Source organism: Tunturibacter gelidoferens, from assembly GCF_040358255.1.
GTDB lineage: Bacteria > Acidobacteriota > Terriglobia > Terriglobales > Acidobacteriaceae > Edaphobacter > Edaphobacter gelidiferens.
The window spans coordinates 519,044-634,386 of the sequence record NZ_CP132938.1 but is presented as its reverse complement, the minus strand read 5'-3'; the positions used below and the strand labels follow the sequence as shown (position 1 = coordinate 634,386).

80 protein-coding genes, 1 tRNA gene and 1 other RNA gene (2 of these 82 running past the window's edge) are annotated in these 115,343 nt (G+C 56.7%); 48 read left to right on the top strand and 34 right to left on the bottom strand.

Features of this window, described 5'->3' with window-relative positions:
• Positions 1 to 148, top strand: the end of a protein-coding gene (locus tag RBB81_RS03140) for a D-tagatose-bisphosphate aldolase, class II, non-catalytic subunit (protein ID WP_353072691.1). 1,139 nt of this gene lie to the left of the window's left edge; 148 of the gene's 1,287 nt are visible here — the last part of the coding sequence; its start codon lies beyond the left edge, outside the window; the stop codon is at positions 146 to 148.
• 150 nt (positions 149 to 298) lie between these two features.
• Positions 299 to 1,060 carry a transcriptional repressor AgaR gene (gene agaR, locus RBB81_RS03135; protein ID WP_179586747.1) on the top strand — a complete coding sequence of 254 codons (762 nt, stop codon included), beginning with the start codon at positions 299 to 301 and terminating at the stop codon, positions 1,058 to 1,060.
• A 73-nt stretch (positions 1,061 to 1,133) separates the two neighbouring features.
• Here the strand turns inward: agaR and RBB81_RS03130 are convergent, their stop codons facing one another.
• Positions 1,134 to 3,107, bottom strand: a complete 1,974-nt coding sequence (locus RBB81_RS03130) for an enterotoxin (RefSeq protein WP_353072690.1) — start codon at positions 3,105 to 3,107, stop codon at positions 1,134 to 1,136.
• Positions 3,108 to 3,347: 240 nt separating this feature from the next.
• Here RBB81_RS03130 and RBB81_RS03125 point away from each other — a divergent pair, with 240 nt between their 5' ends.
• The 3 genes from RBB81_RS03125 to RBB81_RS03115 all read left to right on the top strand — a co-directional run bounded on the left by RBB81_RS03125 (position 3,348) and on the right by RBB81_RS03115 (position 9,907).
• Positions 3,348 to 4,412 carry an amidohydrolase family protein gene (locus RBB81_RS03125; RefSeq protein WP_353072689.1) on the top strand — a complete coding sequence of 355 codons (1,065 nt, stop codon included), beginning with the start codon at positions 3,348 to 3,350 and terminating at the stop codon, positions 4,410 to 4,412.
• Positions 4,413 to 4,466: 54 nt separating this feature from the next.
• Positions 4,467 to 6,269: an MFS transporter gene (locus RBB81_RS03120; RefSeq protein WP_353072688.1), complete on the top strand. Its 1,803-nt coding sequence runs from the start codon at positions 4,467 to 4,469 to the stop codon at positions 6,267 to 6,269.
• Positions 6,270 to 6,574: 305 nt separating this feature from the next.
• Complete coding sequence (locus RBB81_RS03115) at positions 6,575 to 9,907, top strand: TonB-dependent receptor (RefSeq protein ID WP_353072687.1); 3,333 nt, start codon at positions 6,575 to 6,577, stop codon at positions 9,905 to 9,907.
• Between the two features lie 224 nt (positions 9,908 to 10,131).
• On the opposite strand, the gene RBB81_RS03110 is transcribed toward RBB81_RS03115, so the two are convergent.
• Both RBB81_RS03110 and RBB81_RS03105 read right to left on the bottom strand, forming a co-directional pair.
• Positions 10,132 to 10,326 (bottom strand): hypothetical protein, encoded by a 195-nt coding sequence (locus tag RBB81_RS03110; RefSeq protein ID WP_353072686.1) that lies wholly within the window; start codon positions 10,324 to 10,326, stop codon positions 10,132 to 10,134.
• A gap of 561 nt (positions 10,327 to 10,887) precedes the next feature.
• Positions 10,888 to 13,689: a hypothetical protein gene (locus RBB81_RS03105; RefSeq protein WP_353072685.1), complete on the bottom strand. Its 2,802-nt coding sequence runs from the start codon at positions 13,687 to 13,689 to the stop codon at positions 10,888 to 10,890.
• A 135-nt stretch (positions 13,690 to 13,824) separates the two neighbouring features.
• Between RBB81_RS03105 and RBB81_RS03100 the strand changes: the two genes are divergently transcribed.
• From RBB81_RS03100 to bglX, 5 genes are all read left to right on the top strand, one after another.
• On the top strand, positions 13,825 to 13,971 hold the full coding sequence (locus RBB81_RS03100; protein ID WP_353072684.1) for a hypothetical protein: 147 nt from the start codon (positions 13,825 to 13,827) through the stop codon (positions 13,969 to 13,971).
• A gap of 1,406 nt (positions 13,972 to 15,377) precedes the next feature.
• A complete protein-coding gene (locus tag RBB81_RS03095; protein WP_353072683.1) occupies positions 15,378 to 15,890 on the top strand; it encodes a hypothetical protein in 513 nt (170 codons plus the stop codon).
• A 298-nt stretch (positions 15,891 to 16,188) separates the two neighbouring features.
• Complete coding sequence (locus RBB81_RS03090) at positions 16,189 to 18,402, top strand: glycoside hydrolase family 3 C-terminal domain-containing protein (RefSeq protein ID WP_353072682.1); 2,214 nt, start codon at positions 16,189 to 16,191, stop codon at positions 18,400 to 18,402.
• Between the two features lie 221 nt (positions 18,403 to 18,623).
• Positions 18,624 to 19,772, top strand: a complete 1,149-nt coding sequence (locus RBB81_RS03085; RefSeq protein ID WP_183791159.1) for an acyltransferase family protein — start codon at positions 18,624 to 18,626, stop codon at positions 19,770 to 19,772.
• Entirely contained in the window at positions 19,730 to 22,132 is a 2,403-nt protein-coding gene (gene bglX, locus RBB81_RS03080; RefSeq protein WP_353072681.1) for a beta-glucosidase BglX, read from the top strand. Before RBB81_RS03085 ends, bglX begins: the two co-directional genes overlap by 43 nt.
• Before the next feature lie 252 nt (positions 22,133 to 22,384).
• Here the strand turns inward: bglX and RBB81_RS03075 are convergent, their stop codons facing one another.
• The 5 genes from RBB81_RS03075 to RBB81_RS03055 all read right to left on the bottom strand — a co-directional run bounded on the left by RBB81_RS03075 (position 22,385) and on the right by RBB81_RS03055 (position 27,615).
• On the bottom strand, positions 22,385 to 23,011 hold the full coding sequence (locus RBB81_RS03075; protein ID WP_183791161.1) for an HAD family hydrolase: 627 nt from the start codon (positions 23,009 to 23,011) through the stop codon (positions 22,385 to 22,387).
• A 94-nt stretch (positions 23,012 to 23,105) separates the two neighbouring features.
• Complete coding sequence (locus tag RBB81_RS03070; RefSeq protein WP_183791163.1) at positions 23,106 to 24,242, bottom strand: MFS transporter; 1,137 nt, start codon at positions 24,240 to 24,242, stop codon at positions 23,106 to 23,108.
• Position 24,243: 1 nt separating this feature from the next.
• Complete coding sequence (locus RBB81_RS03065) at positions 24,244 to 25,008, bottom strand: DeoR family transcriptional regulator (protein ID WP_221272920.1); 765 nt, start codon at positions 25,006 to 25,008, stop codon at positions 24,244 to 24,246.
• Positions 25,009 to 25,651: 643 nt separating this feature from the next.
• The gene (locus RBB81_RS03060; RefSeq protein ID WP_353072680.1) at positions 25,652 to 25,936 is read right to left on the bottom strand and encodes a hypothetical protein; all 285 of its coding nucleotides are present in this window, start codon (positions 25,934 to 25,936) and stop codon (positions 25,652 to 25,654) included.
• Positions 25,937 to 26,022: 86 nt separating this feature from the next.
• Positions 26,023 to 27,615, bottom strand: a complete 1,593-nt coding sequence (locus tag RBB81_RS03055) for a DHA2 family efflux MFS transporter permease subunit (RefSeq protein ID WP_353072679.1) — start codon at positions 27,613 to 27,615, stop codon at positions 26,023 to 26,025.
• A gap of 202 nt (positions 27,616 to 27,817) precedes the next feature.
• On the opposite strand from RBB81_RS03055, the gene RBB81_RS03050 reads away from it, so the two are divergent.
• Both RBB81_RS03050 and RBB81_RS03045 read left to right on the top strand, forming a co-directional pair.
• The gene (locus tag RBB81_RS03050; RefSeq protein WP_353072678.1) at positions 27,818 to 28,216 is read left to right on the top strand and encodes a hypothetical protein; all 399 of its coding nucleotides are present in this window, start codon (positions 27,818 to 27,820) and stop codon (positions 28,214 to 28,216) included.
• 493 nt (positions 28,217 to 28,709) lie between these two features.
• Positions 28,710 to 29,339: a TetR/AcrR family transcriptional regulator gene (locus tag RBB81_RS03045; protein ID WP_179586718.1), complete on the top strand. Its 630-nt coding sequence runs from the start codon at positions 28,710 to 28,712 to the stop codon at positions 29,337 to 29,339.
• Positions 29,340 to 29,666: 327 nt separating this feature from the next.
• Here RBB81_RS03045 and RBB81_RS03040 read toward each other — a convergent pair.
• Positions 29,667 to 29,741: transfer RNA gene (locus RBB81_RS03040), tRNA-Phe, on the bottom strand.
• A 202-nt stretch (positions 29,742 to 29,943) separates the two neighbouring features.
• On the opposite strand from RBB81_RS03040, the gene RBB81_RS03035 reads away from it, so the two are divergent.
• Positions 29,944 to 31,605, top strand: coding sequence for an adenosine deaminase family protein (locus tag RBB81_RS03035; protein WP_353072677.1), 1,662 nt, complete (start codon positions 29,944 to 29,946; stop codon positions 31,603 to 31,605).
• Between the two features lie 92 nt (positions 31,606 to 31,697).
• Here RBB81_RS03035 and RBB81_RS03030 read toward each other — a convergent pair whose 3' ends face one another.
• Positions 31,698 to 33,479: a GGDEF domain-containing protein gene (locus RBB81_RS03030; protein ID WP_353072676.1), complete on the bottom strand. Its 1,782-nt coding sequence runs from the start codon at positions 33,477 to 33,479 to the stop codon at positions 31,698 to 31,700.
• A gap of 81 nt (positions 33,480 to 33,560) precedes the next feature.
• Here RBB81_RS03030 and RBB81_RS03025 point away from each other — a divergent pair, with 81 nt between their 5' ends.
• The 3 genes from RBB81_RS03025 to glgP all read left to right on the top strand — a co-directional run bounded on the left by RBB81_RS03025 (position 33,561) and on the right by glgP (position 37,239).
• A complete protein-coding gene (locus RBB81_RS03025; protein ID WP_179586548.1) occupies positions 33,561 to 33,860 on the top strand; it encodes a hypothetical protein in 300 nt (99 codons plus the stop codon).
• A 15-nt stretch (positions 33,861 to 33,875) separates the two neighbouring features.
• Entirely contained in the window at positions 33,876 to 35,246 is a 1,371-nt protein-coding gene (locus tag RBB81_RS03020; protein ID WP_353072675.1) for a pyridoxal phosphate-dependent decarboxylase family protein, read from the top strand.
• Positions 35,247 to 35,442: 196 nt separating this feature from the next.
• Positions 35,443 to 37,239 carry an alpha-glucan family phosphorylase gene (glgP, locus tag RBB81_RS03015; protein WP_353072674.1) on the top strand — a complete coding sequence of 599 codons (1,797 nt, stop codon included), beginning with the start codon at positions 35,443 to 35,445 and terminating at the stop codon, positions 37,237 to 37,239.
• 271 nt (positions 37,240 to 37,510) lie between these two features.
• On the opposite strand, the gene RBB81_RS03010 is transcribed toward glgP, so the two are convergent.
• From RBB81_RS03010 to RBB81_RS03000, 3 genes are read right to left on the bottom strand one after another with little or no spacing between them, the layout of a single operon-like run.
• Entirely contained in the window at positions 37,511 to 40,843 is a 3,333-nt protein-coding gene (locus RBB81_RS03010; protein WP_353072673.1) for an efflux RND transporter permease subunit, read from the bottom strand.
• Between the two features lie 19 nt (positions 40,844 to 40,862).
• Positions 40,863 to 44,018 carry a multidrug efflux RND transporter permease subunit gene (locus RBB81_RS03005; protein ID WP_353072672.1) on the bottom strand — a complete coding sequence of 1,052 codons (3,156 nt, stop codon included), beginning with the start codon at positions 44,016 to 44,018 and terminating at the stop codon, positions 40,863 to 40,865.
• Positions 44,015 to 45,400, bottom strand: a complete 1,386-nt coding sequence (locus tag RBB81_RS03000; RefSeq protein ID WP_353072671.1) for an efflux RND transporter periplasmic adaptor subunit — start codon at positions 45,398 to 45,400, stop codon at positions 44,015 to 44,017. Before RBB81_RS03000 ends, RBB81_RS03005 begins: the two co-directional genes overlap by 4 nt.
• A 188-nt stretch (positions 45,401 to 45,588) precedes the next feature.
• Here RBB81_RS03000 and RBB81_RS02995 point away from each other — a divergent pair, with 188 nt between their 5' ends.
• The 4 genes from RBB81_RS02995 to pheS all read left to right on the top strand — a co-directional run bounded on the left by RBB81_RS02995 (position 45,589) and on the right by pheS (position 49,931).
• Entirely contained in the window at positions 45,589 to 47,079 is a 1,491-nt protein-coding gene (locus tag RBB81_RS02995) for a UbiA family prenyltransferase (RefSeq protein ID WP_353072670.1), read from the top strand.
• 105 nt (positions 47,080 to 47,184) lie between these two features.
• Positions 47,185 to 47,598 (top strand): CRISPR-associated protein Cas5, encoded by a 414-nt coding sequence (locus RBB81_RS02990; protein ID WP_353072669.1) that lies wholly within the window; start codon positions 47,185 to 47,187, stop codon positions 47,596 to 47,598.
• Between the two features lie 273 nt (positions 47,599 to 47,871).
• Positions 47,872 to 48,468 carry a redoxin domain-containing protein gene (locus RBB81_RS02985; RefSeq protein WP_353072668.1) on the top strand — a complete coding sequence of 199 codons (597 nt, stop codon included), beginning with the start codon at positions 47,872 to 47,874 and terminating at the stop codon, positions 48,466 to 48,468.
• Positions 48,469 to 48,833: 365 nt separating this feature from the next.
• Positions 48,834 to 49,931 (top strand): phenylalanine--tRNA ligase subunit alpha, encoded by a 1,098-nt coding sequence (gene pheS / locus RBB81_RS02980; protein ID WP_353072667.1) that lies wholly within the window; start codon positions 48,834 to 48,836, stop codon positions 49,929 to 49,931.
• Positions 49,932 to 49,990: 59 nt separating this feature from the next.
• Here the strand turns inward: pheS and RBB81_RS02975 are convergent, their stop codons facing one another.
• Positions 49,991 to 50,893 (bottom strand): AraC family transcriptional regulator, encoded by a 903-nt coding sequence (locus RBB81_RS02975; RefSeq protein WP_353072666.1) that lies wholly within the window; start codon positions 50,891 to 50,893, stop codon positions 49,991 to 49,993.
• A gap of 174 nt (positions 50,894 to 51,067) precedes the next feature.
• On the opposite strand from RBB81_RS02975, the gene RBB81_RS02970 reads away from it, so the two are divergent.
• Both RBB81_RS02970 and RBB81_RS02965 read left to right on the top strand, forming a co-directional pair.
• A complete protein-coding gene (locus tag RBB81_RS02970) occupies positions 51,068 to 52,033 on the top strand; it encodes a phytanoyl-CoA dioxygenase family protein (RefSeq protein WP_353072665.1) in 966 nt (321 codons plus the stop codon).
• 348 nt (positions 52,034 to 52,381) lie between these two features.
• Positions 52,382 to 52,738: a hypothetical protein gene (locus tag RBB81_RS02965; protein ID WP_353072664.1), complete on the top strand. Its 357-nt coding sequence runs from the start codon at positions 52,382 to 52,384 to the stop codon at positions 52,736 to 52,738.
• A 105-nt stretch (positions 52,739 to 52,843) separates the two neighbouring features.
• Here the strand turns inward: RBB81_RS02965 and RBB81_RS02960 are convergent, their stop codons facing one another.
• Together RBB81_RS02960 and RBB81_RS02955 are read right to left on the bottom strand one after the other, a co-directional pair.
• Entirely contained in the window at positions 52,844 to 53,605 is a 762-nt protein-coding gene (locus RBB81_RS02960) for a hypothetical protein (RefSeq protein ID WP_179586526.1), read from the bottom strand.
• Positions 53,606 to 53,665: 60 nt separating this feature from the next.
• Positions 53,666 to 54,022, bottom strand: coding sequence for a phage holin family protein (locus tag RBB81_RS02955; protein ID WP_353072663.1), 357 nt, complete (start codon positions 54,020 to 54,022; stop codon positions 53,666 to 53,668).
• A gap of 305 nt (positions 54,023 to 54,327) precedes the next feature.
• On the opposite strand from RBB81_RS02955, the gene RBB81_RS02950 reads away from it, so the two are divergent.
• Complete coding sequence (locus tag RBB81_RS02950; RefSeq protein ID WP_353072662.1) at positions 54,328 to 55,560, top strand: acyltransferase family protein; 1,233 nt, start codon at positions 54,328 to 54,330, stop codon at positions 55,558 to 55,560.
• 90 nt (positions 55,561 to 55,650) lie between these two features.
• Here RBB81_RS02950 and RBB81_RS02945 read toward each other — a convergent pair whose 3' ends face one another.
• From RBB81_RS02945 to RBB81_RS02935, 3 genes are all read right to left on the bottom strand, one after another.
• Positions 55,651 to 56,574, bottom strand: coding sequence for an alpha/beta hydrolase (locus tag RBB81_RS02945; protein ID WP_353072661.1), 924 nt, complete (start codon positions 56,572 to 56,574; stop codon positions 55,651 to 55,653).
• Positions 56,575 to 56,720: 146 nt separating this feature from the next.
• The gene (locus RBB81_RS02940) at positions 56,721 to 56,984 is read right to left on the bottom strand and encodes a hypothetical protein (protein WP_353072660.1); all 264 of its coding nucleotides are present in this window, start codon (positions 56,982 to 56,984) and stop codon (positions 56,721 to 56,723) included.
• A 1-nt stretch (position 56,985) separates the two neighbouring features.
• Positions 56,986 to 57,414: a hypothetical protein gene (locus tag RBB81_RS02935; RefSeq protein ID WP_353072659.1), complete on the bottom strand. Its 429-nt coding sequence runs from the start codon at positions 57,412 to 57,414 to the stop codon at positions 56,986 to 56,988.
• A gap of 797 nt (positions 57,415 to 58,211) precedes the next feature.
• On the opposite strand from RBB81_RS02935, the gene RBB81_RS02930 reads away from it, so the two are divergent.
• The 13 genes from RBB81_RS02930 to RBB81_RS02875 all read left to right on the top strand — a co-directional run bounded on the left by RBB81_RS02930 (position 58,212) and on the right by RBB81_RS02875 (position 75,126).
• Positions 58,212 to 60,578: a phenylalanine--tRNA ligase subunit beta gene (locus tag RBB81_RS02930; protein ID WP_353072658.1), complete on the top strand. Its 2,367-nt coding sequence runs from the start codon at positions 58,212 to 58,214 to the stop codon at positions 60,576 to 60,578.
• 409 nt (positions 60,579 to 60,987) lie between these two features.
• Entirely contained in the window at positions 60,988 to 61,257 is a 270-nt protein-coding gene (locus RBB81_RS02925; RefSeq protein ID WP_183791206.1) for a hypothetical protein, read from the top strand.
• 21 nt (positions 61,258 to 61,278) lie between these two features.
• Positions 61,279 to 61,665, top strand: a complete 387-nt coding sequence (locus RBB81_RS02920) for a cell division protein ZapA (protein ID WP_183791208.1) — start codon at positions 61,279 to 61,281, stop codon at positions 61,663 to 61,665.
• A gap of 250 nt (positions 61,666 to 61,915) precedes the next feature.
• On the top strand, positions 61,916 to 62,410 hold the full coding sequence (locus RBB81_RS02915; protein WP_179586506.1) for a class I SAM-dependent methyltransferase: 495 nt from the start codon (positions 61,916 to 61,918) through the stop codon (positions 62,408 to 62,410).
• 206 nt (positions 62,411 to 62,616) lie between these two features.
• Positions 62,617 to 62,802, top strand: a non-coding RNA gene (gene ssrS / locus RBB81_RS23450) — 6S RNA.
• 200 nt (positions 62,803 to 63,002) lie between these two features.
• The gene (locus tag RBB81_RS02910; RefSeq protein ID WP_353072657.1) at positions 63,003 to 63,752 is read left to right on the top strand and encodes a prolipoprotein diacylglyceryl transferase family protein; all 750 of its coding nucleotides are present in this window, start codon (positions 63,003 to 63,005) and stop codon (positions 63,750 to 63,752) included.
• Entirely contained in the window at positions 63,742 to 64,857 is a 1,116-nt protein-coding gene (locus RBB81_RS02905) for an RluA family pseudouridine synthase (protein WP_353072656.1), read from the top strand. Before RBB81_RS02910 ends, RBB81_RS02905 begins: the two co-directional genes overlap by 11 nt.
• Before the next feature lie 28 nt (positions 64,858 to 64,885).
• Entirely contained in the window at positions 64,886 to 65,953 is a 1,068-nt protein-coding gene (locus RBB81_RS02900) for a VWA domain-containing protein (protein ID WP_353072655.1), read from the top strand.
• Positions 65,954 to 65,988: 35 nt separating this feature from the next.
• Positions 65,989 to 67,023 carry a YncE family protein gene (locus RBB81_RS02895; protein WP_183791216.1) on the top strand — a complete coding sequence of 345 codons (1,035 nt, stop codon included), beginning with the start codon at positions 65,989 to 65,991 and terminating at the stop codon, positions 67,021 to 67,023.
• Positions 67,024 to 67,133: 110 nt separating this feature from the next.
• Positions 67,134 to 67,715 carry a hypothetical protein gene (locus RBB81_RS02890; protein WP_353072654.1) on the top strand — a complete coding sequence of 194 codons (582 nt, stop codon included), beginning with the start codon at positions 67,134 to 67,136 and terminating at the stop codon, positions 67,713 to 67,715.
• A 215-nt stretch (positions 67,716 to 67,930) separates the two neighbouring features.
• A complete protein-coding gene (locus RBB81_RS02885) occupies positions 67,931 to 70,651 on the top strand; it encodes an AMP-binding protein (protein ID WP_353072653.1) in 2,721 nt (906 codons plus the stop codon).
• A gap of 179 nt (positions 70,652 to 70,830) precedes the next feature.
• Positions 70,831 to 72,471 carry an alpha/beta hydrolase gene (locus tag RBB81_RS02880; RefSeq protein ID WP_353072652.1) on the top strand — a complete coding sequence of 547 codons (1,641 nt, stop codon included), beginning with the start codon at positions 70,831 to 70,833 and terminating at the stop codon, positions 72,469 to 72,471.
• Between the two features lie 273 nt (positions 72,472 to 72,744).
• Positions 72,745 to 75,126 (top strand): arylsulfatase, encoded by a 2,382-nt coding sequence (locus RBB81_RS02875; RefSeq protein WP_353072651.1) that lies wholly within the window; start codon positions 72,745 to 72,747, stop codon positions 75,124 to 75,126.
• 387 nt (positions 75,127 to 75,513) lie between these two features.
• Here the strand turns inward: RBB81_RS02875 and add are convergent, their stop codons facing one another.
• From add to RBB81_RS02860, 3 genes are all read right to left on the bottom strand, one after another.
• Positions 75,514 to 76,554 (bottom strand): adenosine deaminase, encoded by a 1,041-nt coding sequence (add, locus tag RBB81_RS02870; RefSeq protein WP_179586488.1) that lies wholly within the window; start codon positions 76,552 to 76,554, stop codon positions 75,514 to 75,516.
• A 44-nt stretch (positions 76,555 to 76,598) separates the two neighbouring features.
• Positions 76,599 to 78,080, bottom strand: a complete 1,482-nt coding sequence (locus RBB81_RS02865) for an amino acid permease (protein ID WP_183791225.1) — start codon at positions 78,078 to 78,080, stop codon at positions 76,599 to 76,601.
• Between the two features lie 397 nt (positions 78,081 to 78,477).
• Complete coding sequence (locus RBB81_RS02860) at positions 78,478 to 81,261, bottom strand: ATP-dependent helicase (RefSeq protein ID WP_423248063.1); 2,784 nt, start codon at positions 81,259 to 81,261, stop codon at positions 78,478 to 78,480.
• Between the two features lie 295 nt (positions 81,262 to 81,556).
• Between RBB81_RS02860 and RBB81_RS02855 the strand changes: the two genes are divergently transcribed.
• Together RBB81_RS02855 and RBB81_RS02850 are read left to right on the top strand one after the other, a co-directional pair.
• On the top strand, positions 81,557 to 81,901 hold the full coding sequence (locus RBB81_RS02855) for a hypothetical protein (protein ID WP_179586482.1): 345 nt from the start codon (positions 81,557 to 81,559) through the stop codon (positions 81,899 to 81,901).
• A gap of 152 nt (positions 81,902 to 82,053) precedes the next feature.
• Entirely contained in the window at positions 82,054 to 82,626 is a 573-nt protein-coding gene (locus RBB81_RS02850; RefSeq protein WP_179586480.1) for a TIGR00730 family Rossman fold protein, read from the top strand.
• A 57-nt stretch (positions 82,627 to 82,683) separates the two neighbouring features.
• On the opposite strand, the gene RBB81_RS02845 is transcribed toward RBB81_RS02850, so the two are convergent.
• The 8 genes from RBB81_RS02845 to RBB81_RS02810 form a co-directional block, all read right to left on the bottom strand.
• The gene (locus tag RBB81_RS02845; protein ID WP_353072649.1) at positions 82,684 to 83,121 is read right to left on the bottom strand and encodes a DUF971 domain-containing protein; all 438 of its coding nucleotides are present in this window, start codon (positions 83,119 to 83,121) and stop codon (positions 82,684 to 82,686) included.
• A gap of 72 nt (positions 83,122 to 83,193) precedes the next feature.
• Complete coding sequence (locus RBB81_RS02840; protein WP_353072648.1) at positions 83,194 to 83,973, bottom strand: sulfite exporter TauE/SafE family protein; 780 nt, start codon at positions 83,971 to 83,973, stop codon at positions 83,194 to 83,196.
• Between the two features lie 63 nt (positions 83,974 to 84,036).
• Complete coding sequence (locus tag RBB81_RS02835; RefSeq protein WP_179587161.1) at positions 84,037 to 84,810, bottom strand: ATP-binding cassette domain-containing protein; 774 nt, start codon at positions 84,808 to 84,810, stop codon at positions 84,037 to 84,039.
• Between the two features lie 135 nt (positions 84,811 to 84,945).
• A complete protein-coding gene (locus RBB81_RS02830) occupies positions 84,946 to 85,710 on the bottom strand; it encodes a sulfite exporter TauE/SafE family protein (protein WP_179586474.1) in 765 nt (254 codons plus the stop codon).
• A gap of 33 nt (positions 85,711 to 85,743) precedes the next feature.
• Positions 85,744 to 86,505, bottom strand: coding sequence for a phosphoadenylyl-sulfate reductase (locus RBB81_RS02825; RefSeq protein ID WP_179586472.1), 762 nt, complete (start codon positions 86,503 to 86,505; stop codon positions 85,744 to 85,746).
• 3 nt (positions 86,506 to 86,508) lie between these two features.
• Positions 86,509 to 88,182, bottom strand: coding sequence for a sulfate adenylyltransferase subunit CysN (gene cysN / locus RBB81_RS02820; RefSeq protein ID WP_353072647.1), 1,674 nt, complete (start codon positions 88,180 to 88,182; stop codon positions 86,509 to 86,511).
• Positions 88,183 to 89,094, bottom strand: coding sequence for a sulfate adenylyltransferase subunit CysD (gene cysD / locus RBB81_RS02815; RefSeq protein WP_183791238.1), 912 nt, complete (start codon positions 89,092 to 89,094; stop codon positions 88,183 to 88,185).
• 347 nt (positions 89,095 to 89,441) lie between these two features.
• The gene (locus tag RBB81_RS02810; RefSeq protein WP_353073887.1) at positions 89,442 to 90,296 is read right to left on the bottom strand and encodes an IS1 family transposase; all 855 of its coding nucleotides are present in this window, start codon (positions 90,294 to 90,296) and stop codon (positions 89,442 to 89,444) included.
• 266 nt (positions 90,297 to 90,562) lie between these two features.
• On the opposite strand from RBB81_RS02810, the gene RBB81_RS02805 reads away from it, so the two are divergent.
• From RBB81_RS02805 to RBB81_RS02765, 9 genes are all read left to right on the top strand, one after another.
• A complete protein-coding gene (locus RBB81_RS02805) occupies positions 90,563 to 91,078 on the top strand; it encodes a hypothetical protein (protein WP_353072646.1) in 516 nt (171 codons plus the stop codon).
• An 886-nt stretch (positions 91,079 to 91,964) separates the two neighbouring features.
• Positions 91,965 to 95,216: a TonB-dependent receptor gene (locus RBB81_RS02800; protein WP_353072645.1), complete on the top strand. Its 3,252-nt coding sequence runs from the start codon at positions 91,965 to 91,967 to the stop codon at positions 95,214 to 95,216.
• Positions 95,217 to 95,433: 217 nt separating this feature from the next.
• Entirely contained in the window at positions 95,434 to 98,013 is a 2,580-nt protein-coding gene (locus RBB81_RS02795) for a beta-glucosidase (protein ID WP_353072644.1), read from the top strand.
• A 1,109-nt stretch (positions 98,014 to 99,122) separates the two neighbouring features.
• Positions 99,123 to 102,086 (top strand): hypothetical protein, encoded by a 2,964-nt coding sequence (locus RBB81_RS02790; RefSeq protein WP_353072643.1) that lies wholly within the window; start codon positions 99,123 to 99,125, stop codon positions 102,084 to 102,086.
• Positions 102,087 to 102,093: 7 nt separating this feature from the next.
• Entirely contained in the window at positions 102,094 to 103,173 is a 1,080-nt protein-coding gene (locus RBB81_RS02785; RefSeq protein ID WP_179586460.1) for a VWA domain-containing protein, read from the top strand.
• A 161-nt stretch (positions 103,174 to 103,334) separates the two neighbouring features.
• Positions 103,335 to 104,189: a tryptophan 2,3-dioxygenase gene (locus RBB81_RS02780; protein ID WP_183791245.1), complete on the top strand. Its 855-nt coding sequence runs from the start codon at positions 103,335 to 103,337 to the stop codon at positions 104,187 to 104,189.
• Positions 104,186 to 105,388, top strand: coding sequence for an aminotransferase class V-fold PLP-dependent enzyme (locus tag RBB81_RS02775; protein ID WP_353072642.1), 1,203 nt, complete (start codon positions 104,186 to 104,188; stop codon positions 105,386 to 105,388). The genes RBB81_RS02780 and RBB81_RS02775 overlap by 4 nt, the downstream gene beginning before the upstream one ends.
• 579 nt (positions 105,389 to 105,967) lie before the next feature.
• Positions 105,968 to 106,456 carry a c-type cytochrome gene (locus RBB81_RS02770; protein WP_183791249.1) on the top strand — a complete coding sequence of 163 codons (489 nt, stop codon included), beginning with the start codon at positions 105,968 to 105,970 and terminating at the stop codon, positions 106,454 to 106,456.
• A 292-nt stretch (positions 106,457 to 106,748) separates the two neighbouring features.
• Positions 106,749 to 108,002 carry a threonine/serine ThrE exporter family protein gene (locus RBB81_RS02765; RefSeq protein ID WP_353072641.1) on the top strand — a complete coding sequence of 418 codons (1,254 nt, stop codon included), beginning with the start codon at positions 106,749 to 106,751 and terminating at the stop codon, positions 108,000 to 108,002.
• Between the two features lie 48 nt (positions 108,003 to 108,050).
• Here the strand turns inward: RBB81_RS02765 and RBB81_RS02760 are convergent, their stop codons facing one another.
• The 4 genes from RBB81_RS02760 to RBB81_RS02745 form a co-directional block, all read right to left on the bottom strand.
• Positions 108,051 to 109,658, bottom strand: coding sequence for a copper resistance D family protein (locus RBB81_RS02760; RefSeq protein ID WP_353072640.1), 1,608 nt, complete (start codon positions 109,656 to 109,658; stop codon positions 108,051 to 108,053).
• An 11-nt stretch (positions 109,659 to 109,669) separates the two neighbouring features.
• Positions 109,670 to 110,035: a copper resistance CopC family protein gene (locus RBB81_RS02755; protein ID WP_183791255.1), complete on the bottom strand. Its 366-nt coding sequence runs from the start codon at positions 110,033 to 110,035 to the stop codon at positions 109,670 to 109,672.
• Between the two features lie 49 nt (positions 110,036 to 110,084).
• The gene (locus tag RBB81_RS02750) at positions 110,085 to 111,404 is read right to left on the bottom strand and encodes a cytochrome P450 (protein ID WP_183791257.1); all 1,320 of its coding nucleotides are present in this window, start codon (positions 111,402 to 111,404) and stop codon (positions 110,085 to 110,087) included.
• A 173-nt stretch (positions 111,405 to 111,577) separates the two neighbouring features.
• Complete coding sequence (locus RBB81_RS02745; protein WP_353072639.1) at positions 111,578 to 112,720, bottom strand: fatty acid desaturase family protein; 1,143 nt, start codon at positions 112,718 to 112,720, stop codon at positions 111,578 to 111,580.
• Between the two features lie 423 nt (positions 112,721 to 113,143).
• On the opposite strand from RBB81_RS02745, the gene RBB81_RS02740 reads away from it, so the two are divergent.
• Positions 113,144 to 115,343, top strand: partial view of a thioester reductase domain-containing protein gene (locus RBB81_RS02740; protein ID WP_353072638.1) — the 5' portion only. Its footprint extends 1,097 nt past the window's final position; the window shows 2,200 of its 3,297 coding nt (coding positions 1–2,200); the start codon lies at positions 113,144 to 113,146; its stop codon lies off the right edge, out of view.

Genomic DNA, 115,343 nt, shown 5'->3' with positions numbered 1-115,343 from the left:
GAGCATGTACAGCCGCTATCTGCCGTTGCAATACGCGCGGCTGCGAAATAAAGAAATAGAAGGTGACCCAGTGTCCTTGATCGTAGACCGCATTCGGGACGTGCTGCGTGTCTATGCTGCTGGCTGCAACCAAGTCGCACCTCTTTAGTCTTTCCTTTTAATTCGGAATTGCCTATGCGAAAGCTCCGTGGTACTGTTCGGAAGTTGTCACATTGGTAAACTGAACTTTATGCAGCGAAAAGTCGCTCCGAAAGCCTCGTCAAAAGTGCCTCCTGCGGAGTCTGAGAGTGGCACGCAAATGCTCATCGAAGAACGTCGCCAGCATATCCTTTCGCTGGCACAGCAACATGGCCGGGTTCTCGTCGAGGATCTGTCGGAATCCCTGGGAATATCCCGGATAACAATCCGTAAGGATCTCGACTATCTTCAACGCAGAGGCGTGTTGCAGAGAACTCACGGTGGTGCCCTGCTTCCACAGTCGGGGACGCTCTTCGACCCGTCGCTCAAGGAGAAGGAAGGGCGTCACCTGCAGGAAAAGCAGCGGATAGCGGTCGCTGCCGTGAACCTTATCCAGGAGGGCCAGTGCGTTCTGCTCGACTCAGGGACGACTACTACGGCGATCGCCAGGACGCTGAAGAAGTTTTCCCATCTGACCATCATTACCAATGCGGTAAATATCGCCGCTGAGTTGAGCGGGACTGATTTCGAGGTGCTCCTCACCGGTGGCTCGCTACGCAAGAACTCTTTCTCCCTGGTCGGCCCGCTCGCAGAGGAGATGCTTCATGACATGCATGCCGACATCCTATTTCTAGGGGTTGACGGATTTGACCTTGAGGTGGGGCTTACGACGCCGAATGTAATGGAGTCGCGGGTTAATCGTGCGATGGTCAAAGCCGCCAAGACGATCGTTGCGGTTTGCGATTCCACTAAATTCAATCGCCGGAGCCTATCGAAGATCGTAGACGCAACTTCGATTCATCACGTCATTACCGACCACAATCTTCCGAATGAGACGGCGGACGCCCTCCGCAATCTCAACATCAAACTCACACTCGTTTAGGCCGAATCTGGGAACCGGGACAGCCGCTTATGTGGCAGGCTTCGCATTCAGGCTGATTTTACTTTTGATTTGCCTAATCGGCGGGCACGGCCTCAAGAGTAATGACCTCGAACGGGGCGAGATGAATCGAGAGTCTCTGATCTCTGCGCATCTCCGCGGGGAATTTCTGGTCCGGGTCTTTTTCGTCCTTCCACACACTGTGCACTTTGTAGTTCGCTGGATCTGACGGCTGGAGTTCAAAAAATTTGGATACATCTACGTTGAATTCCTGCGGGCGATTCGACGGATTTCTCAGCGTAATCAAACCCTCTCGCGGACTCCATGCCGCCCATCCGTAGATCTGCAGCTGGTCCGGATCACCGCCAATCCAGTGAACGTCTTTGAGAGTGTCGGCATGGGAACGGCTCCATCGAGCCGCCTCGGCAAGCGTGTCCCAATTTGTTGGCGATAAAAGCGAAGGCGTGATGTACATCTCCTGTAGCTGCGTGCCCGTGCCGAAGTAAGAGTGAACCTCGTCAGCGAAGTCGTTGTCTGGATCGGTGGTTAGATCCTTTGCCTGTTTGGCGTAGACAATGCCGTGGAGCATCAGCGAGTTGAGCGGAAAGAGCGGGCCTTGGCGAACAATGTTTTCGTAGGTCTGTGCATCGCGATACGTGATCCAACGCTGGCGAAGTGTACCTATCCCTGAGAAGTCGTGATCTTCTCCGCCGCGCCAGATAGAATCGGCGTAAAAAAGCCAGAACGGAGAGGCCGTCGTACCCGTCGTGAGATTGATAAAGATGGCTGGCTTCTCTTTACGGAGTCGTTCGATGAGATGGATGGCGGCATCGAAGTCACTGTCAAAGGCGCTTCCCGGAAAAACACTGTCCGCATTGCCAGTCCCGTCAAACTTAAACTGATTGACGTTGTACTGATCGATCATAGTGAGACAGGTGTCCTCAAACCTCTCAAAGTACTTTGGCCCGGAGAGCGCATAGCCATCGTGAAGAATCTCGTATCCATGTTCGCGACCGTACGCGATGCGCTGTTTTTTCTGATCGGAATAACCACCCCATGGCGAGAGCCAGACACCGATGCCGGCCTTGTATTGAGCTGCCGCTGCACCCGCCTTCGTGAACCCGTTCGGGAATCCTGAGTTAAAGCCCCACAGTGTAGTCGGATCGTCCCATCCATCATCGAAGAGGAAAGAATCAAGCTGAACGTGCCGCGCCATTGTCAACTGCTGGCCGAAGGCGTTGATCCGATCAAGTGCTCCGCTTTCGTCGAATCGGTTTTCATAGCCAAGATCAAACCAGGAGTTGTAATGCAAAAATGGTTGATAAGGCCGCGGACGCTCACTCTCTATATAGCTGAGAAAGGCACGACGGAGCTGGCCGGATCTCGAGGTCCCAATCACGGAGGAATATGTGATGCTTTGGCCAGCGCGAAGAGGTAGATCGCGAAAGAGAGAAGCCGTAACCTCTCGGTCTTGCACTGTGCTGACGGAGAGTGGATTTTCAAATCCGAAGAACATGTTTTTGCTAACCACCGGGGAGCCTTTGACCGTGCCTTCCACGTGCGCGGTCGGGTCGGCAAAGTGAAGCAACCGAACCTCCGTGATGGGCAGGTCCTGAGTGGTGGCGGTGATGCTGAGCAACTGTCGGGCATAAACTTGTCCCGGACGCACGATAACGCACCATTGAAGATGAGCGGGCAACCGTGGCGTAGCGAAGTTCCAGCAAGCGTTTGTTGAAGCCTCTCCAGCATCATGCGACATTCGCAGGGACTGATGCGGGTCCGTTGCCAGTATCGTGTCCGATGCTCGGGTCACCTGCATCTCCGTTGAACGAAGCACACGCTTGTCTTTCAACACAAGGATGAAGGATTCTGTCAGATCAATTGTTCTATTTGAAAAGCCATCATGGACGTGAAGACCGGCAAAATGATGGTTGACGACCCCGATGTCGAGAGACAGGTCACCGGCGTGCAGCATGGTGTTGTCTTTGGCAGAGAAGCTCTGCTCCTGAGCAAAGCCGAATAGACCATTGCAAAGCAGAATGGGAAACAATGAGCCTAACAGCTTGCGTCTAAATCGACAGGAGAGGAAGTTGAACATAGTGCGTTAGCCCCGAGTTCGGTGATTGAAGTGATTATTTTTTAGCATAAACGAAATATATAGAAATAATGATATGTTTCGTTTTATAGTCTCACTTATCGTATCTCTCCACGTGCCGGAGCCTGACAGGAGCTAAACGGCGACGAAAAGAGACTCTCGCATCGAAAAAGCAAACGCCTCAAGAATGAGGAAATGATGTCGGAACAGAACACACAGGACAAGTTTATCGCCATGGTATCGGCAACGGCCGATGTCACGCTTCCGCTCAGCGACTTTCATCCACGCTGTATGCTGACCACGCCACGCCACCAAGTGTTACTTCCACGCTTTCCGGTCATTGATTATCACAATCACCTTGATGCACAGGATCCAAAACATGTGCTGGATATCATGGATGCTTGCGGAATCGAGCACATCGTCAACATCACGATGAAGGTGGGAGAAGAGGCTATCCGCATGATAGATCGTTACCGAACGGCGGATGCTACACGCTTCTCGACCATTGGCTGGATGGATTGGACAGGCGTCGAGCGCGACGATTTTGTTAGCGTAAGCATCGACAGGCTTGAGCGTTTGGTAGAGCATGGAGCCATCGGATTCAAGTTCTGGAAGGATCTCGGCTTGTCCGTGCGTGATGCAAGCGGACAGCTCCTACACGTTGATGACGAACGTCTTGCTCCGATCTTTGACAAAGCCGGGCAGCTCGGCATTCCAGTGATGGTGCATATTGGAGACCCCGAGGCTTTTTTCCTTCCAATTGATGCGAACAACGAGCGCTATGAGGAGTTGGCTGCTCATCCCGACTGGAGCTTCTTTGGCGCCGAGTTCAGCAAACATGAGTTGCTCGACCAGCGGGATCGCGTCTTCAAGAGACATCCGGGGACAACTTTCGTCGCCGCTCACATTGCCGAGAACGGAGAAGATCTTCAGCGTGTATCTGCGATGCTGGATGCAAATCCAAATGTGCTGGTGGATATCAGTGCGAGAGCATCCGAACTAGGACGGCAACCCTACTCGGCGCGAAAGTTCTTTCTACGTTTTGCGGATCGGATTCTGTTCGGAGCCGATCTTGTTCCGGAAGTCGAGATGTATCGTCTCTATTATCGGTTCCTGGAGACGGCGGACGAATATTTCGAATACCCCACCCACGCATCTCGCCAGGGACGCTGGAACATCTATGGGATGGACTTGCCGGACGATGTTCTACGGAAGGTTTATCGAGACAATGCGCTGCGTTTGTTGCCAAATCTAAAGTGAAATTGGGAGCAGGAATGACCCCTGAGATACTGCTGGCGGGAGCAAATACGACCTATGATCTCTGGAGCTAGTTCCTCTTCCGCATCAGCCTCAAGTCAACGCAGCTATAACGCTTTGCTCTTGTGTGTAGCCGGACTCGGCGGCCTGCTCTATGGGGTGGACATCGGAATCATCGGGGGAGCGCTGCCCTATTTGGAGGCGACCTCAGGATTGAATGCCGGACAGCTCTCGGTGATTGTGGCGGCTGTCTTGCTCGGTAGCGTCATCTCGACCATCTTCGCCGGGCTGCTCGCGGACTGGATGGGCCGCAAACCGATGATGACCTTGAGCGGCCTCGTCTTTGTTGTGAGCATTCCCGTCATCGCGCTGTCCCATGGCTACGGTCCGCTATTTGTTGGACGACTGCTGCAGGGCATTAGCGGGGGATTTATCGGTGTGGTGGTACCGCTCTATCTTGCGGAATGCCTCGCTTCAACCAATCGCGGTAAAGGAACGGGCATATTTCAGTGGCTGCTTACGCTCGGTATCGTAGCCGCAGCATTGATCGGAATTTACTACAGCTATCGCGTTGAAGCTATGGCGCGTGCGTCCGATGCCGCGACGTTGTTTCAGGTCAAAGATCGTGCGTGGCGACACATCTTCTGGATCTCGCTGCCGCCCGGAGTCCTATTCGTTCTCGGTAGTATCTTCGTCACGGAGTCTCCGCGCCATCTATTTCGCGCTGGCCATCGTGAACGTGCTATGGCGGCACTCCTTCGCTCGCGAACACCGGCAATGGCGGAGCTCGAGTTCGGCGAGATGGAAGGGCGTTCGCTGAATGTCGGGATGCCGGATGGATCAGGTCAGAAGAACACGGAGAGCCTCTTTCGCAGAAAGTACCTCATTCCATTTCTACTTGCTTGCGTGATTCTCTTCTGTAACACAGCGACCGGCGTCAACTCGATCATCGGCTACAACACAAGCATTCTGCTACAAAGCGGCCTCTCCGATTTAGCAGCGCATTGGGGATATGTCATCTTTACTACCGTAAACTTCCTGATGACGATCGTAGGAATGACACTCGTCGATCGCAAGGGACGCAGGTTTTTGCTCATTTTGGGTAGCACGGGCCTGATGGCGACGCTGATCACAATCGGAACGCTATTTTGGAAAACGGAAAAATCCAATTTGGAGTGTCGCGGCGCTGTCCAATCTCTCGTAGGGCCGCAACAGGAGTTAATCCTTAAGTTCGATCAACCGGAAGCCGATCGTCTACTGACGGCCAGCGGTCACGAAGACACGACCTCGCTTGGTGCCCATGCATCGCTGGCGGTGATCTACTCCTACGGAGGCTTTACCGGGGCGACTACTTTCGTACGCTCAGACGACCCTGCGGCAGAACCCATCCGGATTACTCGGGCAAGCTCCATTCCTGCGACCAGGATCGAAGCCTTCTTCAAGAATCCTTTCTCTGATCTCGACGCTGCTCGGACCGCGCCTTTGACAATTGAACGAGCGCGAATCGGTCAAATTCCCGATCGGACTCACGGATACCTGGTGGCGCTCGCGCTGTTTGCGTTTATCGCTTTCTTTGCAGTAGGGCCCGGAGTCTGCGTCTGGCTTGCGCTTTCGGAGTTAATGCCAACGCGAATTCGCTCCATCGGAATGAGTGTCGCGCTAGTGATCAATCAGCTCGTATCGACCACACTGGCGGTTCTGTTTCTCCCTGTCGTAAGTAAATACGGCTACTCGACTATGTTCTTTCTGTTTGCCGGGTTCACAGTGATCTACTTCATCACCGCAACCTTCTTCCTGCCGGAGACCAAAGGAAAGACCCTGGAGCAGATTGAGCAGCACTTCGAAGCCTTGGGAAGCTAACCGTGCCGCTCCTCATGAAGCGGCTGCTCACCTAGCAGCGGCGCATTTTTTAAGAACTGCTTCGTTTGTGATCGAGTGGACCCGATTGCAAGTCCGGACAGGTTAAGCCCTGCACCCAACCAACAGTAAATTCAACAATATTACGTTAGATTTCTTTTAATCTTGACATCGCTGTCATATCTGTTACTGTTCCTCTCTATAAACCATAAATCGTAATAAAACGGAATATAAGAGAATGCCGACAGCGGTAGCAATCAGGCCAATGTATCTCAGGTAATGGAGTAACTAAACGGAGGAACTGTCCAATGAAAGCCGAATTCGCGCAACGGATTGCTAGTGGCGCCCGCCAACTCCGTCTATGCCGGCAACTGTGGCAATCGCTTTGCCTCGTCACGCTTGCCCTTCTTCTGCTTTGTTCGCCGCTGCTCGGTCAGGGAACGGAAGGTGCTATTACCGGAACCGTTACCACGCAGGATGGAGCCGTTTTGCCCAATGCTCAGGTGACTGTTACGAACGACGGCACCAACATCAGCCGAAGTGTAACCACAAACTCGAAGGGCGATTACGTTGTTGCAGGTTTGAACCCCGGCACCTACACCGTCAAGGTTGAAACTCCCGGCTTTGCCGCGGTCATAGATACAGGAGTGGTTCTCGCTTCCCAGCAAACTCTGCGCACTGACGTGACCATGAAGGTTGGAAGCACCAATTCGACAGTTACGGTCACTGCGGGAGACTCGGTCATCGAGACGGAGATGCCTTCGATTTCAAGTACCGTATCGGCTCAGACTCTGACTAATTCTTCGTCAAATCTGTTGAGCACGTCGGACTCGACAGGCGACAGCGGCTTGCTCTTCTATACCTCACTGTTACCTGGCGGGTCCCAGGCTGGGGGCTCCTTTGACTGGTCGATGTATGGATCGCGCGGCAGCGAGGCTTATTACAACGTCGATGGAATCAGTTCAAATTCGGCTCTCTACGGGAATATGGTCGGTCCGTCGCTTCCTCCGTTCGGAATGATCCAGGAGGTTGAGTACACTGCGGTCAACAATAAAGCCGAACTCGGACAACTGCTCAACGTGAGCGTCATCACAAAATCCGGCACAAATGCAATCCATGGAGATGTATTCGAGAACTACGCGAGTAACGCCTTTCAGGCGAGGAATTATTTTGCGAACAGCGTAGGCGGCCTTGTCCAGAACGATTTCGGCGCCAACATCGGCGGACCAATCATCAAGAACAAGCTATTTCTCTTCGCCTCGAGCGAATTCCTAAGAGAGGCGCAGCCGATATCGATCAACCCTAGCGTGCCCACTCTCGCAATGCGCGGCGGCGACTTTAGTGCGCTGCTCCAGGGACCGAATCCGATTGTCATCAACAACCCGTACACTGGAACTCCGTTTCAGAACAATACGATTCCCAAGCCTATGCTCAACGCAGGGGCGCTGACCTGGCAAAATACGTTCTATCCTTCGCCAAACTTCGGATCGCCAACGAGCTACATCGCTAACTTCAGAGGAACATATCCTCAGCATATCTATACCAATCGCTACTATCTAAGGGGCGACTATGCGTTCTCGCCGCACAACACAATCTTTGCCCGTGTCGGATACATCAGGTCTTCTCCAGAAGTCCTCGATAGTGGCCTTCCGCCTTCACTGACGGGATACCGCGTCCAAAAGCGACATACTTGGCAAGGGGTGTTGTCCGATACCTGGATACTCACTCCCCACATGATCAATGTCGCCAAGTTTGGCCTGACGCACACAGCGAATGATTTCGGCGGAGAAATTGCGGGACAGCCGCTAGTAGACTCCCTGGGAATTACAGGTCTCCAGGTCGCACCCGATGACAAAACAGGTATCCCCTCTGTCTCCCTGAACAATTTCACGTCGCCCTACCAATTGCCAGACAGTCAGCCCACAGAGCAGACCGTTCAATTCGTGGATCAGGTGACATACGAGCGCGGCGCACATACGTTCAAGGCGGGAGCAGAGTACAGGCCCATGCAAGCTGAGCAGTACTTCAATCCGACCTTCGGAAGCTATAGCTTCACCGGGTCTTTTTCGAACTTCGATTACGCAGACTTTCTTCTTGGTCTGCCCCAAACGACTGGATATACCTATCCGCGCACGCCCCAGTACTCACGGCTATGGGATCTCAATGCCTTCGTTCAGGACGATTGGAAGATCAAGCGAAATCTGACGCTGTTTCTCGGGGTGCGTTATGAGTACAACAGCCCGGCAGTTGACAAGTACAACGTAATCGCATCATTCGATCCCAAGACCGGAGCTATCGTCGTTCCCAATCTCACCATCGCACAGCAAAACATCAATCCAGTCTTTCCGTCTGAAATTCCTATCGAAACTGCCCAGACCGCTGGCTTCCCTGATCGCAGCATGAGGAACTCGTTCAAGCTGGCCGCCTATCCAAGGTTTGGCTTTGCCTATCGGCCATTCAAGGATGAGAACACCGTGATCCGTGGCGGGTACGGAATCTTCAATGATGAGATCAGCGCGGCCCTGTTCTCGTATCTCTACGGAGGACCCTATGGAGTCACCGTTGGCTACACCAACGGTCTCGTGAACGGCGCTCCACTTGTCGACTTTCAGCATCCAATCAACAGCGCGGCGGGGGGCATTGGAGCAGGGGCTGTCAGCATTCAGACCTTCGACCATAACTACCGCAATCCTTACGTACAGCAGTTCAATCTCACGCTTGAACAGAACCTCGGCTTCGCTACCAGCCTCCGCTTGTCGTACATCGGCACGCGAGCTGTAAAACTGACCTATGCCACCAACGTCAACCAGGTCCCTGCGAGCACGACGCCATTCTCGCAAAGTGCGACTCCTTATCCTCTCTTCTACTCTGTCTATCTCTTCCGAAACGGCGGATACGAAAACTACAACGCGTTGTCGGCTGAGGTAAACCGCACTTTCCGCCATGGTCTCAGCTACGAGGCTGGATTCACCTGGGCGAAAAATCTCACCGACGATGACGACACTCTGGCAAATGGCATTGAGGGCGGCGTCACGGCTGAGAATAGTTACAACCTCTCGCGTCAAAAAGGAAATGCAAAGTTCACACCCCGGGTAAGCTTCGTATCCAACGTGATATGGGAACTCCCCTTCGGTAGAGGCGAGCGTCTGTTGAACGCAGATAACTTCGCGTCGCGCTTTATTGGCGGCTGGCGATTAAGCGCAGCGTACTTGTCTCAAAGCGGCGATTTCCTCTCTCCCGGCTTTAGCGGGCCAGATCCTTCAAACACCAATCAGTTCGCCGGCGCGGCTCAGCGTGTGGGTGGATCTCTCGCTCCTCAAAGTAAACGATCGATCACCAATTGGTTCAATGCGACGGCTTTCGCAGTCCCTCAAAATGGAACGTTCGGTAGCGGATCGTTCGGTACTGTCGAGGGTCCCAACATGAACGCGCTCAATGCTGCGCTGTTCAAGAGCTTCCCGGTGTTCAGGGAGACTAGCTTCGAGTTGAGAGGAAGCTTCACAAACGTACTCAATCACACAAACTTCGGAGATCCAAACGTCACCATCACTGATAACAGCGTCGGACAGATCACCAGCACAACGGCCAAGAGCTTCGGTGGTCCCAGGTCCGGGCTGGTCAGCGGCAGATTCGTCTTCTAGAGTGGGAGTGTCCGGTTAGCTATCGTCGAACCCACAACCTGCTCGGACGAGAAAGCCTGGGATGTTGGTGAGCACAGGCAGCACAGGATCGATCGTGGCTCACATCACGCACTCGTGTCTCCGGTGGAGACACAAGCACTTGTGCCTAAGTCCAATCAAACTCCAGTCTCTGTGCATGCGCTACCTGACAGGTGAGTTGGGATCGTCGGCTGCCCAGCTCTTCGTCATGTCGCCGGGAGAAAAAACATCGCATGCGAGTGCCAGACCTTATCCCGGTCGTTCAAGGACTGCTGCTTCGACATCATGTAAGCCATCGCGCCAGACTCCAGCGCGGCCAGCTCCTTCCTATTCAGTGCCGTCGCGATTGCCTGCGCGATTTCAGCCTTCGATTTTCCTGCCAGTACAAGCCTGGTCTTCATCAGGTAGATCGGCGCAAAGCTCCTCGCGGCTTGAGCATTGAGCAATGGGGGGCGCGCATCTTCGGATTCCAGAACTTCGCCTGATCTGTGCTCTGCCCCCACGACCTTTCCACGATGCAGAGAAAGCCATTCGCGCCCTTCACCGCGATCTTGTATCCTGCGTGTCCCAGCACCATCACTTCGGCTCCATCGGAAATGGAACCGGGTGCAGCACTGCGAGCCAGCGCGATCTCGGATTTCTCGTCAGATATCAGGTATTGATCGAAGGAGCCACCGCCGGATAGCGGCCTTTCCGGCCTGTGCAACTGCCTGCCGACCTGCGTCAGGTAAGACGATCTGCAGAGCAGATGCCAAAGCAATGACCCTGACTTGATTATTCCGCATCCGATCCTCCCAATCCGCACTTTTCGCGCCAGTGAACATCGACCCCGAGATCGATTCGCAGATTGTAGATTGGACAAAAAATGGGCGGCGTCAAGCCGACTGGCGCAGTTCATGATTCAATCATTCCGACCGGTCAGAACCAGACTGCCTGGATCATGCGCACAGGACCGAAGACCTTTAGTATTCGAGCTTCATAGAAAACTGAATCTGACGGGAGTTGCCATTCGTTCGATTGATCTGGCCAAAGCCCGACCCAAGGATTGTGTTCGACGGAAGCCCCATGTTCACGATGTTGAACATGTTGAAAAACTCAGCCCTGAACTGCAAGTTGGTGAGTTCAGCTCCAGATCGTCTTCTTCCGATCGGCGTGTCTTTGACCAAAGAAAAGTCATAGTCGTAATAAGCCGGTCCTCGAAAGGTATTCCGTCCGAGAGCTCCAAAGCGCCCTTGATTAGGGCCCGTTCCTCCCGGAACGTTAATTGGGATTGAGAAAAACGAAGCGTTGTCGCTTCCGCGCCCGAAGTAGTCCTCTCTCTTGGACCTCGCAGTGGATAGCGATGGCTTTGCGATCTGATCGGGCCTGTCCGCATTGGCCGACCCTGCACCCGTTTGCTGAATTCCCGTATAAACGGTAAAAGGTGTACGGCCAGACAACGATGAAATACTGATCAACTGCCAGCCGCGAGTAAGTTTACTGCTCACGTGATTCAACGGGTGGATCGCATAAACCGGAAGAGACTGCGTGAGACTCAATGAGAATGAATTCCTTGTGTCGAATACTGACGGACCGCGTTCCGGATGAGTATCGAAAGGATTCTGTGGCGCTGCCTGCGCGATTGCTCCCACAGTACTGGTGGCAGAGGTCCCGCCTACACTGCTGGCATCGTCAATCGACTTCGACCAGGTATAGTTTGCCTGGAAGCCAGGTCCGCCATGCGGACTTTGACCTTGACCGGAGACCTGTAGAGCGTTGTACGAGGAGTGCGAAGTCGCCGTCATCTCGCTTTCGGTCCCGAACCCGCCGACAGCCTGGCCGGCGGCGTTGAAGTGCGTATATGGAGCAAAATCTGCTGTCGCGCCAGGATAGGCGTTGGGAAATGCGACGCGCGGAAGCTTATAAGCGGTTGTGCCGACATAAGCGGCAGAGAGCGTCACTTGTCCTATGGACTGTTCCAGGCCAAGGGACCACGTGCCGAGACCCGCGTTCCCAAAGTTCCTGCTGATCGCTCCTACGTTGAGCGGAGTTGTTTCTCCTTCGGAAGCATCTGCAATTCCTTGCTCCAGACGATCGATATCAACTTCCGTGTTGGCGGGGACATCGTTGGGCCGTCGATTGGCAAAGATGTCGGTACCGTCCGGCGTATAGACGCGGGGTAACTGCGCTGGAGTGAACTGAAATCCGTAGGGGACAAATGCCGTCGGTCCAGCCGTCACTCGAGGGTAGAACACGAACGGCAGATTGCCCGTTAGCATGTTATCTTGCCAGATATTGGGCGGAATCGTGGTCAAAGCTGCACCGGCATGGAGTACCAGGGTCGGGCGTAAGCGATAGTCAGCTTGCAGACGTGGCCCCCAATTATTCATTCGCGTACGGTACCTGGGTTCAGGATTAATCAAGAAAACTTGACCACCGCCGGGAGAGGGGAAAAATCCGGAAGTACGATGGGCCCGATCCGATATCGGTGTGTAGAGTTCGAGACGCATTCCATAGCCGATCGTGAGGCGGCTTGTGGCTTTCCAGGTGTCTTGCGCGTAGGCTGCGATTGCCGTCCGGTTTATCGCAGTGGGGCCTATATTTTTGCCGTTCGAGAAATAGCTGGGTGCAACAGCTCGTGTATACGCAAACGCGCTACCGGTAAGGAACGCTGATAAGGTATCGGGCAAAGGATCTCCAACATTGATAGTGTGAGAACCGCTTGCAGATGTGATTTCAACTGCGGAGTACGCTGTTCCTCCGCCAAAGTCGTATTCTCCGTTAGGGCTGGATCCGTAATAACCGGAGTCACGGTTCAGTCGAATCTCCGCACCAAGCTTGACAGTATGGGCGTTGCGCGAGAACGTTACATTCTCTCGAGCCTGGAATAAGTTTCCGTAATCTCTGGAAACGGAACCGCCTGGGGCATTGAACGGCTCGAAGAGAGCGTCGTTGAATTTGACGGCTGGGTCAGTTGTATTGGTAGTTGGAAAAGAGGGGGTCGTTCGAATAGCACTCAGCGATGATTCGAACGTGAGACTCGGCGATGCAGTGTGTATCCATGTCAACACGCCATTACGCTGGTGATCGACATATTCCACACCGAAGCTCGGATCTATAACCGTTTGATCTGGATTCGTCGTTGGGCCGCTGAGATTGTCGAGAGAGAATCGCGCCATCCAGTGGTCCTTGGCGCCGCTCTGAAAATCAAGCCTGCCGGAAAACTGATCTGCGTCCGTATTCACTTTGGATGAAGTTGCGTACGTGTTCGCGCCAAATGTTCCGGCTGGATAATTAGGCAGCGGATATCGCGCCAGTATCTGGCTGATCGAGGAGTTCACCGGAACAAGGAGCGTGTCGCCTGGGAATGCCGTCGTATCCATGCCCGATCGCTGTTCTGCGGTTGGAACAGAAAGAACCTGGGTCGTTCCTAATACCTGGCGGAAGCCTTGGTACTCGATGAAATAGAAGATCTGCTTGCTGTTGCCGAGCCAACGAGAAATCGGAACAGGACCTCCATTTGTAAATCCAAACTCATTTCTTCTGAAAGGTGGAATGCGTCCCGGACTTACCGGGGAAGGATGATCGAAGTAGTTGCGGGCATCGAGAGCGGAGTTTCGCAGAAACTCGAAAAACGATCCATGCAGGTCGCTTGTTCCAGGTCGAGTCAAAATATCGGTATAGCCAGATGCGCCACGACCTATTTCGGCCGGCATCACCCCGGACGACGATTTCAGGTCAAGTATTGCGTCAACATTGAAATTAGTGAACGTCCCGCCACCCATTTCCGGGTCACTGATGTCCGCCCCATCGAGAGAGAAAGTTGCCTCCACACCTCGCTGGCCGTTGATCGCGAACTGCTGGGTGAAGTTTGAGGCTCCATTGGTGTCGCTGGACGTTCCCGCAGCGAGTAGCAGAATTTGGCTAAAGTCCCTTTTGTTGAGCGGGATTTCACTCACTCCCTTATTCGTGAGTTGATCGGTGTCAACTACTCTTCCGATCTGCGTGTTGGCCATCTCCACCGAGCCGTCGCGGCCCAGCTTGAGCGTTACGCCTTCAACCGCTGATGGGATAGAGACTTGGGTCGCGCTGCGGTAGAAGTTCCGAGCGACACGCACAGTCACTGAGTAGAGGCCGGCATTTAGGTTTTGGAACGAAAAAGCCCCTTCTGTATTTACAGCTGCGGAATAGTGATTCGTGCCCGAGTCGAGCAGCACCGTTCCCTCGTTTGTGGGCAGGAGCCCGTCAGAGCGAAGCACGCCGTTCCAATTTGAGGTTGGCGCCTGCGCCCAAACGGCCGACGAGAGAGCGTTATTAAAAGGAAAAAGCATTCTCAAAACGACACAAAGCGAGAAAAGGATGCCGATTCTGTATGAGCTGCTGTTGGCCGACATGGGGAATCTCGTGACCACTTTCGTTCCGCGGAATCAGAAAGGATGACTCTATTCACTACGGCACAACGTCATAAGAGCTAACGGGTAGGGACCAATTCGTTGCTGGATAGATACCATCTTTTGAAGGACTTACCGTAGGTAGCCACGTGATTAAAAAGGAATGTATGATACCCCCAAATCCTAGTTGTCAATATGGAATAATGAGGGGTTGATGTTGGTCCCCGGCTCTATGCCGTCGCCGGTGGGCTCTGCGTCCCTGCTTTTGCGCAGCAACGCGTCGAGGTGGACGCAGCGCCGGTCGCCAAACCCGAAAAGCAGGAAGAGAATCAGCAGAACTCACGATGCCATTGTTGCCACAATCCGAAAAAGAGGCTGGACACAGTTTTCCGCCAGATGCCAGTGCTGTCCGCGATCAGCTGAAACGGCTCCTTGCGCACCCGCTATTCGCAAACAGCAAGCGCTATCCCGTGTTTCTGGCTTACACGGTCGAGCAAACGCTGCTTGGCAATGCGGGCGAATTAAAGGAACGGACGATAGGTGTGGAGGCCTTTGGACGTGAGCCAAACTACGATGTAAACCTTGATCCAGTAGTCCGTACGACAGCGGCCGAAGTTCGGAAGAGGTTGATCCAGTACTACTACAACACGGATCATTTCGGAGAGCTGATAGTCGAACTTTCGGTTGGCTCATACGTTCCCTCGTTCCGGGATCCAACGGTCTCCGTGAACCTCGAATCCGGATCGTTGGTCTCGCAGAGGAACGGGGCGACACCTCAGGACTCTCCCACAACCGAGTCTAAATCTGCCGAGGCAGCCCTACCTCCTCCAGTCCTGACCAGGCATCGATGGATATCTATCGCAACATTATTGTTGTTGGCTCTTTTCGCAGGATTCGGAATAGGCCGCATCCAAATCCCTCGGAAGACGTCGAACCTGGAACGCTTTTGGGAACCGGTGACAGCGGCTTCGAGCAAGGTCACATACTGCCTAGGGCAACCGATAGATGCGGTCGATCGAGAGCGCACAACGCCAAACGGAATGCCCCTCTATGGCCGGCTTGATGTCTCGGACGTGATCACGTTGGCGCGGTCCATTGTTCCTCTCGTCCCAAAGGGCGGCGATTTTCGCGTTGTTTCCGATTCAGAAATCGGCTATACGCAGCTACGCGAAGGCCCCGTCGTGCTCATTGGTGCCTTCGATAACGTTTGGACCATGCGGATTACCCAGGATCTACCCTTCGGATTCGAGTACGATTCGCAAGTGCGAAGGCTAGTAGACCGCAAGAGTCCCGAGAAGAGGTTTTGGACCCTCCAATGGCAGGTGCCTTACACAAAGTTGGCCAAGGACTATGCCATCATCGCCAGGATCCATGACAGCGTAACCGGCCAGCCAGTCATTATCATTGCGGGGATTCTAGGGGAAGGCACCGAAGCTGCCAGCGAGGTAGTCTTTAAGCCTGCGTATCTCGATGAGATGTTGAAGAAGGCGCCTAAGAACTGGGACCAACTCAATCTGGAAGCTGTGATCGAAACAAATGTCATCGAAGGCCACGCAGGCCCTCCCACGGTGCTCGCTGTCGAGACCTGGCGGTAGGTCACTAGCCTCTTCATCGACAGCGCTATGGCTCCATGGTCGGCTGCGACCGATCCCTCGAGGCGTGTCTCACTAACTTTGCCGTATGATACGTGCCCTGTGACGGTCCACCCCTCTAACGATAACTTCAAGATAAATACATGGTTATTGGGATAGAACTGTGCTCGTACCCGTTGGAGCTTTTACCTCACCTCATTCCACTAGATACTGTAATCGTAGTCGCCCTTTCGCACCGCCGCGAAGTCTTCTGGCCTTGATTCTCGCCATCGCAGCATCGCCGGGGCGACCTGGAGACACGATGCAGAAGTGCAACTCGCAACTTCCCCTTTTGATTGTTACGGCAGCCATCATTGGAGTCGCCAGCGCGTCGGCTCAGGAAACGAACCGGCCCTGGATGGATTCCCAACGGTCTCCTGGGGAGCGCTCAGAGCTGGTTCTGAAAGAACTTACTCTTGATGAAAAGTTGGCGCTGGTGCATGGCAACGGTATGTCAGGCGAGTCGCAGTGGAGGATGCCTCTAACCCCTCTCACCAATGGCGGCGCTGGTTACACTCAAGGTGTCGAGCGCCTGGGTATTCCTCCCCTGATCATCTCGGATGCCGGCTACGGCGTGAGAGCCAGCGGCGCAAATGGAAGATACTCGACGGCGATGCCTTCCAATCTGGGTGCATCTTCGAGCTGGGATCCAGAGTCCGCTTGCCAATTCGGCGAAGTGATCGGCGGCGAACTCCGTGCTCAAGGTTTCGATGTGACTCTGGGAGGCGGCGTGAATCTCACCCGCGAACCCCGAAACGGGCGGACCTTCGAGTACGCGGGTGAAGATCCGCTTCTGGCCGGCACTCTTGTTGGAAACATGATGAAGTGTGAGCAGGGTCAACACGTCATCGGTGATATCAAGCACTACGCCGTCAACGACCAGGAGACAGGACGGTTCGTTGTGAATTCTGTCATCTCGAAACGTGCGATGCAGGAGTCCGATCTATTGGCCTTTCACATTGCGATCTCTATCGCCAATCCCGGCGCCGTGATGTGCTCTTATAACCGAATCAATGGAGACTTCGGTTGTGAAAATTCCTACACGCTGCAGGATGTTCTCAAGACGAATTGGGGATTCAAAGGCTTCGTGATCTCGGATTGGGGCGGCACGCACAGTACGGAGAAGGCCTCCTCTGCCGGACTCGATCAAGAGCAGCCTATGGCCGACTATTTCGGGCTGAAGTTAAAAGAGGCGGTAGACGCAGGCAGAGTACCTCTGTCCGAGATCGATGACCATGCTCGCAGGGTCTTGTACGCGGAGTTTTTAGCTGGAATCGTCGATGATCCTCCGCATAAGGGTGTGGTAAACGTAGAAAAAGGGCTTGAGGTTGCGCAGCGTATCGAAGAAAAGAGCATAGTTCTCCTAAAGAACAACCAGGCCGTGCTCCCAATCATTCCGTCCAAGGTCCACAGCATCGCAATCATCGGCGGCCATGCGGATGTCGGAATGATCTCCGGTGGTGGTTCTGCACAAGTTGACCCGCCGGGCGGCAATGCCATCATGCCCCCTGGTAAAGGCGCAACGCATTGGCAGGATCACATCTGGTTTCCGACTTCCCCCTTACAGGCGCTGCGAGCGAAATTGCCGAACACGAAAATTGACTTTGATCCGGGGACGGATCTGCAGTCAGCGGCATCTTTAGCAAAGACCGCGGATGTGGCGATTGTCTTCGCCTATCAGTGGGAGTCCGAAGGTATGGACCTGCCGAATCTTTCGCTTCCGGACAACCAGGATGCGCTGATCGAGCAAGTAGCGGCAGTCAATCCGCGTACGATCGTTGTTCTTGAAACAGGAACTGCCGTTACTATGCCCTGGCTCGACAAGGTGGCCGGGGTTGTTGAGGTTTGGTATGCGGGCAGCGCCGGGCACAAGGCGTTAGCAAACATCATTCTCGGGGACGTCAATCCGTCTGGCAAGCTGGCGATGACCTTCCCAAAGAGAGAGGCGGACCTTCCTCGCCCTTCGATCGCGCCCCTTCCTCCGAATGACGAAGGACAAGGACATTATGCTGTAAACTCCGAAACGCGCGTCTCCAGCTATGCGGTCCACTACGATGAAGGTTCCGAAGTCGGCTACAAGTGGTACGAAGCCCAGCATAAGCAACCGTTGTTTCCGTTCGGTTTTGGCCTTTCCTATACGTCCTACGCGTATTCTGGCCTAAGCGTCGATTCATCCGCGAAAACAGTCCGCTTTACAGTCAAAAACATGGGCAAAAAAACAGGGACTGAGATTGCGGAAGTCTACGCCACTCTTCCCAAAGAAGCTGATGAATCGTTCAAACGCCTGGTCGGTTGGAAGCGTGTCACTCTGGCGCCTGGCGAGTCACAGGATGTCACCGTTGCCATCGATCCACAGGAACTGCAGACCTTCGACGAATCGAAGGACACATGGATGCTTACTAATGGCGAATACGGCATCCTGGTTGGACCGTCTTCAGAGAGCACCCCTTTGAGGGCGAGCCTTCGGATCCATTGAGATTGATCCCTCGTCGAACCCACCCCGCGATGAACCTATGAGAACCGCAATGTATTGATTCCGCTCTTTGACGCTCGCGTGCGCTGCGCTGTCACTGGCGTGGCTCTCTAGAGGCCACGTCAGTGACGAAACCAATTCTCGACGCCAACGCCGAACAGATAGTCTGTGCTAACGGTTCATATCAGCCGAGTTGAAGCTCGAAAAGATAAGGAGACCTCTCAATGAACGACGTATCAACTCTGGGTCAGACGGGCAGTGCAGTTCAAGCTGACCGGACAAGCACCGGGAAAGAACACTTTGAAGTGCTGGATGGATTGAGAGGGAGTGCGGCCATCCTGATTGTTATCTTTCACGTCTTCAATTACTCATTTGGCTGGGACACTCCTCTGAGCCTGATGCACCACGCCTATCTGGCAGTCGATTTCTTTTTCGGGCTCTCCGGTTTTGTCGTCGCCTATGCCTACGATGACCGATGGACTCGAATGTCTACCCTCCAATTCTTTCGGATCCGGCTCATTCGGCTTCATCCGCTGGTGCTGGTCGGCGCGACCCTGGGTCTTCTCGGCTATCTTCTCGATCCCTTCGGCAAGGGAATAAACCAGACCTCAGCGCCGATGTTACTGCTGGCCTATGTGACCTCACTTCTCCTGTTGCCTTCTCCGCCAGTAGGGGGCCGACAGAACGAAAGCCAGGCACTCAATGGACCAGCGTGGTCCCTCATGCAGGAGTATCTCGGAAATATCGCGTACGCTCTGATTCTTCGCCGGCTGCGTGCGCTCACACTTGGAATCATCTTCGGAGTCTCCGGGTTGCTGCTCATATGGGTCGCGAATGTGAAAGGTTCGCTGGATGGAGGCTGGGGATACCCGGAGATATGGATGGCACCTCTGCGGTTGACCGTCTCTTTCGTGATGGGCCTTTGGCTATACCGTATTCAGGGTCGCATCCGCCGTCCCAAAATTGGACTCCTGGTTCTCTCGATTCTTCTTGTGGTCATCTTTCAGGCGCCGAAGTTCCCCAACGCAGGCGGGCTTTCCTTCAATGGTCTCTATGATGCTGTGTGCGTGCTGTTCTTATTCCCGCTCATCATCATCTGTGGCGCGCACTCTGATGCTGGTGCGGGCATGATGAGGTTGTGCAAGTTCAGCGGCAGGCTCTCCTATCCCCTCTACATCACGCATATCCCGTTCGTATATATCATTGCGAACTTCGCCCACACGAGACATCCAGCCAAGTCCGTGCTGTTGACTTATATCTTCCTGCTTCTGCCATTCGTGATCGCTTTGGCATGGCTAGTTCTTAAGTATTTCGATGAGCCTGTTCGTGCGTGGCTGACCCGCCGCTACGGCATAAAGCGGGCAGCAGCATAATGCCCGACATAATCGCAGCAGAGAAGCCGATTTATTTTCAAAAACGGAGGACGGAAATCATGATGTTGAAGAGGTATCCTGCAATCGCTCTTTTTTTTGTCGCATTCTCTGGTGTCATTTCCGCCGGGGCACAGACAAGTCCCTTCAGTGCTGAGGCCAAGCAGAAGGCCGAGTCTCTCCTGAAGCAAATGACTCTCGATGAAAAGGTCGGTCAACTCAATGAATCGTCCGGTCTCGTGATGCCTGGTATCGCTAAAGAGAAACCAGATGATCTCATTGCCAAAGGCGGAGTAGGCTCGATTCTTTGGCAGATGGACGTCAAGGAGATCAATCGCCTTCAGCATATCGCGGTCGAAAAGTCGCGTCTTCATATTCCAATCATCTTTGGTTTTGACGTGATTCATGGATATAGAACCGTCTTTCCAGTACCGCTGGCGATGGCATCTTCGTGGGATCCATCGGTCGAGGAGCAGGCACAACATCTGGCGGCACAGGATGCACGCGCTGCCGGGATTGATTGGACTTTTACGCCGATGGTCGATATTGCACGTGACGCTCGGTGGGGTCGCATCGTGGAAGGTGCCGGAGAGGATCCAGTTCTTGGTTCCGCAATGGCTCAAGCACAGGTCCGCGGATTCCAAGGCTCGAAGCTTGGACAGGACAGCGTACTCGTGACCGTAAAGCATTTTGCCGGTTACGGTGCAGCCGACGGCGGCCGTGACTATGACTCTTCCTATGTGCCGGAGGAGTTGCTTCGCAATCTTTACCTGGTTCCTTTTCATGCAGCGGTTCAGGCTGGGGCTGGTGGAATCATGAGTGCCTATATGGACCTGAACGACGTGCCGGCGAGTGGCAATCATTGGCTCCTGACCGACGTTCTCCGGAAGGATTGGGGGTTCCAAGGCATTGTGCTTTCGGATGCATTTGCAGTCGGAAACCTCGTTACCCATGGTTACGCGAGCGATGGCAAAGATGCGGCCTACAAGGCGATCACCGCGGGCCTAAACATGGATATGGCGAGTCTCACCTACTCACACAATCTTGCAAAGGTAGTGCAAGAGGGCAAAGTCAGTGAAGCCTACATCGACCAGATGGTGTTGCCGATTCTGGAGGCGAAGTTTGATCTAGGACTCTTCGACCATCCCTACGTCGACGAAGCTAGTGTCGACACGGTCCTGAACCGACCCGAGGGTATCGCGCTCGAGCGCAAACTGGCAGGGCGTTCCATGGTGCTGCTTCGCAATGAGAACCGAACTCTTCCCCTGTCGAAGGAGCTGAAAAAGATTGCCGTTATTGGCCCTCTCGCAGATGCTGCCCATGATATCGAGGGCGGATGGACGGTGGAGGGCCTATTCGGAAAGGGGTCCAAGAGTCATCCGGTTACTGTGCTTGCCGGTATCAGGAATAGGCTGGGTGCCGATGCGCAAATCACGCTTGTCGCCGGGCCTCAGCCGTCGAAGGTCTATACCGGTATGTTGGAGCAGTTTACAGGTACGAAGCCTTCACCTCCACCTACTCCTCAAGAAACCGCCGAATGGATTGCCAAGGCCAAGGCAGCGGCCGCCGACGCTGACCTCGTCGTGGCCGTCATGGGTGAGACGGCGAATATGAGCGGCGAAGCGGCTTCGCGAGCCAGCCTGGATCTGCCAGGAATCCAGGAGCAGATGTTAGAAGCTGCTGTTGGTGTTGGCAAGCCGGTGGTGCTCGTGCTTGAAAATGGTCGCCCACTCGATATTCACTGGGCCTCGGAACACGTGCCGGCAATACTTGAGGCCTGGTACCCAGGCACACAAGGGGGCAATGCCGTGGCCGACGTACTATTCGGAGATGTGAATCCTGGCGGGAAGCTGCCGGTAAGTTGGCCGAGCGCATCGGGCGTCGAGCCACTCTACTACAACCACACTTTGACACATGATCCCGAAGATCGCCCTGGCTTCACGTCACGCTATTGGGATGTCGCTTCCAAACCGCTTTACCCTTTCGGGTACGGTCTCAGCTATACGACGTTCAAATTTTCCAATCTCCATCTCAGCAAGAACAACATGAGCGTGAGCGATGACAACGAGGTAAGCGTCGACGTAACGAATACGGGCTCTATCGCGGGGGATGCTGTTGCACAGATTTATATTCATCAACGCTATGGTTCGGCATCTCGCCCCGTTCGCGAACTCAAGGGATTTGAGCGGGTTCTCCTCCAAGCGGGAGAAACCAAAACTCTCAGGTTTCCTCTTGGAGCGGAACAACTGCATTTTTGGAGTCCGCAGTCGAAAACTTGGGTTGTAGAACCCTCCGATTTCGATGTGTGGGCCGGAGGAGATTCAACTGCAAGTCTTCGCGCGGAATTTAAGACCACGCAATGAACGTTCGATGCAGAACTGGAGTTGGGAGCCGGTGCGAAGCGAAACCGGTACGAACACAGTAGCGGGAGCTTGCAAGCCGTTCGGACGGCGTCAGATATAGGAGCATAGAGTTAACAATCATTGCCGCTTCGTTCCTCCCCGCGGCGGACCATCCTTGCGATATGCCTTGTTGGATCACACAAGCTCTGAACTCCGTTTTTCCTGTGATAAAGCGCGTCGCCTAGTCGTGTTCTCTCCCCACTCTTTCGGCTCTTATGCACAGGCCTCCCGAAGTAGGGTTTGAATTTCGTTAAACTGATCGACGACAACATCGGCTCCGGCGCGAAGCAGTTCGGACTCTCCGAAACTCGTGGTCAATGCGACGGTGAAGCACGGGACTTCTCTCGCTGCCGCAACCCCATTGAGGGCGTCTTCTATGATCCAACAGTCGGACGGTGCCATTTCCATCCGCGCGATCGCCTTCTCAAAGACTTCAGGAGACGGTTTAGGGTGCACAATGAAACTGCTGTCGATGGCAACTTCGAAGAGTGAGGTCATTCCCAGAGACGCAAGGGCGCATTTGCGATTTTGTGCGGTTGCAGAGGTGGCAATAGCCAACCGATATTTCCGATAGGCCCAGTACACAAAATCGATGGCGCCAGGGACCGGCCTCAGGTCGCGTTGACCTAAGGCATAGAGACGGTCTTTCTCTGCCAGAATTGCTTCGATTCCGTCCTCGGAAAGACCATGGATCTTGGCAACGTCCGTTATCATTACTCGATCGCTGCGACCGATGTATCGCGAGAACACCGTCTCATCAACCTCGATGCCCGCTGAACGCAGGGCTTGCCGCTTCGTAGATTTGTGGAGAGCCTCCGAGTCGATCAGAACTCCATCCATATCGAGGACTAGCGCTTTCGGATTATTCGTTGGTGTGCGGCGTGATGGCCAATAAATCCCCATGCTGTCTCCATTCTGGCGCGCGAAGTCGCCTCTATGACCCATTCACACTCTTGTTCAGGGCTGGGACGAGGCACATAAGAAGTGCGAGAGAGATAAACGCTCCCCGCAACCCAACGGAATGAGCTATAAAGCCCACCAACGCGGGCCCTGCAAGCAGGCCTGCATATCCCGCACCTGTCGCGGCAGCAAGAGCAAGCGGGGCGGGCATTTCCCGCTGATTTACCGCTCGCCGAAACAGAGTTGGCACTATGTTTGCCGCTCCAAGGCCGATAAGGACGAACCCGGCCAGAGCGAGCGGAGTGTATTGCGAAGCAAGCAAGACCGCAAAGCCACAGACCGCCGTCAGTCCACTTAACAGAAATACCTTGCGATCCCCCAGCCGCGTTATCGCGCGATCCCCAGTGAGACGTCCTGTTGTCATGGCTATCGAAAACAGCATGTAGCCGACTCCGCCTCTGGCAGCCGCGACCATCTTGGTGGTTACCAGCAGTAAAGCACTCCAATCGAGCAGCGCTCCCTCGACCAGAAATGAGACAAACGCAAGTAGGGCAATCACCAGAACAATCCCGCGGGGCAGAACAAACAAGGGACCTGGGGTTTCATTACCTGTTCGCAGCAGATGCGGAGCCGCCGCACTGACAGCGGATGCGACTGCGATGGAACTGATGGCGCAGCTGTGGAACGGGGAGATATGGTTGGATAGCATGAGCGTCATAAATCCCGACCCTGCGAATCCTCCGATACTGAACAGAGCATGGAATCCCGACATCAGTGGGCGCGATAAAGCCCGCTCCACTTCCACTGCATGGAGATTCATGGCGACATCCAAGGAACCCAGGGACGCGCCGAACATCATAAGTGCTGCCCCGAGAGAGGCTGGACGATCCACGACCACCAGAAGCGGAAGAAAGAGCGATACACCATAGCCACCAGCAAGGATGACGGGCTTGCTGCCAAATTTCGTCGCGAGGATTCCAGTAATTGGCATTGCGGCGACCGAGCCGGCCCCAAGGCATAGAAGCAGAAATCCCAGGGTGCCATCTCCAATCCCGAGTCGGGTCTTGGCGAAAGGAACAAGAGGAGCCCAACAGGCCACCGCGAAGCCAGCCGCGGCAAAACAGAGCCGCGTGGCTAGACGTGATTTTGAGTGATCAGCGACGGATGACATGTCATACTCCCGTCGCGACGGGTTGAGGTGGCTCGTCGGCAGTCAGAACGGTGATACCGGCCTTTTCGAGTGTAGCTAAAAGATGGGAGGGAGTATCGTGTGGAACAACCAACTCATGGACGAACTCCAGCGGGCCGATGACGTGCGGTGCTCGGGTCTCAAGTTTGTCGAGCGTCACGAGCGCAGTTACTTTCTGGCTGCGGGATAGCAGGACACGTTTGAAGAGCGTATCTGCAGGGTTGAATCCTCCAAGGCCTAATTGCGAAGAAACTGCGCAGGCGCCAAGAAAGCAGTGATCGATATTCATTTTCTGCACAGCGAGAACAGCCTCGGCATCGACGCACGCGGCTAGTTCAGCTTCTACTGCGCCGCCGACCATAAGGAGTCTCAGCCCCTTCCGGTTAAGGACAGCATTCGCCACCGGAACTGAATTAGTCGCAACGGTCAGGAACTTGTTCTCCGGCAATTCTGCTACCAGTGCCAGATTCGTGCTGCCCCCGTCCAAAAAGATCAACCCTCGCGGTTGAATCAGGCGCGCACCAGTCCGCGCGAGCAGAATCTTTTCACTTGATTGAACCGGAATGCGTTCTGTCAGCGATCCAGAGGCAGACGACACAGGAAGGGCGCCCCCATACACCCGCTTGCAACGACCTTCTGCGGCGAGTGCGCGCAGATCACGCCGTATCGCATCTTCAGAAAGCTGGAACTCTTCCGCCAACTCGGAGGCGATAACAGAGAGTCCCGCATCGAGTCTTTCCGCGATCACTTCTCTTCTGGATGTGGGTAGTGACGAATCATGCATAAACAAGAAATATCATGAACAAACATGTATTTTCAAATGCGGGTTTGCACGGTTAGGAGAAAAAGTTCACCAAATCTCGAGCGCCAACCTTCAGGCGAGTTGGCGGGGCCAATTCGCATTTAAAGCTCAATTCCAGGGAGACCTGCTATCTGTTCTTTGCCTCATGAAGCATGGGCGGGATCTACGGCAGGTACCCGGAACCGAGCATGTGGATGGAGCGACGCCGCTTCGTGAGGTGATAACTCAGCTCGTGACTCGCGGCTAACTCCACTATCCTCAATTCGACTCTTAGGACCGAATTCCTTTCTCTTGCAATTTGCTGGCTCTACAGTTGAGCAGAATTGCCGAGCGGCATCGACGAGTCTTCCGCAACAGGGCTTTGCCAATCGGAAGAGTTTAACCGCAGTCGCCAAATACGATCTGTCGCATCGTGAGCAACGAGGGCTGCGGGCGCGGCTTCTTGTCGTCCTGAGGAACCGCCGATGGTCTTCAAAGAGCTTGCGTCCTCCCTGACACTTCTGATCAGGAAGAACATTTTTCCCTATAGGTGCAAGAGGCCGCATTGACCATCATCCAGGTCCAATGCAGATAGGAGGTCGGTTGGTCCTCACCGGCGCGGAGAATGTTCGAGGATTCTGAGGGCAAGGCAATCGGCAGCGGCGATTGTCACATGACGCCAGTTCGGGAGGGCCCAGTCAGCGGGCCAATCCATCGTCTCCAATTCTTCGATCCAGTCCTGCGCCGACTTCTTCGCTTCCTTCAGGCCATATCGTCTGAATACTGTCTCGTAAAAGGCGGCGAGTTCCGTTTCCGCTGTCGTCATAAGCTCGGCAACTCGTTCGACAGGCGTCTGCTGAGCGTGAACAATCGAGCTGGTTTTTTTATCGCACATGTAACCCTATCTCCTGATTGAAATAACGCAGCACTTTAGAAGTGCAATTTCGTCCGGCAATACTGGCCTGATGGTGAGGTGCGTTGCTAGTGCATTGCTTCTCCCGCAGGGGCGCCCTGTCCGGGCTTGTTCTTACTTAGTACGAAAGCGCACACCACCATGCCCATTGCCATCCAACAGAGCAGACGGTAGATGTCCTGATAAGCCTGCGCAGCAGCCTGCTGATTGAGTTGCTGGTAAATTGCAGCTCGCGCCATGAGGCCGGGTCCGGGTCCTTTGCCGCTACCGCCAAAGTAAGAGGTAAGCGCGTTGACCCGGTTGACGAAGGCGGGATTGCCCGGCTGCATGGACTCCTGCAGGCGTGCCTGGTGAAAGAGAGAACGGTTGGTGACGATCGCTCCAGTGACGGCGATAAAGATACTGCCGCCAACGTTGCGAACGAAGTTGATGATCCCAGAGACCTGATTGCTCGCCTCTTTCGGAAGTCCGACATAAGCCGCGGTAGTGATGGCGATGAAGGCGAAAGGAATCGCGAACATCTGAAGAATTCGCAACCACGAGGCAAAACCGAAGGTCATAGTGAGCGTGAAGTGCGTGGAGGTGTAATAGAACGCGCCGGCGAAGCAGACGAAACCGAATGCAGCCATGTTTCTCGCCGGAAACCTGCCGGTAGCTATTCCTGCCAGCGGCATAACGACGAGCAGGGCGAGTCCGCCGCCGCCGAGCGCTTCTCCGGCGCGGGTTGCCGTGTAGCCCATCAACTGCTGCAGGAACTGGGGCTCGAGTACGGTTGCGGCATTCAGGACGCCGCCGACTAGAATCATGAGGAAACAACAGATAGCGAAATTCTTGTACTTGAATAGCCGCAAATTCATGATGGGATTCTTAGCCCGCCACTGCCACCAGATCAGGCCGGCCATACCTGCAACGAATAGAAAGCAGAAGATGCGGATGAAGGTGGAGGCAAACCAGTCGTTCTCTTCCCCCTTATCCAGCATGACTTGCATGCCGCCCATGGCGACCGTGAGCAATCCGAGGCCGATGTAGTCCAGTTTCCTGAGATTGGCACGGTCTGCTTTGATCCAGGGCGGATCCTGCACCAGGCGGCTGACCAGAAAGAACGCGAGGATGCCGACGGGAAGATTGATATAGAAGATCCATCGCCAGGAGTAGTTGTCGGTGATCCAACCGCCGATCGTCGGCCCAAGGGATGGCGCAAGCACTGCCACAAGACCGTAGAGCGCGAAGGCCTGGCCACGCTTTTTTTCTTCGAAGGAATCCGCCATGATGGCCTGCGCCATAGGCTGGAGGCCGCCACCTCCGACTCCCTGAAGTACCCGCGAGATGAGCAAGATCGGTAGCGTTGGGGCGATACCGCAAAGAAAACTTGCCGCGGTGAAGATGGTGATGCATAGCAGAAAGAAATTCTTGCGGCCGATGACACTCGACGCCCACGCGCCCACCGGCAAAATGATTGCGTTGGAGACCAGATAGCTGGTGAGAACCCAGGTTCCCTGATCGGTGCTGGCGCCGAGATCACCGGCAATGTGGGGAAGGGCGACATTGGCAATGGAGGTATCGAGAACCTCCATGAAGGCAGCGAGGGCAACTGTGGCCGCGATCAGCCAGGGGTTGACTTTAGGCTTCCATCGCCCGCTGCTCCCGGCTTCATCTGACATCCGCTTTCCTTTCCGGCGGATTGGGCGTTGTCAGATTCAATAACGTGAGCCCAACCAACCGCGGTCACATCGCAATACTTTGCGAGCCGTTTCCACTCAATGCTCTTCTTAGAAACTGAGCATTGGCGATCATTTGATATACATACTGTATCTAAAATCATATCGTATGTATAGAGCGCGAAAATTTGTGGAGGAAGCTACGATGGCTGACACAGGCACAGGCCGCACATTGGCGACCAAAGTCATACCCCCGATTCAAAGCTATGATCGCGGTACCCGCAGTCTTCACAAAGATGTTGGACACCCCAGCCGCGAACGCACTTCGGGTGCCGGACAGGGTGTGAGGGAGAAGAGAGGAGGCGAACAAGAGAGCGCTCAGCGCAAGACGATTGTTGTTATCGAGCAGTGGATCTGTCTCGTATTGGGCCTGGTCTGCATGGCCTTCGGGATCTGGGGGATTTATATGAAGCCCGAACAGGATGCTCTTTCTGCATACATTGCTTGGCTGGGATCGCTATATATGCCGACGTTGCGGGTAACGGCATTGGTTTGCATCGGATTGGGCGTAGCACTGGCACGCCGGGGGTGGGCGCATCTCTGAGTGCCTTTCGATTTCCAGCAGCCTGAAGATTACTGCGATCTTCTCGCAGGGACCGGTGTGTCATACCGCTTTATCTCCCCGCTCGCCGGACAGTTCCAGTTCCACGTGAATGGCTAAGGAGCCAACATGGAAACTAAAATGACAAGATGATCTGGAAGACATCCCAATGGCTACCTGTGGTATGTCGTTCCCGCAATCATGGCGATTGTGGGTGTGGTCATTGAATTGTTCTAGAGGCCTGAAGGTTTGTGGATCGAACGCTTAGATTCATCACAGATTGCGTCGATGTGAGGCCGGCAACTCTCGATATCTTCGCGTCAGTGCTCTGGAGTATAAACTATCCTCGTATCAGGATACAGAGTGTTCATTTGTGTACACAATCGTGTTGGCACAACCTCGATTCTGACGTTCGCGTCATCTGGAGCGTGTCTTACGCTTCTTAGAGCCGTCAATGAATAGCTAGACCAACGATCGGGAGGAGCTAAGTATTCAAATGCCTGTGAGCGGGACAACACCACGAAAGCGACTCACCCGCGAGGAGAGCCGAGCACAGACTCGTGCCACATTGATCGCCGTAGGACGCAGGCACTTTCTGCGTTACGGGCTTGGCGGCGCTGTGGCGGAGAAGATCGCGGAGGATGCCGGATATTCTCGGGGCGCTCTCTATTCCAACTTCGACGGTAAGGAAGATCTGTTTGTCGCTGTAATCCATGAGGAACAGGCGCGCCACTTGAATGTCTTCCGTTCTCTACTGAACGAAGAGCCTTCAGGCAAGAAGCGGTTGAAAAAAATGCGGGACGCCATTGCCGACCTGATGACGGACCATGATTGGATCGTGTTTCGTGCTGAATTCGAGGTTGGAGCTCTTCGAAGCGAACGTATCCGGCAAAGCTTTGTTGAATTGCATCGGCAGCAGCTTCGCGACGGAAGTGAGCTTATCAAGGACCTCTTGCGATCTCCTGAAGTCACTTCGAGGTTGAAGCCGGAAGACTTCATCACGGTCATCATCAATCTCGCTCATGGTCTGGCAGTCACCCAGAGAATCCTCGGCACAGAACTCTCTCAGAAAAACACACGCAGCCTGATTCAATCCCTGTTTGATCATTTGATATCGTCCGCATGAATAGTCGAAATCGGCATCTTTCTTCTACGCACAGAATCGCAACGGATTCTCAAAGCCGCCAGGTCGGTCATTGCATCAACACGCGACTCATTTCCCAAGAATGAAAGCTCTGGAAAAAGGGCTGGCGTCGCTGATTCTCCGACCACACATCGTAATCAATTAAAAGGACTTAGAGCATCGGGTGATGTAAGGAAAGCAACGCACGACCAATACGCGACCAGCACCTGAAATTCACAAGACACTGAAAATACAAGTATTTAGCCAATGAACGCAAAAGCCATCTCAGATGGGAGGCTTCGGTTCAATGCTCTTATGTTGTTGATTATATGGTGGCCAGAGACGGGATCGAACCGCCGACGCCGGCCTTTTCAGGGCCGCGCTCTACCACTGAGCTATCTGGCCTTGGCATAAAACGCTTATTATCGGAGATCGCCAAGAACCGCCGTGCGCTATTGCTACATCTGTTGCCCCGAGCTTTTCAGGGAGCCCATCGCCGGTGGGGAACCAGCAACGCAAACGCATTCCAAGTATAGCAATCTCGAGCCATACCGCCAACTCGCCATCTCAAGCTATCCTTTCTCATACTCGAACCGCAAGGAAGCCAATGATCCGTCGTCTCCGAAACCTAACGGCTGCATCATTTCTTTTCTGTTTCGTCACTGCCGCACACGCACAAGTCGCAACTCCACCAACCACATCGGTCGTTGCAAAAGGAACCGCCGTGGCGACGCCGCGCGAACAGCGGGCCATCAAAACCTTCAATACCGCACGACAGAGTCCTCTCCAACTCAACGCCTTCCTCACCCGCATGCCCAAAGGTGCCGACCTCCACATGCACCTCTCCGGAGCGATCTACGCAGAAACCTTCATTAAGGATGGAGCCGCCGATCTCCTCTGCGTCGACCCTACAACACATAGCTTCACCAAGCCGGTCGGTACCACCCGCAGCATCCCGCCGCAGCCCGTCTGTGGCGAAGGAAATGTTCGCGTCGAAGACGCCTTTAAAGATCAGAAGCTCTACGATGCTCTCGTCGATTCCTTCTCCATGCGCGCCTTCGTTCCTAGCGCGGGCGTCAGCGGGCACGATCAGTTCTTCGCTACCTTCGACCGCTTCCGCAGTCTCAACAAATCTCACGCGGGAGAATGGCTCGACGAAGTCGCCACCCGTGCTGCCGCACAAAATGAGCAGTACCTGGAGGTTATGGAGACTCCGATCTTCACCGACCTCTCCAAGGTCATCTCGAAAATTGATTGGCCCTCCACCCCTGCAGATCCAGCGCAAAACCGTACCGGCGACGCCACTGGCACCAGCCGTGAGGACCTCAGCCGCCTTCGCGAAACCCTCCTCAATGCAGGCCTCCGCGACGAAGTCGCCGTTGATCGCAAAGAATTAGACGACGCTCTCGACGCTCGTGACACCATCGAGAACTGCGGCCAGCCCAGCGCCCGACCGGGCTGCTCCGTCAAAATCCGCTTCCTCTATCAGGTCCTACGAGCCTTCCCTCCGCAGCATGTCTTCGCGCAGACGCTGTTGGCATTCGAGGTCGCGTCAGTGGACCCTCGTGTCGTCGGGCTCAACTTCGTGCAGCCCGAAGACGCCTACTTGTCTATGTCTGAGTATCACCGCCAGATGCTAATGCTCGACTATCTCCATGGCGTCTACCCCAAAGTTCACATCTCCCTTCACGCAGGCGAGATCGCTCCCGGCTTGGTCCCTCCCGACGGTCTTCGCTTCCACATCCGCGAAGCCGTCGATCTCGGCCATGCCGAACGCATCGGCCACGGTGTCGACGTCATGTACGAGAACGAGCCGCAGGCATTGCTGAAGGAGTTGGCCGACCGCCACATCATGGTTGAGATCAATCTCACCTCGAATGATGTCATCCTCGGCGTCACCGCTCCCTGGCATCCGCTTCCGTCCTATCGCGCTGCCGGCGTTCCCTTCGCCCTCTCCACCGACGACGAGGGCGTCTCCCGCATCGATCTCACCAACGAATACACCCGTGCCGCCATGGAGTTCGACCTCTCCTACCTCGACCTCAAGCAATCTGCCCGCACCAGCCTCGAGCACAACTTCCTTCCCGGACCCAGCCTTTGGCAGCAACCCGATGTCTTCAGCAAAACCGTTGCCGCCTGTGCGGGACAGCCTCTGGGAGGCGCAAATCCAACCCCAAACTGCCTGAGCTTTCTTCAATCCAGCGAAAAGGCCGCTGAACAGTGGGAACTCGAACACCGTTATGATCTCTTCGAGTCCAATCTGCCTTGAACTCCAGCGCACAAAGAAATTCGCGGGAGAGATGCATCATCCGGCCGATAAAACCCCTCTCTTGTGTTCTAAAAAATATGTGACATTAGTGGTTACACAACGACGGGACTTGACTCGCTCGCTTCAGAAACCTGACTCAGGACTGCCGAAAGCCTCTTGTCTCCATGGTCGCTGAAGGACTCACGAGCGACGACCACGCGGTCGCGTCCTCCGCGTTTAGCATCGTACAAAGCGTGATCCGCCATTCGCAGAAGATCGGTGGCGTCTCTTGCCGGCGCAGGATACATTGCCAGGCCAATCGATACAGAGACCGGGCGCAGAACCTCTGCTTTAAATTTCATGCGCAGCCGGTTTACGTTATGCCGTATCGTATTCGCCTTCGCCAACGCAAGCTCCTCGGTGATCTCCGGAAGAAGAATGACAAACTCTTCCCCTCCATAGCGACACACAACATCCTCGCTCCGAACACTCTGCTGAAAGCACTCGGCCACTTTACGCAACACCACATCGCCCGCCTCATGGCCGAAGGTATCGTTGAACGCCTTGAAGTGGTCGACGTCCAGCATTAACACTGCGAGAGACGTATGCCGCCGAACCGCGCGCTGCACCTCGCGCTCCAGCGCAATCTCCATAAAGTGGCGATTGAAAAGGCTTGTCAGGCCGTCACGAATCGACTGACTCTCCAACTTCGCTCTCAGGTTCAGCCCAGCGATCGCCATCGAAGCCAACTCCACCATCTCCTGCACTAACTGCATGCGGCCGTCGGCAAGATCTGCGATCTCCTTCGAGGGAAACGAGAGATACACAAACCCAAGTGTGTCTCCCTGTGCTGCAAGCGGAATGCAGACGTAGTTCTCCGGCCCGGAGCCAGCAAAATGGCTACAATGAAGCTCCGACTGTCCCGGCCTCCGCCAGCGCAGTCTTCCGGCGCGCAAACCGCAACAGGCGTCCATATCAAACGCGTCAGACAACGCCGAAGGATCGTTCCACGTCGCCGCCACCTCAAGCATGCTTCGTGAATTGTTAATGATCAAGGTAGCGCCGCTGCTTCCTGGCACAAGCTCCCGAAAGTGTCGCACCGCACACCCCTGAGCCTCCTTCGCGGTGACGCACAACTGCAGTTCGTCGCGCGCATTCTTCAGCAAAATCGCTTCGGCCCCGCGTCGCTCAAGCTCTTCAATCGTAGCCTCCAACTGGTCGTTCGCAAGTGAGATTCGTCTTTCGAAAGACCGTCGCCGCACCGCATCTCTCAGTAGAAATGCAAAGAGCACAATCACAACGAACAGCGAAAAACCGAGATAGCCCGCTCCCGAGAGCAGACTTCGGTCCCGGCTGTTCTGCGACTCATCCGACCGTTGCCGCAGCAGCCCTCGTTCCTCCTCCTGCACCGTGTTGATGCTCCGGCGGCAATCCTGGATCTGCCGCTCGGGAACCACGCCCGGCCGTTCGAAGCCATCGATCGCCTTGGTCAGATTGCGTACCTGAGTATCCAAATCCTGCAGATGTCGCATCTGGGACGCGTTGTCGTTCAGCAGGCTTTCAAGATTCAACACTCCAGCATGTAACGATACCGCAGCCGTCTGCGCGGCTAGCTTCTCCGCCGCGTCTCCCGTCGCTTCGTACAATTGGATCTCGTAGCCTACGCGGTCCAGTCGCTGCGCCTCGGTCTGCAGGCTCGTTAGAACGCTGTTCGAATGATCCAGCCAGTTTCGGGCCGAGATAAGGTGCTGCGTATTCGTGTAAACAATAAAGCCGCCTGCGCAGGTAAACACAATGGCGCATACAGCACAAACCACAAGAAGCGGAATCACCCTGCTCGGCTTGAGCGGTGTACTTCGAATCTGATCACCGAACGTTGCGTGCAACGATGGCATCAACAAGCAATTCTCCTAAAACATCCGTCGAATCTTCTCTGTGCACGTCGAGCACCCGCGCTAAACTCATCTCCAGAGCCCATGAAAAAAGTCGTCACCACCATCCTCCAATTCCTTCTCTTCTTGATCCTCTTCGGAGCCTTCTCGCTCTTTCCGCCGTTTCACATCGAGCACGTCCTCGGCTCATCCGCATCCGGCACGCGCATCTTTATCGCCGACGGTCTTCTCCTTGCGCTTGCCGTATATCTCTTTATCGTCCTCATCGAATTTTTGATGAAGCGGCTTCGCGCGATGGCGCCCTTGACGACAATCGCCTTTGTTTTCGCGGCCATCGTCGGGTTTCTGATGAAATTCGGCTTTCTCACCCGAACAAGTTTCTAAGAATTCACTAATTTCATGTCAGACGATCTCTTCAAAATCCTTAACGCCGCCCAACAGCATCTGGATGCCGGATCCGCCGACCTCCCTCCATACTCCGCACACCCGCTGGGAGAATCAGCCTCCGCGATCCTCCATCAGGTCGCCGATCGCCTGCAGGACAACTACCCCTACGCTCACCCGCTCTACGCCGGCCAGATGCTGAAGCCGCCCCACCCCATCGCCCGCGCCGCCTACACCCTGGCCATGTCGATCAACCCGAACAACCACGCTCTCGACGGTGGGCGCGCCAGCTCCGCCATGGAGATCGAAGCCGTCGCCGCTCTCGCAAAGATGTTTCACTGGCCTCAGCACCTTGGCCACCTGTCAAGCGGGGGCACCTTCGCGAATCTGGAAGCCCTGTGGGTCGCCGGCCAGCTCATGCCAGGTACGGCAATCGCCGCCTCCGACCAGGCGCACTACACTCACAGCCGCATATCCAGCGTTCTCGGCCTGCCCTTCGTCACCGTCCCCTCCGACGACCGCGGTCGCATGGACCTCACCGCCCTCGAGCCTCTCCTCGCAACGCAAAACATCGGCACCGTTGTCGTCACGTTAGGCACCACCGCCATCGGCTCAGTCGACCCGCTCGACCAGATCCTTCTGCTCCAGAAAAAATACGACTTCCGCATCCACGTCGATGCGGCCTACGGCGGCTACTTCACCCTCGCCTCCAACCTATCCCCCGAGACCCGCACAGCCTTCGACGCCATTCCATACGTAGACTCCATCGTCATCGATCCTCACAAGCACGGCCTCCAACCGTACGGCTGCGGCTCCATCCTCTTCCGCGACCCAGCCGTCGGCCGCTTCTACAAACACGACTCCCCCTACACCTACTTCTCTTCGAAAGACCTTCACCTCGGCGAGATCTCCCTCGAGTGCTCCCGCGCCGGCGCATCCGCCGTAGCTCTTTGGGCGACCCAGCAACTCCTCCCCTACACTCCCGGCGGCGTCTTCGCCCAGGGCCTCGAATCCAGCCATGCTGCGGCCCTCGAACTTCACCACCGCCTCACCGAATCCACCCACTTCCTCACCCCGTCCAGCCCGCCGCAGCTCGACATCGTATTCTGGGCAGTCAACGCCCCAACCCCCGAGACTTCCTCAGCTCTGGCGCAGTCGATATTCGACGAAGCCGCCAAAAATGATCTTCACCTTGCTCTCGCCAAACTTCCTGTACGTTTTTTTCCACATAATACCTGGCTAGATACCCCCAAAAACGACTCTGAAAATAAAGTCACCTGTCTCCGGTCAGTTCTGATGAAGCCAGAACATCTCCTTTGGTTAGACCACTTATGGCAGCGTCTCCAGGCCGCCGCAGTTCACGAAGTAGCGTCAATACCCCAATAGCATGAGGGAAAGTAACCAGAGTTCCATCTTTTGGAGGAGAGCCGTTTGGTAGAATCAGTCCTAAATTCGACGCTTCAACGATCTAATCTTCGGATCTCATGCAGCGCATCTCCCGCCGATAGAGAGTGATGATGTCGCAACTCGGGCCATCGACGCTAGAGATAGAAAATCGGATGAGATAAGGACCAATCAACGCATGACTCTTCCCTCCGCCGCCACCCCTGCTTCGACACCCGATCTCTCCGCCCGCACTATCGCCTATTTCTCCATGGAGATAGCTCTCTCCCCGGCACTACCCACCTACTCCGGTGGCCTCGGCATGCTCGCCGGCGATACCCTTCGTTCCGCCGCAGACACCGCAGCCCCCATGGTCGCTATCTCGCTCGTCCATCGCCGCGGATACTTCCGCCAGAAGCTCTCCGACGTCGGCCAGCAGACAGAAGCCGACGTTCCCTGGTCCCCTGAGACCACCCTGCCCAGCGCCAACCAGATCATCGCCCTCACCCTCCAGGGCCGTCAGGTCCTGGTTCGCGCCTGGCGCTTCGACGTCATCGGCGTCACCGGCCACATCATTCCCGTCTTCCTCCTCGACACCGACGTCGAAGGCAACGACCCCTGGGACCGCCGCCTCACCGACCACCTCTACGGCGGCGACACCTACTATCGTCTCTGTCAGGAGACCGTTCTCGGCCTCGCCGGCGTCTCGCTACTCGATGCCCTTGCCTGTAAACCGAAGGTCTATCACATGAACGAGGGCCACGCCGCCCTCCTCGCCATCGGCCTCCTCGAAGACCACCTCGCTGGCACCCCCCTCAAGAACGCAACCGAGGCCGACATCGAGTTCGTCCGTCAGCAGTGCGTCTTCACCACCCACACTCCAGTCCCGGCCGGCCACGATCAGTTCGGCGTCGATCAGATGTACCAGGTTCTTGGAAACGACCGCGCCGCCGCCATCGAGCAGTTCGGCTGCCTCCATAACGGCCTGATGAACATGACCTACATCGCCCTCCGCTTCTCGCGCTTCGTCAACGGCGTCGCCATGCAGCACGGCAAGGTCTCCCAGCAGATGTTCCCCGGATACAAGGTGTACTCCATCACCAACGGCGTCCACGCCGCCACCTGGCTCTCGCCCCACTTTCAGGAGCTTCTCGACGACGAGATCCCCCACTGGCGCACCGACAACCAGTACCTCCGCTCGGTCTACGGCATCGACCCGGCCCGCATCGCCGCCGCTCACAACAAGGGCAAATTACGCCTTTTCAGCTCCATCGCCAAACGCACCGGGCATCACTTCAACCCCAACGTCCTCACCCTCGGCTTTGCCCGCCGCGTCGCCACCTACAAGCGCGCCAGCCTACTCCTGCACGATCCCAAGCGGCTCGTTGAGATCGCCGAGAAGATCGGCGGCCTACAGATCCTCTACGCCGGCAAGGCCCATCCCGCCGACGTTGCCGGTAAAGGCCTCATCCGCGAAGTGTTCGCCTCTGCCGCCAAGCTAAACTCGTCGGCCCTCAAGATCTACTACATGGAAAACTACGACTGGGAGCTAGGCGCTCTGCTCACCCAGGGCGTCGACGTCTGGGTCAACACTCCGCGCCGCCCCTACGAGGCCTCCGGCACCTCCGGCATGAAGGCCGCCCTCAACGGCGTCCCCTCGCTCTCGATCCTCGACGGTTGGTGGATAGAAGGCTGTGCCGAGAACACCACTGGTTGGGCCATCGAAAACGGCGAAGACGAAGCCGCAGAAGCCACCAGCCTCTACGAGAAGCTGGAAGAGTCCATCGCTCCCATGTACGCCAACCCCCACGCGTGGGCTCGTATGCAGCAGCATTGCATCGCCATCAACGGCAGTTTCTTCAACACCCACCGCATGCTGGCGCAGTACTTCAAAAACTCATACTTCCCCCCCACGCCGCTCTCCCCAACCCAGGCCAGCTATCTCGACCACCGTCGTTCCACGGACACGGTAGTCCCCGAACCGGCTCTCGTCTAACAGAACCCGCAAACAACATCTCAGGCAACGACGATCTTTACCGTCGTTGCCTGTTCTCTTTTCACTCCCGCAAATCGAAGGGTGCCCCATCTTAGCGCAGTCTCATCACGCTAAGGTGGGAATGTAAAACCTTTCACCCGTGTCGCTGCTGTTGCCGTTGTTGTGGCTGTTGTGCTGTTGTTGTTGCCGCTGTTGTTGTTGCCCGTTTTTTTGCTGTCATTCCGCAGCGAAGCGGAGGAATCTGCTGTTGTGTTTAAAAAACTTCCAACCACTAATCCCCAGCCACAACCTCTGCCACCCGTCGCCGCCCAGCCCGTCGTCCCCGCACCGCCCGGGCAAACCTGCCCCTCACCCGATCGAAGAACAGATAAACCACCGGCGTAGTAAACAACGTAAGAGCCTGCGAAACAATCAACCCACCCACAATCGTGATCCCCAACGGCCGCCGCATCTCGCTGCCCGTCCCTCGTCCCAGCGCCAGCGGCAATCCTCCCAGCAAAGCCGCCATCGTCGTCATCATGATCGGCCGAAACCGCAGCATACACGCCTCGAAGATCGCCTCCTGTGGTGTCTTCCCATGTTGCCGCTCCGCCACCAGCGCAAAGTCGATCATCATAATCGCGTTCTTCTTCACAATCCCGATCAGCAGAATGATCCCGATCATCGCGATCACACTCAGATCCACCTTGAACAGCAGCAGCGCCACAATTGCGCCCACCCCCGCCGAAGGCAGCGTCGACAAAATCGTCAACGGATGAATAAAGCTTTCATACAGAATCCCCAGCACAAGATAGACCGCCACCAGCGCCAGCAAAATCAGCCACGGCTCACTCTTCAGCGAATCTTTGAAAGCCTGCGCCGACCCCGCAAAACCCCCATGAATAGCCGAAGGCATCCCGATATCCACTCGCGCCTGCTGAATCGCCTGCGTCGCCTCACTCAGCGAAGCCCCTGGCGCAAGATTGAACGACAACGTAGTAGCCGGCGACTGCGACTGATGATTCACCGCCAGCGGAATCCTCTGCGCCTCAAAGTGCGTCACTGCCGACAGCGGCACCATCGCCCCGGTCGTGCTCTTCACATAGATACTCTTCAACGCATCCGGATCCTCCTGAAACTGCGGCGCAACCTCCATCACCACGTGGTACTGATTCAGCGGCATGTAGGTCGTCGAAACCTGCGTCTGTGCAAACGCATCCGACAGCGTAGAATCGATCGTCAACGGCGACACCCCCAGCCGGCTCGCAGTCGCCCGATCAATCACCAGCTGCCCACGTAGTCCCTGCTGCTGCTGATCCGTCGCGACGTCTTTAATCTGCGGCAGCTGGTCCATCGCAGCTTCCAGCTTAGGACCCCACTCGTCCAACTCTTTGAGATTGTCTCCGGTCAGCGTGTACTGATACTCCGTCGCCGTGTTCCGGCCGCCAATCCGCAGATCCTGAAAAGCCTGCAGATACATAATCACGCCAGGCAGGTTGCTGACCTTCGGTCGCAGTCGGTTGACGATCACCTGCGCCGTGTCTCCCGTCTTCTTGCGCTCGGCATCCGGCTTCAGGGACATAAACATGAAGCCGCCGTTTGAATTTCCGCGCCCACCCGCAAACGCCGTAACATCTTCAACGCCAGGGTCCTGCTGTGCGATCGCCGCCAGCGCCAGCACATTCTTCTTCATCTGCGCGAACGATACATCCTGCTGCCCCTGCACCTGCCCGCCAATACGCCCCGCGTCCTGCTCAGGAAAGAATCCCTTCGGCACCAGGATGTACAGATAAACATTCAGCACAAACGTCAGCACCGTTATGACCAGCACCAGCCTCTGATGCTTTAACACCCAGCGCAGCCCCAGCTCATACTCCGCTGCCAGCCACCCTAGAGCCCGCTCGCCCGAACGGTAGAACCACCCATGCTCCCGCCTGCCGTGCGGCTCCAGATACTTCGCGCTCAACATCGGCGTAGTCGTCAGCGATACTACCAGCGACACCATAATCGCCACCGACAGCGTCACAGCAAACTCGCGAAACAGCCGCCCCACAATCCCACCCATCAGCAGAATCGGAATGAACACCGCAATCAGCGACGTGCTCATCGACACCACCGTAAATCCAATCTCCTTCGACCCCAACATCGCGGCCTGATACGGCGACATCCCCGCTTCAAGATGACGGCTGATATTCTCGATCACCACAATCGCGTCATCGACCACAAACCCCGTCGAGATCGTCAGCGCCATCAGCGACAGATTGTCGAGCGTATACCCCAGCAGGTACATGATGGCAAACGTCCCCAGCAGACTCAACGGCACCGCGACTGTCGGGATCAAAGTCGACCGCACCTCGCGCAGGAACAGAAACACCACCAGCACCACCAGCAGGATCGAGATCACCAGCGTTCGCGTTACATCCTTCACCGAAGCACGAATCGTAGTAGTCCGGTCGAGCGCCACATGCACCGAGATCGCCGGCGGAATCGACGCCTCCAGCATAGGCAACATCTTCTTCACGTTGTCCACAGTCTCAATGACGTTCGCCGTCGAGGTCTTGAACACAATCACAAGAATCGCAGGCTTCCCGTTGAAGACTCCGGTAGCGTGAACATCCTCAACACTGTTGACGACATTCGCCACATCCTGAATCCGCACCACGCCATGCGCCGTCCCCGGCCCAGCACCCATCCCTGTACTCGCAACCACAGGTGCAGCGACGGCCGCTGTCGTACTGTTTGTCGCGGCTCCATTCGCACCGGCCCCGTTGCCGGTCGAGCCAGTACCTCCACTCACCGCCTGCGGATTACTCGTCAATGCGCTCGCCACCGAAGCAGGCAGACCCGTGCTCGCAGGTGCCGAACTCACAGGCCCGCGATCCGTTGCCACAATCAGCGGAGCATACGCCGCCGCACCAAACAGCTGATCCGTCGCACTGACACTCCACCGCCGCGTGTCATCCTGCAGATATCCCTTCGGCTGATTCACATTCACCGTGCCGATCGCCGCCCGCAGCGCCTCGAGCCCCACGCCATAGTGAGCCAGCTGCATCGGGTTCGCCTCAATCCGTACCGAGGGCTTCGCGCTCCCCCCACAGAAGGTCTGCCCCACGCCCGGTATCTGCGCGATCTTCTGCGCCAGGATGCTGTCGCAAGCGTCGTACAACTGCGGCACATTCATCGTGTCAGAGGTCAGCGCGATAATCATGATCGGTGAGTCAGCCGGATTTACCTTGTAGTACCCAGGATTACTTGGAAGATTCGCAGGAAGCTGGCTCCGCGCCGCATTGATCGCCGCCTGCACATCCCGGGCCGCCCCATTCACATCACGCGTCAAATCGAACTGAAGCGTAATCCCCACCACGCCGGTAGAAGAATAGGACGTCATCTCGTTGACGCCGGCAATCTTCGAGAACTGTCGCTCCAGCGGCGTCGCCACAGACGAAGCCATCGTCTCCGGATCCGCACCAGGCAAACTCGCGCCCACCGAGATGACCGGAAACTCCACCTGCGGCAGACTGGCCACCGGCAGCAGCGTATAAGCCGTCGCGCCCGCCAGAATCACCGCTATCGACAAAAGAAACGTCGCTACCGGACGCCGAATAAATGGTGCTGAAAAATGCATAATCCCTAATCCTTAACCATCAATCAGCCGACATCGCATGCGCGTGCAACTCCACATCCTTCGAACGCCCCGACCTGCGCGCAAGCCGGTCGAAGAACAGATAAACCACCGGCGTCGTAAACAGCGTCAACACCTGCGACACAATCAGTCCACCCACAATCGTGATACCCAGCGGCCGCCGCAACTCGCTACCCGTGCCTGTACCCAACGCCAGCGGCAGACCGCCCAGCAGCGCCGCCATCGTCGTCATCATAATCGGCCTAAACCGCAGCAGACATGCCTGATAGATCGCCTCCGTCGGCGTCATTCCCTGCTCGCGCTCGGCCTCCAGCGCAAAGTCGATCATCATAATCGCGTTCTTCTTCACAATGCCTATCAGCAAAATAATTCCGATCAGCGCAATCACACTCAAATCCACATGGAACAGCAGCAGCGCCAGAATCGCGCCAACTCCAGCCGAGGGAAGCGTCGAAAGAATCGTAATCGGATGAATATAGCTCTCGTACAAAACGCCCAGTACGATATACACCACGATCAGCGCAGCCAGAATCAACAGCGGCTCATTCGCGATCGAAGACTCAAAGGCCTTCGCCGAACCTTGGAATTCACCCTTCACGCTCGGCGGCATATGCAACTCCGCCTGAGCCTTGTTCACCGCATCCACTGCGTCGCCGATAGACTTGCCCGGCGCCAGATTGAACGAGATCGTCACAGCAGGGAACTGCCCCTGGTGATTGATCACAAGCGCCGTAGGCTTCTCCTCAAAGTGCGTAAACGTCGACAGCGGCACCTGCGTCCCGTTGGAGCTCTTCACATAAATGTTGTCGAGCGCCGCCGGATTCCGCTGATACTTCGGAGCCACCTCCAACACCACGTGATACTGGTTTTGCTGCGTAAAGATCGTCGAGACCTGCCGTTGCGCAAACGCGTCATCCAGCGTGTCGTCGATGTTTTGCGGCGTAATCCCCAGCCTCGACGCGGTATCGCGGTCGATCACAAGCTGCGCCTCGAGCCCGCTCATCTGCTCATCGCTCGCCACATCGCTCAAAATCGGAATCTGTTTCAGCTTTCCGACCATTCTGCTGGTCCACATCGTCAGCTCCTCAACATTCGCATCCTCCAGCGAATACTGGTACTGCGTGCGGCTCACGCGATCTTCCACCGTCAGATCCTGCAGCGGCTGCAGAAAACACTGAATCCCATCCACTGTTGCAACCTTCGGCTCCAGCCGTTCGATCACCTCCAGCGCCGTCGAGCTTCTCTGCTCCCGATCTTTCAAATTAATCTGAATGCGCCCGCTGTTCAAAGTAGAGTTCGTTCCATCGATTCCAATGAACGATGACACGCTCTCAACATCTTTATCCTGCAGAATGATCCTCGCCAGCGCCTGTTGCCGCGAGCTCATCGCATTGAAGCTGATCGTCTGCGGAGCCTCCGTTATCCCCAGTAGCACACCCGTATCCTGAACCGGAAAGAACCCCTTCGGCACTATCAAAAACAGATAAACCGTCAGCGCAAACGTAGCCAGCGTCACCAGCAATGTAGCAGTCTGGTGCCGCAGTACAAACCGCACACCCACCGCATACTTCGCAATTACATACTCAAAGAACTCTTCGCTCTTTTTGTAGAAGGTATTCTGCTCGCTCTCAGGCGTATGCTTCAACAGCTTCGCCGACATCATCGGCGTCAACGTCAGCGAAACCAGCGCCGAAACCAGAATTGTAACTGCCAGAGTTACAGCAAACTCGCGGAACAGCCGACCGACAATATCGCCCATGAACAGCAGCGGAATCAGCACCGCAATCAGACTCACCGTCAGCGAAACGATGGTGAATCCAATCTGCTCCGAGCCCTTTAGCGCAGCCTCCAGCGGAGAATCTCCCTGCTCCAGAAAACGCGAGATGTTCTCGATCATCACGATCGCGTCATCCACCACAAACCCTGTAGAGATCGTCAGCGCCATCAGCGACAGGTTATTCAGGCTGTACCCCAGCAGGTACATCACTCCAAACGTCCCCACAATCGACAGCGGCACCGCAACCGAAGGAATAATCGTCGCAGCAATCGACCGCAGAAACAGGAAGATCACCATCACGACCAATCCAATAGTCAGCACCAGCGAAAACTGCACGTCCTTCACTGAAGCGCGAATCGTATTCGTCCGATCCGTCAGCACCTGCAGTTGCACCGTCGCCGGCATCGTCGAACGCAGCTGCGGCAGAATCTTCTGCACCTCATCCACCACGCCGATGATGTTCGCCCCCGGCTGCCGTTGGATGTTCACAATCACCGCCGGCTTCAACACCGCCTCGCGCACCTGCCCACCCGCCCCAGCCTGTACCGCGGTTCCCATCCAAGCCGCCTGAAACAGGTTCTCCGCGCTGTCCACCGCATTCGCCACATCCGACAGCCTCACTGGAGACCCGTTCCGGTAAGCAATAATCACATTGTTATAAGCTCCACTCGAAGGCAGCTGATCGTTCGCGCCGATCGTATAGGACTGGCTCGCTCCATTCAGATTTCCCTTCGCCTGATCCACATTCGTTGTTCCGACCGCAGCCCGAATATCTTCAAGGCTCAGTCCATAGTTCGCCAGCGCCGTCGGGTTCGCCTGAATCCGCACAGCCGGCTTCTGCCCACCATTGATCGACACCAATCCCACGCCCGAAAGCTGCGAGATCTTCTGAGCGATCACCGTATCCGCCAGGTCCTCCACCTTCGAAAGCGGAAGCGTATCGCTCGTCAGCGCCAAGGTCATAATCGGAGCATCAGCGGGATTCACCTTGCTATATACCGGCGGATTCGGCAGGTCCTTCGGCAGATAGCTGAACGCCGCATTGATCGCCGCCTGCACATCCTGCTGTGCGATATCGATCGACTCCGCCAGCGAAAACTGCAGCGTAATCACACTTCCGCCGCCCGAGCTCGACGATGTCATCTGGCTAAGCCCAGGTATCTGCCCAAACTGCCTCTCCAGCGGAGCCGTTACCGACGACGCCATTACCTCCGGACTCGCCCCCGGATAAAACGTCTGTACTTGGATCGTCGGATAGTCCACCTGCGGCAACGCCGACACCGGCAGCTGCTCATACGCGACAAACCCCGCAAGCAAAATGGCCACCATCAAGAGCGAGGTGGCCACAGGCCGAAGAATAAACGGCTTCGAAGGACTCACGAGGGCTGCCCCACGTTGCTCGTCATTCCCAACTCCGCAGTAGTCCCATCTCCAGCCTTCGTCGGAGCAGTCTTCGGAAACACCTTGCTTCCATTCTTCAGCTTCTCCTGCCCATCCACCACAATCTGGTCTCCCGGCCTCACGCCGCCGCTCAGGATCACCTGCGTCCCCTCGGTCAGTTCCACGTTTACCGTCTGCGCCTCGACATAAAATTTCGTCTGGTTCTCTGGCAGCTCAATCGTCGGACCATCCGCATTCTTCTTCGCCAACGGATCAGGCGGCGGCTGCCCCTGCTTCAGCAGATAAACAAAGTTCCCCTGCGTTCCCGTCTGCAGCGCCGAAGCCGGAATCACCACCGCATTGCGTTTCTCCTGCAGGATCAATCGCACATTCACAAACTGATTCGGAAACAAAGCACCGTCTTTATTTTCGAAGACGGCCTTTGCCTTCACCGTTCCGGTCGTCGTGTCAATCTGGTTATCGACCGTCAACAAACTTCCACTCGCCAGATGCGTCGCCGCAGCCCGGTCATACGCCTCCACCACCAGCTTGTCGCCCGCGCGCGTTCGCCTCAACACCTCAGGCAGCTGATCTTCCGGCAGTGTAAAGATCACCGCGATCGGCTGCAGCTGTGTCACTACCAGCAAGCCATTTGTATCTGCCGCATGCACAATATTTCCAGCATCGACCTGCCGAAGCCCAACCACTCCATTGATCGGCGAAAGAATCTTCGTATACCCCAGGTTCACCTTAGCGGCTTCAATCGCCGCGTGGTCCGAAGCGATCGATCCCTCCGCCTGCCCAGCCGTCGAAGCCTGCGCCTGCTGGCTCTCCTTCGAAACCACGCCAGCCGACAGCAGCGCCTCATACCGCGCCGCCTCCGCACGAGCATTCACCGCGTTCGCCTGGTCTTTCACCAACTGTCCCTGCGCCTGTTCCAACGCCGCCTGGTAAGGCTTCGGGTCAATCTCAGCCAGCGTCTGTCCCTGCCGCACGGCTTGCCCTTCGCGCACCGGCACCTGCATCAACTGCCCATCCACACGCGACTTGATCGTCACGGTGTTGTACGCCGTCACCGTTCCCAACGCCGTCAGGAAGATCGGCATCGTCTTCTGCTGTACCGCAGACACCTGCACCGAAGCCGGCCGGTCCGCCTGCGCCGCCATCATCATCTGCACGCCGTTCTGTTCCTTCGTGTTCCGGCGGATCTTCCACACCGCCGCCCCCACCACCGCGAGTATCACCAAAACCACAATCCACTTCCGCGCCGACGAACCCTTCGGCTCCTCTGGCAACGGCTCGGCGTGCCGCAAATCTCTCTGCGACTCGGCCGCCGCTACCCCATCGTGTCGTTCTTTCTCATTCACTTGCGTTGACAGCATAGAGGTGGTCTCTGCTCTCTCGGTAAAATTCACTGCACGAACAAATTGATTACTGTGCCAGATATCTAAGAATAAATGATAATGACGTTGGTCGACCAAGCACTTCCTTGCTCAACGGCCAGCCGAACCACTGTGCAACGTGATGCGCTAATTCCAAATATTTTGGTTAGACGTACGAAAGGACACTTTTGCCTCTCTCGGCCACTGAAATTGACACTGCCGCGCTCCCGGTCCTCTGCGTCGACCTCGACGGAACCCTCGTCAAATCCGACACCCTGCACGACTCCGCGCTCGCCGTCGCCCGCCACCATCCCCTGGCCCTCCTCAAAATCCCCTCCTGGCTCCTCCAGGGCAAAGCCGCCCTCAAACGCCACCTCGCCGCCACCGTCCAGCTCGACGTCGCCCACCTCCCCTATAACCGGGAACTCCTTCAGTATCTGCAACAACAACACTCCACCGGCCGCCCTATTTACCTGGCCACTGCCGCCGACGCCGACACCGCCCACCGCGTCGCCGCCCACCTCGGCCTCTTCACCGGCGTCCTCGCCTCCGACGGCCAACTCAACCTCGCCGGCAAAAACAAGCTAGCCGCCTTCCACGCCCAATTCGGCGACAACTTCACCTACATCGGCAACGCCATGCCCGACCTCACCCTCCTCGAAAGCTGCAAGGAGCCCATGGTCGCCAACCCCACCCCCGCCCTCCGCGCCGCCCTCCGCAAAGCCCGCGTCACCCCCGCCCGCACCTTCGACGAGACCGTCTCCCCCCTCAAAGCCTGGCCCAAAGCCATTCGCCTCCACCAGTGGGCTAAAAACGTCCTCATCTTCCTCCCGCTCCTCCTCGCCCACAACTGGACCCCCGGCATCCTCGCCGGCGCCGCCCTGGCCTTCCTCAGCTTCGGCCTCTGCGCCTCAGCCACCTACATCGTCAACGACCTCCTCGACCTCGAAGCCGACCGCCAGCACCCCCGCAAGCGCCGCCGCCCCTTCGCCTCCGGAGATCTCTCCGCCCTCTCCGGCATCGCCGTCATCGCCCTCTTCCTCGCAACCTCTCTCGCCCTGGCCCTCCTCGTCCCGATTGTCATCTCAGCCATCTCGCCCGACGCCAGTCTGATTCGACCTCACCACTTTCTCCTCTGGCTGGGCATCTATCTGGTCACCACCCTCGCCTACTCGCTGCGTCTCAAACGCTCCGTCCTGGTCGACGTCATCGTCCTCTCCGGCCTCTACACCGTTCGCATCATCGCCGGCTCAGCCGCCACAGGAATTCCCGTCTCCACCTGGCTCGCCGGATTCAGCATCTTCTTCTTTCTCTCCCTCGCCTTCGTCAAACGCTTCGCCGAGCTCGAAAACCTCAGCGAGCGCGGCGGCTCCACCGCAGGCGGCCGCGGCTACCACGTCTCCGACATCGAACAGCTCCGCAGCTTTGGCACCGCAAGCGGCTACGCCTCGGTCGTCGTCCTCACCCTCTACATCTCAAACCTCGACGCCGCCCAGCTCTATCACCACACCGCCCGCCTCTGGCTTCTCGTCCCCGTCCTTCTCCTCTGGATCAGCCGCCTCTGGTTCACAGCCTCCCGCGGCCAGCTCGACGAAGACCCCGTCGTCTACGCCATCACCGACCGCCGCAGCCTTTTCCTGGGCGTCCTGGTCGTCCTCATCGTCCTCTCCGCCCTCTGATTCACCGTTACACCGGCCCTCCCAACGCCCCCAAGTTGCCATTTACGAACTACTTATACGCGACTCAATAGCATGGGCATAGAAGTCAGAAGGGAGGCATGCAAAATGCCCAATGTGCATGGTATCGAGTTCAATTCAAATCAGTCGGAGCTCGTCAAGGACCTGGTTCGTGAACTCCTCAAAGATGGAAACTGCGCCGTATACGCGCTCAACAACATGAAGCCCAACGGCGAACTAAGGATGGCGACCACACCGCCTACTCCAAATCCAAGACAAGTCGGTGGAGTCTTCCTCAGAATCCGTCCCGGGATTAACGAAGCAACCATCGTCCGTCCGATGAACGCCAAGGCCGGCGATCCGCTCACCAAGTTGGCCAAGCTAACCCAGGCTGAGACGCTTGAGATGATTCGCATCTGGCGAAAAGAGACCAAATCCGGTCCCATCCTGATAAAGTCGGCACCCGTCAGCAAACTCACAAACCCCGCAGGCTCAGGCCGATCCAACCAGGCAGGCGTCTAGTGGAAACACCCAAACGGCCCTGATCGCACAAAGTCCATACTCAGCGTTCAGGGCTGTTCTTCATACTCCCGCTGAAACACCTCCTGCGCCCCCACCCCAAAACGCATCCGCAATCCAAAAACGCCAGCTCCAGCGAAGGAGCATACTTTCCCGCCTCGATCGCCAGCACCGACTGCCGCGTTCCCCAGCGGAAAACAGGTCTATAGCACCGGCTGTCGTCTTATTGAAATCAACGACGCAGTTCGGGGCATCATTAACACAGGAGGATCCAGCATGCGCCCAGACATCGTCCCCGGAGCCATCTTCCCCGACTACGAACTAAGCGACCACACCGCCACCCGGCGCAAGCTCTCCGAACTGCAGGGACCGGACCCCATGGTCCTCGTCCTCGGCCGCGGAGGATTCTGCCCCAAAGATCGCCGCCAGGCAGAGCTCCTCGTCCAGCTCCATCGCGAGATGGAAGTAGGCTACAGCCGTCTCGTCACCATCAGCACCGACAATATTGTCGAAACCAAGGAATATCGGTTAGGAGTCGGTGCTCACTGGACCTTCCTCTCCGACGCCGGACGCCGCATCCAGAAAGACCTCGACATCGCCGAATACACCGACACCACCCACAATCCCATGATTCCCCATACCATCGTCCTCGAGCCCGGTCTCGTCGTCTTCAAGGTCTACAACGGCTATTGGTTCTGGGGCCGTCCTACCCTTGAAGAACTGCGCCAGGACCTCCGCGAGATCACCAAAAAATGCCGCCCCGACTGGGACATCACCGACGCCGAACACAGAGCGGCCTGGCAACGCGGCGAAAAGGACCGCTTCTACCCCTACGGAAAAACCTACGCAACCGTTTTCGGCGAGCAGGACTAATAAACGGAACAGAATGAGCGAACTTCGGGGATCATGGAGCACGGGCTAGTCCCAGGTAACGACGCTATTCTCTAACCACCTCCAAAAGAATCGTCATCTCGACCGAAGGCGGCGATTTGCCGCCGCAGTGGAGAGACCCCCGCATTTTGCCGTTGTCGTTGTCGTTGTCGTTGATGTTGCTTGTCCTTTGGTTGTCATCCCGCAGGGATATGCTTCTGTCTTTGCGGCGCCAACAGGTACGCGAGGGTTCGCAAGCGAGGCTCTCCCAGCCAACAACTAGAAGGACCGTCAGCCCCGCGCGGTATCGCGTCCTCGACGCCCTGAAGTTCCCTAGACACCCATGTAATTTATCCTGAACACAACCCATGAACGAAGCCATCCCTCAACTCCACACCTTCGACGAACCCTCCCTCGACGCCGCCTTCGCCACCCTCGCCGAAGAAGTCCGCACCGCCGACACAAATGACGTCGAAGCCTTCCGCCTCCACTGGCTCGGCCGCAAGCAGGGTCGCCTCAAGCTCATCAGCGAAGCCTGGTTAAAATCCGCCCCACCCGAAGCCAAAAAAGCCCTCGGCATCCGCTTCAACCAACTCAAGCAGCAGATCGAAGCCGCCCTCGAAACCCCAACCTCGACAAAAGCCGCAGCAGTGCAGGGAATCGACATCACCCTCCCCGGCTCCCTCCGCGCCCCCGGCATCCCCCACCCACTCCTCAAGACCATGCACGAGATCGTCTCCGTCTTCCACCATCTCGGCTACAGCACTAACCTTGGCCCCCAGGTCGAGTCCGACTTCTACAACTTCGAAGCCCTGAACTTCCCCGAAAACCACCCCGCCCGCGACACCCAGGACACCCTCGTCATCGCCAACCAGCACGGGCGCCCCTCACGCGACCGCCTCCTCATGCGCACCCACACGAGCCCCGTCCAGATCCGCACCATGATCGCGCAGGCCCCACCCATCCGCATCGTCATCCCCGGCAAGGTCCACCGCAACGACGCAGCCGACGCAACCCACTCGCCCATCTTCCATCAGATCGAAGGCCTCTGCGTCGACACCAACATAACGTTCTCGGATCTAAAAGGAACGTTAGACCACGCCATGAAGGCTCTCTTCGGCTCCGACGTCAAAACCCGCTTCTTCCCATCCTTCTTCCCCTTCACCGAACCCAGCGCCGACGTCCAGATCTCCTGCATCTTCTGCGGCGGCAAGGGCTGTCGCAAGTGCAAACACTCCGGCTGGATCGAGCTCCTCGGCTGCGGCATGGTCGACCCCGCCGTCTTCGCCGCCGTCACCGCCGAACGCCGCAAACTGAACCCTTCCGACGACACCTACAACCCCGAAAAGATCACCGGCTTCGCCTTCGGCATGGGTGTCGAGCGCATCGCCATGATGCTTCACGGCGTCTCCGACATAGGCCACTTCTACTCCGGCGACATGCGCTTCCTCGAGCAATTCGCCTAACCCAAACCCGAGCAACGCGAGGATCACAACGCCCGCGCCACCACGACAAGGTACAAAAGTCACGAAGTGACCGCCCGCCGCGCAGGCGGCCCGTCCGGCAGGACACGCTGAAACGCCCTTCGAAACTCCCGAGGCGTCTGTCCCTTCAGCCCCTTAAACTGCCGATTGAAATTAGCCAGATTCCCATACCCCACCTCATCCGCAATCACCGCAATCGGCTTCTCACTATTCAGAAGCAGCGCACAAGCGTGCCCCACGCGCAGATGTGCCACATACATCCCCATCGTCATCCGCGTCTGCCGCTTGAACAGCCGATGCAGCGAGCTCCGGCTCAACGCCCCAACCTTCACCAGCTTCTCCACCACCATCTCATCGCGATAGTGCTCATGCAGATGCGAGATCACCTTCCCAATCCGCTCCTCAGTCGCCTCCGCAAAACTCTCACTCTGATTAGCCTCCGAAGCCAGCGGCGCACTCCCAGCATCCTCCGCCAGCAGCAGCAAAACATTCAGCAACCCAGTCAGCCTCGGCCCAGCACCCTGCCCAACCATCGCGCAGATAATCTCCCGCGCCTTCTCCCTCACCGGCTCAGAAAACGTCAACGCCCGCGAAGACCGCTCCAGCAGCCGTCGAATCGGCCTCAGCTCTACATGCGGATCGATCATCCCCTTCACAAACGCATCGCTGAACCAAAGCACCAGCGCCTGATGCTCCCGCTCCTTACAAACATCCTCACTCGAGCACCACGTATGCGGAATCTTCGGCCCAATCAGCACCAGGTCCCCATCGTCATACCGCGAGATGTTGTCCCCAATGAACCTCTGCCCGCGACTATTCAACGTCAACGTCAACTCATACTCGCTGTTGTAGTGCCACTCAAACGGAATCGCAGGCAGCCGCCGATCAAACAACACCCACGAAGAATCCTTCGACGTCTTGATATGCTCCAAAAACGGTTTCATCCTGCGCCTTGCCCGACAACCGAACTAGCTACCCAAAGCCGACGCAATTATAGCCACAACCCCCACCCAAGTGAGACTCCAGTACCAGTAATTGGCACCCAAAGCCAACAACTCGCCTCACTCCCGCTCTAAAGTTCTCTCGTACGCAACCCGCGCAAAGGATCGGAACCGAAAATGAGAACCCAAACCGCAGTCCTCGAACACAACGTCGTCGGCAAGCCCGGCGAAAACAGCCTCAACATCGAAGTCGCCCGTCAGCCCCTCCGCGAGATCAAGAAAAAGCTCCCCCTCCGTGTCCTCTCGCAAGCCGACTTCGACCACTGGCAGACCTACGGCTACGTCGTCGTCCGCCAGGCCGTCCCCTCCGCCAACGTCGAGCGCACACGCAACTTCCTCTGGGAGTTTCAGGAAATGGACCCCAACGACGTCGGGACCTGGAACGCCGCCCAGCTGCGCAACCACGCCATGAAAGAACTCAACAACAGCGGCATGGTCGAGGTCTACAACCACCAAACCCTCTGGGACAACCGCCAGGAGCCCCGCGTCTACGACGCCTTCGTCGACATCTGGGACGACGAGCGCCTCTGGGTCACCATCGACCGCGCCAACCTCAACACCCCCAACCGCAGCGGCCGCGCCTTCGCCGGCTTCATCCACAACGACGTCGACACCACCCTCGACCCGCTCCCCGTCAACGTCCAGGGCGTCCTCTCCCTCGTCGACACCGACGAATCCACTGGCGGCTTTCAGTGCGTCCCCGAGATCTTCCGCAACTTCGAAGCCTGGAAGAAGACCCAGCCCGCCGATCGCGACGGCTTCAAGCCCGACATCACCGGCTACGACCTGAAACCTGTCCTCATGAAAGCCGGCGACCTCCTCATCTTCAACAGCCTGCTCACCCACGGCATCCGCCCCAACACCTCCGAAGACAAAGCCCGCGTAGCGCAATACATCTCCATGACGCCCGCCGACGGAGGCAACGAAGAGATTCGCCAGCGCCGCATCGAATCCTGGCGCGAACGCCGCGCCCCCGAAGGCTTCGCCTTCCCCGGCGACCCCCGCGAGTGGGAGCGCACCAAATACAAAACCGCCGAACTAACCCCACTAGGTCGCAAACTCCTAGGCCTCGACCCCTGGTAACAGACCTCATTCTCCTCAGCAGCCTTTATTTTTCTTCCAAAACAACGTCATCTCGACCGAAGCGACGGACAGTCTCACCGTCCGTCGCGCAGTGGAGAGACCACCGTGTTTGTCGTTGCTCTTGTCGTTGCTTGTGCCTTTGCTGTCGTTCCGCAGAAAAGCGGAGGATCTGCCGTTGCTTGTTACTTTGTTGTCATTCCGCAGCGAAGCGGAGCAATCTGCTGTTGCATTTTGCATTTAAATTTTGGCCGTCATTCCGACCGGAGCGCAGCGTAGTGGAGGAACCCGCTGTTTCACCACCACTTCACCAACATCCCGTAACAATCAGACGCAGCGATAAAATCGCTCATGCCGTCTCCCCCCTACACCATAGACCAAATCTTCGCCGTCGCCCCCGCCATCCGTTACGTAGCCCTCTACCGACAAGGCCACCTAGCCTCCCGTCAGCGTTCCGCAATCTCCGGCGCCTCTGCCTCAGAGTCCGACCGCTACGAAGAGCTGTTCGTAAATCCAACTCTCCTCACCCTGGCAAGGCAGCGCGGCAACCTCGACTGCGGCGGCGCAAAGTTTGTCCTCGTCGGCTACGGAAACTTCTACCAGCTCGTCCTCGACCTGCCGGACGGTCACGCATCCATCTGCTTCGAACTCTCCTCAAATCCCTTGAACTACGCCGACGCGATCCGCACGATCTGCAACAAGTCGTAACTCTCAACGCAACTGGTCCTCCGCTAAAGCGCGTCTATCGAGTCCACATCCTCCACCTCACCGAAAAGCTCATCGTCAAAAAGAATCACCCATTCGTGTCGCAACTCACTCCGCCCCCAACCCAGCCCGCAAACTAACCAGATTCTGTGGCCGCACCTTGATCACTCCACCCCGCGGACTATCGATATCCGCGATCAGGAAAAACGAGATCGCCACCACCAGCGGAAGCACCATAAACAGCCTCCATTCCATCCCCCGCGCCCCATACCCCACCAGGGCATTGCTGAAGGTGGCGATGGCAAACATCAGACCCCATGCTGCAACAGGAATCCTGTTCCACCACGCCGCCTGCGTATACCCCTGCGAGTTCAGCACGTCATTCATTCCGCCGACTGCCAGCGCAATCACCGGCGAAGGCTGCGCCACCGCTGGCTTCGATGCTGCCGCCCAAAGCTCTCCCTGCACCCGGGCCGTATCCAAATTAATCTGCTGCAACACCTGGGGGCTCCGCGTCCTGTAAAACCCAATCCGCAGATCGGTGTACTGCGTCAACAGCGCCCGCAGCCGCGCTCCATCCGCCGCCGGAAGCAGATCCGCCCTTACATACTCTGTTCCAATCGCATTCGCCTCTGCCTCTTCATACGTTTTGCGCAGATCGTACCGTCCCGTCGCCATCGAAAAGCTGAACCCGATAATCAACCCCAGCAACGTCAAGGTCGCTGCTTGTACAACGCCGAAATCGGTGCGAATCTCCTCCGTCAAATCCGATCGCCGACGGCTCAGTCGCCTTCCCACCCAAGCCGCAAACCACATCAGAAAAAACGCAATCACAGCTACCAGCAATGGATAGTCCAAAGGGTTCCTCACTCGCGTGTCTCCGAAATCTCCAATAACGCTATCTCTCGCAGACTACAACTCTAAGCCCGCTTAAGACCTCCGCTTCGGCGCCGACCCAAAGAACCCAAACAGCAGATGCAGCACCGCCAGCGCCAGCGCACCAAGAAACGCCGCTTTGAACGTCGTCACCGCAAACCCCGGCACAAACTTGCTCGAGAACCAGAGAATCACCGCATTCACCACAAGAAAAAATATCCCGAACGTAAGAATGCTTAGCGGTAGCGTAATGATCTTCAAAAACAATCCGATCGTCGCGTTGAAGAGCCCAATCACCACGACGGCAATCAGCGCCGACACGAAGTTACTCACGTCAAAGCCCTGAACAAAGTGCGCCACCACCAGCAAAGCCACAGCATTCAGAATCCAGTGCAGAAGCAAGCGAAGCATCGTCTATCCTCGTTTAGAAAAATGTTCAGCGAAATTTGATATACGGAGTGCGACCAGCATATCCGACGCCACCAACCTCCGCCACAACTTCCGCCCGAGCATCGCCTCAAACACTAATCACTTCACCTCGCCCCATTGCCATGATTCTTGCCTCCCCGGCGCATAGATAACAGGTGTTCTGCGCAAATTTTTGCCGTCCGCCGTATGGTATTCTCCCCTCGTTCCCTCGATTCCAGGCCCCCGCAGTTGTAATTTCGTCACCGTCTCTGTGCCGATCTCTCTTCGCGCACCGCGAGGAAATCTCCGTGGCCATCGCTTCATCAACCGGCCAGCCATCAACGCCCACAGCGCCTGCTGGCGCCGACCCGCAACCTCGGCTGCGTGAGCTCGACTCGCTCCGCGGTTTGGCCTCCCTCGCCGTCGTTCTTCATCACTTTGTTCTCATGTGGCCCGCCTGGCCCTGGCCCACGCACGGACCCCTCTGGCACCGCCTTCATCTCACGCTGCTCTTCTATCCCCTTTACGCAGGACACGAAGCCGTCATGCTCTTCTTCGTCCTCAGCGGCCTGGTCCTTTCCTTCCCCTACCTTCTAGGTCGAAGCCAGCCCTATCCCATCTTCCTCGCTCGCCGCATCCTGCGCATCTACGGACCCTACCTCGCCGCCCTGATTCTCTCCATCGCCGGCGCCGCCATCTGGCACGGTAACCACGCCCGCGGCGCCTGGGCCGCACCCTTCTGGTCCGAGCCAGTCCGTTGGACCCTCGTCCTCCAGCACATCGCCTTCCTCGGCATCTACAACTGGCAGCAGTTCAACTTCGTCATCTGGTCCCTCATCATCGAGATGCGAATCTCCATCATCTTCCCCCTCCTCGCCTACTTCATCCTTCGCCTGCGAACCAGCATCGCTCTCCTGCTCGCCCTCGCCCTATCGCTCACCACGTTCCTCGTAGTCTTGTTCCATCCCGATGCCGATCAAACCACCGGCCTCTTGAGAACCGTTCACTACACCGCCTTCTTCATCTTCGGAATACTCCTCGCCCGGCACCTCAAGACAATCTCCACGCGCTTCCGCTCTCTCCCCGTAGCCATTCGCTTCGGCATCGCCGCCGTCTCCTTCGCCCTCTACAACTTCAGCGTCCCCTTCCTGTGGGACTTTCGCCGCCCTTGGACCATGACGGCAACCGAATGGCTCGTAGCCGCAGGAGCGATCGGATTCATCGTCGTGGGCCTCAACGCCCCGCCAGTCCAGCGCTTCCTTCTCTCGTCCATCCCGCGCTTCCTCGGCAGAGTCTCCTACAGCCTCTATCTCATCCACGTCCCCGTACTGCTCGCCCTCACCTTCTCCCTGCGCAACACCCTCTCCCCCTGGGTGCAGTTTCCCCTCTACCTCGCCGCCACCCTCCTCCTCGCGTGGCTCTTCTGCCTCTGCGTGGAAGAGCCCTTCATCCGCCAGGGCCAGCGCCTCGGCAAGAAGAAACCCGCAACCCTCCATGAGCCTTCCCTCAACCACCAGCCCCGCGTCGCTCTGCACAGTTGACCGCGCCCCGCCTCTCCATCACAACTTTTGTGCGTTTCAACAAGACTCTCGCCGCGATCACTCAGGCGCGAGTGTCTTCAGGCAGCTTCCTCACTGCACTCCCGGCGTCACTCCAATCGTCTTCATCCACTCATCCACCAGATCAGGCCACCCCGTCACCGGAAGCTTCGTCCGCCGCAGTCCATAACCATGCCCGCCTTCTGCATACACATGCAGCTCAGCCGGAACACCCGCGCCCTTCAACGCCAGAAAGTAATCCACCGCATTCTCCACATGCACCGTATCATCCTCTGCCTGCACCAGAAACGTGGGCGGCGTATCTCTGGTCACCGGAATATCCGCACTGAACTTCATCCCATTCTCCGCATCCGCCATCTCCCCCGGATACACCACCACCGCAAAGTCCGGCCTGCAACTCAACTCGTCCGCCGAATCCACCTTCGCGTAGAGCCTCGTCTCATAGTGGGTACTCACTGCCGCCGCCAGATGCCCGCCAGCAGAAAACCCCAGCACACCAATCTTCTTTGGATCAACCTTCCACTCCCCAGCCCGAGCCCGCACCATCCCCACCGCTCTCTGTGCATCCTCAAGCGCCGCAGCCGACTTCGGATAAGGCCCCGTCCCCGGCACCCGATACTTCAGCAGAAAGCACGCAACCCCTCGCGAGTTCAGCCACTCGCAAACCTCGGTCCCCTCCAGATCCATCGCCAGAATGCTGTACCCACCTCCCGGAAACACCACGACCCCAGCACCATTGCCCACCTTCGGCACATACACCGTCAGCGTAGGCACCGACACATCCCCCAACCGCACCACCGGCCTTCCCGCAATCTTCTCGCTCGCCGCCGTCGAAGTGTCCGCCTCCGGCCCCGTCGCAGCAGCAGCCGCACCCGGAACCCCCTTCGGCCAAAGCTTCACCACCGCATGCTCCGCCCCCGCAGGCCAACTCGAAGACTGCCCCCAAGCCACAGCACATCCAGCAACCATCAAAAAAACCGCCACCACTCGCCGCATCACAAATCCTCCCAGGTCACCCAGCAATCATCACCGGATGCCTCGCGTCGGGCAAGCCACCCCCAGAAGCGAATCATCAGATCGCGCGAGTAACAGGGATCTCTTTCAACGAGACGAATCCCGTCAAGCAAGCTACCAGCCAAGGCTTACTTGGGATTCCGTGCATGTGATACGTCAAGGAGCTTTGAGGGCTCAACATCCTGCCCTGTCTTCATGTCAGCAGCCGTAGGAACCCATGCCGCCTGAGGTTTGTCAGAGTCACGAGGCGTCTCAGGCTTCGGCCGCTCTCGCGGATTCTCTGGATCCTCAGGCTTCTCCTTCCGCTTTCTCATTCGCGAATCAAGGCTTCCCGCCAGCACAACCAGCGACCCCACCAGCGCGAACCCCGACTTGAAATCGATCCACGCCATCTCAGTCCGCCGTCCTTATCGCGGCCGCGCTCCCAAGAATCAATACCCCAATCCCGTAGTACCAGCTGTGCATCTGAACCCGGCCGTCGGGAATCATCGCCCTCGTCGTCTCGCTATGGAGCATCGTGCTGATAACCCCAAACTCGAACGAAACCATGACGGTGTACGCGATCACAAAACCAACCGACAATACGTCCCAGATCGTCTTCTTGCGGATCATCACAAATCGTCCGAGACTATCCCCAACCAGCGCCACACAGATCAGATAAACATCCCCTCGTTCGATCGCCTCTTTGAACCCGGAGGCCGTTTTGTTTAGGTCATCCCCCGTCAGTGCAAAGGCGAGCGGAATCATCGCAAACGCAAAACCAAAGATCCCCCACACCAGCAGTTGCTTCCACGGCAGCGTGCTCAGCGTGAGTGTCCTCATGCCCGTCATTGTGCTCCCACTTTGACCCAAAGTAGGATCTTTTTTTGCGCGTCTCTTCCCACTGACTGCATGGTTTTCTTTCGTTTACTCCAAACTAACCAGCATGGACAGTTAGCGTGAAAACCAAATGAAGAGAACCCTCTTTCGCAGATCACTCTCTTGGTTTCGATAGGCCAAGAGTTATCAACCGCGATCCATTTCCAAACAGCGACCACCCATCGCTATCCTCAGCCATCACAACATAGGGAAAGCGCCGGTAGACAGCTGCAATCCACCTCTTCCGACTGCTCTCTATTTAAACCAGCCATTACGCAGTAGGTATGCCATCGTCCGGTCCTCACGTATAGGCCTTCGTTCGAATCTTCCTCACCCTGTCGATACTCCAAACCACTTATATCGGCCCAACCAAAGCGCACATACCCTTCGCCCCACCCACCCAGATCGCCACTCGCCACGATCTCTGTGTCCGTAACTCGCAACTCTCCACCTTTATCTCGAAACAGAAACCAGACAGACGAACCAAAAACGAAAAGCACAAAGACCAGCGAAACCCAATGCTCGTTTCGACAAGCAACATACCCCCACACGGCTAAGAATAACGGGACCAAGAGATCGACAGCACGCCTTGTCCCTGTCGCCTTGATCAGCAGCAGGTCGCCCTGTTCGACAACCTCAACCTGCTTCGCTGAGCCAAACCAGTTCATGGCAAGAGTTTAGACTGCACTCTCGCTAACCTGCCTCCTTTTCTGTGTCAAAGCCCGAGGCCGCAGCAACATTTAGACTAATAGCCGTACATCATGAATATTCTCACCGCCTGGCTGCGCACCTACGTCCCCAACATTCCGGTCGATGATCACCAACTCGCCGGAGCTCTCACCCTCCGCGGCATCGCCGTAGAAGGCATCCACTCTTTCGGCCCAAACAACGGCCACCTCTTCGAGATGGACATCACCACCAACCGCGTCGACGCCATGAACCACTACGGCATCGCCCGCGAGGCCGCCACCATCTACAACCTGCCGTTGGCCCCCCTCAACCCCAAACTCCCCATCGGCACCCTGGTCGACGAGCCCTTCTCCGTCCGCATCGCCCCCGAAGCCAAAGGCCTCTGCGGCCGCTTCACCGCGCAAGTCATCCGCAACGTCACCATCGCCCCCAGCTCCGCCCACGTCGCCGACTACTTCACCCTCCTCAACCAGAAACAGATCTCGAACGCCGTCGACGCCTCCAACTTCGTCCTCCACGGCATGGGCCATCCCACCCACGCCTTCGACCTCGGCAAGATCGAAGGCGGCATCATCGTCCGCCTCGCCCACAAGGGAGAAAAACTAAAACTCCTCGACGGCACCGACCGCACCCTCGAAGCCGACGACCTCGTCATCGCTGATCACAAAAAAGCCCTCTCGCTCGCCGGAGTCATGGGCGGCTGGGACTCGATGATCACTCCCGAGACAAAAAACATCCTCGTCGAAGCCGCATGGTTCGACCCCGCCACTGTCCGTCGCAGCTCGCGCCGACACGGCCTCCACACCGACGCCTCCCACCGCTTCGAGCGCGGAGCCGACTTCAACGCCGCCCCCATCGCCAACGCCCTCGTCACCCAGCTCATCCTGCAAAGCGGTGGCGCCCAGAGCGGTAGCCCCGAAGCCCAGGGAAACGGAAAGCTAGAGGGCGAACTCATCGACCTCATCGACCCCGACATAGCCGCGCGCACCGCCAACCGTCCCCCCATCGAGCTCTCCGTCCAACAAGTCCAGCGCCACCTCGGCACCACGATCGACCCCCAGGGCATCACCTCCGAGATCGTCGCCCGGTACCTCACCTCCCTCGGCTGCGAGCTCCTCCTGCAAGGACTAGACCTCTACTCCACCAAACTCCCCAGTTGGCGTCTCGACCTCGAGCGCGAGATTGACCTCATCGAAGAGGTAGCCCGCGTCTACGGTTACAACCGCTTCGCCAACACCCTCCCCGCCCCCGCCGTAGTCATCACGGAACCAACCCAGGCGAAGGAAGCCGCCGTCCGCACCCGCCTCCTCGCCCTCGGCTTCAGCGAATCCATCTCCAGCACCTTCGCCTCGCAGCACGACTCCGACCTCTTCTGCCCCACAAAGAATTTGAATCCGCTCAACAGTCCGGGTGCCCCACATCTCGACTCTGAGATGTGGGCATCGTCCGAAGGACGACCGCTCTCCTCCACTCCCCGCGCAACCGTCCCCCTGGAGAACCCTCTCTCCGAAGAGGCCTCTCTCCTGCGCCCCTCCCTCATCCCCGGCATGGTCACCATGCTCGCCCACAACCTCAACCGCGACGTCCGCGAGGTTCGCCTCTTCGAGCAGGGCCAGGTCTTCACCGGCACCATCCCCGCCGACGGCAACTACATCTCCGAAGTCCACGAGTCCCCGCAACTCTCCCTCGGTCTCACGACCAATTCAGCCCGATACTCCAACCTCTACTCCGCCGAGGACGCTCCCTTCTTCGAGCTCAAAGGCGCCATCGAGTCCCTCCTCTCTCTCTTCGACCTGAGCGCAGCAAAGGACACCTTACCCCCACACGTTCCAGCGTCAGAGAGAGAATCGTCATCTCGACCGGAGGCGGCGCTTTTGCCGCCGGAGCGGAGAGACCCCCGCATTTCGTCGATGCAGCCGCTTAGCTTCTCGGCGGCCGCCCCCGCCTGGCTCCAGCCCGGCCGCAGCGCCACAGCGCTCGTAAACAACCACCCCATCGCCCACTTCGGAGAACTGGTTCACACGCAAAAAGAAACCCGCAAGCTACGCCAGCCCCTCTACCTCGCGCAGCTCGACCTCGCCGCCCTCTACGAGCTCCCCCTAAAAAAAGTCACCGCCCACGACCTCTCCCGCTACCAGGCCGTCGAGCGCGACTTCTCCTTCGTCTTCCCAGACTCCACCCAATGGCAAGCCGTCTCCTCTGCAATCCACGCTCTCGCCATCCCCGAACTCCAAAGCCTAAAGCCCATCGAAGTATTCCGCGACGCGAAGAAGTACCCCGGCGTCTACTCGCTCCTCCTCCGCACCATCTTCCAGTCCAACGACCGCACCCTCCGCGAAGACGAGCTCACCGACTGGTGGACCCGCATCATCGCCGCCCTTACCGCCCTCGGCGGCACCATTCGCGACGGCGCAGAGAGCCCCGCCAAAACAAGCTGATCGATTCACCCACTGTTCTGCCGGACGAGATCATCTTTCTTCCGACCAACGGGAGGACCCATGCGGCTGCTCTCACCCAGACTGGTATACCCGCCACGAAGTGGCCGCGCTCCGCGTAGGAGGCCCGTCCGGCAGGACAGTCTCTCCCCAAAAAATAATTCCCAAAAGCCTGTCACATTTTTCGTCACTCAAAAACACGCGGCGAAACCCCACAATCTCACCAGCAAACCACCACACTCACACCACAACTTCACCACACCAAAACCACCCAAAATCGCAAAACCCCCCGGGAAAAACAGCCACTCCACCACAATCACAAATTAATCCGCAAAAAACACGCACCCAAATAGATTCCACCCCGTTTTCCCCAGCAAAATTCCACCCCTCCGCCGTCTATACTGAAAAGAATATGAGCACCTCCACCATTAGCTCCAACATCAGCGTCGATGAGTTCCAGGCCCTCGAACAAAAAGTCCTCCGCGCCGTCGAAGTCGTCAAGCGCGAACGCGAAGCCCGCGCCGCCGCCGAAGCCGAAGTAGCCACCCTCCGCGCTCAGCTAGCCGAGTCGCAAAGCCTCTCCACCATGGTCGAATCCGAGCTCACCACACTCACCAAAGAGCGTGAAGCCGTCCGCCAGCGCGTCGAAAAGATGCTCCAGCAGATGGACGAACTCCTCTAAACCTCACCGCAAGGAGACCCGATGAACCAGACTCTAGAAGCGCAGACTCGCGAAGCCCCCCAGGCCACTCAACAGCCCGCCGCCGAGCCCACGCAGAGCCAGTCCATCGCCGTCGAAATCTACGATCAGATCTACCATCTCCGCGGCACCGACCCCGCTTACATCGAGCGACTCGCCGCCGTCGTCGACGCCAAGATGCGCGCCGTAGCCTCCCACGGCAATACCGTCGACTCGCTCCGCGTAGCCGTCCTCGCCGCCCTCAACATCGCCGACGAGCTCTGCTGCGCCCGCGACCGCAGCGACAACCTCGCCGGCAGCCTGCAGAACTCCCAGCAGTCCCTTCGCTCCCGCGCCGGCGACCTGTCCCACCTCCTCGACGAACTCCTCGAAGACCGCAAAGTCGGCTGATCGTACCGCGGGTACTCGAGTTCCCTATAAAGCTGGATAGAGCAGGTGATAACCTTAAGGGACCCTTGGAGGCTTTCTGTTAAATTGGGCTGCACGTTATTTCCCTATCCTTCGCACCATCAAGAAACATGGTCTTCTTGAAAGTGGAACGCTGCTGGAAATCGGATCTGGACCATTTGGTATTGGAACGTTTCGTAAAGTCCCGTTTACCGGGTGTGACCTCTCCTTCGCAGATAAAGAACAGTGGCCAATGACTCAGCTGGCAGCATCAGCTGCTGAATTACCTCTCGGTGATAGATCCTTTGATATTGTGCTCGCCTCGGATGTTTTGGAGCATATACCTCCGCCTGTCCGAATGAAGGTGATCAGCGAAGCACTCCGGGTGGCCGACAAACTCGTGATCTTTGGATTCCCTTGCGGAAAAGAGGCCCACGACTCCGACAGAGCCCTGCGCCAGGAGTACCTGGACAACAATCTCAAAGTTCCGGAGTGGCTCGAGGAGCATATGGAAGCCGATTTCCCCGAACCAAGCCTGTTCGGCAATCTGCACGGATGGAAGGTTGAGCAATTCAGCAATGAGAGCCTTGGCTTTCACAAATGGATGATGAAGCGAGAGATGAACCGGCTATTTGTTCGTGTCACAGGGCGAATTTCTAGGTCTTTACCCGGCCTTACTGAAAAATTACTCAGGAATAGGGACGGAAATCCCTCATACCGGCAAATTTTTGTGCTGACCAGGATTTAGCGCATCCCTGAGTCACGCGAGACATTGACAAACGCAACCCTGGGATCCCGAACCGACCAATCGAATCCATTAGGACAAGTTGACCCCCGCTGATAGCGGGCTTGGCCATCCTCATGATAAATTCCACGCCCTCGTCGAGATGCACCGCTCCCGGCGTGGCCGACTTGCCATTCTCCGGCCCTACCGTTAGCATCCAAGTTAAGAACTCCGGCCTGCAAAGCAGGTACGCGAACAACGCTGGTTGAACCAACATTCATTGAACAGGGGCCTGGCTCGTAGACATGGTTCGGTGTGCAGTCCTCCAGTCAGGAACGCCTAAAGAGCCACGGCAAGGTCCCGCCGTCTTAGGACGGGTTCACCAGCGCTTCGACGTACGGCCCAGTGGGTCGGTCTTCTTTTCTTCAGATCTGTCCAACCAATCCGCATTTAAAATGAAGCCACGATCTGCGGTTGCAAGGCAGTCGTCATTGCCGTTGCTGTTGCCTGTTCTTTTGTTTGTCATCCCGTAGGGATCTGCGGTTGCTGTTGCTTGCTCTTTTAATTCCGTATTCGCACCACCCCTTGAACCAGACCTTCGAATCCGCCTCAGAACGTGCACCCCTACCTTCTCCACTCCGGCCACCTCCTCCTTCCCACCTTTGGAGTTCTCGCCGCCCTTGGCCTTATGGCCGCCCTCACACTCAGTCTCCGCACCGCCGCAATCGTCGGCCTCGACCCCGACAAGCTCTGGAACGCCGGCCTCTTCACTCTTCTCTGCGCCTTTGCTCTCTCCCGCATCCTTCTCATCGCCACCAATCTCCACAACTTCCTCGCCTATCCCATCCTTCTCCTCACGGTCCCCTCCCTTACCTCCACCGGAATCCTCCTCACCCTTCTCGCCGCGCTCGTCTATCTCCGCATCCGCCACCTCCCGCTCCTCGACACCCTCGACGCCTGGAGTCCCTGCGCCTCGCTCGTCTGGGCCTTCCTCGCCCTCGGACACTTCGCCGAAGGCAGCGACGCCGGCCTCCCCACCACCCTCCCCTGGGGCATCCGCATCCCGCCGAGCCACACCCGCCTCCACCCCGTCGCGCTCTACGCCGCCATCGCCGCAGCAATCCTCACGCTGATCCTCCTAAAGCAGCTAAAAAACCGCCGTCAGCCCGGAGACGCTGTCTCTCTGGCCCTCGCCGCCGCAGGCACGCTCCAGTTTCTCCTCACCTTCTTCCGCCAGCCCTACCCGTACACCACCACCTCCCCCTACATCCTCCTCGACCCCATTCAGTGGATCGCTCTCGGTATGATCGTTGTAGCGGCCATCATCCTGCTGCTGCCAAGAAAGCTGGTCTCCCATGCCGTCTAAGAACATGCTCCCCAAGGGCCAGCGTCGCCGCACCGTAAAACCCGAGTACCGCGCCACCCGAGGCGTAGAAGAGACCATCCCTCCCCCAGTCCCCGTCGTCGAGTTCGACGAAGTCGAAGAAGACTCCGACGCAGTCCGCACCTTCACCGCCGACCCCGCCGCCGCCAACCTCCGCCTCGATCTCTACCTCGCCCAGGCCCTCCCCGACATCTCCCGCGCACGCGTCCAGCTCCTCATCGAAGCCGGCCAGGTCCGCGTCGACGGCAACCCCGCCAAGCCCAAACAAAAACTCCACGGCGGCGAGTCCATCGAGATCGAAGGCTCCCCCCAACCCGCGCCCCTCCACGCCATCCCCGAGGACATCTCCCTCGACATCCTCCACGAAGACAAGTACCTCGCCGTCATCAACAAACCCGCCGGCATGATGGTCCACGCAGGCTCTGGCGCGACCGAAGACGCCCGCAACCGCGGAACCCTCGTCAACGCACTCCTCTTCCACTTCGCCAAACTCTCCGACGTAGGCGGCGATCTCCGCCCCGGCATAGTCCACCGCCTCGACAAGCTCACCAGCGGCCTCATCCTCGTCGCCAAAGACGACAGCACCCACCGCAAGCTCGGCGACATGTTCTCCCGCCGCCAGGTCACCAAAACCTATGTCGCCCTTCTCCACGGCCACGTCAAAAAAGACGACACCACCGTCAACCTCTCCATCGCCCGCGACCTCATCCGCCGCACCCGCATGACCACACGCCGTGCCGACGGCCGCACCGCCGTCTCCCACTTTCACGTTCTCGAACGTCTAACCACTTCCTACGGTCCCTTCACAATGGTTGAGGTCCGCATCGAAACGGGCCGCACCCACCAGATCCGCGTCCATGCCCAGTCCCTCGGCCATCCCGTCGTCGGCGACACGCTCTACGGAGCTCCCCACGCCATCCCCGGCCTCGACCCCGCTCTTAATCTCGAGCGCAACTTCCTCCACGCTGCCCATCTCTCCTTCACCCATCCGCAGACCGGCAAACCGATGGATCTCGCATCCCCGCTCCCTGTCGAACTTGAGTCGTTTTTGCAAGCAATTCGCGCGAATTCGACCACAATTGAGTAGAATCATCCGAGTGACCGCGCCCAACCGAATGAACCAAGTCTCTAGCCTCAAACTCCCCGTTTTTCTGCTCTCTCTCATCCTCGCCGCCACGCCTCTGAACGCTCAAACCGACTCAGGACCCAGCCCGGCGACAAACCCCGCACCATCTGCTCAACCGCCCGCTACTCCGGCTCCCGCCGCCTCCCAGCAGCCGGTCGCGACGCCGTCGCAAACTCCTGCCCAGTCCGGCCAGGCCAGCCCACAGGTCGACGAGCCCGTAACCACCCTTCAAGTCCAGGTCAACGAAGTCAATCTCATCTTCACCGTCATCGACAAGCACGGTAAATTCATCACTGGCCTCAAACGCGAAAACTTCGGTCTCCTCGACGATGGCCGTCCCCCCACCGCCGTTCTACGCTTCACCCAGCAGACTAACCTTCCCCTGCGTGTCGGCATCATGCTTGATACCTCCAGCTCCATCCGTCAGCGCTTCCAGTTCGAACAGGACTCCGCCATCGAGTTCCTCCTCCAGATCCTCCACCTCAACGACCGCGCCTTCGTCGAGGGCTTCGACATCGAAACTGACGTAGCCCAGGACTTCACCAACAACGTCGATCTCTTGAATCAAGGCATCCGCAAGCTCCGTCCCGGCGGCGGCACCGCACTCTTCGACGCTCTGTATAAAACCTGCAAAGACCAGATGCTCCCCCTTCAGGAGACAGGAGCCGTCCGCCGCGCCCTCATCCTCGTCTCCGACGGCGACGACAACTACTCCCGCGTCCAGGAGTCCGACGCCATCAAGATGTGTCAGCGTGCCGACACCATCGTCTACACCATCTCCACCAACATCAGCCCCAGCAAAGACAAAGGCGACGACGTCCTCAAAGCCATCTCCGACGCCACCGGCGGCCAGGCCTTCTACCCCGTCAAGCTCGAAGACGTGGCCATCGGCTTCCGCAACATCGAAGAAGAGCTCCGCAGCCAGTACCACCTCGTCTACCGCCCCGCCGACCTCCGCATGGACGGCTCCTTCCGCACCATCTACCTCCAGGCCAACGACCCCCGCTTTAAGGTCCGTGCCCAAAAAGGCTACTTCTCCCCCCGCCCACCCCAATAGGCCAACTTTGCGACGGAGGAAATGGAAAAAAAGCAATGAGAAATCCATACCGTTCTGCTCTGTTCCTCGCACTGATCACGGCCTTGCCCCTCTATCTCCGTGCTCAACAGAACTCCGCCTCGCTCGTCGCTCCTCCGCTGATCCTCACTGGAGCCATTCCTCTGCCGAACGTTTCAGGCCGCATCGACCACTTTGCGATCGATCCTCTGCACAACCGGCTCTTCGTCTCCGCCCTCGGCAACAACACCGAAGAGATCGTCAACCTCAGCGGCCAGGCTGTCACTCATACCATCTCTGGCATCCCCCATCCGCAAGGCGTGGTCTACTCGCCCGAGACCAACAAGCTCTTCGTGGGAAGCGACCAGGGCAAGCTCTACATCTACGATGGCTCGACCTTCGCGCTTCTCGCCACTCTCGACTTCGGCGATGACGTCGACAACCTCCGCTACGACCCCGCCGACAAACGCGTCTACGTCGGCTACGGCGATGAAAAGACCGGTGCCATTGCCATGGTCGATGCAGCCTCTAATCAACGCCTCCCCGAAGAGTTCAAACTCGGCGCGCACCCAGAGTCCTTTCAGCTCGCCTCCTCCAGCCCCGAGATCTACGTCAACCTCCCCGATCTCAAGCAGATCGCCGTCATCAATCGCCGCACCCAAGCCATATCACGCTGGCCGTTGAAGTTCGAGAGCAACTTCCCCATGGCGCTCGACGAATCCGGCCACAGGCTATTCGTCGCCACCCGCACCCCCGCCCGCCTGGTCGTCTTCGATACCGCCACCGGCCGCATGGTCGCCGCCCTACCCGCCGCTCGCGATTCCGACGATCTTTACTTCGACTCCACCCGCAAGCGCATCTATGTCCCCGGCGGAGAAGGCTCCCTCAGCGTCTTCCAGCAGGTCGATCCCGATCACTACAGCCTCCTCGCCAAGCTGCCCACCGCCCTCGGCGCACGCACCGGCGGGTATTTAGGCAAAGGCAGAAAAGGCTTCGCCCGCCTCTACTTAGCCGTTCCCGCCCGCGCCGACCACGGTGCCGAACTCTGGATCTACACCCTGCAGGACGAATAGCGAACCCGCCCTTGGTTCCCGCTTGCGTATCCACGATCGCCGAATAATACTTCTAATCAGGGAAACTCGGGCCTGGAAACGGTGTCTAATCCAGCCAGGGGTTCTTCGCCATGAAACTGCATCCCATCCTCCTAGCCCTCGCCCTCTCTACCGCTGCCATCGCGCAATCACCCGCCGGTCCGCCGCCTCCACCCCTCGACCTGCAGGGTGCACTCATGAACCTCGCGGATCAGCCCGCGACCCACACCTCCTTCAGCTTCGATCGCAGCATGATCCAAATCGCCCAGAATCTTCTCGAGTCCAACGGCCTCGACGCCAACCGCGCCCCCGCTGCGCTCACCGGCATCTCGGTCGACAACTACCGCTACCCCCGCCCGGCCTTCTACACCCCTGAGGCCATGGACGCCATTATCGCCTCCTACAACGCCGCCGGTTGGAAGCATCTCGTCAACGCCAACCAGAACTCCGCCAACACCGCTCAGCCCCGCAACACTGTCACCGATCTCTGGCTCCACTTCGCCGGCCCCGACATCACCGGCGTCACCGTACTCAACCGCTCTGCTCGCGACATGAGCGTCATCCAGATCGCCTGCGAACTCCGCCCCCTCGACCTCGTCCACCTCAGCGGACACTTTGGCATCCCCAAGGTCGACCCCGGCGCCGTCATGGTCCCCGCCCCTCCGGGCCGCTAACTCAAAAGCTCTGTCCTGCCGGACGGGCCCACTACGCGTGGCGCGGTCACTTCGTGACGTGTATACCGGCTTCGCCCGGGCCTTCCGATGGTCGGCACAAAATATCTCGCGACCAACGGGAGCGCCAACCGAAGGGGTACACCCGCCACGAAGTGGCCGCCGCCCGCGCAGGGCGCACTTGCCGCATAGGTTATCTTGGTCTAGCTGACTGCCCTATGCCCACCCGCCCCCACCTGGCCGTACTCCTTGACGACTTCCGTCGCTTCGGCCACCAGACAGCCATCGTCCAGTACACCGGCAACCGCCGCAAAGCCACCAGCTACCAGGAAATCGCCACCTTGGCCGAACGCTTCTCCGCACTTCTGGCCGCGCGCAACCTCCAGGTCGGCGACCGCCTCATCCTCTGGGCGCAGAACAGCGCCGAATGGGTCGCCGCCTTCTACGGCTGCATCCTTCGCGGCATCATCGCCGTCCCCCTCGACGCCTACGGCACCCCCGACTTCGCCGCTAGAGTAGCCTCCGACGTCCGCCCCTCCCTCATCGTCGGCGACGCCACCCTCCTCCAAACCCTCCCCAACGACTGGCCACGTCTCTCCTTCGAAGACTGGCCCACCACCCTCCCCCCCACAGTAACGGCAGATCAAGCCATCCCCACCCTCTCCCACGACACACCCCTCCAGATCCTCTTCACCTCCGGCACCACCGGCGAGCCCAAAGGCATCGTCCACACCCACGGCAACATCCTCGCCAGTTTCGAGCCCATCCGCAACGCCGCCCAACCCTACATGCGCTACGAGCGCATCGTCCACCCTCTCCGCTTCCTCCACACCCTCCCCCTCAGCCACGTCTTCGGCCAGATGATGGGCCTCTGGGTCCCCTCCATCTTCGCCGCCGAGGTCCACTTCGAATCCCGCCTCACCGCCCCGCGCCTCATCGAAACCATCCGCCGCGAACGCATCTCCGTCCTCGCCGGAGTTCCCCGTGTCCTCGCCCTGCTCAAGACCAACCTCGAAACCGAACACCCAAACCTCACCGCACGCCTCGCAGCCGCCCAAGGCATCTCCGCACAAAAGCGCTGGTGGCGCTTCCGCGACATCCACTCCCTCTTCGGCTTCAAGTTCTGGGCCTTCGTCACCGGCGGAGGCGCCCTCCCCGCACCCATCGAGCAGTTCTGGAACGCCCTCGGCTTCGTCCTCGTCCAGGGCTATGGCATGACCGAAACCTCCGCCCTCATCACCCTCAACCATCCCTTCAAGGTAGCCCGCGGCACCATGGGCAAGCCCCTCCCCGGCCGCGACGTCAAGATCCAACCCGACGGCGAGGTCCTCGTCCGCGGCCCCATGATCTCCCCCGCCACCTGGTCCGGAGGCGCCCTCCAGCAACGCACCGACGAGTGGCTCGCCACCGGCGATCTCGCTGAAGCCCAGCCCACCGGCGAACTCCGCTTCCTCGGCCGCAAAAGCGAAACCATCGTCACCGCCACCGGCGTCAACCTCCACCCCGAAGACCTCGAAGCCGCCTTCGAGCAGGAGCACGAAGTAGCCGCCTGCGCCGTCGTCCCCATCGAAGGCCCCACGGGCCCCGAACCCTGCGCCGTCCTCGCCCTGCGCACTACCCCCGACCACGCCCCCGCCATCCTCCAACGCGCCAACACCCGCCTGGCCGAGTTTCAACGCATCCGCCGCTGGGCCATCTGGCCGGAGCCCGATCTCCCCCGCACCTCCACCGGCAAAATCAAACGAGCCGCCGTAGCCCAATGGCTGGCCAGCAGGGAAGCCAACAACGGAAGCGCAGCCACATCGCCATCCGCACTCCCATCCACCGACTGGCTCCTCACCCTCATCACCCAGATCACCGGCGAGAGCCTCCCGGCCGAGCAACCATCTCAAGATCCCGAAGCCAAAGATCAAGACCTCCGCCTCGCCGAAGACCTTCGCCTCGACAGCCTCGGCCGCGTCCAACTCCAGGACGCCCTCGAGCAACGCTTCGGCACCCCGCTCCCGCAAGACCAATTCGACCATACGGAGACGCTAAACCAACTACGCCAGCTCCTCATTCACTCCGGCAACGAGTCACTCGAGCCAATCCAGCCACTGCCGTCGAACGACACACCATCCTCCGAAATCTCCAACTCCACCACGCCGCCGCACAGATCCGAAACCACTCCACCACCCGAACCCAGAACCTCACCAGCCGCCACGCACTACCTCTATCCACACTGGCCCTGGTCGCTCCCTATCCGCTGGATTCGCTCCGCATTCATAGAGTTCGTAGCCCAACCCTTAGTCTGGTTTCTAGCCGCACCCCGCGTCTCTCCAACTACCCCGCATCCAGCAACAACTCCGCAATCACCTGCTCCGCAACCAGCAGAACCACTCCTGATCATCGCCAACCACGTCACCGCCTACGATCTCTCCCTCCTCTTCTACGCCCTCCCACGCGCCATCCGCCTCCACACCGCCGTCGCTATGTCCGGCGAGATGCTCGAAGACTTCCGCCACGCCCGCAACCAGCATCCCCGCTGGCTCAACCCACTCGGCCCGCCCACCTGGCTCCTCCTCACAGCCCTCTTCAACGTCTTCCCCCTCCCGCGCCTGCGCGACTTCCAGCGCAGCTTCGCCCACGCCGGCAACGCCCTCGACCACGGCTTCCACGTCGTCGTCTTCCCCGAAGGAACCCGCTCCCCCGACGGCACGCTCGCCCCCTTCCGCCCCGGAATCGGTCTGCTCGTAAAACAATCCTCCGCAGCGGTTCTGCCCATGGCGATCCAAGGCTTAGGCGAACTCAAAACCCGCAAACGCCGCTGGTTTCGCTCCGGCGCCCTCCAGGTGCGCACCGGCCAACCCATTCGCTTCGCCCCAGACGACTCCGAAGCCGCCATCACTGCCCGTCTCCACGCCGAAGTCGAAACGCTCCTCGCGAAAAATCAACCATAAGATCGTCGCTCCGCCACAGAGAACCGGTGCGATTGCAGTTGTCTGTCCTTTTGGTTGTCATCCCCGAAGGGGATCTGCTGTTGTCGAAGGCCCTGAATGGAAGACCATGACTATCCCACAATGCGGAGATCGTCGCATAATGTCTTCGCGCATTTTGAGACCGCGTGCAGGGGTTGCAAATGGATCAAACAGACTTCGAACGGTACGTCCTGAACCTCCTCTTTGTCGCTCTCAAGCCGTTCGTCGCAGACGAGTCCGGCTGGGAATATAAACCCGTAGTGTCGCTCCTGAGTGGCTACTCGCTCTCCCGGTTCTATGACATGACCGAAGCCTTATTCTCCAGGCTCATCACCGTCAACAGCCACAGTCAATCGGGAGCCGACAGAGCGCAGCAACAGGTCTCGCTCATCCTCACCAGCAACAGAGAGCTCCAGACGCCACGCTCACTCGCCCAAGGTCTCTCCGGCGTCATCCTCGCCAATGCCCCGCGTCAGCAACAACAGCAACAACAGCAACAGCAACAACAGCAGCAACAGCAACAGCAGCAACAACAGCAGCAGCAGGAACAACAACAGCAGGAACAACAACAGCAGTACGACTACTTCACCTTCACCGGACTTCTCCCCACCGACCAGCGCGATGCAGTCTTCCTGCCCCGCCCCGAAAGCCTTCTTCCTCGCGTGGTTGTCACCGCGCTACCACCCTCGCCCCCCGTCGTCGCTCCACCACCCTCGCGCATAACCGCCCCAACACGCTCGACGGGAGGCGCCACTTCACCACCCTCGCGGGGAGGTGCCGCTCCACCTCCCCCCGCCCCAGTCAAACTCCCCCACAACTGCACCGCCGTGCAGATCTTTTACGCGACCGACCGTGAACGCAAAGACGACAAAAAGCTAGGCTACACCTTCACCGCAAAACGTTCCTCCGACGAAGCCCTCCGCTACGGCGAGTGCACCGTAAGCATCCCAGCCACCCACAAGCTCGGGGAACTCGAGTCTCCCTCCTTCCTGCGATTCGAGTTCCGGCCCAACCCCGAAAAACATATCGTCCTGCAGGTGGTCACCAGTCTCGAGGAAGATGCGTTCTTCGAAAGCGTCAAGAAACGAGTCGACAGTTCGCCGGCCAAGGACGCCTTCATCTTCGTCCACGGCTACAACGTCGACTTCGACACCGCAGCTCGCCGTGCCGGTCAGTTCGCCTTCGATCTCGGCTTCATCGGAGCTCCCATCCTCTACAGCTGGCCCTCCAACGGCACCTTCGAGGACTACGCCAGCGACGCCGCAAACGTTGGCTGGACCGCAAGCCATCTCGAGCGGCTCCTGCGTCTTCTCGAAGCTCGCAGCGGCGCAAACAAGATTCACCTCATCGCCCACAGCATGGGCAATCGCGCGGTATGCGACGCCCTCAAGTCCCTAAGCTACGACCGCCCCGCGCAAGCCCATCCCCTCCTGCACCACCTCGTGCTGGCCGCGCCCGACATCGATGCCGAGACCTTCCGTCAACTCGCCTCGGCCCTGCGCCTGGTCTCCGATCACATCACTCTCTACGCCTCCTCCAAAGACAAAGCACTCGCGGCCTCGGCGAAGCTCCACAAATACCCAAGAGCGGGAGGCATCCCGGTACTCGTCCTCCCGGACGTCGAGAGCATCGATGCTTCCGCCGTCGCAAGTGACTTCCTCGCGCACTCCTACTTCGCCGGAACCTACCCGCTTCTCTCCGACATCTACGAGCTCCTCTCCGACGACAAGCCCGCATCGAAGCGATTCGCTCTCCGCTCCGCAACCGGCACCGACGGCGTCTATTACATGTTCAAGCCATAACGAAGCTCCCGCTAATCTCACTCACGTACCAGGCACTCCATATTTCCTCTCACACTGAGAGTTTTGCTAGTAGAAGACGCGACGCGGCACTTCTACGCTAAGTCCGATGACCTCTCGCGTTCCTTCAAGATAGCGTTCGCGCGGGTAAACGTCGGGGGATAGCAAATGGCCGCTAGGTACAAACTCTTTAGCCGCAATGGAAAAACAACGAGTGTAACCTCAACCCGCCTGCTCCGAATCGGCATCTCGGCTGCATCCTGGAGTTGTCTTGTCATGCTCGGGATTCTTTCGTCCGCAGCGGGAGCGCAGGAATCCCTTCCGTTCCCGCCCACGCCCTCCGCCTCGACCGCTGGGCTGACGATGAAGGACTCCGTCTACAAGAAACGAGTCGATCCGAAGCACCTTCCCTCTGACGCGCCGAACATCCTTATCATCCTGATGGACGACGTCGGTCCGGGCCAGGCCTCAACCTACGGTGGCGAAATCAACACACCGACACTCGACCGTGTAGCCAAGGCGGGGATCTCGTACAACCGCTTTCACTCCACCGCGATGTGTTCGCCGACACGCGGGGCGTTGCTCAGTGGTCGCAATCACACTCGCATTAGTAACGGCCAGATCGCCGAACTGGCCAACGACTTCGACGGCTTCAGCGGAACGATCCCAAAGTCGGCTGCAACCGTAGCAGAGGTACTTAAGGACTACGGTTACAACACCGGTGCCTGGGGCAAGTGGCATAACACGCCCGCTGAGCAGACGACCTCAAAGGGACCCTTCGACTATTGGCCGACCGGCTATGGGTTCGAGTATTTTTATGGTTTTCTCGCAGGTGAGGCTTCCCAATATGAGCCCCGTCTGGTGCGCAACACTACCGTCCTCGACCCACACGAGTATGAGCATCCCGGTTATCACCTCTCCGAGGACATCGCCACCGACGCCATCAAGTGGCTGCGCGAACAGCAGGCTTTCACGCCGGACAAGCCATTCCTCATGTACTGGGCGCCGGGCGCGGCGCATGGTCCGCACCAGGTTCCCCAGGAGTGGGCCGACAAGTACAAAGGCAAGTTTGACGGCGGCTGGGATAAATATCGCGAGCGGACCTTCAAGCGCGCCAAAGAGATGGGCTGGATCCCGCAGAACGCTCAACTCACCCCACGCCCCCCGACAATGGCCTCATGGGATTCCATTCCGGAGAGCGAAAAACCCTTCCAACGCCGCCTGATGGAAGTCTTCGCCGGGTTTGCGGAACACGCCGACTACAACGCCGGACGCGTCATCGACGAGATCGAGCAGGAAGGAAAGCTCAACAACACGCTCATCTTCTACATCTGGGGTGACAACGGCGCCTCGGCCGAAGGTCAGAACGGTACCATCTCTGAACTGCTCGCACAGAACGGCATCCCGACCACGATTCAGCAGCACATCAAGACAGTCGATGAACTTGGCGGGCTTAATGTAATCGGCTCCGCAAAGACCGACAACATGTATAACGCGGGCTGGGCCTGGGCGGGTGGGACACCTTACAAGTCCACCAAACTTGTCGCTGCACACTTCGGCGGCACACGCCAGCCGATGGCTGTCTCCTGGCCGGCAAAGATCAAACACGACGGCACCCCTCGTTCGCAGTTCCATCACGTCACCGACATCGTGCCGACGATCTATGAGGCAGTCGGCATCACGCCGCCACGCGTAGTCAACGGTATCGATCAGATGTCCATCGACGGCACCAGTATGGTCTACACCTTTGGCGACGCAACAGCGAAAGGCCGCAAGACTACCCAGTTCTTCGACATCATGGGTAGCCGTGGCATCTACCAGAATGGCTGGTTCGCCGATACCTTCGGCCCCCGAACTCCGTGGATGCCGGGACTACCCAAGGGCATCGGGGAGTGGAACCCGGAGAATGATGTATGGGAACTCTACAATCTGGATGAAGACTGGTCTCAAGCCAACGATCTTGCAGCGAAGATGCCGGAGAGGGTCGCTTACATGAAGAACCTCTTTCTGGTCGAGTCCACCAAGAACCAGAACCTGCCCATCGGCGGAGGTCTGTGGACGCCAGTGTTCCATCCGGAAGATGGGCCCTCCACGCCGTATACGGAGTGGAACTTCAGCGGTCCCATCACGGGGATGCCGGAGTTCGCGGCGCCGAAGATCGGAAAGTTCGATAACACTATCAGCATGGAAGTAGAAGTTCCCGAGAATGCTAACGGCGTTCTCTACGCCCTCGGCGGCTTCTCCGGCGGCCTCTCTCTATATGTGAAGGATGGTGTGATTCATTATGAATACAACCTCTTTGAGATCGGCCGGACGAAAATCGCAGCGACAAACAAGCTACCGACCGGCAAGGCGAAGATCGAAGTGGAATCGAAGCTCGCTTCGCCCAAACGTGGTGGTCCGTTGGATATCACGCTTAAGGTCAACGGTCAGGTTGTAGCTCAAGGCCGAGTACCAATTACCGCGGCGATGGCCTTCACCGCGAACGATTGCCTCGATATCGGCAGCGATCTCGGCTCGCCCGTATCGCTCGACTACTTCGACCAGGCACCGTTTGCATTCAATGGAAAGATCGTCACAACGAAAATCTCCTATTCGAAGAAAGAAGAGAAAAAAGACCAAAACTCCCTCTCCGCCTCCCCAGACGAAGGTCAGTAGAGAGCGACACTATGATGCATGCGTGCTTATCCGGGCAGACCGGCCGGATAAGCGGCCGACGCGCAGCCAGCTGCCGAATGATTCCGGCTTCCTTCGCCGCGAGAAATCTTGTCAAGCCCCAGTGTCCCCAAAACCCGCGCCAATCCAGCAGATTCGCGTGGCGTATTAGTTATGGTCAAACCGCTATACTGGAAACAGATCATAAAAGCCCCGGCCAACTCCGGGGCTTCACCTGTTAAAAGGAGAGACACAAACCCATAACCCCTTTGCTTAGAGGAATTTAAACATAACCCTTTTGGAATGAATATTTTGCGAAAGGGCTATTTATATAAGCCATGTGGAATGAGTATTTTAGCTGGAAATACCCCCCAGGGGGGCTCCCCCGAATCAGTATCCGTACTGCTCCACCTGTCGCAGCAGCTCGAGCTTTCGCTCCGGCGGCAGAAAGCTCGCCTCCACCGCATTGGCCGCCAGCTCCCGCATCTGCTCTAACGAAAACTCAAACCGGTTCTGCACCAGAACGTACTCCTCCAGCAGATTGCTCCCGAACATCGGAGGATCGTCCGAGTTGATCGTCACCATCAGCCCCGACTCGAAGTAGTGCTTCACCGGATGCTCGTCGAAGCTCTTGCAACAGCCCGTCCGAATATTGCTGGTCACGTTCAGCTCCAGCGGAATCTGTCTCTCCGCCAGCACCTCCAGCAGCTCGGCATCATGCTGCGCCGACAGAGCATGACCCACCCGCTCCGCGCCGATGTTAATCGCCGCCCAGATGCTCTCCGGCCCGATCGTCTCGCCCGCGTGAGCCGTCAGCCGCAGCCCGGCCGCCTTCGCCTCTGCGTACGACTCCTTGAAGAGATCCGCGCTGCCCCGCTCCTCATCCCCGCCGATCCCGATCCCAACGATGCGCGGATAAAGCTTCCGCAACTCCGCCGCCTTCCGAAACACCTTCACCGCCTCCTCCGCCCCAAAGTGCCGCACCGCATCGATCAACCAGTAGATGGTCGTGCCAAAATCCTTCTCGCCCCGCACCCGCCCACGCTCGATCGCCTCGACGTAAGGCTCCACCTCGGCGTTCTTCCAGAAATAGATAATCCCGAAAGAGACGTACACCTCGGCGTGCACCACCCCCTGTGCCGCCAGGTCCCGAACCATGTTGTAAGTAATCAATTCATAGTCATCCGGCCCCACCAGACGAGCCGAAACCGCTTTGAACGAATCCATGAATCCAAGAAAATTCTCGTAGACATAAAGCTTCTTCGCCACCTCTGCGGTCAGCGGCTCCGCATCATGCCGCTTGCTCAACTCCAGCAGCGTATCGAGCTGAATCGTTCCTTCGAGATGCAGATGCAGCTCGACCTTCGGCAGCTTTCGCAGCCACTCAACTACATCGATCTCAGCGTCTTGTTTCGTCTGTTTGCGCGCCATCTATCTATCCTAGACTTGTTACAAGCCTCGTTGCGCAGGCGTGCCTAAACTTTGGGTGCGTAGAACTCACTCCGCTTGCGGCTATAGAAGAAGTAGATCAGCAACCCAAGTCCAAGCCACACGAAGAATCGTATCCAGGTAATAATCGGCAATCCCATCATCAGCAGCACACAGAAGGTCACCGACAGCATCGGAATCACCGGCCCAAACGGAACCCGAAACCTGCGCCGTCGCTCCGGTTCGCGATACCGCAGAATGATCACCCCAATCGAAACCAGAGCGAACGCAAATAGGGTTCCGATATTCGACAGATCCGTCAATGTCCCGATGTCAAACAACCCAGCAGGAATTCCCACCACGATTCCAGCCACCCAGGTCGCAACCGCAGGAGTCCGGAACTTGGGATGAACCTTCCCGAAGAACGCAGGCAGCAACCGATCCCGCGACATGGCAAACCAGACCCGCGACTGGCCCAACTGAAACACCAGGATCGATGAGATCATCCCCATCATCGCGCCCAGCAGAACCGCCAGCCTCACCCAGTGCAGACTGTGTCCTCCCGGCTGCATCGACAGCTTCTTCAGCGCATTCACCACCGGAGCCGCATCATCAACCATGCTCTGCCAAGGCACCAGTCCAGTAAGGATCGTCGCCACACCGATGTACAGGATCGTGCACACGACCAGCGTGGCGATAATCCCGATCGGAACGTCCTTCTGAGGATTCCTGCACTCTTCCGCAGCGGTCGACACCGAATCAAACCCAATATAGGTGAAGAAGATGATCGAGCCACCGGTCAACACACCTGACCAGCCGTTCGGCGAGTAAGGGTGATAGAGTGCAGGCTTGATGAAGTGCGCGCCAGCAAAGATGAACAGCAGAATAGCGGCGAGCTTCAGCAGCACCATGATGTTGTTGGTTCGGGCCGACTCCCGAATCCCGCGCACCAACACCACAGTGAGCAACATAACTACCAGAAATGCCGGCCAATCGAAGCCGAAGTGCCATCCTGGGAGATAAAGATCATGTCCCTGCAGGTCCTGCAATCCACCCGGAAGAAACGCGGGCGAGATCCAGCGCAGAGCGGGATGGAAGCCGAACCAGTCGAGCAGATCCACCATATGGGCTGCGAAGCCCACCGAAACAGCCATGTTGCTGCCTGCATACTCCAGGATCAGGTCCCACCCAATGATCCAGGCAACAAGCTCCCCCAACGTCGCATAGGTATAGGTGTAGGCTGACCCCGCAATCGGAATCATCGAAGCCAGCTCCGCGTAGCAAACCCCCGTCAGACCGCAGACAATCGCAACAAGCACCAGGGAAATGGCAAGTGCCGGACCCGCTCCTGGCCGACCCGCCAGCGCCGAGTGATGAATCATATAGTCCAACACGGGTGCACGCAGGATCGAAGTTGTGTCAAACTTCTCGCCTGCGATTGCGGTACCGACAACCGTAAAGATGCCGGAGCCAATCACGGCTCCAATACCCAACGCGGTTAACGAAAGTGGGCCCAGCGTCTTCTTCAACGCGTGCTCAGGCCGCTCCGACTCAGAGATCAGCTTGTCGATCGACTTGGTTGCAAAGATTTGCCTGGCCAGCGCGCTCGCTCCTGCTTACGGATGAATTGGTGCGGGGCGTTTCCGACTACACAATGCGATTTCAGAAGACTTCAATCAGGAGGGAGCCGCAAGGCAAGATCGTCCGCACGGCTCCAACAAGAGATCAGCTATCGCTTGCTTTGACCGCGAGCTGCCTTCTTGACCTTTTGCTTGTTCTCGCCACGGGCGCCAGTGCGGGGACCCTTTGCTGGTGCGGCTTTGCGCGCTGCGCGCTTTACCTTCTTGCGTTCCTGTGTGTCAGTGATGCTTTTGGTGTTTGCCATGTATCTTTGCCAATCTTTCTATAGCTGCGATTTTTCAAACTCTAAAGGCGCTCCAGCTGAGCGAACTTCTCTACCAGCTTCTTTACTCCGTGCTGTTGAAATTGTACTGTAATCTTCGCATCATCCCCATCGCCCTCGCGACGAAAGACAGTTCCTTCGCCATACTTTGGATGCCGGACCCGCGAACCCTGCCTTAGGCCAGTCTTACCGGTCTGCTCTTGAACCTCTAGCTTCGGGCGCGATATCTTTTGTCCTCGCGCGGCGAAGAAGCTGGCGATGTTATCTATTGACTGTCCCGGCATTGCAGTCTTAGAGGAGTGTTCGGCCCGATTGTTCACCCCAGGAAGCCCCGACGGGCGAGCCGAAATCCGCTCACCACTTTGGTCTTCATCTTCATAGCTATAATGCTGCTCCCCCTGTTCGGGACTCGGACGACCAAACCTGTTCCCTTTGGGGTAGGGAGTCGCGTACGCCCCACCGTAGCCCGAACCATAATTCGATCCGGAAAACTGCGGCCGAGCAGGCGGACTTCCCAAATCTTCCACAAGTCGGCTTGGAACCTCTTCCAGAAATCGTGAAGCGATGCTGGATTCCGGCATATCGCTTCCGTATCGCCGTCGATATCTGGCGCGAGTCATGATCAGCGTATCCATCGCTCTAGTCATTCCGACATAGCAAAGGCGGCGCTCTTCCTCGAGTCCTGTTGGATCGGTCAGCGTCCGAGAGTGCGGAAACAAACCCTCTTCCATACCACTCAAAAAAACCAGCGGAAACTCCAGACCCTTGGCTGCATGCAACGTCATAAGGGTTACCCTGGCCTCTTCGCTGTAGCTATCTGCATCGCTGACCAGCGCGGCGTGATCCAGAAATTCGTGCAGCGTCTCACAGCGCTCCTGGGCGTCCTGGGCCGCGTTAGCGAGTTCCTTCAGGTTTTCGATCCGCGAGAATGATTCTGGAGTTGCTTCTTCCTCGAGCGCTCGAATGTATCCACTTCGGTCGTTCAGAAACTTGATCAGCTCCGGCAGCGTCGCTGCATCACCCGGTTTGCGAAACGCCGGCTTTTCGTCCGCCATTATGATCTCGGCTGCCTTGTTCATTGTCGTCTCCGCGGATCTCTTGAGCACCACAGGAGCGAACGGATTGAAACTCGCTGAATCGATTCCGTGTGCAGCATCCGAGTCTGAAGCGTTTTCAGCCGCGATCGTGGACATCTCTTCGCTTGGGCCGAAGTCGAACCCGAAGTTGAAGCTCGTATCGAACGAAGAATCCACGCCCATGTCCTCAGATTCTGGATCACCAAATCCAAACGAAACATCTGCTTCAGCTTCTTCAGCCGCATCGGTGAGCAGGGAAGCGTCATTGTCCTTTGCAACATCCTCAGACAGCTTCTCTGCAAAACCGGGTCCCAACATTGCCCGCGCATCCTCGATCAGCCGTCTAAAACTACTCAAGGCCTGTAATGCGCGCGCAGGTAGCAGCCTATCTTCAATCGCATGGCCAATCGCGTCCCACGTGCTCTTGCCGCTCGACAGAGCCATTCGCTCTAACGTCTCCATCGTTGTTTTGCCAATACCGCGGGGAGGCGAGTTTACCACCCGTCCAAGCGCAACGGAGTCGTGCACGTTCTGCACCAGCTTCAGATAGCTCAGAATGTCCTTCACCTCGGCGCGATCATAAAAACTGAATCCGCCCACCATGTGGTACTGAATCTGGTACCGGCGCAGCGCCTCTTCGACGAGTCGCGACTGGGAGTTAGTTCTGTATAGCACGGCGCATCTCGGCAGATCCGCCTGTCCCCCGGCCTCGCGTAGATACCGCTGGATTCGATCGGCAATAAACAGCGCTTCGTTCTCGCCATCGGGGGCTTCATAGTAGCCGATCAGACTACCACCCTCTCGGGTGGTGAACAGGTTCTTGCCTTTTCGCTGCGTATTCTGCGCTACGACTGCGCCCGCGCCTTCCAAGATTATCTGCGTTGAACGATAGTTCTGCTCGAGCCGGATCGTCTTTGTCCCTGGGAAGTCCTTCTCAAATTCCAGTATGTTTTTAATGTCTGCGCCGCGCCAGCTGTAGATCGACTGGTCCTCATCGCCCACCACGCAGACGTTCGCGTCAGGCCCGGCCAGCAGCTTCATCAACTCATATTGAGGCCGGTTGGTATCCTGATACTCGTCGATCAAAAGATATTTGTATCGTCGGTTGTATCTTTCTCTAGTCTCCCCCGATGACTTCAGCAGGCGGACGGTTTCAAGGAGGAGATCGTCGAAGTCCAGCGCATTCGCTTTAAACAGTTCCTTCCTGTAAATCTCAAAAATATGAGCAATCTTCTCTTCCATTGGATTGGTACTCGCAAGAAAATACTCTTGCGGGTCAATCATGTGGTTCTTCGCCCAGGAGATTCTCCCGAGCGCCACCCGTGGCTTCAGAGACTTGTCATCAATGGCAAGCCGCTTCAATGCCTGCTTCACCACTGCCTGCTGATCGGTCTCATCGTAGATCGCAAAGGTCTTCGTCAGCCCGGCGCCTCCTACACGAAGCGCTTCTATGTCCCGCCGCAACACTCGGACACAAAAGCTATGAAATGTGGCCAGCATCGGTTTAGCCAGACTGCTGTGTCCTAGAATCTTATCGACCCTGTCGGCCATTTCTTTGGCGGCTTTATTCGTAAACGTTACAGCGAGAATTGCATCGGCCGGCACGCCCCGCTCCTGAATCAGATAGGCGATTCGATGCGTGATGACACGCGTTTTGCCAGATCCCGCGCCTGCGAGCAGAAGCACAGGTCCATCTACTGACTGGATTCCCTCCTGCTGTTGCGGATTCATATTCTCCAAAAGTCGACTCAACGCGCACGCTCCAACATCTATTTTAAGCTTCCCGAGGCTCGCTCTCCAGTGGCTCGCTTGAAGCTTTCAAATTCCCATTGCTGTTGTTCATTTGCGAACAGCTTGTCCACTCATGGACAGCGGTTAAATCAAATTAAGACTGGATGGTTAATTCGAAAACCAAAGTGATATTTTTGGGAACTAGTTTCGTCCAACCTGCGTAACTCAACTCACGACGGGCTCCCTGATCCATGGCAGAGAACTTCAGTCGAATCTTGAAGTAATGGAGCGTGGTATGAAACGTCACAATCTCTTGACCGTCGCAGTTGTCGCTAGCTCTCTTCTTGCAGTCCCGGCCATATATGCGGCTCCTACAAGCATCTCATCTCCCGTTCATGCAATGTTCGGCAAAACAAAGACCAACACGATCAAACTCAATCTTCGCAATGATACCGGCACTTCTCTACAGGTTCTGGTAGGGGATAAACCGATGACGCTTGAGCCCGGAAAATTAGTTAACCTCGACGTTCCAGTGGGAACACGCATCGTCGCCAATAGTGCCACACCAAACCACGCGGTAGGGTCGCTCATCGAAGAGGTCATCAAAGATCATAAAGGTGCCACGATCGCAATTCGCTAAGAAGACTTGCGACGAAGACGATATGGCTAGCTGTCTCCGAAGGCCGACCGCCGCTATTAGATCCGGTCGGCCGCAACTTTCTTCCTCCCCTTCCCTTGATTGAGTCAAACGCTCATACACTCGACGTGAAGCGCCTTGATATCCTCAATCGTATGATTCGCAATGTTGCTGTCTTTTGTGCTTCCGTTAATGGTCTTCATCCTGCCTACCGAGCGGACGCCGAGCATCTGGGGCGCGCCCTTGCTACCCGCAATATTGGGATAATTTATGGAGGCGCAAACGTCGGCCTGATGCAGGCCGTTGCTGAGGCCGCCCTAACCGCCGACGGCAAAGTCATAGGAGTTATTCCGGAGGTGCTCGTCGATCTCGAAGTGGCTCATCACGGTATCACCGAACTTCACATCACCAGCACCATGCACACCCGTAAGGCGCTTATTGGAGAAAAGGCCGACGCGTTCATTGCGCTGCCGGGAGGCTTCGGCACCTTCGAGGAACTCTTTGAAGTCCTTGCCTGGCACACCCTCAAGCTCCACGCGAAACCTATCCTCTTGCTCAATACACACGGCTTCTACGAAAAGCTCCTCACCTTTCTTGATCACTGCGTCGCCGAAGGTCTGCTTAAGCAGAAAAACCGACAACTCCTTCTCGTCGCAGATACTGTTGAAGAGGCGCTCACGATGTTGAAGTTAGACGACCGAAGAGCGTCTGCGGGCGGACTAGACTGAGTCTTGACACGCTACGAAACCACGCCATCATTCTCTCGGTCTTTAGCCTGACCTCTCCTACAACTCTTGCTTTGTCATACAACCGTCGCAACGGCACACTCGTCGGAGGTACTCCCAAGAATAAATTCCACTTTCGTGTCCATCGTTCCACTTGAACTTCAGCGCATACTTGCCTACTGGCGTCACCTCCAGCGGTCGTGCCGGAGCCTTGTACATCTTCAGTAACGTATGCTCTTTAGCTTTCGCCTCCCCCGGCAATCTGTTGGTCTTCTCCCTGTCTTCGTGGCATGTCGCGCACGGACACGCGTTCCGCAACCACTCAAAGCTCCATACGCTCCTGTGCCCATCGTTCCACTCGATCTCGACGCCAGTTCCTTCGGTCTTCTTCACCCGCACCTTTTTCGGAGTCACCGCATTTGGCGGCATCTGTGCGTGCTCCAAGTCTTCGAGCCGTGCTCGCTCCGCCCTAACAATACGAATTCCTTCATGACTCATAACGTGTTCTCCGGTTGCTCGCAAAGATCATCGAATAATACATCTTCAATCCCTTCATCCCGGCGCCGTTCTCTAGCCATTTCGCCAGAAGAAATAAGCCGCTATCACGCATCCTGTGATCACAACGATCGTTCGCAGGACATTCGCATTCATTCGCCGAGCGTACTGTGCTCCAACATATCCGCCAATCCCGGCGAATATCATTGAGATCAGACAGTAACGCCAAATGACTGCGCCACCTAATACAAACGTGATCACGGCGCATAAGTTAGACAAACAAGCCGCGAGAACCTTCAGCGAGTTCAGCGCGTTCATCTCCTCAACTCCAAATAATGCCAACGCGCTCATAATCAAAAAGCCCGCACCTGCACCAAAGTATCCGATGTAGAAGCACACCGGCAGCAACACAAAAAAAAGCGGTTTCACAGCCGGAGGTTTCTTGATGTGAGGCTCAATCGATCGTTTTCTCAGCCACTGCGATACCGGACCACTGATTCCAAACAACAGAGAAGCGACCAGCAACAGCCATGGCACCAAATGCAGAAACGTAATCTGCCGGGTATTCAGCAGTACGACAGCGCCACTGACTCCGCCCAGAATCGAAGCCGCACAGACAACCGGCAATAGATCCCGCGTTAAGTCTCCGCGTAACGCAGCAACCGAAGTCAGCTGTCCCGGCCATAGCGCGACCGTATTTGTCGCATTCGCCTGGATGGGAGCCACCCCGATCGACAGCATAGCCGGAAAGGATACGAACGATCCGCCACCAGCCATCGCATTCATCACGCCAGCGATAAGAGACGCCGTGACCAGCCAAACGTAATGCAAATGCGAATTAAGACTCGAGATCATCCATCTTCTATTGTATCGAGTTCTACTTGACCGCCGATTCTAAGCCTCGCAAACTCTAAAACTTCACATCGCTGCGGGCATCACTGGAGTCGCCGCAATCAACCGGCGCGTATATTCGTCTCGCGGGGTGTCGCAAATTTGCTCGCACTCCCCCAACTCCACTAGCCGCCCTCCTTGCATTACCGCCACCCTGTCGCACAAGTAGCGCACAAGGGGCATAGAATGCGAGATAAACAGATACGTCAGTCCGTACTCTCTCTGTAGATCCCGTAGCAAATTCACAACTTGCGCGCCTACGCTAACATCTAGCGCACTCACCGGCTCATCCAACACCAAGAATTCGGGTCGTAGAGCCAATGCCCGCGCGATATTAATTCTTTGTCGTTGCCCACCGCTGAACTCATGAGGAAATCGTTCTAGCGCCGACTCGTCCAAACCTACCGTCCGCAACATCTCTTTTAGCCGTGACGCCAGCCCCCCAGATGGTCTCGCCCGATGGATCTCAAATGGCTCGGTCAAGATCTGCTTCACCCGCATTCTAGGATTTAACGCCGCGTAGGGATCTTGAAACACAATCTGCATACGTCGTCGCATTTCCCGCATCTCGCGTGATGTCATGGACAGTAGATCCCGTCCTCTGTAGCTCAAGTCACCCGCGGAAGGTTCTTCCAGTCTTAATAACAGGCGTGCAATGGTGCTTTTCCCTGACCCGGACTCGCCGACCAATCCCAACGTCTCTCCCGGCCGGATCACGAACGAAACATCGTCCACCACTAGGTGTCCCCTTCCATACTCCTTCTTCAGGCCTCGAGCCTCCACCAGCGCCGTCTCATCCATCGACATAGTCGGATGGTAGCATCCGAAGTCTGTGCGTCTTTACAATGCCCATGCGCAATAGCTGACCCTGCTCCGCGAACCGGTCGACACAAACGAAATACCGACGAACAAGAGGAGCAACGCTCAGCGCGGGCTCTAGCGGTGCGATGCGGCGAAAGCATTCGTATAGATGAACTGCGATCCGACGATCAGAAGCCAGACCCAAAGAGCAAATCGCAGGGGCCTCTTGGGTATCCAGCGCACGGTCACTGTTCCCAGAGCAACGCCAGCGAGTCCTCCGAGAATCAAGTGCCGAAGAAGACTCGAGTTCGTCCCATGAAAGAAGCCATGAGCACCACTTCCGACGAGCGAGAGGAGAAAGCCAAAGACGATATCGGTTCCAACCACTTGCGCCGGTGAGAGAGAAGTCAGGCTGAGCAGCGCCGCAGTACCCAACGCTCCGGCTCCTGCGGAAGAAAACCCCACCTCAACTCCAAGGGGTACCATCAGAAAAGGTAGCAGGCGGCTGCGATCCCTTGGTGGCGCTTCGGTTCGTGTCGGTCGAAACGAGAAAAATATCTGCCAGAGTGCTGTTAGAACCAATACGCCGCCGAGAAGGCCATTCAGCAGAAGTTGCGGGCCGTGGACATCGAGGTGGCGGAGAACGAGCGAGCCAATAAGAACCCCTGGCAACCCACCGATCAACATAAGACTAAGGACACGCCATGAGACCTGTTTGCGAGCGATCTGCGATGGTACCAGGACAAGTTTGACGGCGGCAGAGAACATGAGCCCCGTGGCTACAGCCATCGGTGCAGGAACTCCAAGAAACAAGATGAGCAGCGGCGTCGTGATCGTGCCAGCGCCGACACCGGTCAATGCGATGAAAACTGCGATAATAAATCCGATGGCGTATTCCATAAGTCTTCCTTTCGGCGACCGTTTCGCCGCGGATCACCGGTTTGGAGCAGCCTGAATGTGAATGCCGCACTCGACCTTGCGGCCAGCCCAGCGACCAGAGCGTGGGTCGTTAGGATCTGTAGGTATCGAGGTGCAAGGCTTGCAGCCGATGCTGGTGTAGCCGGCGTCATAGAGTGGCAAGAGCGGAATACCGTAGAAAGCGCATGCCTGCCAGATGTCCCGCGTTGTCCAGTCGGCGAAGGGGCTGAGTTTGCGAACTGTGACGCCGCTTGGCAGCGTGAAATCTGCGATCTCTTCAAGCGCAGTACGGCTACGCGCCTGCTCTCGGCGTAGACCGGTAAGCCAAGTCTTATAGTTTCCAACCGCAGAGAAAAGCGGCTCGACCTTGCGTAAGGCGCAACAGCGGTCTGGTGCGGTCTGGTAAAGCAGGCCAAGCTCAAGCTCTTGCTCTATCACCGTATGGACTGGAAGAAGATTAGTAAGGTTCAGTTTCCAGTCGGTTGCAATCCGGTCCCGGTAGATGTAGGTCTCCGGAAAGTGATAACCCGTATCCAGGAAGAGCACCGGAATATCAGGCCGCAGTTCGCGAACGAGATGAAGTAGGAGAACATCTTCGGCCTGAAAGCTGCACGAAAGACAGGCATCATTCTCGGTAGGTGTTTCTGGCAACTCCCGGGCGAGGAGTTCTCGGACGTTCGATAGTTTGGCATCAAGCGTGGGGGATAGGACTACAGGCAGATCCACTGTCTTGTGAGAAATTTCAGGAGAGGGCGCTAAATTGTGAAGGATGGTCATCGTCTATTTTTCTCCCGTTGTGATGGCGTAGGCATCGAGGAAACGAAGGAGGTCATCAATGTCAGATACGACAGCCTGCCTTTCGCCGAAACGAACTGTCCTGTCCTCGGACGCAGCGTGAGTCAAGACGAGGGCTCCTCCAGTGATAAGCACTGCGATAGATTCGTCAGAGGGGAACTCGGGGCGAACGATGAAAACACCGCGAAGGAAAAGGGTTCGTTCCACCGCATCGGCAAAATCAATAGGGCTGCGGAGATGAATGTGCGCTCCAGAGTGGCCCCAACGCTCTCGTCGGTCAGTCTCTGTTACCACATTTGTCGTTTTGACGCTCGTTTCAACGCCGATAGAGCGGATCATTCCTGCAGCGACGGTCAGATTAGTGACTGGATCGATCAGAACGAAGCTTCCGGTGATACGGTTTGTGGAGTAGTTGTCAACAAAGAGCGGTAGTACGGATTGAACCTCTACTAGACCAATATCGTTAAACTTAAGCGTTTCGGCGGCGTCTTGTTCCAGGGTTTCTACGTCAAGGCGGTATCGAATATCAGTGATCTGGACCTGAACGGTCTTGCTGGTGTGCTTCAGTAAGTAGCGGCGTGCAAGGTCGAGAGGCTTCTCGTCCATCCAGACGAGGGAAGCGGTGAAGCTCTTCGTCGTGATCGCCGGAAATTCGGGAGCGACGATTAAGTCGCCTCTACTAACGTCCAGTTCATCTGTAATAGTAAGAGTTACAGATTGAGGTGCTTGGGCCTGCACAAGATCACCATCGAAGGTAACGATGCTCCGCACGCGGCTGATTCGGCGCGATGGGAGCACCATGATGGGATCCCCGGGGCGGATTGTTCCCGCTGCGATCTGTCCGGAAAATCCACGAAAATCCTGGTTGGGGCGAAGGACACGCTGCACCGGGAAACGAAAAGGGTGGGCGACTCCGGCCTCCGCTGCGGGGACCGATTCAAGTACTTCGAGCAGCGAGGGCCCTTGGTACCAGGGCATGGTAGCGGTTGCGCGGACGACATTGTCGCCGACCAGCGCGCTGACTGGAACGAAATAGAGATGCGGCGGCCGCATATCCCCTAGTTCTTCAAAAAATGCGGTGAAGTCAGCCCGAATTGCGTCGAACGCTTGTTTCTCGTAGTTGACGAGATCCATCTTATTGACGGCAACGAGGATGTGTGGAACGCCAAGCAGCGCGGTTATGCAGGCGTGACGGCGAGACTGGGTGAGCACGCCCTTTCGCGCATCGACAAGAACGATGGCAAGCGAAGCAGTTGAGGCGCCGGTAGCCATATTGCGGGTGTACTGCTCGTGGCCTGGTGTGTCGGCGATGATGAACTTGCGGTTCGCGGTGGAAAAATAACGATAGGCGACGTCGATGGTTATACCCTGCTCGCGCTCGGCACGGAGCCCGTCTGTCAGGAGAGCAAGATCGACGCTGTCCAGGCCCGTGGAGCCTTTGCCCCTGATCGAACGGACCTGGTCTTCGTAGACACTCTGCGTGTCGTAGAGTAATCGGCCGATGAGGGTCGACTTCCCATCGTCGACCGAACCGGCGGTGGCGAAGCGAAGCAGATCGCGGGCATGCTCATTCGCGAGAAAACTGGAAAGAGAAAACCCTGATACTTGTTCGAACTGCGTCTCGACATCCAGCTTCAAAACCGATTCACTGGGAGGCATTTAGAAGTAACCCTCACGCTTCTTAAGTTCCATCGACCCTTCTTGGTCATGGTCGATGACACGATTCGCCCGCTCCGAAGAACGGAAGGAAAGCAGTTCTTCGATAATCTTGGGTAGCGTATCGGCATCCGAGCGAATGGCTCCAGTGCACGGACTGCAGCCGAGCGAACGAAGCCTGGAGAGCACCATCTGCGGCCGCTCTCCAGGCCGGGCAATAAAGCTCTGTTCAACCGGAAGAAGCGCACCTTCCCGGACATACATCGGCCGTTCTCTGGCGAAGTAAAGATCGACGATGGGGATGTCTTCCTGCAGGATGTACTGCCAGATGTCCATCTCGGTCCAGTTCGAGAGCGGAAAGACGCGGATGGACTCGCCCGGATGGATTCGCGAGTTGTAGAGGTTCCAAAGTTCAGGGCGTTGGCCCTTCGGATCCCATTGACCAGCTTTGTCGCGAAAAGAGTAGATGCGTTCCTTGGCGCGAGACTTCTCCTCGTCGCGACGAGCACCACCAAACGCAGCATCAAAGCCGTAATGATTAAGGCCGTCGAGCAGTGCCTGTGTTTTGAGAAGGCCACAGCACCGTTTGGTGTCGAGCGCGATCGGATTCGTGCCTGAAGCAATGGCGGGCTCGTTACGCCAGACAAGAAGTTCAGCTCCAACTTCGGCTACCATGCGATCGCGGAACTCGATCATCTCGCGGAATTTGAAGCCCGTATCGACATGGAGGAGAGGAAACGGGATCGGAGCAGGAAAAAAGGCCTTTTGTGCAAGTCGCAGCATCACAGAGGAGTCTTTCCCGATGGAGTAGAGCATGACGGGGCGTTCAAACTCGGATGCAACTTCGCGGAGGATATGAATGCTCTCGGCTTCGAGGAGCTGTAGATGCGTCAGTGCAGGTGCGGCCAATGCCATGAATGACTCCAGAGGGAGTTTCGAATGCAACTTACCCAAAGCAAGAAGCTCGGGAGAGTTTTGAAAAAACAGTTTTTAAGAGTGGAAGATTAGAGCATGAGTCGACACGCCTGCTCGACGTTGAAAGGACAACAACAACGGAGCTGGCATGATATGCACATTTCTCACACCAGAGTAGCAAAGGACGGAGACCGAGGCAAATCTTGGTCGGTTGGTTCAAATCGTCCGACGAAGGTCGCGGCCCTAAGTTGATAAAACAAAGTTGCTTTCGGTTATCTGACTTGAGACGGGAGGCCGTAGGGTGGTTCTCGTCCAAAGCGGGTAGTGGGCAAGTTTGAATCCACAGGTTATGCCACCTGCGTCAGACCGTCCAGAATAGATTTCGGTTCTAGCAATTTCACAAGCTCTTCGATCGACCACACATGATCCGACAGCCCCGCCTCCATCGCGGGTGTAACGCGGAGAGTCGAGTGAACGCGGCAGAAGTTGTAGTGCATGAAGTGAAGCGCAATTGCGGCTTCGTGATTCTCGATCTTCTTTGAGAATGCATTGGTGAGGCGGGTAAAACGTCGCATGGACATCCGCATCGTGAGGTTCTGACGCTCCACAAAGGACGTGCTGATGTGGCGGGGGTCGGGATTGCCACTCATTACTGCTGTCTGTGTTCCGATGCACTCACCGGGGCTGTAGCGCGTATCGAATGAGGATTGACCGTACAGCTTTATCAGCATCGCGTAGTCGCAATCCATACCGAATGCACCTTCGACCGCTTCACCGTATACCTTGTGACCGTCCGTGGTGATTTGAATACGGGTAGCGACTCGCGATGCTACATCCTCCATAAAAGCCTTTGCCCATGCCGCCCCGCGCTGTCCGACGAGCCATGAAACCATGAGCTTTGAATCAGCATCCAGCGCAGTCCAAGTCCACACGTCTCCGCACCCAGTTTCCATCTGCCCCTCAGTGACGTTCTTCTGCTTCGCCCCGACAAAACTCCAGATCTCATCACACTGCACTCGCTTAGACGGAACCTGTCGGACATGCTCGTCGTGGTAGGTTGCGCAGGCCTTGCCCAGATCGGCCAACAACTTGAGGACTGTAGGCTTGGAAACGCCAGTCATGCGGCAGGTTGCGCGGATGCTATTCCCCTCCACTAGAGCGGCTACAACGCGAGTTCTGTCGGCAATGTTCAAGCGGTTCATACTCATAATTATGCTTGAGCGAATTCGCATTGTCAAGACAGAAACATTACATAGGATAATGGCGTGGATATCTAATTAACACATGCGTCAACACAAACTATTAAAAACAAACCTTTTATCAGCATGTTTTTCCAAGTATCACGGAACGTCCCCGACGACTACCCCATGTGTAACTTATGGCGTGAGTATTTGCACGGGTATTTTTCGATTAACATGGCGACTTCAGCTTTTTAATGCAAGACTTAGAGAGTAACAAGGAGATTGAAATGAGCGACAAACTGAGCGCCGCAGTCGAAGCCTTGCAGGAGGAACTGCAAAAGCAGCTTGCTGAGGTTGACGACACGAAGCGAATGATCAACGGTTTGCTGCGACGTATGGGACAGGAAGCCCTCTACGCCGACGAGTCCAATAGTGTTCATTCGTCCACAATCCGTTCTTCACAGTTTTACGGTAAGCCCTTGGCTACGGCAGCACGGGAATACCTAGAGATGAGCAGTCAACGCGACGCGCGAACGCCGGACGAAATTCTCACAGCGCTGAAAAAAGGAGCATTCGACTTCAAGAGTACGAATTGGAAGGAGAAAGATTACCTTCGAATGCTTTCCATCTCGCTCTCCAAAAACACGTCTATGTTCCACCGTCTTCCTAATGGCGCGTTCGGGCTGTTGAGCTGGTATGACAGCGCCATGATCAAGAGGTCTGACAAGGCAGCTGGAGACGCTAAGAAAGCACAAGCAGTCGCCTTACCCGAAGAGCAAGAGGATGAGGGCGATGCTACCTAGAATTTCGTCGGAAGACGGAAACGCCCGACTGATCAGAGTCGGGCGAATCCTACAGAAAGGAGAGAACCCCAGTGTCAATCCGGAAAAGTTCTCGCCATCGGTTCGTAATCACCATCCGCATCTGCGGTGTGATCATTACGATTGAAATACCACCATAGGGTGAAAACCCCTATTTGTAAATACCCCAGCGGGCTAAGAGGTAAACTCCCCCGCTGGGTACCATTTTACGCCCTTACTGAGCTGTTCCCCATCGTTTGTTGGCAGCCTTTTTTGCTATTTCGCTCCTCTGCTCAGGCGTAAGCTTCTTAGCTCTAGCGGTGCCACCCTTCAGTCCTCCCAAGCGACCAGAAGCGACGGCAGCAGGGTGACGGCGTTCTGGCTTTGTCCCGGTCGCTTCATTCACTATCCGAGATGCGATGAGATTTATATCCGTGCTCACTCTTTTTGCCATCCATCAATGATGCTTGAGAGGCCTAACGTATGCAATAACCTGTGGATTCAAACTTGCCCACTACCCCAAAGCGAGACAGCGCGACTCGGCTAAAAGCCCTATGCTACTATTCGGTTTATGGCTCTGACCTTCCACTACGCCGTTACTGGTTGTCGTTGTTGTGAAGCAGGTCTGCGCCTCTCGCCTACGCGAAACTAGTTTCCCAAAACAAAAAAACTCACAGCAACCTGTGCCAAAAGCGGGCCTTGGCTTTTCGGTAATTCAATGTATTCAAGAATTTCAAGGAAGTTCCGGCAGATCCGCATCGTAGTTTCCTCCCCGGAAACAATGCCGAACTGTTGTTGCCAATAGTCTCCCGCCCTCTTCGAGAATTCGTAAAGCAATCTCTTCCCATCTACATGCGTGTCTTGTTCTAAGCACTTGGAGGTACCCTCGATGTTCCATCGATCTGTTTTTCTCTCCGTGTCACTGCTTCTCGCAACCGCTGCCAACGCCCAGATTGTGGGTGGGACCATCAGCGGTATTGTCACAGATCCCGCCGGAGCAGTCGTTCCTGACGCCCAGATCACGATTCGCAATCAAGAGACCGGCGGTGAGCGCCACCTCATCTCCGACGCAGCCGGAGCATATGCTGCACCTTCGATTCCCGTTGGTGTTTACGCGATATCGGTCGTGCGCGAGGGCTTCGCTCCGCAGACCCGCGCAGGGATTTCTCTCACTGTAGGTCAAGCCAAGCGTATCGATCTCACAGTGCATCCGGGTAACGTTACAGAGCAGATCACGGTTACGGACGTTCCCTCGTCTATCAATCTTTCCACCCAACAGATCTCCGGACTCGTCAACGAGCGTCAAATCAAAGACCTCCCGCTCAATGGTCGATCTTACGATCAACTCATCACACTCAATCCTGCGGCAGTAAACTACACAGCACAGCGCAGTGGATCGGTGGGAACCTCCAACTCCTCTGTGGGTAGTATGTTTGCGATCTCTGGTCGACGCCCGCAAGACAACCTCTACCTGCTCAACGGCGTCGAATACACCGGCGCGTCTCTGATCAACGTCACTCCGGGCGGAACTAGCGGCCAGCTTCTCGGCGTCGATGCGGTACGCGAGTTCAATGTCGTCAGTGACACGTACTCGGCAAGTTATGGAAAACGTCAGGGGGCACAGATCTCCATCGTAACGGCCTCGGGCACCAATAACGTCCACGGCTCGGCTTACGAGTTTCTTCGTAACTCTTTCTTCGATGCACGCAACTATTTCGACCAGGCTCACATTCCGAACTTTCAGCGCAACAACTACGGTGCCTCTCTTGGCGGCCCCATTCGCACCAATCGGCTCTTTCTCTTTGGCAACTACGAAGGCTATAGACAGAACCTCGGAATCACCAACGTCACGCTCGTCCCTGACACTCAAGCTCGACAGGGCCTGCTTCCCGATCCGGCTAATCCCGCCGGACCTCGCAAAAACTATGGTGTCGCGAACGGAGTTAGACCTCTGCTTAATCTCTGGCCTGCACAAAACGGTCCGGAGCTCCTCGACGCCAAAGGCAATCCGACCGGGATCGGTGAAGCCTTCTCGAGTCCCACTCAACACATCCGCGAGGACTTCGGCACCGCGCGTTTCGATGCCAACCTTACCTCGCGCGATCTCCTCTTTGGCGTCTACACCGCGGATGATTCCACCGCCAACACACCCACGCAAAACCCCTTCTCGCTCATCAACGAATCGCTTCGCGAACAAGTTGCCAGCATCCAGGAGCAGCACGTCTTCTCCGCTCGCCTGCTAAACACGGCCCGCGTTGGCTACTCTCGCGCCAGCTTTTTCTTCCTCGGCAGTATTCCCACTTCAATCCAGAGTGAAACTCCGGGCTTTCTTGCGGGCAAGCCGACCGGAGCTATTGTGATCGCGGGTTCGACCGCCTCCAATGGCTCGTCGCAGATCACCGGCGCCGGTGCCAACGTTGGATCGAACAATGCTACGGCGCGCAACCTCTACACCTTCGACGACCACGTCTTCTATTCCCGCTCGCGTCACCAGGTTGAGGCCGGAGTGTGGCTTCAGTCGCTTCAGTCGAACGATAATCTCGCCCAGAACCAGTACGGCCAAGCCTCCTTCGCTTCACTCACCACCTTCCTGCAAGGAACTGTCAAGACCTTCACCGTCGTGCCCAATCCCACGCCGCTAAATTGGCGGAGTTTCATGAGCGCCGTTTACTTCGAAGATACCTGGCAACTTACTCCAGCGTTCGAGATTCGCGGCGGGATTCGTTTCGAATCCACCAATGGCTGGAACGAAGCCCACGGCCGTGCCTCGCAGTATGGGTTTAAGAACGGTGTCATCGATACAACTCCAACGACAGGAACCTCCGCTCTGTCGAACAACCGCGCGAAGATTCTCCCCGAACCACGCATCGGCATTGCCTGGAATGTCTTCGGCGATGGCAAAACTTCGCTTCGGTCCAGCGTTGGCCTTCATCACTCTCTTCTCGACAACCTCGACTATCGCCTTGATCAGGCCGCACCTTACAACACAACTCTCTCCTATTCCAACGTTCCTATCGCAAGTCCAATTAGCGGTCCGCCAGGGCTCATCTCTCCCTCTAACGTCCAAGCCGATATCTCGACTCCGGGCGTTGTCTCTTACGCACTCAGCATCGAACAGCAGCTCGATCAAACGACCTCAATTACGGTTGGCTATGTAGGCTCTCATGGTTATCACCAGATCCTTTCGGAGGATCAAAACGAACCCGGTTCCATCATCTGCTCTCCGAACTCAAGATGCCCTCCAGGTACTTCGACCGGAACGATCTACTATCCTACGACGGTCAAAGCGAACCCTCTGGTAGCCAACACCACGTCATGGACCTCCGGCGGCTCCAGCAACTACAACGCACTCGAGGTTGACCTTCGCCGCAACCTGGCACACGGCTTGCAACTTCGAGCCAACTACACCTTCGCCAAAAATCTCGACGACGGCTCTGCCTGGAATACGAGCGTCTCGGCCAACACTCCGGCGTTTGTTTCTTATCCGGGGAATCCTTCGCTGGATTACGGCCCCGCGGCGACTGATATTCGCCACCTCGCTACCTTCAACGCGACATACGAGCTACCCGTTGGTCGTGGCCACTTTCTCTTATCCACTGTACCGCCGTTGATCAACCACGCGGCATCTGGATGGAGTCTCAGCACCATCGCAACACTCCAAACCGGATTTCCCTTCAGCCCGCAACTGGGTTATAACCCTACCGGCTCTGGCGACACTCGCAACCCAGTCCGCCCAAACGTCAATCCCGGCTTCCGGGGAAACATCTATACTCGCGGCAGCACAGCCACCCGCGTCGGCCAATTCTTCTCACCCGCAGCTTTCACCCCCCCCGCATACGGCACCATAGGCAACCTCGGTCGAGACACCCTTACCGGTCCCGGGTACGCCGACTGGGATCTTTCTCTGCTCAAGTCGACCGTACTGACCGAGAAAACCCGTCTCCAGTTTCGCGCCGAATTCTTCAACGTGCTCAACCACACCAACCTGCAGACGCCCAACGAGGTTGTTTACACAAGCGGGCCCACACAGGGCACAGTCGCCAACCAGACCACAGCCGTCGTTCAGAGCCCTACAGCCGGAGTTGTGACCGCAGCCTCCACTAGTCGTCAGATCCAACTCGCGCTCAAGGTCATCTTCTAACACAACAACGATAGATCTCTCGCATACTCTCCGAATGTAGGGGAGGCAGGACGGCAATCCTGAACCGTTACCGCGTGGTCCGCAGCAGCGGAACTCCCGTGAAGCGTCTATAGATATACTTCTCAGGGGAAATAAAACTAGTTATTTCCATCCTCTAGAAATGTAAAAGTTTCTACCGGAATCCAATTCACTCAGGCCGGAGCTCCTCGAAATGTTCATGCGCAACCGCCCGCTCTTCACATGCCACGCCATCGCAGTCAGCGCTCTCTTTCTGACGAGTCTTTCCAGCTCTGCACAATTCGTTGGCAGCGATCCACAAGCTGTCGACAAGCGCGTCAACGATCTCCTTGCCAACATGACGCTCGACGAAAAGATCGATCTCATCGGTGGCGATACACCTTTTAGAACCCACTCCATTCCGCGGTTGAACATTCCCTACTTCCAAATGGCGGACGGTCCTGTGGGTGCGCACATTCCCGCGCCCACCATTGCGTATGCCGCAGGCATTGGTCTCGCGGCTTCGTGGGATAGGGCGCTCGCTCTACGCATCGGGCAGCAACTGGGGCGCGATTCTCGCTCTCGCGGCGCGGCTTTTCTCCTTGGCCCAGGGGTAAACATTTATCGCGCGCCCATGAATGGTCGTAACTTCGAATACTTCGGCGAGGATCCTTTCCTGGCAAGTGCGATCGCCGTCGGCTATATACAAGGCGTCCAGCAAGAGGGAGTTTCGGCGACTGTCAAGCACTACCTGGGTAACAACTCCGAGTATCTTCGCCACGATTCAGACTCGGTCATCGATGAACGGACACTTCGTGAGATCTACATGCCCGTCTTTGAGGCCGCCGTGAAGACTGCCAGAGTAGGCGCGATCATGGACTCCTACAACATCACCAATGGTGAGCACATGACGCAAAACGGGCGTCTTAACATCACCGTCGCAAAGGATCAATGGCACTTTCCAGGCGTCATTATGTCGGATTGGGTCGCAACCTACGATACCGCTGCAGCCGTAAAAGGCGGCCTTGATCTTGAGATGCCCTTTGGCGTCTACCTCTCCAAAGAAAAGATACTTCCACTACTGAAGAATGGCACCATCACTCAGGCCGAGATCGATGAGAAGGTGCGCCGAATCCTCCGCGTGGCAGTCGACTTCGGCTGGCTCGACAGACCACAGTTGGACACCACTATCCCTCGCTACAACCTCGACGGCCGTGCGGCCTCTTTGCAGGCGGCGCTTGAAGGCGCAGTCCTGCTCAAGAATGACAACAACGCGCTTCCTCTTAACAAAACTCAACTTAAGACGATCGCAGTTCTCGGACCCACGGCAACCCAGACCGTGACTACTGGTGGCGGCAGCGGCGAGGTAGTCAGCTTTGCCAATACCAACCTCCTGGTAGGCGTCAGCAATTTCGTTGGCCCGCAGACAAAAGTTCTCTACGCTCGCGGCCTCCGTAGCGTCAACCAGATGTCACGTTTGACACGTTTCACAACCGATGCGCAGGGCACAACCCCAGGGGTAACACACACAACCTTCGCAAAGGCGAACCTCGAAGGAGATATCACTGGCACCGCCACCGAGACGGCGATGCTCACCGCCGGTTCCACCCGCCGCGAACCTGAAGAGCAGGAGCTCAATGCGCTTACCTCTCACAGGAGCGCATCTCCCTACGTGCGCACCACTACCAGCAGCCGTTGGACCGGTTATTACACTCCAGCCGACGCAGGCAAGTTCGCAATCTTCGTCCAGACCGATGGGAAGTATCGGCTTCTAGTGGACGACGTGGTCGTCTTCGACAGCTCCGTAGTCCCCAAATACATCCTCAACCAAACAACTTTGGACCTCACCCAGGCGCCGCATAAAGTGGTTTTGGAGCAACTCTCCCAGCAGCTCGGTTCTGTCTCCGGCATGCGAGTCGGCATTGCTCCTCTCAGTACGATCGTAGAGAAAGATGCACTCGAAATGGCTTCGCACGCCGATACGGTAATTCTTGCAGTGGGTTTCAATGCATCATCAGAGTCTGAAGGCGGAGACCGCACCTTCGAGCTTCCTGTCGGCCAGGAGCAGCTTATCCAGCAAATTGCCGCCCTCGGAAAGAAGACAATCGTGTTCATCACCTCCGGTGGCAGTGTCGATATTTCAAACTGGAAAGATAAGGTTCAGGGAATCTTCGAGACTTGGTATGCAGGGGAGGAGGGTGGCACCGCAGCGGCTCGCCTCCTTTTCGGCGAAGATAATCCGTCTGGTCATTTGCCTATCAGCTGGGAAAAGAAGATCACGGATAATCCCAGTTATCGCAACTATTATCCGGACGCCGGCACCAACAAAATCGTTTATCGAGAGGGTATCTTCGTGGGCTACCGTGGATACGAGCACAATCACGTAGAGCCGCAGTATCCGTTTGGATTCGGGCTCTCCTATACGACCTTCTCGTTCAGCAAGCTAAAGAGCACTCCGTCGGTCGACGGCCATATTACTGTAACGTGCGATGTCACAAATACAGGCGGTCGTTTAGGGGCAACTGTTGCCCAACTGTATGTTGGTCAGGCTTCAACCACGGTAGAGCGCCCCGCAAAAGAACTAAAAGGTTTTGAACGGATCGTTCTGCAACCGGGCGAGACAGGGCACATCTCGTTTAGCCTTAACTCTCGCAGCTTTAGTTACTTCGATGTCAAGTCTTCAAGCTGGCGGGCCGACGCTGGAGCATACGATTTAACACTGGGCGATTCCTCACAAGACAGTCAGCAGAAGATTACGGTCCAACTTGAAAAGTCTCTGACCTCGTCTGTTAGTGACTAGCCGACTATCAAGGACTTCAAGACGTTGGCTTGAACGCGGTCGGAAAGCAGGCCTGCAATCGTTCGTCGCGAGGGTGGCCGGTTGTGGTCTGCGCAGGGTCGGCAGCACCATGATTGCGCGAGATCGAATTGGATTTCGGGCGGGGAATCAGACCGAAGATCCAATTTCCCAGACATGAGATAGGCTTTTCCTCCCTCATGCCGGTGTAGTCCTAACAAGAGGCACAGAATGTGCGGCTGAATCTGCTTGAACGGTTAGGACCGGTTAAAGAGCAAGCCCCAATACATAAGTAAGAGATAAGAGTCTTTGATACTGAGGTAAAGCTCCGTCGCTTCCTACGGTGATTCTGGGAGCGGACGACGGTGAGCTTTGCGAGGTATCTATAACATAATAAAATGTTTATTAGTTAATTTGACGTTCAGGGGCTCCATTCTGAGCCAGGACATGTCGTTGCACGGGCTTATCCTCCAGACTGACATATGAACTTGGAATAAGTCGCGGTAAACGACAGTGGCTGTTGGATTCCGTGATGCACCACCAACGTCGATGAAAAAGAACGCGATGCCAGCGACCGGGGGATGCGCGGAACGAAGTCCCTCTCCTGAAGGTTTTTTAGGATTTTGTGTGTTCTGCGCTGGCAAATGGCGGCACAGAGGTAGTAGAGTACCCTCCAACACTGCATGCCGTAAATCTTCTTGATCAGAGGTGTTGAGGCATAAACCGGTTAGGGCACGCCTACCCGTCGAAGGGAACAGCCGATAGATTGCGTATCTGTGAAATAACCCGAGTTCGCGGTAGAATTCCGGTTCTTAGTTTTCGACCCATATAGACTTCGTTCCTTTATTGGGTTGTCACACCCGCTGTCGTCGGCGCTATAAGTCTTCACGGTTCTTAGAAGGTGTCCAGCGATGAAGTCTCCTTTCCGTCTATCGCCCATTCCCACAGCAGTATGGCTATGTTTTAGTGTTTATTGCCTGATTCACCCTTGCGGCGCGAGTCAGGCAGCATCCCTATCGGCTTCATCGGACTCCCAGTCGCTCGCGACAAACACGCCAGCCCCTCAAAGGGATAATGTCATCATCCCCGGTCCTCTTCGATCTTTTCTCCGTATGGCCGGCATTAGTCAAAAGGCCTCCGAAGCCGATGTGTTGGCCCTACTAGCACGAAACATCTACCTTCGTGGCTATCAGCAGAGCACTCCGACCGAATTCCTTATCTTGATTGATCGATATGTTAGTCAGGCGAGAGAGCTTCAAGTTCTGGCAGGAGCGAGCAGCACCATCCGGGTTGCCGGTTGTGACGACGCTGGCACGCTGGTTCAGATCCTGGGTTACCGGCTGCGGGAAGGGTGTGGTCAGAAAAACTTTACCTTAGAGACGGCAAACCCCGAGAGAGCTTTTCTTACGATCGATTCAGGCTTTCCTCTGGTTGAACTCGAAGAAGCTCTCCAGAAGGGGATACCGTTTACGTATTCCTATCCGGCTTCTCGGGTTCCAGTGCTGTTCCACGAAAGCGACTGGATGGGGCTAAGCCAAAGTGCGAAGTCAAGGTCGGGTAGCCTGATAGACGCGCTGCTCAGCGACGCTTCTGTGGCTCGCCTTTATTGGGCCCTAGCTAAAATAGACGACGAAACCACCCTCGCATTGCGGAATTCGCCAGGTCTAAGGAAACTGCTCCCGTTTGGAAGCATCCTGGATTTTTATGGAAGCCAAGTATGTATTCGCTCTGGGCGAGTGATTGTACCCGGGGGAGAGAGTGCTGCCGGGGATTGGAAGGAACTGGTTGGCGCGAGTCCAGAGTCGTCCGGGGACTTCATCGCCGCCTTGCTTGCGAAAGACAGCGGCTGGCTGGCTGCCTACTATGACACCTTGTCGCGTGTCAGTCGGACGCAGCAAATGCACCTTACGGAAGCTCCGCGCCTCAAACAACTTTACGACGTATTTCGCAAAGGCGCCAACGGAAGCAATGCCGTTAGAGGAGTATTTCCGAGAGCACCCGATCTTTTGGTGCTGTTTACTCGCATTCAATGGGAGTCTAACGGCGATTCCCACGTGCCAGGAAATCTCGACGTTTGGAAAGAGATTCTTCTCCAAAAGTCTGACTCTAAAACCGTTCGCAGTTGGGTCAAACGAGCCCGGAACTGGGATCGTCCAGAACAGTTGCTCGAAACATTGACCGCACTTTCCTCGATAGACAGTAATAGCGGACCGCTTCAAATTTATCTCACGTTGAGTGAATTAGACCGCGTGCGCCAGCCAGGGAATCACTTATCCGCAGAGACAGTGCGTCAACTGGCTGATCGATTTTCAGAGCTGAACAATTGGTATTTGGTGTTCGCTGAGTTCCCAGAATTGAACGAAGCAGGCATCACCAGCTTCATGAAATCGACAGACGCAATCGACAAAATCTCCAACCAGACAATGCGTGGGAATGCCCTGGGAGCTTTTCAGGCGACTGTCGGGCTCTGGCAGATCCTCGCCCGACAAGGACAAATTCCAGAGCGCGAACTGAATACGTCATGGCAGAAAGTGATTGAACCATTCACCACGATCTCCTCCTCCACACAACTCTTCGACAGTACCCAGAAATCTCTCCAGGAACTTCTGCTTGCGGCAGGCGCTAAGGCAGACTCCTCTCAAGAAGAACTCGTTGAGTTGCTTGCAGGCCCACGTCAGGTAACTCCAGACGGACTACGCGAGCATATCGCATTAACCGCCAGAATCAATTCGGTTTTGGAAGACCAGCGGCTCGTTTCCCTTGACACGTTATTCGCCCTCAGTGATGGCCTTAAGGAGATGGCTCAAGGGAAAGGCAAGAGCGACGCACTGCTTCCACTTGCGGCAGAACTCCGCGAATTTGACCTGCCACGCCCTATCTTCACCAACAGTGAGAAGATCAGCTGGGCGCCTCCGAACTACACCGCACATCACGCGGAACTGCAGGTGCGTACGGATTTGACGAAGGTTATTAAAGAGCAAGGTTCGCACGTGCAGCTTGAAACAGCTCGTGGCCAGCTCACGCCTTTTCTGCGCGATACTCTGGTTGGTTTGAACTACGCGTACTATGAACCTCCCGGGGCTCAGATGCTTCACCATAATCCGCTCTTCGTTCGCTCGCACGACTTTCTTGGAGTTTCGATACAGAGCCCGGATCGACTCTGGAGCGCTCCCATGCTGTTGGGCGCAGGATCACCTGCTGGCGGCGGAGCATATCTGGTTGGATCTTTAGTCGATCTGTCTTATGCGTTAGCGACAACGGAGCAGGACTTTATCTCTCCGGAAAACATACAAGCACTAATCTGGAAAGATTTAGTGCCGGAACTTCTAGTTAGCGCCACCCTCCCGCGCTGGTGGAGCGTGACCCCGGTTGAACTTCATGCCGTCACCCTTTATCAGAAATCTGGAGAAGAGTTGTTGATGGCGTCTGCAGGAAATGCCCAGATCAGGGAGAGGATAATCGGAATCCTCTCCGATCGCTTGACGTCGCAACGATTGGAACGAGTTCAACAGTCACTGTTTCGTACCGAAGACGTGGCTGCGATGCTTCGGCGGATGACCCCGGCCGAGACATCTTACCTTGCTGCCGAGTATGGTAGTAGATTTCCCGAAGAAAAGGGTTCCTGGGGACCAGCAAGTCAACAACTGCAGGAGCTGCAACAACAGTTTCCAGTTGAAGTAAGCTGGGAGCATCTATCGAGAGACTTCGGTGTGCCCCATCCGACGCTGGCCCGAACCAACGCTTGTCAGTTGCTGAATGTAAAACCCTTCCCCTTCTTTGGCTCTTATTCCAGCCGCCTCTTTGGAGAGTCATGGGAGTCCAGTAACTTATATTGGGCTCGCCTCGCAGATGAGATGGGTTATTCACCTGTGGCGCTAAACAGCCTTGTTCCAGAACTGAGCCGACGTGCCATCAGTAAGATCTTTGCGACGGAGCCCGATGATTGGCCGGCAATTCTTCGTGCCATTCAAGAAACAGGAGAGGAGTTTCGACAGGGCAAAACTGCCGGTTTCCCTGGCAGCAATATCACTTCTACGATGTCTGGGCGGGCGGGAAACGATGCGAACACACATTAGGAAAAGTATGGCAAAGCGAAATTTTCTATTTCTCTGGTTACTTTCATTCCCCTTCTACGGTGGTGGCTCCGGCGCTGCCCAAGATGATTCTTCGCGCATTCGCGTGAGCGTCGTGCTTGTACAACTGAATATCGCCGTAACTGACGGGAAGGGGAACTACGTTAGTGGTCTTAATCCAGAAGACTTCTCGATTACCGAGGACAAAATTCCCGAAAAAACCGCCACCTTCGAGGAGGGGAACGAACCACCGAGGCGATTGATTGACGTTTCTCCGTCGGGCGGCCACCTTCCGCAGGAGACAGGCAAAGGTGCGGTGACGATCGTGCAGAAATCCGCTGCCGGGGATCCGGTGAAAACTCCAGACTTATGGGCGGCAGGGGCCAACGTTTTTATTCTCTTCGACACCAGCAACTACATGTACCGGGGATTTGTATTCGCGCAGGACTCTATCGCCGATTTCATCCGGTCTCTAGAAGGTGTTAGCAAGGTAGCACTTTATTCTTACAGTCGGGATCTTTCCCGCGTATCTGCGCTTACGTCCGACCGGACGCAAGCCTTGCGTGGCGTGCGCAATACAGTTGCCGGTGATGACGCTGCACTCTATAACTCCCTCTTGCTGACGGTAAAGGATGCCGCCCGTCTCACCGGTAAAAAAGCTATCGTCGTCTTTTCTAATGGTCCTGACAATGCAAGCCTGGTGCCCCCCGAGGATGTGGCGGAGTTGGCCCAATCCACCGGAACAATCATTTATATGATCAGTACTCAGCAAGCCGAAGATGAGCCGGTTTCTACCGCGGTCTTTGAGCGAATGAGCAAGGTCACGGGTGGTAAAGCCTATTTTTCGAAGAGTTGGAGAGATGAGAAACAGGCGTTTGCCTCCATTCGAGATGACCTGGCTCATCTGTACACTCTGAGCTACTATCCACAACCCAATCCAAATCGGGGGTGGCGCACCATAACGGTAAAGCTCGTTGGCAAAAACCTGCAGAAATATCATATTCGGACTCGAGATGGATATCGCCTTCTTCAGCAGACGCAGTCGGCCGATAATTTACCGTTGCCTGGTCCAGATCCTGTTTCGCAGTGATCCAGTGGGCGCCGAAACAGCAATCGCCACGTAAATTCCAGTTCTAGTGGTACCTCCGCACCCAAGGAGATAATCCTGGTACGCGACGCGTAGCCATCGTCATCAAGACCTTCGCTCGCAAATTGTTCCGCGGGGAAGTTAGTATTCGTATGTAGGTGAAGATGACAAATACCAATCAACGCCCGGTCGAACCAAACATCGTAAGCGACTTTTCTGACAGACTAAGCTACTCAGGCTACCTTTCTCTTGACGGCCTACTTGCGCAACAACGACCGCTATCTCAACCGTCACATCACGATGAAATGTTGTTTATCATCCAGCACCAGGTTTCGGAGCTATGGATTAAGCTGGTGATCCACGAGCTTACGGCTGCGATCGACCACATACGCCGTGACAGACTTCCACCCACCCTCAAAATTCTGTCGCGCGTAAAACTCATCCAGATGCAACTCTTCGAGCAGTGGTCTGTTCTCGAAACGCTCACGCCGTCGGAGTATATGGAGTTTCGATCGGTCCTTGGAAGCGCCTCGGGATTTCAGTCGTTCCAGTATCGCAAACTCGAATTTCTCCTTGGCAATAAAAACCTCGACAACCTCAAAGTCTTTGCGCACGATGCGGCGATCTACAACGATCTCAATCGCACCCTCGAATCTCCCAGCCTTTATGACGAGTTCCTGCGATATCTTGCTCGGCACGGCTATAGCATCCCCGACGAATGCCGCGACCGCGACTGGTCTACGCCTCACACCAGGAATGAAGCTCTCGTGGAAGTCTTTCGCGATATATATCGCGACCCAAAACAACATTGGGTGGCGTATGAGATGTGCGAGAAGCTGGTGGACGTGGAAGAATACTTCCAACTCTGGCGCTTCCGTCATCTCAAAACGGTCGAGCGCATCATCGGCTTCCGGCACGGCACCGGCGGTTCCTCGGGCGTGGCCTTTTTGCGACAAGCATTGGAGCTTACTTTTTTTCCTGAGCTTCTGGCTTCGCGAACGGAGGCACCAAGGGAATGAGTCTCGCAGATGCTCTCGCAGCGATAGGCCCAGGTGAGCTCACAGAAGATACTCTCCACCTTCACGTTTTTCCACTCTTCTCCAAAACGCTCGCGGCGCCGGGTATTTATCTGGCGAATCACTCGTTGGGCCGTCCCCTCAATCAGACGGAAGAGGATCTTCGCGAAGGCTTTCACCTCTGGCAAACCAGCCTCGGAGCTGCTTGGGGCCCATGGCTTGAAGAAGAGCACGCGCACCGCACCCGACTTGCGCAACTCATTGGCGCTTCCAGATCCCACTGCATCGTGCCAAAAACCTCAGCAGGACAAGGGCTACGCACTGTTCTCAATGCGCTTCCAGGTATTCCACGCGTCGTCTCGACGACTGGAGAGTTTGACTCGATCGACGTGATCCTAAAGCAATACGCAGCACTCGGCAGAATCGCCCTCCAGTTCGTCTCCTGCGAGGTGGCTGAGGGTGGTATCAATCTCTCACAACTGATGCAGAAGATCCATGATGGCGTCGATCTTGTCGTGATCTCTCAGGTGATGTTTATGACCGGGCAGGTAGTGCCTGATCTTGATCTTCTTGCAGAGCACTGCCATAAGGCGGGCGCTCGTCTCCTCGTGGATGCGTATCATGCTGTCGGAGTCTTCTCAATCGATGTCGCCAGGATGAAAGCTGATTTTATGATCGGAGGAAGTTACAAATACCTTCGTGGCGGTCCTGGAGCAGCCTTTCTTTATATATCTCCGGACGCCCTTTCCAGTGGCCTGAAGCCAATCGACATCGGATGGTTCGCCAAAGACCAACCTTTTCTCTACGATCGACCTGACCCACCACGCTTCGCGCACGGTGGAGACGCATTCCTCGAATCCACTCCTCCAATTTTGACCTACTATCAGGCTCGAGCTGGTCAGCAGTTCGCTCTTCATTTGGGGGTGACCCGAATTCGGGCGTATTGCATCGACCGTCTCAGTCGCCTCAAACGATATCTAGCGGACGTTGGAATCGCAGCGGAGGGCGCGGACGACTCACACGGTGGATTCCTGACGATCGAAAACACTGCGGCAGTATCGCTTGCAGGAACGCTCGAACGGAGCGGTATTACCACCGATGCACGCGGCAATCGGCTTAGGCTTTCACCCGACTACCTCACGTCAGATAGTGCGTTGCGCGAAGTTGCAACCACCCTGGCATCTATTAGTGCCGCAGTCTAGACAATAATTCAGAAACCAAGGTCGGCTCTGGTCTCGACCCGTGCCCCCGGGTTCATTTTTTTGGGCTGGATTTGGTGTTTTTTGCTGGGGATTTTGGCGAAAACCGGTGTTTGGACGTGGTGTTTTGATGGTGTGTTTGTGGTGGAATGCGTGGTGGGGGTGGTGTTTAAGCAGTCAGTTTTCAGGGGTCGAAAGATACGCCATCGATTTCGTATTTATTTTTCAGGTTCCGCCATTCGGCTGCGGAAGCTGCGCCTGAACGGACCAGAAGGAAGAGACAGCGCAACGGTCATGGCCGTTGCAGCCAGAGCGACTCGAAACATGATGACCTCGATTTTGGAGCTTGATAGAGATTACACTGCACAAGGGGGGAAACCTATAAACTTCACCTTACCTCTGACGATGCCCCGCATAGTCTCGGTTCAACACGCTCAACCTGAATGCGAAGATCAAGGCCGGCGAGTTTAACGCTGTTCTCTTTACGCCGGATCAGACAGGCGATTTCAAGGCGAACTGTGGCGTCTACTGCGGTGGGACACGGAACGATGGCGATGACGGTGCATGTGATTCAATAGTGAGATGAGATCGGTTCGTTTCCTTTCCCTGAGTCTGCTCTCGATTTCGTCGATTGGCCTTTCGGGATGCCGCGTCAGCGCACCGTCCGCAGCGGAGACCCATGTCGTCAACTGGACGAAGCACCACATCACGATTGGCGGTAAAAAAGACGTCAACCCAGTGGCCGCAAGCGCAGAGAATATTGAGGATGGCAAACAAAACTTTACCTCGTACTGCATGGTCTGCCACGGACTGGATGGACAGAACACGGGTGTGCCTTTCGCCACGTCGATCTCTCCGCCTATCCCCTCGCTTTCCAGCGCCGAAGTCCAGGCCTATACGGATGGGCAACTTAAGTGGATTATCAAGAACGGTATCTCTCCTTCCGGTATGCCTGCCTCTGCCACGGAATTTTCCGACGACGATATTTGGCACATAGTGCTTTACATTCGGCACCTTCCGCCAGCCGGCAGTCTCGGTGAGCCTACCGTATACGGCGGTTCGGCGAAGTAGCGTCGAAGATTACGCATTGCGCGCCCTGGACAACGGATCTCATGCGCAACCAAGCCCTGCACCACCCAAGCAAGATGAGTTCGACCGCGTATGGTTATAAGAAGATGGTCAAGCGTTACGTAGGCTGCCGTCTCGACCATAGCCCGTAACAAACACTGACCTCCACTGAGTTCGAGTACTAGGATCGAGCCGATTCGGCTCGCGCTGGGGGTGGCTTCATCTTTCAATGTGGGTCGCTTCTGGATCAGAGAACGAATTGCCACCTTCGAATGATGTGCAATGAGGTGCACGTATGAACTTCGAGAAGCGTTCCGATCTTGTCCTCGCCTTTGCTCGAGTCCTGTTCGTGAATGGTCAATCCACGCAACAGACGTTGGACGCGGCCGCCCGGGTGGGCGACATAGTTGGGCAGCACGGCAAGATCTTCGCGCGATGGGGAGAGCTGCAACTCCAGGCGAAGGCTGGGGACGTCGGGCTTCTCACCGCCGTGGCGGCCGATCCTACCGGTGTAGACATGGATCGCGTGGTATCCACGATGCGGGCAATAGAAGATCTCAGCGCTGGCCGGCTCGCGCTCGACGATGCAACGGAGGCCATCAGGACGATTTCACAGGCCCCCCCGGCACCTACATGGCTGTTCACGCTTGCCGCGGCGGCGGGTGCAGTTGCACTAGCGGTGATCTTCGGTGTCGAACATCTATCCGCGACAGCTCTTATATTCGTGAGCGCTGGGGCCGGTGCCATCTTGCGTCGCAAATTAGCGCGCCACAACACAAACGTTTTCCTGCAACCATTCTTCGCCTCGTTGCTCTCTGGCGTTATCGGCGCGCTGGCGGTTCGGTACCAGTTGAGCTCGACCCTGCGCCTTGTCGCAGTTTGCCCATGCATGATCCTGGTGCCAGGGCCGCATGTGCTTAACGGCGCATTGGATCTGGTCAGGGGCCGCGTTGATTTGGGCGCCGCCCGCTTGATCTATGCGGGTCTCGTGGTCTTAGCGATCTCCACAGGACTCCTGCTTGGACTCGCCCTTCTTGGCACGTCCTTTCCTATAGACCCACCCGCCCGGGAGGTACCTCTGTGGCTCGATACGATCGCGGCCGGCGTCGCTGTCTTCGCGTACAGCGTCTTCTTCTCCACACCGCTACGCATGCTGGCGTGGCCAGTCGTCGTTGGAATGCTGGCTCACGCTATCAGGTGGTGGTCCATTGTTGTATTTGGTTCCAATGCCGCAACCGGCGCCGTGGCCGCATGTCTTGTCGTGGGGCTAATTCTCACTCCAGTTTCGCGCCGCTGGCAGATGCCGTTTGCGGCCATCGGCTTCGCTTCGGTGGTATCGATGATACCGGGCGTCTACCTATTCAGGACGGCTAGCGGCCTTGTGCAACTTGCTGTCGGCTCGCATACGACCTCTGAGCTCATAAGCGCGACAGTCGCTGACGGCATGACCGCCGTCACGATCATTCTAGCGATGAGCTTAGGCCTCATCGTTCCGAAGCTGGTAATCGATCGCATAGGTGAGAGTGCTCGATCTTCTCTTTTGAAGTGAAGTCACGCCATCGGTAGGGTCCAGAGTCCTCGACGCGGCGTGCAACCGTTAGGGCAGTTCGCGGTAATTCAGCAGAACAATGCCGACCAGTGCCAGGCACACCGGCCAGAGGTAACTGGCAATGCTGGCCATGCGGCTTCTGGGTAAACGCAGGTCTAGCCATCGGCTACAACCCGCGGTAATGCCAAGCAGGGCAACCGGGGTGTGGCTCAGCTCTGCAAGCATTGATTCCTTCACGTCCTTGGCCGAATGTTCGTGTGTCAACAACAGCGCGGCACCGAGAGCACACATTGCCGGAAAGACGTAACTGGCCCACCGCGCTTTTAACTTGCCTGCCTGCACCGCGCATTCGAATGCCGCGAAGACCACGATCAGGAGCGCCCCGACACGATGTTGCAGCACGTCGGGGGCGGCAAAACTCTGCCAGAAGGGACGTGGACCAAGAGGCCAGTTCTCCGGGTCAGCGCGCAGCAGGATGAAGACTGCCAAACCGGCAAAGGTCAGCGGCCAAAAGCGGGCCCAGCGCATCGTGCGATAACGGCTGAGAAGCGCCAGCAACCCGGCGATGAGCACAATCAGCCCTGCCCAATGATGGTTGTACTCCGACCATGCTCTGTCGATGTCGTCGCTCCCGACAGTTGCGACGAACTGACTGTCCTGCACGGCCTCTGCAAGTGAACTCGGAGCAGCAAGCGCAGTCAAGGGGGGACTGCTCATGCGCGGCGTCTCTGGATGCAAGCGGACGTAGATCTCGTGGGACGTCAGCCGGTCCTGAGCGTTCACATCGATCGCGGGCGCCTGTGCGGTCAGCGAAGCCGCCGTCAACACTGCGAGAAACCCGAGACAGACCTCCGCCTCGACAACCCGGCGCAACCGCACCAGTAAAGGCTCAGGATCGCAGGCCAGACGCCGAACCAAAAACCAATTTCCGGCGCCGAGCGTAATCATCGCCAGCAAAAGAAAGATCTTGGCAACCAGCATAATGCCGTAGGCCGTGGTGTACATTCCGCTCCACGATCCTACGTAAAACCAGGCCATGCCCACACCGGCCAATACAAGCGTCGCCGCGCCTATCAGCGCCATCCTGGAGTAACGCTGAGTCAACTGCCGGGCTTCGTTGGAGTCTTCGACGCGGCCCAGGGAGATCAACAGATACGCCATTGCGCCGATCCAGACAGCTGTGCCGAGATGATGGGCGGCAGTGAGAATCGCCAACAAAACGCGATGGTCGATGCGGGCTGCCGCGTGGCTGGTAGAGACCGTAGCCGCCAGCAACAGCAGGCTTAAGGGAAATAGCGCAACCGTGGCCTTATTGCTTTTGAATCGCGCACAGCTCCAGAGTCCAATCGCGAACAGGATTGCGAAAAAATCGGCACGGAAGAAGCCGGTCGTCGTCACATCCTTGAACGTCAAATCAGAGCCGCTCATCAGGATGGCGCCGGAGAAGGTGATCAGGGCAAGTTGGCCAACGACAAACGCGAGTGCCGCCATTCTGATACCGCGGCGGCAAAGATCCTCGACGGTCCCGCTCGCCCTCGCCGGGCGCACCACAGCCAGGAGAAAGGCAACGCCTCCGAGCAGCAGCGCCTCGAACGCCAGCGTCGCCGCGCGTGCTAAAACACTCAGCAGATCAATATCGCGCAGGAACCAGATCAAGAGGGAAGCCTCTATTCTACTTGGAACGGAACTTTACCACGCGTGATGTGTCCATCCGTTGCCAGTACCTGCCAGCGCAACACATAGGCCCCTTTAACCAGTCCGGTCAACTTGGCAGACAGCACCCCGGGTTCGGGCTCGCTCTCGATGGCGACCTTCTCTACTTTTCCGTCAGGCTCGAGCAGCGTCAAAGTCGAGTGCTCCATGTCGACTCGTGAATTGTATTTCAGGAGGACAGCGACCTCCGTTCCTGAGACGGTACTGTTCACCGCTGGCTGAGAGCTGACCAACACTGCGTGCGCCAACGCCACTCTGGGAATAGACAGCATAATACCGAAAGCAACAACGATTGTTGCTAGCGACCATGTCGTAAACATCCGACTGTTCCTACGCATATCCTTTTCCTTCCGCTTCGGTCGATTACCTCTATTCCTGAATGATCGCATGACGGTCGCGTGCGATTGCCTGGGTGAAGGTCATGCGGATTCCGTGCTTTGGTCGCAGGATCACCATCGGGCGCGCTTCGATCATCTGACCCGGAATCAGCTGAAAATCGTATTTTCTAAGCAGATCGCTCAGAATCATCAGGATTTGCAGCATCGCGTAGTGACCGCCGATACAGCCCCGCGGTCCGCCGCCGAAGGGCAGATGGGTGAAGGGCGTTTGCAACTTCTCGTTCGCTTTGGCAAAACGTTCCGGGTCAAAACTCTCCGGGCTCTCCCAGTAGCGCGGCGCATGGTGCGCGCCATACACGAACACAATGACTGTCGATCCTCGCGGTATGTCGACATCGCCAACGCGGTCGTCCGCGACAGCCATGCGATCGACCATCCAAAACGGTGGGTAGAGGCGCAGCGCCTCCAGGATGACCTGAGTGGTAAACGGCAACCTGGAAACATCGCCGAAGCTCAGTGGCGCGTCGCCGAGCACGGAATGGAACTCCTCCCGTATTCTTTCGAGGCAATCCGGACGCGAGCTTAGGAGATAGAGAAGCCATGACAGAGCGTTCGACGATGTTTCATGCCCGGCCACCAGGAGTTGCATGCTCTCGCTCAGGACCAGTTCATCGCTCATGCCCTCGCCGTCACTATAACGGGCGTCCATCAAGGTTTGCAGCAGATCGTTGCCGGGCGCCTGATGGCGGCGCGTCTTGATGTACTCCATAAGAACGCTGTCCGCGCGAGCCCGCATCTCTTCGTGTCTCCGCAGTTCGCCCGAGACCTCGAACCACGGATTCAGGTAGGGCTGAAGGGTTTGCCGAACGATGAATTCCTGGACAGTGCAGATCGTATTGCTGACGACGTCGATGTCTTCGTCCTTCAGTTTGGCGCCAAAGAGCGAACGAGCGACCATCGCGAAGGTCATCTTCATCAGTTGGGGATAGATATCGACGGGCCCGACGCGCACTTGTCTATCGAAATCCCGTAGCGACTCGGCGAGCGAATCCTGCATGATCGCCGACAGAGCCTCAAGTTGTTTTCGGTCAAAACCCTTCTGGATCAGACGTCGCTGTGTTTTCCAGGGCTCCCCGTGGGTAGTAAGAAGACCTTTGCCCAGGAAGTGGCCCATCCGCTTCACTTGAATTTCGGACTTCTGGTAATTGTCCGCGTTAGTCTTCAGCACGTGCTGAATGACCGCGGGATTGGTAGTAACGATGGCCTCTTTAATGCCACCCAGATAGAACCGGAATGTGTCGCCGAAGAGTTCGGTGTACTTGGACAAGACCTGCACAGGATTTGCGGCCATGGCGCGCGAATCCGCAAAAGAACGTGATCGTGAGACGGAGGGTATCTGTGCGGGCAACGTTACACCTCGCCGCCCGGACGGCTGTCCGAACACCTGCGTAGAACGGTGGGGAGTTTCATGTAGTTTGCCTGAAGCGATTGGGTAGCCATAGCTAAAAGACTAAACGCTCAAAATTAGTTTTCGTTTCCCAGTTGCTTCAAAAGTATCAGATGATGCCAGATTGCCCGGGTCATTGTCGGATGTTGGCGATAGGGGACGCCGAACTCTTCGGCGGTCTCCTTCACAATCCGGGTCAGTGGAGCGTAGTGGGTATGGCATACGAAAGGGCACAGATGATGCGCGATGTGATGGTTGAGGCCGCCCGTAAGCCAACCTACGACCGGATTGCTCGTTGCATAATCAGCCGTCGTCGCGAAGATGTGATAGACGCCGTTGTCGAACTCGCTGCGGTTCGAGGGGAAGTACGTTGTGTCGACAGTATGCGTCGTTTGGAATACCAGCGATACGGTCAAACCGATGATCAAGTGAACCAGCACGAATGCCCCAGCAACCAGCAGAGGCGATCTCCCCAGCACCACAACCGGCAAAATCAGCATGTACGTCAGGTAGAACGCCTTCCCCGCGAAGAGGATGAAGTACTCCCGCAGCGGATGCCTGTCGCGTTTCAGATAGTCGTGGGACGGGAAGAAGAAGCTCTCAAAGTCCCTGACGAAAACATAGTCCAGAGAGAACATCGCGTAAAAGAACAGCGCATAGATGTGCTGGAACCGATGCAGGGCCGAGCGCGGTTCATGCGGCGTAAATCGAAAGATGCTCCGCCCCGTAAGCGCGTCGTCTTCGCCGTGGACGTTGATGCAGGAGTGGTGGCCTCGGTGATGGAGGATGCGCCACATGTACGAGTTGATTCCGCAAACATCGAAGACATAGTTCAGGATCTTGTTTACCGATGGCACAGACGAGATGGCGTTGTGGTTGCTGTCATGGGCGATGTTCAGCAAGAGGAATGTCTGGGCGAGACCGCTCAAAACGTAGAGCGCAACGAACTTCCATGAACCCGGCTTCCACGCGTACAACGCGATCCAACTGCCTGCCAGCACCGCGAGACCCGCGGCGATCTTGACCCACATCGTTCGGTCGGCTTTGGGGGAGAGCTTCTGATCGGCAAAGAATCTGTCGAGGCGGCGGCGTAAGACCTTCGGGAAGGAAGACGAACCGGTTGGGTCACCCACCGACTGCCGTGGCCAGGCCTCAGGTGCAACCAGATCCTCTATCTCCGGCTTCAGGGTGATCACCGCTTCTTCGTTCCCAGACGTCACCCGGAGCCTCCACAATCCTGTTTAGTCTGCCCGGCGCATCCCGGTCGGTAGCTTCGGCGGCTCTGGACCAGCAGGGTATCTGTGGCCCACCACCGACAACGTCGAACCTTCATACTAGCGTGAAGATCCGGGGACAATCAAGCGAATTTGGGTTAGGGGTAGCCGGTTTGGGGCGCCTCCCCTTCCTGGAATCAGAGACTTGCCGCATTGCTTTGTAGCTCTGCTAACATAAGGCAACTGGATCGAACGATGCCAAGGCAGAGAATGTTTAATGCCTTTGTTCTTACATTCGGCCGTACTGTAATTCCGCACTCCGAGACTCAGTCATCTTTCACCTGACCAGGACACTGGGGAGCAGCGATAAGTTTAGTGTTTTGCGTACTGAGTTTTGCTATTTAACCTCGGGGGTATTGCTGATCTCTTATGGCGTCGATCTTAGATCAACTGGATAGGCTGGCAGAGGAACACCCACACAAACTCCTTTATTCGTACCTTGACCTGAACGGCAGCCCAATCGAGTGCTACTCGTACGGGTCGTTTATCGAGCGGACAAAGGCAATCGCCGGCCACTTGCTAAGGGAAGGTCGTTTCGCGGCGCAGGACCGGCTCCTGCTCGCCTACCCGCCGGGGCTCGAGATGATCTGCGCGTTCTTTGGTTGCGTGCGCGCCGGACTGATCCCCGTGCCGGTCTATCCTCCAAGCTCTCGTGGCTTCCAGAGTGCACTGTACAAGATGGTCCACATCGCCAAGGATTGCCAGGCGTCAGGGATCTTAACCAGCGCAGACTACCACGCGTCTCTGAAGACAAATCTCACCCGTAGTGGGGTCTCGGCATCCGGCGTCGACGTCGACTACATCTCCGGTCTCCCGTGGATTGTCACGGAAGAGTTCGTGGACAGGATTCCCAAAGAACCTTTCTTCGACACTTCAGAGATTCTGTTTCTCCAGTACACATCGGGTTCGACGATGGAGCCCAAGGGTGTGATGGTGACGCACGAAAACATCCTCGACACCTGTCCGCTCGTGATCGACCATGATGACCCGGTCGTCGTATCCTGGCTCCCGCAGTATCACGATATGGGTCTGATCGGGTGCTATCTCTATCCTGCGCTGAGAGGCGGCACAACCTACGGCTTCTCTTCCATGGACTTCATTCAGCGGCCGATCCTGTGGTTCGACACGATCACAGCGTATCGGGCGACGGCGACGGCGGCTCCCAACTTCGCTTATGACTATTGCCTTCGCGCCGGGAGACTCTCCAAGGAGAGCCTGAAAGAGTGCGATCTCAGCTCCCTCCGAGTGTTGATGTGCGCTGCTGAACCCGTAAAAGCGGATACCTTCACACGCTTTCTAGAGACGTTTGAGACCTACGGGCTGAAGTCAGAGAGCTTTTATGCCGCCTTCGGGCTGGCTGAGAACACTCTTGCGGTTTCGCTCGGCGGCCGCACCATCGTTTCCGTCAACAAGCGTGCCCTCGCACTGGGTAAGGCGCGCATGACGACAGAGGTTTCAGAGATCGACGGAGCAACGCAGATCGTTAGCTGCGGTACTCCGCTCGCAGGGATGGACGTTAAGATCGTCGATCCGGAACAACACGTCGCTCTCAAGCCCGGTCACATCGGTGAGATTTGGATCGCAGGACGCGGCAAGTGCCTCGGTTACTGGAACAATCCAGAGCTGACGCTGAAGCAGTTTCGCGCGCGGCTCGTGGATGATAGCCCCTATGACGACGGCTACCTCAGGACCGGCGACATGGGATTCTTCCATGACGGCGAACTCTTCGTCTGCGGCCGCATCAAGGACATGATCATCCTTCGCGGACAGAACCATTACCCGCAGGATATCGAGAACGTCGTCGAGAGAGCGTCGGGCCTGATCCGGAACAACTGCATCGCCGCCTTCCAGATTCACGAAGACAGCGAGCCAGCGCTGGCAATCGTGGCCGAAGTGAAGAATCCTAAGTCTCTTCCAGATGCGCGAAAGATCGCCGCTGCGGTCCGCAACTATCTCAACGTGGAAGTCGCGTTGATCTCCTTCATCGCGCCTCGCGCGATCCCGAGAACGAGTTCAGGCAAGATCATGCGCCACAAGACCAAACACATGTGGCTGCAAGGTGAGTTCAGCGTTCTCTCCGAGTTTTCGCGGGAGAAGGACGCCGGGTCGTGCGAGTCCGGCTCCGGCGTGCAGTCTTCGTTTGACGAACTGAAGGCCCGCTACAACCTGACAGGCATGGAGTCGTACAACCTGGTAGAAGCGGGGCTCGACTCCCTGGATCTTGTGGTGTTCATGCATGAGCTCAAGGAGCTTCTGAAGGAAAAGGGCGCAGACATGCTGGCCCGGCAGGTCGATATCGGAGTCATTCAGCAGGTCAGCGTCGCTGATCTGTTTCGACTGGCGGCACAGTTGGAGAGTGCGCCCGAAGAGGCACTCGTTCATCTGCGTCATTCCCTGGCAGCCTTCCGTGATGGCCAGCGTGCGGCGGAAAAAGAGATGATGAGCAACGATAGGAATCTCATCTTCACCCCTCCGGTGCCTGAACCTTTGCCCGAGATACCGGTTCCGAATCATGTGCTCCTGACCGGGGGGACCGGTTTCATTGGACCATTCCTCATGAAGAGCCTGC

Excerpts from the sequence above, each read along its gene's own strand:
- RBB81_RS03010 (WP_353072673.1), bottom strand. The coding sequence starts at position 40,843 with ATGCATTTTTCAGCACCATTTATTCGGCGTCCGGTAGCGACGTTTCTT.
- RBB81_RS02945 (WP_353072661.1), bottom strand. The coding sequence starts at position 56,574 with ATGCGGCGAGTGGTGGCGGTTTTTTTGATGGTTGCTGGATGTGCTGTG.
- cysD (WP_183791238.1), bottom strand. The coding sequence starts at position 89,094 with ATGGCATTGGCCGCACCTGCACTGACGCATCTACAGCTCCTCGAAGCC.
- RBB81_RS02835 (WP_179587161.1), bottom strand. The coding sequence starts at position 84,810 with ATGGATGAGACGGCGCTGGTGGAGGCTCGAGGCCTGAAGAAGGAGTAT.
- RBB81_RS03075 (WP_183791161.1), bottom strand. The coding sequence starts at position 23,011 with ATGGATGGAGTTCTGATCGACTCGGAGGCTCTCCACAAATCTACGAAG.
- RBB81_RS02845 (WP_353072649.1), bottom strand. The coding sequence starts at position 83,121 with ATGAGTCATGAAGGAATTCGTATTGTTAGGGCGGAGCGAGCACGGCTC.
- RBB81_RS02755 (WP_183791255.1), bottom strand. The coding sequence starts at position 110,035 with ATGTTTACGACATGGTCGCTAGCAACAATCGTTGTTGCTTTCGGTATT.
- RBB81_RS02855 (WP_179586482.1), top strand. The coding sequence starts at position 81,557 with ATGAAACGTCACAATCTCTTGACCGTCGCAGTTGTCGCTAGCTCTCTT.
- RBB81_RS02805 (WP_353072646.1), top strand. The coding sequence starts at position 90,563 with ATGAGCGACAAACTGAGCGCCGCAGTCGAAGCCTTGCAGGAGGAACTG.
- RBB81_RS02900 (WP_353072655.1), top strand. The coding sequence starts at position 64,886 with ATGAACCAAGTCTCTAGCCTCAAACTCCCCGTTTTTCTGCTCTCTCTC.
- RBB81_RS02965 (WP_353072664.1), top strand. The coding sequence starts at position 52,382 with ATGCCGTCTCCCCCCTACACCATAGACCAAATCTTCGCCGTCGCCCCC.
- RBB81_RS03120 (WP_353072688.1), top strand. The coding sequence starts at position 4,467 with ATGATCTCTGGAGCTAGTTCCTCTTCCGCATCAGCCTCAAGTCAACGC.
- RBB81_RS03045 (WP_179586718.1), top strand. The coding sequence starts at position 28,710 with ATGCCTGTGAGCGGGACAACACCACGAAAGCGACTCACCCGCGAGGAG.
- RBB81_RS02920 (WP_183791208.1), top strand. The coding sequence starts at position 61,279 with ATGAACCAGACTCTAGAAGCGCAGACTCGCGAAGCCCCCCAGGCCACT.
- RBB81_RS02840 (WP_353072648.1), bottom strand. The coding sequence starts at position 83,973 with ATGATCTCGAGTCTTAATTCGCATTTGCATTACGTTTGGCTGGTCACG.
- RBB81_RS03125 (WP_353072689.1), top strand. The coding sequence starts at position 3,348 with ATGATGTCGGAACAGAACACACAGGACAAGTTTATCGCCATGGTATCG.
- RBB81_RS02860 (WP_423248063.1), bottom strand. The coding sequence starts at position 81,261 with ATGAATCCGCAACAGCAGGAGGGAATCCAGTCAGTAGATGGACCTGTG.
- RBB81_RS02940 (WP_353072660.1), bottom strand. The coding sequence starts at position 56,984 with ATGGCGTGGATCGATTTCAAGTCGGGGTTCGCGCTGGTGGGGTCGCTG.
- RBB81_RS02790 (WP_353072643.1), top strand. The coding sequence starts at position 99,123 with ATGGCCGGCATTAGTCAAAAGGCCTCCGAAGCCGATGTGTTGGCCCTA.
- RBB81_RS02850 (WP_179586480.1), top strand. The coding sequence starts at position 82,054 with ATGATTCGCAATGTTGCTGTCTTTTGTGCTTCCGTTAATGGTCTTCAT.
- RBB81_RS03050 (WP_353072678.1), top strand. The coding sequence starts at position 27,818 with ATGGCTGACACAGGCACAGGCCGCACATTGGCGACCAAAGTCATACCC.
- RBB81_RS02785 (WP_179586460.1), top strand. The coding sequence starts at position 102,094 with ATGGCAAAGCGAAATTTTCTATTTCTCTGGTTACTTTCATTCCCCTTC.
- RBB81_RS02970 (WP_353072665.1), top strand. The coding sequence starts at position 51,068 with ATGAGAACCCAAACCGCAGTCCTCGAACACAACGTCGTCGGCAAGCCC.
- RBB81_RS03030 (WP_353072676.1), bottom strand. The coding sequence starts at position 33,479 with ATGCCATCGTTGCACGCAACGTTCGGTGATCAGATTCGAAGTACACCG.
- glgP (WP_353072674.1), top strand. The coding sequence starts at position 35,443 with ATGACTCTTCCCTCCGCCGCCACCCCTGCTTCGACACCCGATCTCTCC.
- agaR (WP_179586747.1), top strand. The coding sequence starts at position 299 with ATGCTCATCGAAGAACGTCGCCAGCATATCCTTTCGCTGGCACAGCAA.
- pheS (WP_353072667.1), top strand. The coding sequence starts at position 48,834 with ATGAACGAAGCCATCCCTCAACTCCACACCTTCGACGAACCCTCCCTC.
- RBB81_RS02895 (WP_183791216.1), top strand. The coding sequence starts at position 65,989 with ATGAGAAATCCATACCGTTCTGCTCTGTTCCTCGCACTGATCACGGCC.
- RBB81_RS02795 (WP_353072644.1), top strand. The coding sequence starts at position 95,434 with ATGCGCAACCGCCCGCTCTTCACATGCCACGCCATCGCAGTCAGCGCT.
- RBB81_RS02905 (WP_353072656.1), top strand. The coding sequence starts at position 63,742 with ATGCCGTCTAAGAACATGCTCCCCAAGGGCCAGCGTCGCCGCACCGTA.
- RBB81_RS02885 (WP_353072653.1), top strand. The coding sequence starts at position 67,931 with ATGCCCACCCGCCCCCACCTGGCCGTACTCCTTGACGACTTCCGTCGC.
- RBB81_RS02925 (WP_183791206.1), top strand. The coding sequence starts at position 60,988 with ATGAGCACCTCCACCATTAGCTCCAACATCAGCGTCGATGAGTTCCAG.
- RBB81_RS02890 (WP_353072654.1), top strand. The coding sequence starts at position 67,134 with ATGAAACTGCATCCCATCCTCCTAGCCCTCGCCCTCTCTACCGCTGCC.
- RBB81_RS03115 (WP_353072687.1), top strand. The coding sequence starts at position 6,575 with ATGAAAGCCGAATTCGCGCAACGGATTGCTAGTGGCGCCCGCCAACTC.
- RBB81_RS03105 (WP_353072685.1), bottom strand. The coding sequence starts at position 13,689 with ATGGGTGGCGGGACGTTCACTAATTTCAATGTTGACGCAATACTTGAC.
- RBB81_RS03025 (WP_179586548.1), top strand. The coding sequence starts at position 33,561 with ATGAAAAAAGTCGTCACCACCATCCTCCAATTCCTTCTCTTCTTGATC.
- RBB81_RS03055 (WP_353072679.1), bottom strand. The coding sequence starts at position 27,615 with ATGTCAGATGAAGCCGGGAGCAGCGGGCGATGGAAGCCTAAAGTCAAC.
- RBB81_RS02800 (WP_353072645.1), top strand. The coding sequence starts at position 91,965 with ATGTTCCATCGATCTGTTTTTCTCTCCGTGTCACTGCTTCTCGCAACC.
- RBB81_RS02880 (WP_353072652.1), top strand. The coding sequence starts at position 70,831 with ATGGATCAAACAGACTTCGAACGGTACGTCCTGAACCTCCTCTTTGTC.
- RBB81_RS02830 (WP_179586474.1), bottom strand. The coding sequence starts at position 85,710 with ATGGAATACGCCATCGGATTTATTATCGCAGTTTTCATCGCATTGACC.
- RBB81_RS02975 (WP_353072666.1), bottom strand. The coding sequence starts at position 50,893 with ATGAAACCGTTTTTGGAGCATATCAAGACGTCGAAGGATTCTTCGTGG.
- RBB81_RS02825 (WP_179586472.1), bottom strand. The coding sequence starts at position 86,505 with ATGACCATCCTTCACAATTTAGCGCCCTCTCCTGAAATTTCTCACAAG.
- RBB81_RS02750 (WP_183791257.1), bottom strand. The coding sequence starts at position 111,404 with ATGGCCGCAAATCCTGTGCAGGTCTTGTCCAAGTACACCGAACTCTTC.
- RBB81_RS02955 (WP_353072663.1), bottom strand. The coding sequence starts at position 54,022 with ATGCTTCGCTTGCTTCTGCACTGGATTCTGAATGCTGTGGCTTTGCTG.
- RBB81_RS02935 (WP_353072659.1), bottom strand. The coding sequence starts at position 57,414 with ATGAGGACACTCACGCTGAGCACGCTGCCGTGGAAGCAACTGCTGGTG.
- RBB81_RS02915 (WP_179586506.1), top strand. The coding sequence starts at position 61,916 with ATGACTCAGCTGGCAGCATCAGCTGCTGAATTACCTCTCGGTGATAGA.
- RBB81_RS02985 (WP_353072668.1), top strand. The coding sequence starts at position 47,872 with ATGCGCCCAGACATCGTCCCCGGAGCCATCTTCCCCGACTACGAACTA.
- RBB81_RS02930 (WP_353072658.1), top strand. The coding sequence starts at position 58,212 with ATGAATATTCTCACCGCCTGGCTGCGCACCTACGTCCCCAACATTCCG.
- RBB81_RS03035 (WP_353072677.1), top strand. The coding sequence starts at position 29,944 with ATGATCCGTCGTCTCCGAAACCTAACGGCTGCATCATTTCTTTTCTGT.
- RBB81_RS03020 (WP_353072675.1), top strand. The coding sequence starts at position 33,876 with ATGTCAGACGATCTCTTCAAAATCCTTAACGCCGCCCAACAGCATCTG.
- RBB81_RS02810 (WP_353073887.1), bottom strand. The coding sequence starts at position 90,296 with ATGAACCGCTTGAACATTGCCGACAGAACTCGCGTTGTAGCCGCTCTA.
- RBB81_RS03110 (WP_353072686.1), bottom strand. The coding sequence starts at position 10,326 with ATGAAGACCAGGCTTGTACTGGCAGGAAAATCGAAGGCTGAAATCGCG.
- RBB81_RS03000 (WP_353072671.1), bottom strand. The coding sequence starts at position 45,400 with ATGCTGTCAACGCAAGTGAATGAGAAAGAACGACACGATGGGGTAGCG.
- RBB81_RS02765 (WP_353072641.1), top strand. The coding sequence starts at position 106,749 with ATGAACTTCGAGAAGCGTTCCGATCTTGTCCTCGCCTTTGCTCGAGTC.
- RBB81_RS02775 (WP_353072642.1), top strand. The coding sequence starts at position 104,186 with ATGAGTCTCGCAGATGCTCTCGCAGCGATAGGCCCAGGTGAGCTCACA.
- RBB81_RS03085 (WP_183791159.1), top strand. The coding sequence starts at position 18,624 with ATGAACGACGTATCAACTCTGGGTCAGACGGGCAGTGCAGTTCAAGCT.
- RBB81_RS03070 (WP_183791163.1), bottom strand. The coding sequence starts at position 24,242 with ATGTCATCCGTCGCTGATCACTCAAAATCACGTCTAGCCACGCGGCTC.
- RBB81_RS02780 (WP_183791245.1), top strand. The coding sequence starts at position 103,335 with ATGACAAATACCAATCAACGCCCGGTCGAACCAAACATCGTAAGCGAC.
- RBB81_RS02770 (WP_183791249.1), top strand. The coding sequence starts at position 105,968 with ATGAGATCGGTTCGTTTCCTTTCCCTGAGTCTGCTCTCGATTTCGTCG.
- RBB81_RS03060 (WP_353072680.1), bottom strand. The coding sequence starts at position 25,936 with ATGTGCGATAAAAAAACCAGCTCGATTGTTCACGCTCAGCAGACGCCT.
- add (WP_179586488.1), bottom strand. The coding sequence starts at position 76,554 with ATGGCGCGCAAACAGACGAAACAAGACGCTGAGATCGATGTAGTTGAG.
- RBB81_RS02875 (WP_353072651.1), top strand. The coding sequence starts at position 72,745 with ATGCTCGGGATTCTTTCGTCCGCAGCGGGAGCGCAGGAATCCCTTCCG.
- RBB81_RS03090 (WP_353072682.1), top strand. The coding sequence starts at position 16,189 with ATGCAGAAGTGCAACTCGCAACTTCCCCTTTTGATTGTTACGGCAGCC.
- RBB81_RS02990 (WP_353072669.1), top strand. The coding sequence starts at position 47,185 with ATGCCCAATGTGCATGGTATCGAGTTCAATTCAAATCAGTCGGAGCTC.
- cysN (WP_353072647.1), bottom strand. The coding sequence starts at position 88,182 with ATGCCTCCCAGTGAATCGGTTTTGAAGCTGGATGTCGAGACGCAGTTC.